The organism is Arthrobacter sp. TJ-178 (assembly GCF_058269275.1).
Genome location: NZ_JBZCNK010000006.1, coordinates 1 through 115343, shown reverse-complemented (window position 1 = coordinate 115343; position 115343 = coordinate 1). Strand labels below are relative to the sequence as shown.

The 115343-nt window shown below is 64.6% G+C and carries 90 protein-coding genes, 5 tRNA genes and 1 pseudogene (1 of these 96 running past the window's edge); 48 read left to right on the top strand and 48 right to left on the bottom strand.

Annotated elements, in window-relative coordinates; translation table 11 throughout:
* On the bottom strand, positions 1 to 3250 hold the 5' portion of the coding sequence (locus tag AC4D2Q_RS16045; protein ID WP_490947447.1) for a S8 family serine peptidase. The gene continues 656 nt to the left of window position 1, outside the view; 3250 of the gene's 3906 nt are visible here — the first part of the coding sequence; the start codon lies at positions 3248 to 3250; its stop codon lies beyond the left edge, outside the window.
* 274 nt (positions 3251 to 3524) lie between these two features.
* On the opposite strand from AC4D2Q_RS16045, the gene AC4D2Q_RS16040 reads away from it, so the two are divergent.
* A complete protein-coding gene (locus tag AC4D2Q_RS16040; RefSeq protein ID WP_490947446.1) occupies positions 3525 to 4514 on the top strand; it encodes a glycosyltransferase family 2 protein in 990 nt (329 codons plus the stop codon).
* Positions 4511 to 6001: a polysaccharide pyruvyl transferase family protein gene (locus tag AC4D2Q_RS16035; RefSeq protein WP_490947445.1), complete on the top strand. Its 1491-nt coding sequence runs from the start codon at positions 4511 to 4513 to the stop codon at positions 5999 to 6001. The genes AC4D2Q_RS16040 and AC4D2Q_RS16035 overlap by 4 nt, the downstream gene beginning before the upstream one ends.
* A gap of 189 nt (positions 6002 to 6190) precedes the next feature.
* On the opposite strand, the gene thiD is transcribed toward AC4D2Q_RS16035, so the two are convergent.
* The 3 genes from thiD to AC4D2Q_RS16020 all read right to left on the bottom strand — a co-directional run bounded on the left by thiD (position 6191) and on the right by AC4D2Q_RS16020 (position 8291).
* Positions 6191 to 7036 (bottom strand): bifunctional hydroxymethylpyrimidine kinase/phosphomethylpyrimidine kinase, encoded by an 846-nt coding sequence (gene thiD / locus AC4D2Q_RS16030; protein WP_490927972.1) that lies wholly within the window; start codon positions 7034 to 7036, stop codon positions 6191 to 6193.
* Between the two features lie 102 nt (positions 7037 to 7138).
* Positions 7139 to 7612 carry a hypothetical protein gene (locus AC4D2Q_RS16025; RefSeq protein WP_490947444.1) on the bottom strand — a complete coding sequence of 158 codons (474 nt, stop codon included), beginning with the start codon at positions 7610 to 7612 and terminating at the stop codon, positions 7139 to 7141.
* Positions 7605 to 8291, bottom strand: a complete 687-nt coding sequence (locus AC4D2Q_RS16020; RefSeq protein WP_490947443.1) for a TetR/AcrR family transcriptional regulator — start codon at positions 8289 to 8291, stop codon at positions 7605 to 7607. Before AC4D2Q_RS16020 ends, AC4D2Q_RS16025 begins: the two co-directional genes overlap by 8 nt.
* A gap of 237 nt (positions 8292 to 8528) precedes the next feature.
* On the opposite strand from AC4D2Q_RS16020, the gene AC4D2Q_RS16015 reads away from it, so the two are divergent.
* The 4 genes from AC4D2Q_RS16015 to AC4D2Q_RS16000 all read left to right on the top strand — a co-directional run bounded on the left by AC4D2Q_RS16015 (position 8529) and on the right by AC4D2Q_RS16000 (position 11864).
* Positions 8529 to 9269, top strand: a complete 741-nt coding sequence (locus AC4D2Q_RS16015; RefSeq protein WP_490947442.1) for an ABC transporter ATP-binding protein — start codon at positions 8529 to 8531, stop codon at positions 9267 to 9269.
* On the top strand, positions 9266 to 10588 hold the full coding sequence (locus tag AC4D2Q_RS16010; RefSeq protein WP_490947441.1) for an ABC transporter permease family protein: 1323 nt from the start codon (positions 9266 to 9268) through the stop codon (positions 10586 to 10588). The genes AC4D2Q_RS16015 and AC4D2Q_RS16010 overlap by 4 nt, the downstream gene beginning before the upstream one ends.
* A 187-nt stretch (positions 10589 to 10775) precedes the next feature.
* Positions 10776 to 11516 carry a queuosine precursor transporter gene (locus tag AC4D2Q_RS16005; protein WP_490947440.1) on the top strand — a complete coding sequence of 247 codons (741 nt, stop codon included), beginning with the start codon at positions 10776 to 10778 and terminating at the stop codon, positions 11514 to 11516.
* Between the two features lie 126 nt (positions 11517 to 11642).
* Positions 11643 to 11864 (top strand): hypothetical protein, encoded by a 222-nt coding sequence (locus AC4D2Q_RS16000; RefSeq protein ID WP_490947439.1) that lies wholly within the window; start codon positions 11643 to 11645, stop codon positions 11862 to 11864.
* Between the two features lie 78 nt (positions 11865 to 11942).
* On the opposite strand, the gene tgt is transcribed toward AC4D2Q_RS16000, so the two are convergent.
* Entirely contained in the window at positions 11943 to 13217 is a 1275-nt protein-coding gene (gene tgt / locus AC4D2Q_RS15995) for a tRNA guanosine(34) transglycosylase Tgt (RefSeq protein ID WP_490927962.1), read from the bottom strand.
* A gap of 199 nt (positions 13218 to 13416) precedes the next feature.
* Between tgt and AC4D2Q_RS15990 the strand changes: the two genes are divergently transcribed.
* Entirely contained in the window at positions 13417 to 14490 is a 1074-nt protein-coding gene (locus AC4D2Q_RS15990) for an FUSC family protein (RefSeq protein ID WP_490947438.1), read from the top strand.
* Here the strand turns inward: AC4D2Q_RS15990 and AC4D2Q_RS15985 are convergent.
* Both AC4D2Q_RS15985 and AC4D2Q_RS15980 read right to left on the bottom strand, forming a co-directional pair.
* Complete coding sequence (locus tag AC4D2Q_RS15985) at positions 14487 to 15359, bottom strand: DUF6707 family protein (RefSeq protein WP_490947437.1); 873 nt, start codon at positions 15357 to 15359, stop codon at positions 14487 to 14489. The two genes, AC4D2Q_RS15990 and AC4D2Q_RS15985, sit on opposite strands and share 4 nt — an antisense overlap.
* A gap of 59 nt (positions 15360 to 15418) precedes the next feature.
* Positions 15419 to 15958 (bottom strand): NUDIX hydrolase family protein, encoded by a 540-nt coding sequence (locus AC4D2Q_RS15980; RefSeq protein ID WP_400933456.1) that lies wholly within the window; start codon positions 15956 to 15958, stop codon positions 15419 to 15421.
* A gap of 116 nt (positions 15959 to 16074) precedes the next feature.
* On the opposite strand from AC4D2Q_RS15980, the gene AC4D2Q_RS15975 reads away from it, so the two are divergent.
* Both AC4D2Q_RS15975 and AC4D2Q_RS15970 read left to right on the top strand, forming a co-directional pair.
* Complete coding sequence (locus AC4D2Q_RS15975; protein WP_490947436.1) at positions 16075 to 16878, top strand: YdeI/OmpD-associated family protein; 804 nt, start codon at positions 16075 to 16077, stop codon at positions 16876 to 16878.
* Between the two features lie 118 nt (positions 16879 to 16996).
* The gene (locus tag AC4D2Q_RS15970) at positions 16997 to 17869 is read left to right on the top strand and encodes a class II glutamine amidotransferase (RefSeq protein WP_490947435.1); all 873 of its coding nucleotides are present in this window, start codon (positions 16997 to 16999) and stop codon (positions 17867 to 17869) included.
* Between the two features lie 67 nt (positions 17870 to 17936).
* On the opposite strand, the gene AC4D2Q_RS15965 is transcribed toward AC4D2Q_RS15970, so the two are convergent.
* Positions 17937 to 19154, bottom strand: a complete 1218-nt coding sequence (locus tag AC4D2Q_RS15965; protein ID WP_490947434.1) for a glycoside hydrolase family 76 protein — start codon at positions 19152 to 19154, stop codon at positions 17937 to 17939.
* Between the two features lie 189 nt (positions 19155 to 19343).
* Between AC4D2Q_RS15965 and AC4D2Q_RS15960 the strand changes: the two genes are divergently transcribed.
* A complete protein-coding gene (locus AC4D2Q_RS15960) occupies positions 19344 to 20117 on the top strand; it encodes a 3-hydroxyacyl-CoA dehydrogenase (RefSeq protein ID WP_490927956.1) in 774 nt (257 codons plus the stop codon).
* An 8-nt stretch (positions 20118 to 20125) separates the two neighbouring features.
* On the top strand, positions 20126 to 21346 hold the full coding sequence (locus AC4D2Q_RS15955) for an acyl-CoA dehydrogenase family protein (protein ID WP_490947433.1): 1221 nt from the start codon (positions 20126 to 20128) through the stop codon (positions 21344 to 21346).
* Between the two features lie 63 nt (positions 21347 to 21409).
* On the opposite strand, the gene AC4D2Q_RS15950 is transcribed toward AC4D2Q_RS15955, so the two are convergent.
* From AC4D2Q_RS15950 to AC4D2Q_RS15935, 4 genes are all read right to left on the bottom strand, one after another.
* The gene (locus tag AC4D2Q_RS15950) at positions 21410 to 23224 is read right to left on the bottom strand and encodes an IucA/IucC family protein (protein ID WP_490947513.1); all 1815 of its coding nucleotides are present in this window, start codon (positions 23222 to 23224) and stop codon (positions 21410 to 21412) included.
* A gap of 119 nt (positions 23225 to 23343) precedes the next feature.
* The gene (locus tag AC4D2Q_RS15945; RefSeq protein ID WP_490947432.1) at positions 23344 to 23952 is read right to left on the bottom strand and encodes a GNAT family N-acetyltransferase; all 609 of its coding nucleotides are present in this window, start codon (positions 23950 to 23952) and stop codon (positions 23344 to 23346) included.
* Positions 23949 to 25319, bottom strand: a complete 1371-nt coding sequence (locus AC4D2Q_RS15940) for a lysine N(6)-hydroxylase/L-ornithine N(5)-oxygenase family protein (RefSeq protein ID WP_490947431.1) — start codon at positions 25317 to 25319, stop codon at positions 23949 to 23951. The genes AC4D2Q_RS15945 and AC4D2Q_RS15940 overlap by 4 nt, the downstream gene beginning before the upstream one ends.
* Positions 25316 to 26854, bottom strand: coding sequence for a pyridoxal phosphate-dependent decarboxylase family protein (locus AC4D2Q_RS15935; protein WP_490947430.1), 1539 nt, complete (start codon positions 26852 to 26854; stop codon positions 25316 to 25318). Before AC4D2Q_RS15935 ends, AC4D2Q_RS15940 begins: the two co-directional genes overlap by 4 nt.
* A gap of 303 nt (positions 26855 to 27157) precedes the next feature.
* Here AC4D2Q_RS15935 and AC4D2Q_RS15930 point away from each other — a divergent pair, with 303 nt between their 5' ends.
* Positions 27158 to 27631, top strand: a complete 474-nt coding sequence (locus tag AC4D2Q_RS15930; protein ID WP_490927951.1) for a hypothetical protein — start codon at positions 27158 to 27160, stop codon at positions 27629 to 27631.
* Positions 27632 to 27737: 106 nt separating this feature from the next.
* Positions 27738 to 28043 (top strand): hypothetical protein, encoded by a 306-nt coding sequence (locus AC4D2Q_RS15925; RefSeq protein ID WP_490927950.1) that lies wholly within the window; start codon positions 27738 to 27740, stop codon positions 28041 to 28043.
* A gap of 59 nt (positions 28044 to 28102) precedes the next feature.
* Here the strand turns inward: AC4D2Q_RS15925 and AC4D2Q_RS15920 are convergent, their stop codons facing one another.
* From AC4D2Q_RS15920 to AC4D2Q_RS15890, 7 genes are all read right to left on the bottom strand, one after another.
* On the bottom strand, positions 28103 to 29032 hold the full coding sequence (locus AC4D2Q_RS15920; protein WP_490947429.1) for an NADP-dependent oxidoreductase: 930 nt from the start codon (positions 29030 to 29032) through the stop codon (positions 28103 to 28105).
* A gap of 90 nt (positions 29033 to 29122) precedes the next feature.
* Positions 29123 to 30142, bottom strand: a complete 1020-nt coding sequence (locus tag AC4D2Q_RS15915; protein WP_490947428.1) for a TspO-related membrane protein — start codon at positions 30140 to 30142, stop codon at positions 29123 to 29125.
* A gap of 190 nt (positions 30143 to 30332) precedes the next feature.
* The gene (locus tag AC4D2Q_RS15910; protein WP_490947512.1) at positions 30333 to 31238 is read right to left on the bottom strand and encodes an RluA family pseudouridine synthase; all 906 of its coding nucleotides are present in this window, start codon (positions 31236 to 31238) and stop codon (positions 30333 to 30335) included.
* Positions 31239 to 31573: 335 nt separating this feature from the next.
* A complete protein-coding gene (locus AC4D2Q_RS15905) occupies positions 31574 to 32383 on the bottom strand; it encodes an Fpg/Nei family DNA glycosylase (RefSeq protein WP_490947427.1) in 810 nt (269 codons plus the stop codon).
* Between the two features lie 218 nt (positions 32384 to 32601).
* Positions 32602 to 37686, bottom strand: coding sequence for a DNA glycosylase AlkZ-like family protein (locus AC4D2Q_RS15900; protein ID WP_490947426.1), 5085 nt, complete (start codon positions 37684 to 37686; stop codon positions 32602 to 32604).
* A gap of 215 nt (positions 37687 to 37901) precedes the next feature.
* Positions 37902 to 39605: an HNH endonuclease signature motif containing protein gene (locus tag AC4D2Q_RS15895; protein ID WP_490947425.1), complete on the bottom strand. Its 1704-nt coding sequence runs from the start codon at positions 39603 to 39605 to the stop codon at positions 37902 to 37904.
* 332 nt (positions 39606 to 39937) lie between these two features.
* Positions 39938 to 40621: a DUF4232 domain-containing protein gene (locus AC4D2Q_RS15890; protein ID WP_490947424.1), complete on the bottom strand. Its 684-nt coding sequence runs from the start codon at positions 40619 to 40621 to the stop codon at positions 39938 to 39940.
* Between AC4D2Q_RS15890 and AC4D2Q_RS15885 the strand changes: the two genes are divergently transcribed.
* Positions 40620 to 40811 (top strand): hypothetical protein, encoded by a 192-nt coding sequence (locus AC4D2Q_RS15885; RefSeq protein WP_490947423.1) that lies wholly within the window; start codon positions 40620 to 40622, stop codon positions 40809 to 40811. The two genes, AC4D2Q_RS15890 and AC4D2Q_RS15885, sit on opposite strands and share 2 nt — an antisense overlap.
* Positions 40812 to 40825: 14 nt before the next feature.
* On the opposite strand, the gene AC4D2Q_RS15880 is transcribed toward AC4D2Q_RS15885, so the two are convergent.
* The gene (locus AC4D2Q_RS15880; RefSeq protein ID WP_490947422.1) at positions 40826 to 41605 is read right to left on the bottom strand and encodes a YcnI family protein; all 780 of its coding nucleotides are present in this window, start codon (positions 41603 to 41605) and stop codon (positions 40826 to 40828) included.
* 101 nt (positions 41606 to 41706) lie between these two features.
* Positions 41707 to 42162 carry a 23S rRNA (pseudouridine(1915)-N(3))-methyltransferase RlmH gene (locus AC4D2Q_RS15875; protein ID WP_490927939.1) on the bottom strand — a complete coding sequence of 152 codons (456 nt, stop codon included), beginning with the start codon at positions 42160 to 42162 and terminating at the stop codon, positions 41707 to 41709.
* Between the two features lie 78 nt (positions 42163 to 42240).
* Here AC4D2Q_RS15875 and AC4D2Q_RS15870 point away from each other — a divergent pair, with 78 nt between their 5' ends.
* The 4 genes from AC4D2Q_RS15870 to AC4D2Q_RS15855 all read left to right on the top strand — a co-directional run bounded on the left by AC4D2Q_RS15870 (position 42241) and on the right by AC4D2Q_RS15855 (position 45741).
* Complete coding sequence (locus AC4D2Q_RS15870; RefSeq protein ID WP_490947421.1) at positions 42241 to 43119, top strand: patatin-like phospholipase family protein; 879 nt, start codon at positions 42241 to 42243, stop codon at positions 43117 to 43119.
* Positions 43120 to 43265: 146 nt separating this feature from the next.
* Complete coding sequence (locus AC4D2Q_RS15865) at positions 43266 to 44066, top strand: GAF and ANTAR domain-containing protein (protein ID WP_490947420.1); 801 nt, start codon at positions 43266 to 43268, stop codon at positions 44064 to 44066.
* A 76-nt stretch (positions 44067 to 44142) separates the two neighbouring features.
* Positions 44143 to 44565, top strand: a complete 423-nt coding sequence (locus tag AC4D2Q_RS15860) for a DsrE family protein (RefSeq protein ID WP_490947419.1) — start codon at positions 44143 to 44145, stop codon at positions 44563 to 44565.
* A 153-nt stretch (positions 44566 to 44718) separates the two neighbouring features.
* Positions 44719 to 45741, top strand: coding sequence for a DUF808 domain-containing protein (locus AC4D2Q_RS15855; RefSeq protein ID WP_490947418.1), 1023 nt, complete (start codon positions 44719 to 44721; stop codon positions 45739 to 45741).
* A gap of 68 nt (positions 45742 to 45809) precedes the next feature.
* Here the strand turns inward: AC4D2Q_RS15855 and AC4D2Q_RS15850 are convergent.
* The 3 genes from AC4D2Q_RS15850 to tadA all read right to left on the bottom strand — a co-directional run bounded on the left by AC4D2Q_RS15850 (position 45810) and on the right by tadA (position 46991).
* Positions 45810 to 45897, bottom strand: a tRNA-Ser gene (locus tag AC4D2Q_RS15850).
* A 75-nt stretch (positions 45898 to 45972) separates the two neighbouring features.
* Positions 45973 to 46458: a pyridoxamine 5'-phosphate oxidase family protein gene (locus AC4D2Q_RS15845; RefSeq protein ID WP_490947417.1), complete on the bottom strand. Its 486-nt coding sequence runs from the start codon at positions 46456 to 46458 to the stop codon at positions 45973 to 45975.
* A 62-nt stretch (positions 46459 to 46520) separates the two neighbouring features.
* Positions 46521 to 46991: a tRNA adenosine(34) deaminase TadA gene (gene tadA, locus AC4D2Q_RS15840; protein WP_490947416.1), complete on the bottom strand. Its 471-nt coding sequence runs from the start codon at positions 46989 to 46991 to the stop codon at positions 46521 to 46523.
* A gap of 107 nt (positions 46992 to 47098) precedes the next feature.
* Between tadA and upp the strand changes: the two genes are divergently transcribed.
* From upp to AC4D2Q_RS15825, 3 genes are all read left to right on the top strand, one after another.
* Complete coding sequence (gene upp, locus AC4D2Q_RS15835) at positions 47099 to 47734, top strand: uracil phosphoribosyltransferase (protein ID WP_490927932.1); 636 nt, start codon at positions 47099 to 47101, stop codon at positions 47732 to 47734.
* A gap of 499 nt (positions 47735 to 48233) precedes the next feature.
* On the top strand, positions 48234 to 49094 hold the full coding sequence (locus AC4D2Q_RS15830) for a winged helix-turn-helix domain-containing protein (RefSeq protein WP_490947415.1): 861 nt from the start codon (positions 48234 to 48236) through the stop codon (positions 49092 to 49094).
* A gap of 58 nt (positions 49095 to 49152) precedes the next feature.
* On the top strand, positions 49153 to 49677 hold the full coding sequence (locus tag AC4D2Q_RS15825; protein WP_490947414.1) for a SixA phosphatase family protein: 525 nt from the start codon (positions 49153 to 49155) through the stop codon (positions 49675 to 49677).
* Positions 49678 to 49748: 71 nt separating this feature from the next.
* Here the strand turns inward: AC4D2Q_RS15825 and AC4D2Q_RS15820 are convergent, their stop codons facing one another.
* On the bottom strand, positions 49749 to 51206 hold the full coding sequence (locus AC4D2Q_RS15820) for a dihydrolipoyl dehydrogenase family protein (RefSeq protein ID WP_490947413.1): 1458 nt from the start codon (positions 51204 to 51206) through the stop codon (positions 49749 to 49751).
* Positions 51207 to 51384: 178 nt separating this feature from the next.
* On the opposite strand from AC4D2Q_RS15820, the gene AC4D2Q_RS15815 reads away from it, so the two are divergent.
* Positions 51385 to 52596, top strand: coding sequence for an NAD(P)/FAD-dependent oxidoreductase (locus AC4D2Q_RS15815; RefSeq protein WP_490947412.1), 1212 nt, complete (start codon positions 51385 to 51387; stop codon positions 52594 to 52596).
* Between the two features lie 84 nt (positions 52597 to 52680).
* Here the strand turns inward: AC4D2Q_RS15815 and AC4D2Q_RS15810 are convergent.
* Positions 52681 to 52756, bottom strand: a tRNA-Arg gene (locus AC4D2Q_RS15810).
* Between the two features lie 306 nt (positions 52757 to 53062).
* Here AC4D2Q_RS15810 and AC4D2Q_RS15805 point away from each other — a divergent pair.
* Positions 53063 to 54955: a phosphoenolpyruvate carboxykinase (GTP) gene (locus AC4D2Q_RS15805; protein WP_490947411.1), complete on the top strand. Its 1893-nt coding sequence runs from the start codon at positions 53063 to 53065 to the stop codon at positions 54953 to 54955.
* A gap of 107 nt (positions 54956 to 55062) precedes the next feature.
* Here the strand turns inward: AC4D2Q_RS15805 and AC4D2Q_RS15800 are convergent, their stop codons facing one another.
* Both AC4D2Q_RS15800 and AC4D2Q_RS15795 read right to left on the bottom strand, forming a co-directional pair.
* The gene (locus tag AC4D2Q_RS15800; protein ID WP_490947410.1) at positions 55063 to 55530 is read right to left on the bottom strand and encodes a hypothetical protein; all 468 of its coding nucleotides are present in this window, start codon (positions 55528 to 55530) and stop codon (positions 55063 to 55065) included.
* A 4-nt stretch (positions 55531 to 55534) separates the two neighbouring features.
* Positions 55535 to 56941: a phosphomannomutase/phosphoglucomutase gene (locus AC4D2Q_RS15795; protein ID WP_490947409.1), complete on the bottom strand. Its 1407-nt coding sequence runs from the start codon at positions 56939 to 56941 to the stop codon at positions 55535 to 55537.
* 208 nt (positions 56942 to 57149) lie between these two features.
* Between AC4D2Q_RS15795 and AC4D2Q_RS15790 the strand changes: the two genes are divergently transcribed.
* The gene (locus tag AC4D2Q_RS15790) at positions 57150 to 59273 is read left to right on the top strand and encodes a RecQ family ATP-dependent DNA helicase (protein ID WP_490927973.1); all 2124 of its coding nucleotides are present in this window, start codon (positions 57150 to 57152) and stop codon (positions 59271 to 59273) included.
* On the opposite strand, the gene AC4D2Q_RS15785 is transcribed toward AC4D2Q_RS15790, so the two are convergent.
* Complete coding sequence (locus tag AC4D2Q_RS15785; protein ID WP_490947408.1) at positions 59218 to 60189, bottom strand: FadR/GntR family transcriptional regulator; 972 nt, start codon at positions 60187 to 60189, stop codon at positions 59218 to 59220. The genes AC4D2Q_RS15790 and AC4D2Q_RS15785 overlap by 56 nt on opposite strands.
* A 61-nt stretch (positions 60190 to 60250) precedes the next feature.
* The gene (locus tag AC4D2Q_RS15780; protein WP_490947407.1) at positions 60251 to 61075 is read right to left on the bottom strand and encodes a crotonase/enoyl-CoA hydratase family protein; all 825 of its coding nucleotides are present in this window, start codon (positions 61073 to 61075) and stop codon (positions 60251 to 60253) included.
* 99 nt (positions 61076 to 61174) lie between these two features.
* On the opposite strand from AC4D2Q_RS15780, the gene AC4D2Q_RS15775 reads away from it, so the two are divergent.
* A complete protein-coding gene (locus tag AC4D2Q_RS15775) occupies positions 61175 to 61903 on the top strand; it encodes a hypothetical protein (protein WP_490947406.1) in 729 nt (242 codons plus the stop codon).
* Between the two features lie 59 nt (positions 61904 to 61962).
* Here AC4D2Q_RS15775 and AC4D2Q_RS15770 read toward each other — a convergent pair whose 3' ends face one another.
* The 4 genes and pseudogenes from AC4D2Q_RS15770 to AC4D2Q_RS15755 form a co-directional block, all read right to left on the bottom strand.
* A complete protein-coding gene (locus AC4D2Q_RS15770; protein ID WP_490927921.1) occupies positions 61963 to 62985 on the bottom strand; it encodes an aldo/keto reductase in 1023 nt (340 codons plus the stop codon).
* A gap of 121 nt (positions 62986 to 63106) precedes the next feature.
* Positions 63107 to 63194, bottom strand: a tRNA-Ser gene (locus AC4D2Q_RS15765).
* Between the two features lie 81 nt (positions 63195 to 63275).
* A complete protein-coding gene (locus AC4D2Q_RS15760) occupies positions 63276 to 63848 on the bottom strand; it encodes an ArsR/SmtB family transcription factor (protein ID WP_490947405.1) in 573 nt (190 codons plus the stop codon).
* 3 nt (positions 63849 to 63851) lie between these two features.
* Positions 63852 to 65973: pseudogene (locus AC4D2Q_RS15755) on the bottom strand (prolyl oligopeptidase family serine peptidase).
* Between the two features lie 205 nt (positions 65974 to 66178).
* Between AC4D2Q_RS15755 and AC4D2Q_RS15750 the strand changes: the two are divergent.
* Positions 66179 to 68215, top strand: a complete 2037-nt coding sequence (locus tag AC4D2Q_RS15750) for an FAD/NAD(P)-binding protein (protein WP_490947404.1) — start codon at positions 66179 to 66181, stop codon at positions 68213 to 68215.
* A 93-nt stretch (positions 68216 to 68308) separates the two neighbouring features.
* Positions 68309 to 69550 (top strand): MFS transporter, encoded by a 1242-nt coding sequence (locus tag AC4D2Q_RS15745; protein ID WP_490947403.1) that lies wholly within the window; start codon positions 68309 to 68311, stop codon positions 69548 to 69550.
* Here AC4D2Q_RS15745 and AC4D2Q_RS15740 read toward each other — a convergent pair.
* Complete coding sequence (locus tag AC4D2Q_RS15740; RefSeq protein WP_490947402.1) at positions 69534 to 70454, bottom strand: alpha/beta fold hydrolase; 921 nt, start codon at positions 70452 to 70454, stop codon at positions 69534 to 69536. The genes AC4D2Q_RS15745 and AC4D2Q_RS15740 overlap by 17 nt on opposite strands.
* A gap of 155 nt (positions 70455 to 70609) precedes the next feature.
* On the bottom strand, positions 70610 to 72103 hold the full coding sequence (locus tag AC4D2Q_RS15735; RefSeq protein ID WP_490947401.1) for an aldehyde dehydrogenase family protein: 1494 nt from the start codon (positions 72101 to 72103) through the stop codon (positions 70610 to 70612).
* A gap of 235 nt (positions 72104 to 72338) precedes the next feature.
* Between AC4D2Q_RS15735 and ctaD the strand changes: the two genes are divergently transcribed.
* Positions 72339 to 74093, top strand: a complete 1755-nt coding sequence (gene ctaD / locus AC4D2Q_RS15730; RefSeq protein WP_490927914.1) for an aa3-type cytochrome oxidase subunit I — start codon at positions 72339 to 72341, stop codon at positions 74091 to 74093.
* A gap of 100 nt (positions 74094 to 74193) precedes the next feature.
* On the opposite strand, the gene AC4D2Q_RS15725 is transcribed toward ctaD, so the two are convergent.
* Both AC4D2Q_RS15725 and AC4D2Q_RS15720 read right to left on the bottom strand, forming a co-directional pair.
* Positions 74194 to 78696, bottom strand: a complete 4503-nt coding sequence (locus tag AC4D2Q_RS15725; protein WP_490947400.1) for an ExeM/NucH family extracellular endonuclease — start codon at positions 78694 to 78696, stop codon at positions 74194 to 74196.
* Positions 78697 to 79015: 319 nt separating this feature from the next.
* A tRNA-Ser gene (locus AC4D2Q_RS15720) sits at positions 79016 to 79103 on the bottom strand.
* A gap of 63 nt (positions 79104 to 79166) precedes the next feature.
* On the opposite strand from AC4D2Q_RS15720, the gene AC4D2Q_RS15715 reads away from it, so the two are divergent.
* The 6 genes from AC4D2Q_RS15715 (at position 79167) to AC4D2Q_RS15690 (ending at position 85461) form a co-directional block, all read left to right on the top strand.
* A complete protein-coding gene (locus AC4D2Q_RS15715) occupies positions 79167 to 80144 on the top strand; it encodes an NAD(P)H-quinone oxidoreductase (RefSeq protein WP_490947399.1) in 978 nt (325 codons plus the stop codon).
* Positions 80145 to 80371: 227 nt separating this feature from the next.
* Complete coding sequence (locus AC4D2Q_RS15710; protein ID WP_490947398.1) at positions 80372 to 82663, top strand: carbon starvation CstA family protein; 2292 nt, start codon at positions 80372 to 80374, stop codon at positions 82661 to 82663.
* Complete coding sequence (locus AC4D2Q_RS15705) at positions 82660 to 82857, top strand: YbdD/YjiX family protein (RefSeq protein ID WP_490947397.1); 198 nt, start codon at positions 82660 to 82662, stop codon at positions 82855 to 82857. The genes AC4D2Q_RS15710 and AC4D2Q_RS15705 overlap by 4 nt, the downstream gene beginning before the upstream one ends.
* A gap of 417 nt (positions 82858 to 83274) precedes the next feature.
* The gene (locus AC4D2Q_RS15700; protein ID WP_490947396.1) at positions 83275 to 84042 is read left to right on the top strand and encodes a bacterial proteasome activator family protein; all 768 of its coding nucleotides are present in this window, start codon (positions 83275 to 83277) and stop codon (positions 84040 to 84042) included.
* Positions 84043 to 84047: 5 nt separating this feature from the next.
* On the top strand, positions 84048 to 84521 hold the full coding sequence (locus tag AC4D2Q_RS15695; RefSeq protein ID WP_490947395.1) for a hypothetical protein: 474 nt from the start codon (positions 84048 to 84050) through the stop codon (positions 84519 to 84521).
* A 103-nt stretch (positions 84522 to 84624) separates the two neighbouring features.
* Complete coding sequence (locus AC4D2Q_RS15690; protein WP_490927907.1) at positions 84625 to 85461, top strand: aldo/keto reductase; 837 nt, start codon at positions 84625 to 84627, stop codon at positions 85459 to 85461.
* An 81-nt stretch (positions 85462 to 85542) separates the two neighbouring features.
* Here the strand turns inward: AC4D2Q_RS15690 and AC4D2Q_RS15685 are convergent.
* The 6 genes from AC4D2Q_RS15685 to tmk form a co-directional block, all read right to left on the bottom strand.
* Positions 85543 to 85618, bottom strand: a tRNA-Thr gene (locus AC4D2Q_RS15685).
* An 80-nt stretch (positions 85619 to 85698) separates the two neighbouring features.
* Complete coding sequence (locus AC4D2Q_RS15680; protein ID WP_490947394.1) at positions 85699 to 86376, bottom strand: VC0807 family protein; 678 nt, start codon at positions 86374 to 86376, stop codon at positions 85699 to 85701.
* Positions 86377 to 86427: 51 nt separating this feature from the next.
* Positions 86428 to 87036, bottom strand: coding sequence for a TetR/AcrR family transcriptional regulator (locus tag AC4D2Q_RS15675; protein ID WP_490927905.1), 609 nt, complete (start codon positions 87034 to 87036; stop codon positions 86428 to 86430).
* A gap of 106 nt (positions 87037 to 87142) precedes the next feature.
* Positions 87143 to 88732 carry an alpha/beta hydrolase gene (locus tag AC4D2Q_RS15670; RefSeq protein ID WP_490947393.1) on the bottom strand — a complete coding sequence of 530 codons (1590 nt, stop codon included), beginning with the start codon at positions 88730 to 88732 and terminating at the stop codon, positions 87143 to 87145.
* 62 nt (positions 88733 to 88794) lie between these two features.
* A complete protein-coding gene (locus AC4D2Q_RS15665) occupies positions 88795 to 89937 on the bottom strand; it encodes a DNA polymerase III subunit delta' (protein WP_490947392.1) in 1143 nt (380 codons plus the stop codon).
* Complete coding sequence (gene tmk / locus AC4D2Q_RS15660) at positions 89934 to 90584, bottom strand: dTMP kinase (protein WP_490947391.1); 651 nt, start codon at positions 90582 to 90584, stop codon at positions 89934 to 89936. The genes AC4D2Q_RS15665 and tmk overlap by 4 nt, the downstream gene beginning before the upstream one ends.
* Positions 90585 to 90744: 160 nt before the next feature.
* On the opposite strand from tmk, the gene AC4D2Q_RS15655 reads away from it, so the two are divergent.
* Complete coding sequence (locus tag AC4D2Q_RS15655) at positions 90745 to 91944, top strand: trans-sulfuration enzyme family protein (protein ID WP_490947390.1); 1200 nt, start codon at positions 90745 to 90747, stop codon at positions 91942 to 91944.
* A 4-nt stretch (positions 91945 to 91948) separates the two neighbouring features.
* Positions 91949 to 92272 (top strand): DUF2516 family protein, encoded by a 324-nt coding sequence (locus tag AC4D2Q_RS15650; RefSeq protein WP_490927900.1) that lies wholly within the window; start codon positions 91949 to 91951, stop codon positions 92270 to 92272.
* A gap of 15 nt (positions 92273 to 92287) precedes the next feature.
* Here the strand turns inward: AC4D2Q_RS15650 and AC4D2Q_RS15645 are convergent, their stop codons facing one another.
* The gene (locus tag AC4D2Q_RS15645) at positions 92288 to 93049 is read right to left on the bottom strand and encodes a class I SAM-dependent methyltransferase (RefSeq protein WP_490947389.1); all 762 of its coding nucleotides are present in this window, start codon (positions 93047 to 93049) and stop codon (positions 92288 to 92290) included.
* A 192-nt stretch (positions 93050 to 93241) separates the two neighbouring features.
* On the opposite strand from AC4D2Q_RS15645, the gene AC4D2Q_RS15640 reads away from it, so the two are divergent.
* A complete protein-coding gene (locus tag AC4D2Q_RS15640) occupies positions 93242 to 93994 on the top strand; it encodes a phosphoglyceromutase (protein ID WP_490947388.1) in 753 nt (250 codons plus the stop codon).
* 80 nt (positions 93995 to 94074) lie between these two features.
* Here AC4D2Q_RS15640 and phoU read toward each other — a convergent pair whose 3' ends face one another.
* Positions 94075 to 94737 (bottom strand): phosphate signaling complex protein PhoU, encoded by a 663-nt coding sequence (gene phoU, locus AC4D2Q_RS15635; RefSeq protein ID WP_490927897.1) that lies wholly within the window; start codon positions 94735 to 94737, stop codon positions 94075 to 94077.
* A 183-nt stretch (positions 94738 to 94920) separates the two neighbouring features.
* Between phoU and AC4D2Q_RS15630 the strand changes: the two genes are divergently transcribed.
* Positions 94921 to 96147 (top strand): sensor histidine kinase, encoded by a 1227-nt coding sequence (locus AC4D2Q_RS15630; RefSeq protein WP_490927896.1) that lies wholly within the window; start codon positions 94921 to 94923, stop codon positions 96145 to 96147.
* Positions 96144 to 96824, top strand: coding sequence for a response regulator (locus AC4D2Q_RS15625; protein WP_490927895.1), 681 nt, complete (start codon positions 96144 to 96146; stop codon positions 96822 to 96824). The genes AC4D2Q_RS15630 and AC4D2Q_RS15625 overlap by 4 nt, the downstream gene beginning before the upstream one ends.
* Positions 96825 to 96924: 100 nt before the next feature.
* Here AC4D2Q_RS15625 and AC4D2Q_RS15620 read toward each other — a convergent pair whose 3' ends face one another.
* Positions 96925 to 97491: a hypothetical protein gene (locus AC4D2Q_RS15620; RefSeq protein WP_490927894.1), complete on the bottom strand. Its 567-nt coding sequence runs from the start codon at positions 97489 to 97491 to the stop codon at positions 96925 to 96927.
* A gap of 265 nt (positions 97492 to 97756) precedes the next feature.
* Here AC4D2Q_RS15620 and AC4D2Q_RS15615 point away from each other — a divergent pair, with 265 nt between their 5' ends.
* The 6 genes from AC4D2Q_RS15615 to glgX all read left to right on the top strand — a co-directional run bounded on the left by AC4D2Q_RS15615 (position 97757) and on the right by glgX (position 104414).
* Entirely contained in the window at positions 97757 to 98239 is a 483-nt protein-coding gene (locus tag AC4D2Q_RS15615; protein WP_104055910.1) for a CarD family transcriptional regulator, read from the top strand.
* Positions 98240 to 98378: 139 nt separating this feature from the next.
* The gene (ispD, locus tag AC4D2Q_RS15610) at positions 98379 to 99143 is read left to right on the top strand and encodes a 2-C-methyl-D-erythritol 4-phosphate cytidylyltransferase (protein ID WP_490947387.1); all 765 of its coding nucleotides are present in this window, start codon (positions 98379 to 98381) and stop codon (positions 99141 to 99143) included.
* A 3-nt stretch (positions 99144 to 99146) separates the two neighbouring features.
* The gene (gene ispF / locus AC4D2Q_RS15605) at positions 99147 to 99635 is read left to right on the top strand and encodes a 2-C-methyl-D-erythritol 2,4-cyclodiphosphate synthase (RefSeq protein ID WP_490927892.1); all 489 of its coding nucleotides are present in this window, start codon (positions 99147 to 99149) and stop codon (positions 99633 to 99635) included.
* Between the two features lie 58 nt (positions 99636 to 99693).
* Positions 99694 to 101148, top strand: coding sequence for a cysteine--tRNA ligase (cysS, locus tag AC4D2Q_RS15600; protein WP_490947386.1), 1455 nt, complete (start codon positions 99694 to 99696; stop codon positions 101146 to 101148).
* A 124-nt stretch (positions 101149 to 101272) separates the two neighbouring features.
* Positions 101273 to 102274, top strand: a complete 1002-nt coding sequence (rlmB, locus tag AC4D2Q_RS15595; protein WP_490947385.1) for a 23S rRNA (guanosine(2251)-2'-O)-methyltransferase RlmB — start codon at positions 101273 to 101275, stop codon at positions 102272 to 102274.
* A 28-nt stretch (positions 102275 to 102302) separates the two neighbouring features.
* The gene (glgX, locus tag AC4D2Q_RS15590; RefSeq protein ID WP_490947384.1) at positions 102303 to 104414 is read left to right on the top strand and encodes a glycogen debranching protein GlgX; all 2112 of its coding nucleotides are present in this window, start codon (positions 102303 to 102305) and stop codon (positions 104412 to 104414) included.
* Here glgX and glgP read toward each other — a convergent pair.
* Positions 104411 to 107035 carry an alpha-glucan family phosphorylase gene (glgP, locus tag AC4D2Q_RS15585; protein WP_490947383.1) on the bottom strand — a complete coding sequence of 875 codons (2625 nt, stop codon included), beginning with the start codon at positions 107033 to 107035 and terminating at the stop codon, positions 104411 to 104413. The two genes, glgX and glgP, sit on opposite strands and share 4 nt — an antisense overlap.
* A gap of 191 nt (positions 107036 to 107226) precedes the next feature.
* Between glgP and AC4D2Q_RS15580 the strand changes: the two genes are divergently transcribed.
* The 3 genes from AC4D2Q_RS15580 to glgB are packed head-to-tail and all read left to right on the top strand — an operon-like array spanning position 107227 to position 114871.
* Positions 107227 to 109278, top strand: a complete 2052-nt coding sequence (locus tag AC4D2Q_RS15580) for an alpha-1,4-glucan--maltose-1-phosphate maltosyltransferase (protein ID WP_490947382.1) — start codon at positions 107227 to 107229, stop codon at positions 109276 to 109278.
* A complete protein-coding gene (gene treS / locus AC4D2Q_RS15575; RefSeq protein WP_490927886.1) occupies positions 109278 to 111047 on the top strand; it encodes a maltose alpha-D-glucosyltransferase in 1770 nt (589 codons plus the stop codon). Before AC4D2Q_RS15580 ends, treS begins: the two co-directional genes overlap by 1 nt.
* Complete coding sequence (gene glgB, locus AC4D2Q_RS15570) at positions 111044 to 114871, top strand: 1,4-alpha-glucan branching protein GlgB (RefSeq protein WP_490947381.1); 3828 nt, start codon at positions 111044 to 111046, stop codon at positions 114869 to 114871. The genes treS and glgB overlap by 4 nt, the downstream gene beginning before the upstream one ends.
* Positions 114872 to 115343 lie beyond the last annotated feature (472 nt).

Below are 115343 nucleotides of genomic sequence, written 5' to 3'. Positions count from 1 at the left end.
CGCTGGTGGTGGAAGCCTGGCGGTTGACCGCCAGGAGTGAGGCGTTCTCGTCTACGAACACGTTGGCGCCTTCGGAGCCGGGAGCTCCCTGGAACCAAATGGCCGGTTCGGTGACATTGAATCCGATCCAGGCGGTTTCATCAACGGGAACCTGTGCGCCGTCCGCGTTCACGCTGAAGGCGTTGTACGTGGAGACCCGGTACTGCATCGGAGCGGACTTTGAGAGGTCCAGTCCAAGCGCAGCGGCCGGGATCGGCAGGGTTACCACGTTGGTGTCGAAGTTGTTGGTATCTGTCTCTCCGAGAACCCCGTTGACAGGGAAGGTGCCCAGCGGCTTCACAGCCTGTGCGCCGTTGACAACCGGGTAGAGCGAGAACACGGACAGATCGATGCCGTCAGCCGAACCCGTATTCACCAGGAAATCGGCAGCGCCGTCGTTGTTGGTGTCCAGCTCAACGGAGATCTGGCTGTTGCTGTTCAGCGACGCCCAGTTCTCCCAGGTGCTCACTCCAATATTCAGGATCGACTCCGCCAGGTCACCCTTGGCGGCGGTCAGTGCGGGAACGGTGGAAGCGGCTCCCACAGTGCGCAGGTCCAGCGAGTAGAGGGACTGCAGAGCCAGGTTGTCCCGGCGTGCACTCTCTTCACCCAGTACCAGCGGCGTTACCAGCGAGGTGTACGCTTCGGTGCCCTCGCCCTGATTAAGGTCCCGGCCGCTGAAGGTTACTGCGGCAGTACCGGCAGCAGAATCAGCAAAGGTGATCTTGGTGCTGGCCTGCATATCGGAGGTCGGCTTCGGAGCGGAGTAGACCGGCACCCGAAGGGTTCCGGCGGTGTTGCTCGTCAGCTGCAGCCGGCCGGAGGCTTCCGCCAAGTACTGGCGTTCGACGTCGCCCTGGGTCTTCTCAGCGGCGGGGTCGATCGTCTTGGCCAGCGCTGCGGGATCCTTAATGCTCAGCGTGACGGGAACCGTTGCCTTGCCGTTGGCAGGTACGGTGACCTGACCGCCGGCAGTGATGGTGACGCCCGGCATTTCCGTTGCGGCCAGGTATTCTGCCGAGTAGGTCTGCGGCTTGTCGCCCTTGTTCTCGACCGTAACGTTGCGGGTGACCTCGATGGGGCTGGACCCGAGTTCCAGGACGCCAAAGTTCACCGAGGTGAGACCGGGCTGCTCGGAATCGTAGGCCAGAACCTTCGTATTGAGGGCATCCAACGCGTCCACGCGGCCTGAACCGGTGCGGTTGGGTGCATAAACAACACCGTCAGCAGTCAGAAGGTCATGGGTGGCGGTGTTCATGATGATCGACTTGACCTCGTACGGGTTGTAGTCGGTCTCGGCGATGACGAGGGCGGAAAGTCCGGCGACGTTTGGTGCCGCCATGGAGGTTCCGCTCTTGATGGAGGATCCGGTGCCCGTGCCCACCTGAGCGGACTTGATCTGGGTGCCCGGAGCGGCAACGTCCGGCTTGACGACGCCGTTGGAACCGTGGATACCGCGTGAGGAGCTGGCGTTCAGGGTGTCCAGTGCGCCGGACTCGCCGGTCACGGTGCCCAGCAGGTCCTTGTTCAGGCGGACCTGAAGAGTTCCGGCCTCAGCGGCGGGACGCAGTTCCTTCGCGGAATCCGCGGTGACCTGCATGCCCGGAATGGTGGCGTTGCCGGCAATGCCGGCGTCGAAACCGTTGAGTGTGGAATCAATGATGACACCGGCGTAACCGGCTGCTGCGGCGTTGTTCCACCGAACTCCGGATCCGCACTCGCGGGTGCTGGAGTTGTCATCCCAGGTCAGCCAAACCCACTTGCCCTTGTTGGCGCCTGCAGGCTCGAGCGTGGCACAACCGTCGGAGTTATCTCCGGCCGGACCCATAACAACGGTGCCGGTCAGCGCTTCATCTGTTGCGGCTGCGTAGTTGTAGTTCGCGGTGTACTGGCCGGATGCAGTTCCGGACTTCTTCTGCGACGTCGGTTCGAGAACCTCGGCGGCATCAAGAGTGGTCTGGGAACCAACGCTGTTGGCCACGGTCAGAGCGGTTTCGGCGCTGCCCGGGGATCCGCCGATGTCGTAGATGTCGCCGGAGTTACCCGAGGAGACAACGGACAGGATGCCCTGCGCGGTGAGCGCATTGACAATGTCGTTTTCCGGATCGTCATAGGCCGGGAAGGAAGAGCCGAGGGACATGTTGACTACCTGGGCGCGGTCATCGAAGTTGCCGTCGCGGTTCGGGTCAAGGACATAGTCCAGTGCCTTGCCGACAACTTCCGAGGAACCTTCACAGCCGAAGACACGGACGCTGACAAGCTTGGCCATGGGCGCGGTGCCCGGGCCGATGCCCATTCCGTTGACGTCCTTGGCCGTAAGCGCTGAGTAGTCACCCCGGAAGGTGCTGCCGTCGGCGTTGGTGCCGTAGCCTGCTGCGGTACCGGCCACGTGCGAACCGTGGCTCTGGCAATCCAGCGGGTTGGCGTCCTCCACCGGGTTGGGGCTGTACAGCTCGGGGACCGAGGGATCGGCGTTGTAGTCGTCGCCCACGAGATCCCAGCCGCCGGCGAATTTCTCCGGGTCGTAAAGTCCCGAGTCCGCGGCTGGAATGGTGTCCGATGCCTGCGCCTGAGCGAAGGCATCCATGGTTCCGGGGCCGCCGAAATCCGAGTGGGTGTAGTCCAGGCCGGTATCCAGGACGGCGATGGTGACGCCCTCACCGGTCTGGTCGCGCTGAACCCAGGAGTCCAGGGCACGGACATCGATGTCCCCGCCCTTATTGTCGATCGTCTTGGGCACAATGCCGGTGATCTTGGTGATGTCTCCGCGAGCGGCCAGTGCTCGAATCGCTTCGGCGTCGCCGCGGATGGCCACACCCGGAATGGTGTTGGTGGTGGTGTAGATAATGCTGGACGACGCCTGTGCCGCAACTTCGTCGGCCTGGGCCTCGATGGAGGCCCGGATCTGCTGGACCTCGGCTGTCTTGTTCAGCGGTGCTGCAAGTCCGTCGCGGACTTCCTGCGGCTGGGTCTGCTCAAAGGCACCCTTGCCGGTGAACTGAACATATACGGAAACCTGACCTTGTTTGGTCAACAAGTCGCTGGAGACCTTAAGTTCCGGCGTCGCACGGGCAAGGCCCTTGGCCGTCGGTTCCCCCTGAGTGTTCCCCTCAACGGCCGCGGCCGGGGTCCACATACTGGAGACCAGAGCCAGACCGGCAACTGTTGCCAGCGCGGCCTTTCCTGATCTCCGATGGTTTGGATGCTTCATACTTCTCCTTATTAAGGGTCCGCCGGAGCCGGAATTGAAATCTGTTGATTTCGATTCCACCGACCGAGACCTAGCAATGACGTAGTGACGTAAAGACGGAGCTGAATCAGGTCCACGATTTTTTCGGTCAGGAAACAAATTGGGCCTTGCTTGTACCTTTGTTTGTCTCTTATCGAATGTCAACAGTATGAACGGACTCAATTTTCCCCGGAGCGCCGCCCCGGCCGGCCGGTATATCGTAGTGGCTGAAGTGGAGCCGAACTATGGGAGCCAAGTGGCATCGCACGAACCATCGCACGTAGCAGTAATCGTTAGAACCAAGGATCGGCCGCTGTTCCTGAGAAGGGCACTCCGCGACATTTTCAACCAGACGCACAGCGACTTCTCCGTAGTCGTGGTCAATGACGGAGGCAACGTCGGCGAGGTCGACGGGGTGGTTGCCGAATTGCCCCAGGAAGTCCGGGAGCGGGTCAACATTCTCCACCGCGAGAAGAGCACCGGCATGGAAGCAGCATCCAACGCCGGCATCCGCAGCTGTGATTCCGCTTACATTGCCATCCATGACGACGACGACCTGTGGCATCCGGAATTCCTGCAGCGCACCGTCCGGCATCTTGAAAATTCGTTCGATGCCGGAGTTGTTGTCCGGACGAACGTCCGATTTGAGGAAGTGGTCGGCGAAGATATCGTCGAAACCCGTTCCGAGCCTTGTTGGCCGGCTTTCAACCGGATTTCGCTCGGGGAGCAGCTGCGCATTAATCGCGCGGTGCCTATTTCCTTCCTCTACCGGCGTTCACTTCATGAAGAAGTGGGTTATTACAACGAAAATCTGGCGGTGTGCGGGGATTGGGAATTCAACCTTCGTGTCCTGGCGATGCACCCCATCGGTTTTCTCGACGGCGAACCGCTGGCGTTCTGGTGCCAGCGGCCCACCGCCTCCGGTGCCGAAGCCAACAGTATTTTTGAGAAGGCGGAGGAGCATCGGCACTTTGACCGCATGGTCCGGGATAACTTTCTCCGGGATGACCTGGCCAAGGGCGGATTGGGCTTCATGCTCCAGCTCAGCTCCTTGATGGCGCAGCAGGAAGAACTGCTGCTGGAAAACCAGCGGCGGATGGACCGGATGCAGGAGGAACTGACCCAGGCTCTGCGGCGCGTGGAAGACACGGTCAAGCGCCGGACCAGCCTGAGCAGTGTTTTCTCCAGAGGGAAAGCTGCTGTATCAGTGGTCCGGGATGCCCTGCAGTCACGGCGCGAATCATGACTGCAAAGATTGCAGTCCTTGCGGATCTTGGCCAGGATCTGTACCACGCGGGCGATGAAGCCATGGGCCATGCCGCTGCCGATGAGCTGGCGGCCCGCGGGTTCGAAGTCCTCCTGCTGTCCCGCAATCCGGAGCAGACACAGCGCCTCTTTGGGTCCGATGCAGCGGCCACTCTGCCGTTTCCCTGGCCTCCGGCCGAGCGTGAAGCGTATCTGAAGAGCATCCGCGAACACCTCTCCGGCACCGCCCCGCTTCCAGCTGGGGACCCGGCCCTGACACTGATCGCTGAGCTTCAGAAGTGCGACGGCGTCGTCATCGCGGGCGGAGGCAACCTGAATTCGCGCTATGGCTGGCTTCTGCATGAACGTGCCGCGGTGGTTGCCGTTGCCCGCTCCCTGGGGAAGCCCGTGGTGATATCCGGCCAGACGCTGGGCCCGCAGCTGACGGGCGTGGACGCAGGAATTCTGGCGGACATGTTTGAGGCAGCGAACCTGTGCTCAGTTCGGGAGCGGTCTTCGGCTGAGCTCTCCCGCCGGCTCGGGATACGGGCAGTGACCGGTCTGGATGACGCGTCGTTCCTGGCCTTCGGCGGCGGAACGGCAGGGAACGATGCAGGGCAGGAAGCCTCCGGTCTTAATCTGCCGGAAACCGGCTATGTTGCCGTCACCGTTGCCCCGCATTCAGGGAACCCCGAGAAGTTCCACGAACTCCTGGGGGCCCAGCTGGATGCCCTGCATGCCCGTACTGGACTGGCTACGGTCTTCCTGCCGCACTTCGGCGTTGGAACGCAGGACACCTGCGACAGGGAGACGCACGCCCGGATCGCGGCCTGCATGACCTCGCCCCGGCGCCAGCTTCCGGTACTGCCTGCCCGGGACGTCGCGGCGGTCACTGCCGGCGCTTCCCTCGTAGTGACAACGCGCTACCACCCCGCCGTGTTCGCACTTTCCGCAGCAGTGCCCGTGGCCGCGCTGACCGTAGACAATTACAGCGGTGTCCGGCTCGCCGGCGTCATGGCCAACTGGGGCCTGGCGGACTTTGTGGTTCCCTTGCCGGGACTGTCCGATGGACTGCTGGCCGAAGCCATGGGCGAGACCTGGCAGCGCCGGGCCGAAATCTCGGCTCATCTGGCAGAACTGCAGCCGTCCCGGAAAGCCTGGTTCACTCAGTGGTGGGACGGTGTCGCGGCGGTGCTTTCCGGCAGCAAGGACGCCTCTGCTGCTGTGGAAGACCTTGCTCCGGCGCCTGCGCTGCGTGCCGCAGGGCTCTGGCATGCGGCGGTACAAGAGGCGGCCGCCGGGTTCCATGGCCGGTCTGCGACGGCAGCCCAGACAGAGGTCGAAGAAGACAGGCTCCGCTCGTACGCCGCGCAGCGGGACCGGGAGCTTGAGGGTCTTCAGGCTGAGCACCACCGGTTGCTGAACTCCCGCACGGTCAAGGCAGCACTTTCCGCGCACCGGCTGTACACGAAAATCCTGCGTCGCTAACGGGTCAACCCGCAGCCACCTGAGATGCGGTCCGGCGGCAGCCGGGGGTCGCTTTGGCGGCAACCTGACGGCCGTTCGTTCTGCGGCGGGTGTCGCCAACCGGGCCCCAGACGGGCACCAATTGGTCCGCTGTTGCCGGGCTCCAACCCGACCCCGGCAACAGCGGCCCGCCGCAGAACCACGTGACGTTTACAGAGCAGGCCCGGAGCCCGCGCCGCCCTGCCACAGGGCGTCAAACGGTGTGTTCGAGGAAACCCGGTTGCGGATTCCTTCGGTGACAAAAGCCTTGGCGGTTTTTGCGGCCTGGAGGGGAGTGGCTCCCTTGCCGAGCTCGGCGGTGATGGCGGCGGCAAGCGTACAGCCGGCGCCGCTGACGGCGACGTCGCCCACCTTGGGTGCCCGCAGGACCTCCATGGTTTCACCGTCGTAGAACACATCCACGGCGTCGTCGCCTTCAAGCCGAACGCCGCCCTTGGCCAGGACCACGGCGCCGGAGGCTTCATGGATGCGCCGGGCGGCTTCCTTCAGGTCCTCGACGCTTTCGATGGAATCCATTCCGGAGAGGGACATGGACTCAAAGTGGTTGGGCGTCACAAAGGTAGCCAGCGGCAGGATCTGGGCCTTGAGTGCCTGGTCCGTGTCCAGTGCTGCTCCCGGTTCCTGACCCTTGCAGATCAGGACCGGATCCAGGACTATGTTGGTCCATTCCTGGCTCTGCAGTGCCTTGGCCACGGTGTCGATGGTGGCCGGGGTGCCCAGCATGCCGAGCTTGACGGTGTCCAGATCGTACGCGGACTGGATGGCTTCAAGCTGGTCACTGATGACCTGGGGATCCACGGGAACGAACCGGTGGTTCCAGTTGTCTTTCGGATCAAACGAGACAATGCAGGTCAGTGCGGCAATGCCGTAGGTGCCGAGCTCCTGGAACGTTTTCAGATCGGCCTGGGCGCCGGCACCGCCTGTGGCTTCGGAACCTGCAATGGTCAAGGTGACGGCCGGAGCAGCCGTTTGTGCAGAGTGTGTGTTAGCAGACATGCATCCATCTTCCACCCATGACAGGCTTCGGTGCCACCGACGGGCGGCTGCGCGAATTGCGCCCCCGCCCGGCCCCGGGAAGGCGGACGCCTGAAAGTGAAACTATGAGTCGATAAGGCCCCAGATGAGGGCACGGCCCGCTGCCATGGACACGCCGATCGCCGTTCCCATCAGCAGCGGAACCAGCACCGCGTGCACGGTCAGGCCAATGATGATCCAGCCGAGCAGCAGGGGCACCAGAAAGAACGCCAGAACGTGGATGCCCTGGTTCGGTACCCGGCGCAGCAACCAGCCCAGGACGAGGGCTACGGGCAGGAGAGTGAACAGGCCGAGGCCTGCGGCATAGAACGCGGCGACGATGACGGTCCATACGTAGCCCCAGAAGTCCCGCGAGGCACCCCAGCCCACCGCAACAGTGGCAATTGTCGCCAGGACAACACATGCGGCGGCATACCCGAGCGCGGAGGCCAGCGGACCGGGGACCACGTAAGGGGAGCTCACCAAACGCTGAGGGGTGAGCGGAACGGCGGGGTCGGCTGCGGAGGGAACTGCGACGTCGTCACTTCTGTCAGTCATCGCGCCTGGCTCCCTGGAAGAGGTGGACTACATCCTCAACGATATTTCGGACCACAGGAAGGCGGGAGAGGATAACGAGCTTCGCTGCCAGCGGTGCCACATTTTGCACCAGCCGGCGCGACCGCCGCTGGCCCGGCGAACGGTCATAAATCCAGAAAAGCGTTACCCCCATGTGCATCAACCACAGCAATTCGGGCAGATCGTCACGGATGGCCAGCGGCGGCTGCGGCCGCGAGACAGTCACGACCTGCCGGAACAGGGCAATTGACTTGGCGAGGCCCACTTCCGCACCGCCGCCGGAGTGGTGGCGGCCGTTGGCCTCCGCTGAGGACGACGGCGGCGTCAGGGCAGTGCGCAGAAAATGGGCGCCGAAGTCGTGGTACGGCCCCAGGATGTCCAGGTTGGCCAGCAGGACCAGACGCAGGTGTTCACTCAGGCTGTGACCGTCGCGGAGCAGTGGAAGGGCACGGCTGCGGTGTTCGTCCTGCAGGAACCGGTACAGCTCCGCCACCAGCTCGTCCTTGGACCGGAAGTAGTAGTAGGCGTTGCCCACGGATACACCCGCGGCCTCGGCAATGCCGCGCATGGTGGTTTTTGCATATCCCTGGCTGCGGAACAGGGAGAGCGCTGAGTCGATCAGCAGCCGTCGGGTCTGCTCACTCTTGACCGTCGCGGCCATTTAACGCTCCTGGATTCAGTTATTTACGGGTTTAGTCACGGGCGGGGAGGGCGAGCTTCTATGCGCGCAGCTTCCCGGCCCGCCCGCCAGTACATCATGTTTTTGAACGTGTTCAAAAAGTGTCGGGAGCCTGCCTGCTACGCTTTCGATTTTGGCGCCGGTTACGGCCGCCGGCCCGCCTTGGGTATCGATCTGTCAGGAGTTCCATGTTCATCTCGCTGTGGTGCGGAGCGCGCTTTGTCTGAGCTGCTGCTGGATGCCCGGGGGATCGTCAAGGCTTTCCCTGCTCCGAGCCGCGGCGGGGAACCGGTCTCCGTGCTGCGGCATGTTTCGGCAGCGGTCGCACCCGGAGAAATGATCAGCATTGTCGGTCCCAGCGGATCCGGGAAATCCACCCTGCTCTATTGCCTCGCTGGTCTTCAGGCGTACGACGGCGGCCGGGTGCACCTGCTGGGTGAGGACCTCGCCCGTCTTAACCGCCGGCAGCTCGCTGCCCTCCGGCGGAATGAGGTGGGCTTTGTTTTCCAGTCATTCAACTTGATCCCCTCCTTGAATGTGCGGGAAAATATCGCGCTTCCGGCCCGTCTGGCCAAGAGACGCCTCAGCGCGGAGGCGGTGGATGACGTGCTGGCTCGGGTTGGCTTGTCCGGGCAGGCAAAAAACCGCCCGGCCCAGCTTTCCGGCGGACAGCGGCAGCGGGTGGCGATCGCCCGGGTGCTGGCTCTGCAGCCGAAGATCGTTTTTGCCGATGAGCCGACGGGTTCCCTGGATACCCTCACCGGTGCCACGGTTCTGAAGCTGCTGCGCGAAGCGGCACACGGGGAGCGCGGGGTGGTCCTGGTAACCCACGACCTGGAAGCGGCAGCACTGGCTGACCGGGTGCTCGTGCTGCGGGACGGCGCCATCCACGCCGAGTTGCGGGCTCCGACACCGGCAGAGGTTTTTGCTGCGGTCGCCGAGGCCGGAATCCCTGCATGATCAAGCTGGTGCTCGGTGATTTGTGGGCCCATGTCCGCGTATGGGCAGGCGTCCTCCTGGTGTGCATTACCACCGGCGGCATCGGTGCCATCAGCGTCGGCCTGATCGAAACCGGAAATCACTACGGCGGCACCATCCAATACGACCTAGCCGGAGCCAGCACCATCCTCATCCTGTTTTCCACGGCGGCTGCCCTGATCGTCCTCAGTTCTGTGACAGGTCTCGCTGTGGCACTGCAGCAGCGAAGCTACGCGTTGTGGCAGCTGGCGGGATTGGCGCCCGGGGCGGTGACCGCCGTCGTTCTTGCCCAACTGGCGGTGACCGGATCCGTGGGAGCCGTGACCGGATGGGCCGTGGTGAAGGTGCTCTCCCCGCCGATCTTCGGTTGGCTGTGGGGGCCGCTGAATTTCGCTGAGGACATCAGTGTTCATCTCAGTGGAACGGGACTGGCCGGGATCGCCGCTGCACAGTGCCTGGTGATGTTGCTCGGCGGACTTGGCGGCGCCCGCAGGGCAGGGCGGGTGTCGCCCCTTGAAGCGCTGCGGACGGCGGAGACCGCACCGGTTCCCTTCGGGTGGGTGAGGGGTGTGGTTCTTCTGGCCCTGGCAGGTGCAGCAGCCGCATTCTCGGTGAGCCTGATGCGGGCCGGGTTTGAGACGGTTGCCGGCAGCGCGCTTTTGCTGATTCCGCTGTTTGCTGCGGTTTTGGCGGCAGCAGGAACGATGGTGTTTCAGCCGGTGCTGAAGGCCTGGACATCGCTGGTGCCCCGGCACTGGTCGGCCTCCTGGTATCTGGCGCGCAATTCCGCGGGCTACCGCCTGGGGCAGAGCACTGCTTCCATCACGCCGCTGATGATGGCCATGGCCCTGTCCGGCGGGATATTCACTACGGCAGCGACTCTTAGCGCCGCAGTGGGCGAGAAGAGGGAATTGTCGGTGGGGGTTGTCATCCTCATGATCGGCGGGCCGCTGCTGCTGGCCGGCGTCGGTGCAATGGCAACAGTGTTGATGTCCGGCTACGCCCGTGAGCGGGAGTTCGCGCTGATTCGCGCCGCGGGTTCAACTGCGGCCCTGGTGGTGCTGGCTGCAATCTGGGAAGCACTCATCTACACCGTTACCGCCGCGGTTTTGGGAACGGCAGCAATTCTTGCTGGCGCCGTGGTTCTCGCGCTGGCCCTTGGTTTGGCCGCACCGGTGCTGTCGCTGGCCAGTGTCGCCATCGTGGGCGGCTGCGGGTTCGTCCTGCTTCTGGCGGCTACCCTCGTGCCCACCTTCCTCTGCCTGCGGGCTGAGATCCCGAGCCAACTCGCCGCGGAATAGAGAAGCAGCGGCGGCTGCGCCGTCGGGGTTGGCGGAACGGCGGGCCAACGCCCGGGGAACGGATAACGTGGCGGGCGGAACGTGGCAGAATTGACGGCGGCCCCTTTGGGCAGCCCGGTGCAGCGGGCCCAGTGCTAATACAGCCGGCAACAGCTACGGCGAACCACTAAGAAACGGAACACCCCAGATGCACACGCAGACAGGCGCCGCGACGGCGCCCGCTCCGGCCTTCGCCGCGCGCGGCAGCTCACATTACGACATCATTCTGACGCTCATGTGCGTCGTGATCGTCATCTCCAACATCGGCGCTACCAAAGGTGTGGTGCTCGGGCCGATCTTCGGCGATTTCAACATCGTGACGGATGGAGGTTTCTTCCTCTTTCCCGTGGCGTACATCCTCGGCGACGTGATCAGTGAGGTCTACGGATTCAAGGCAGCCCGCCGTGCGATCTTTACGGGCTTTGCCATGGCGGCGTTGGCCGTGGTGAGTTTTGCCGTGATCATCGCGCTTCCGGGGTTCGACGACGACTACGGCCAGTCCAAGCAGGCCGCCCTGGAATTGGCGCTGGGACCCGTCTGGCGGATAGTCCTGGCCAGCCTGCTCGGTTTTGTGGCCGGACAGATGCTGAACTCCTGGGTCCTGGTGCGGATGAAGCAGAAGTTCCGGGAACGCGCGCTGATCGGGCGGCTCATGGCCTCCACCGGCGTCGGCGAATTCGCGGACACGCTGATCTTCTGCATCATTGCCGCACCCGTCATCGGCATCACGGACGCCGGCGGGTTCATCAACTACGTGATCTTCGGGTTCGTGTACAAGACGCTTGTCGAATTCCTGTTTGTTCCGGTCACGGCCCTGGTTATCAAGGCCATCAAAAAGCGCGAACCCAGCTACACAGCTGCGGCGCTTGACGGCCCGCCGGAAAACTGACGGTTCCGTCCGAATTCCTCTGGTCCTGCCGGTTCTGCTGCGCTAGCGTCGCACTCATCAGGGGGATCAGGCACCAAGCCGTTGGCCCCGTCAGGGTTCAGGCAGTGTGCAGCCGGGAGGACAGCAATGGTGCAGGAAAAAAGGCGGCCCGACGAGGAAGAGTCCGCGGACCAAGTTGCCCCGGAGGACCACAGCGCCCCGGAGGACCACGGCGTTTCTGAGGACCACGGCGTTTCTGGAAACGGCGGGGCGGCCGGGGGACCGGAAGATCCCACGGAGGCGGAGCAGTCTCCCACCGGCGAGGACGATCCGGAGCAGAACCCGCCGCTGCCCCGGGCCTGGAACTAGGCCCGGGCAGCAACTGGGTACGGAGGCTCCGGCGCGGCCCGCCGGGGCCACTGGGAACCGCTCGGTAAGCGGGCCCGGCTAGATCTTGGCGCTGTAATAGTTGCCGAGGGTTTCGGCCTTGAAGTCAAAGAACGACCCGTTTTCGATGGCCAGCCGGGCATCGTCCACAAGCTTCACCGTGAAGCGCTCATTGTGGATGGATACCAGGGTGGAGGCCACCATTTCCTTCGCCCGGAACAGGTGGTGGATGTAGGCCTTCGTGTAGTGCGCGCAGGCATAGCAGTCGCAGCCCTCAACCAGCGGAGAGAAGTCCTTCTTGAAGCGGGCGTTGGAGAGATTCAGGCGGCCGTGCGGCGTATAGAAGGCCGACGTGCGTGCCACCCTGGTGGGGGAGACGCAGTCGAAGGTGTCGGCACCGTTTTCGATGGCGGTGAAGATGTCATCGGGTTCCGAAATACCCAACAGGTGGCGCGGCTTGTCTTCGGGCAGTTCCTCGGTGCACCAGCGCACGATGGTTCCCAGGTTTTCCTTCTCCAGCGCCCCGCCAATGCCGAAGCCGTCAAAGTCCATGGCACCGAGATCGCGGGAGGCTTTGCGCCGCAGGTCCTCGTACTGGGCACCCTGCAGGACGCCGAACAGCGCCTGGTAAGGCTTGCCCACCCGCTCCTCCGTGAGCCGCTGATGTTCTTTGATGCAGCGCAGCGCCCAGAGGCGGGTGCGTTCCAGCGACATTTCCTGGTACTGGCGCGAGTTCATCAGGGTGGTCAGCTCATCGAACGCAAACATGATGTCCGCGCCGATCTGGTGCTGCACCTGCATGGACACCTCGGGCGTGAAGCGGTGCTTGTCGCCGTTGAGGTGGGACTTGAACCAGACGCCGTCGTCGTCAATGTGGGCCAGGCGCTCCTTGCCGGGGGCGACGGCGTCGTCCGCTCCCGTGGCGTGGGTGGTGCCGTCCGCATTCATATTGATGACCTTCTTGAAGCCGGCGCCCAGGCTCATGACCTGGAAGCCGCCGGAATCGGTGAAGGTGGGGCCGGACCAGTTCATGAACTTGCCCAGCCCGCCCGCGGCATCCAAAACATCGGGGCCGGGCTGGAGGTACAGGTGGTAGGCGTTGGCCAGGAGGGCCTGGGCGCCCAGATCCGCCATGGACTCGGGAAGGACCGCCTTGACGGTGGCCTTGGTGCCTACGGCAATGAAGGCCGGCGTGGCAATTTCGCCGTGCGGCGTGGTGATCGTTCCGGTGCGGCCCTGGAATTCACCGCCGTTGGCCTGCGTCTGCTCAGCTGAGGGGGCAGTGGTTTCGCGCAGGCGCTTACCGAGGGCGAAAGAAAAGGTTGAGGAAGGCACCTCTCCATTTTGCCTTACCCGGCATCTCGTCCGTGCCGCTCGGCGGGCTGCTGTACCGCCCGAGGATGAGGTGTGAAGGCATAAGTCGGGTGCAGAGGCGACGCACAGCACACTTTTCATGGTCGGAAGGGTGGCAGGCGTAACGTGGAATGGGCGATTTTCGCCGACCTCCCGTGTAAAGAAAGGCCGTACCAGACCCTTGGATCAGCTACGAGAAATGTTCCGGATTGGTCCAGCCCACAATGACCACCAGGCGGCTATCCGCTGCGGGCTGGGTGTGGGCCTTCCGCTGCTGGTGCTGCTGGGGATGGACCGGATCGATCTTGCCATCTTCGCCAGCTTCGGTGCCTTCACCGGCATCTACGGCCGCAACGAGCCGCACCGCCAGCGTCTGGGGCATCAGCTGCGCGCAGGTATCCTCATGCTCCTGGTGATTACGGCCGGAGCCCTGACTTCCCGGATTGAGCCCAATACCTGGGACATTGTTCTGGGTACGTCCATAGTTGCCGGGCTGGGAACCCTGGTCTCGGGACTCTGGCGGCTGCGTCCGGCCGGATCCCTCTTTCATATCTTTGCCTATGCCGCCATCTCCTCCGTGCCGAACCAGCCGCCGCTGTGGCAGGCGCTGCTGGTGGCCGTGTGCACCGTGGCGTTCTGCCTTCTGCTTGGCATTTCCGGCCGGCTCTTTCCCCGGCACCGCGGTCCGTGGACGAAGCCTGTCCGGCCTCGGTTAAGCTCTGCCCAGCGGAAGGCTGCGTGTGTTGAGGCCTGCGAATATGCCGTAGCCGCGGCGGTGGCCGGTTCCATCGCCACCCTGATGGGCATTGGGCACAACTACTGGGCAATGGTCGCGGCCACGGTGCCGCTGGTGGGATTGGGTGCGCGGGTACGCATCTTCCGCGGCGTGCAGCGCATTCTGGGTACGTTTGGCGGTCTGGTGCTTACTGCGCTGATCCTGCTGCCGGGGCTGAGCCCGTGGCAGATCGTCGTGGTCATCGCGGTGCTGCAGTTCGGTGCTGAAATGCTCATTGCCCGCCAATATGCCCTGGCTCAGGTTGTTGTGACGCCGCTGGCGCTGGTCAGCACCGAGCTGGCACATCCGAGCAGTCCCGGGGTCCTGATCCGGGACAGGGCCATCGAAACGGTGATCGGCGCCGCAGTGGGCATGGCGATGGTCCTCATCATGCGCCTGTGGTCAGATCACGTCCGCGGGCGTTCACGCCGAAATGCCGGGTCTGAAACCCCGGCTCCGCAGAACCCCGAAGGAGCCTAGAGGTCCTGGTTCAGTCCGCGGACCGCAATGAGCTCGTTGCGGATCCGGCGGTCCAGTTCATGTTCCGACAGCGTCTGGGAGCCGCCATGGGCACGCAGGTACAGCAGGGCGTCCAGCCGCAGGACCCGCCAGTCGCGTTCGCCGCGGTCGTCCCCGGAGTCGGACGCGCGGTGGATTTCACGGTCATATAGGTTCGGCTGGTTCAGCTGGCGCTGCAGCAGCTCTGCTGCGAGTTTGGCCTTGAGCGGATCACTTTCTGCAGTGTCGCCGGCCCGGACGGCCTGTGCATAGGCCGCTGACGTTTCCTTGTCTCCGGCCTCGTGGGTGATGCGCGCGGCCAGCGCGAGTGCACTCTGGATCCAGTTCCACCGGCCGAAGTTCCCGTCAAACGGCAGTCCGGTGATGATATTGCAGACCTGCAGCGCGTTTTCGGCGTCGTTGAGGTTCACGTAAAGCATGTGCGCCAAATCCCGGACGTCCCGAAGGTTGCTTCCGGACTTGACGTTCAGGCCGCGGCCCAGCCGGGAAGCCACCTCCTGGACACGGGCGTCGTCGGGGTGGGCATGCGCGGCGGCTTCCACGATGGCCGCGTAGTTTTCCTCTTCATGAGGGACCAGGCGGACGGCGTCGGCAGGGGCGCTGACGGGCGGGGGAGCCTGCACACGCACCGACGAGCCGTACGCCAGGGACAGCGCCATCCCGTCCTCCAGGATCAGATTGACGAGCGCGGGCGTACCGAAGTCGTCATCCTTCACCGTGCTGTCCTTCACCGGAGCCAGCGGGGCGCTTTCATGCACCGGGATTTGCCCGGGCTCCAGCAACTCGGCATTGACCCGGAATGTGTAGGATTCCGGTTGGCTCTCAGGCATGGCAGGTTCCTTCTCTTGAGGCAGTCGGCCCCCAGTATATAAAGAAGCGGTGCCGGGGCTCAGCGGCCCCAGGCAGCGGAGGCCAGAGCCTGCCGCAGCAGGTCCCCGCGGCCGCCGGCGAATTCTGCATAAATATCCGGGCTGAGGGCTTCTTCCGGTGTCAGCCATGACAGTTCCAGGGCATCCTGCCGCGGGTCGCATTCCCCGGTGACGGGGATGAGGTATGCCAGTGCGACGGCGTGCTGGCGCTCATCCGTCAGCCCCGATTGGGAGGGTGACGGGAAGTATTCGGCCACCGTGAACGGAACCAGGCTGGGCGGCAGCTGGGGCAGCGCCAGGGGGCCGAGGTCCTTTTCGAGATGCCGCAGCAGGGCGCCGCGGATTGTCTCCCGGTACATCACACGGCCGGAGACGAAAGTGCGGACCATCTTGCCCTCACTCGTGGCCTGCAGCAGGAGTCCCACTTCCGTGACGTACCCCAAGGGGTCGCAGCGGACGGGAACGGCTTCCACATAGACCATGGGCAGCCGCTGCCTCGCGTCTCTGAGTTCATCTTCTGAAAGCCAGCCGGGATAGGGGTCAGGTGTACGAACGCTCATAGCAGTGTTTTACCGCAATCCGGCGGGCGGGCTGCTGCGACGCGCGGCGCTTTGGCCCTCGGCTGAACTGCCGGCCGGTCTTCTGCCGTGCCTGCACGGAGGCTACGCTCGTGCGTATGAGCGGCAATGATCAGGAGCCGACGGCGGCCGGGTCCGTTTCCGCAGGCACCGGTGCCGGCCCGCAGGGACCCTCGACACCAAAAACTCGAGCAGCCCAAAGCCGGGCGCCCAAACCCCCGACAGCGGAACCCCCGACCTCCGAACGTCCGGCGCAGCCCAAGGCACCCAAACCCCCGGCGCAGCCCAAGGTGCTCAAACCCCCGGCGCAGCCCAAGGCCCCGCTGCCCGAACTCCTGTTGCCGGACGCTTCGGCATGGCGCCAGTGGCTGGATTTCCATCATGCGCAGTCCCCGGGCGTGCAGCTGGTTCTGGGACGCAAAGGCGGCGGCGTCACGGCGCTGACCTATGCCGGAGCACTGCAGGAAGCGTTGTGCTTCGGCTGGATTGACGGGCAGGCGAACAAGCGTGATGAGGAAAGCTGGCTTCAGCGCTTCACACCGCGTAGCAAACGCAGCATCTGGAGCCAGCGCAACGTGGGATTTGCGGAACAGCTGGAAGCCGAAGGCCGGATGCAGCCGGCCGGCCGCGCCGCCGTCGAACAGGCCAAGGCTGATGGACGCTGGGAGGCGGCGTACGCCGGTCCGGCCAGCGCCCAGATTCCGGAGGATTTACTGGCCGCGATTGCGAAGGTTCCGCGGGCTCAGGCCATGTATGACATCTTGAACTCCCAAAACCGTTACGCCCTGTTCTTCCGGCTCAGTACGCTGAAAACACCTGCGGCGCGGGAACGCAGGATTGCGGCCTTCGTGCAGATGCTCGCCGACGGACAAGCCTTGTATCCCCAGCGCCGGAGCCCCTGAGGTGTCCATCCTTGTCTTCGCCGGGAGCCCGCGGGACGCTTGAAGGAAAGTGTTGCGTTGGAGGGTAAGTCCGCGGGGGGAGCAACTGCACCGCGGCAGAACTGTGGAGGATCGCCGCATGTGTCGTCTGTTTGCAATGCACGCCGGAAAGACCCCCGTTAAAGCCACCTTCTGGCTCCTCACCGCACCGGACAGCCTGGCCGAGCAGAGCCGGCGGGACGCTGACGGATTCGGAATCGGCACCTTCGACCGGGAAGGCCGCCCGATGGTGGAAAAAGCTCCGATTGCAGCCTATGAAGACAAGGCCTATGCGGCCGAAGCCCGTGACCTGTCCAGCCTCACGTTCCTTGCGCACGTGCGGTACGCCAGCACCGGCGGAAACCTAAAGGTCAATACACACCCCTTCGAGCAGGACAACCGCCTGCTGGCCCACAACGGCGTAGTGGAGGATTTGGACCGTCTGGACGAACGGCTGCAGAAGCTCGGCGTCATGGACCTCGTGAAGGGGGAGACGGACAGTGAGAGGGTCTTCGCACTGATCACGGCCGAGGTGCGCAGCAACGGCGGCGACGTGGAGGCAGCCATTGTGTCCGCCCTGGCCTGGGTTGCGGAGAATCTGCGGCTCTACGCGTTGAATATTATTTTGACCATGGGGGCCGATGTGTGGGCGGTCCGCTATCCGGACACGCATCCCCTGTACATTCTCGAGCTGGCCGGAACGGACCCGCACCGCGGGATGCGCACCAACCGAATCAGTGTGCACAGCCAGGAACTGGGCGAAGGCCAGCGGCCCGCCGTCCTGCTGGCCACTGAAAAAATGGACGATAACCCCAGCTGGCGGCTGATGGACTCCGGCGAAATGATCCATGTCGGCCCCGGACTGGAAGTGGAAAGCAGCCGTCCGCTGCCGTCGGAACCGCGCCGCCGGCTGACGCTCGCGGATCTGGACGACCGCGCCGCGGCGTCACAGCACCCGCAGAAGGTCAGCTAGCGACTCAGTCTGCAGGCATCCGCATCCAGGCGCCCTGCTTTCAGGCGCCGCACCGTCAGGCCCGCGGTCAGCTCAGGCCGCGTCGGATCCGTGCAGCGGCTTCCAGGATTATCCAGGCAGACAGCTGCGTCGAGAGGCCGACGCCGGTTCCGGCCGGATAGTGCCGCTCCGCCGGTTCCAGCGGGTGCAGAGAGAATATTGTCCGGGCTCCGCGTTTGGTTCTTCCCTCCCAGAGGGCGTTGGCCGTGGCGTCGACCAGCTGTGCGGCTTCTCGGCGCTGATCCGGCGGGAGGGTGGGTGAAACGGCGGCAGAGGCCAGGTAGCGGCCGAGAATCCCCGTGAACAGGCCGGCATCGCCGGTGCCGTGCGTGATCAGCACCGAGGTGCCGGGGTGGGTAAGTTCCTTGCGCACGGCGTTGATCAGCTCGGCCGCACGGGCGAGGTTCGCCGGTCCGCCCAGCTCCAGCAGTGCCCCCAGAACGGGGCCCTGGTTGTAGGTGAAAACGGCCCGCTCAAGCACGGAATGCGGGGGCTGCCCTCCTTCTCCCGGCGCGAATCCGTCGGAGCTGCCCGGCCTACCGCTATCCGGGGTGCCTGCACCGGAATTGGTGCCAGAGCCCGGCTTGATGTCCGCTCCCGGCTTGATGCCGTCCAGGTACAGGCCGGTCTCCGGATCAAGCAGGGTCGTGTTCAGCCAATCGACCAGGGCCTGGGCGCGCTCGCGTTCACCGTTTCTGGCGAAGTGCAGTGCCGCCGGAGCCGTTGCCGGAGTGTTCTTGAAGGAGCGGCGCCGGTTCCAGTACAGCCCGCCGCCGAGCTCCATGGTGTGGGCCGAGCGAAGAGCGCCGGTAAGCGCAGCCAGCATTCTCGGGTGGGGCTGTGCGGACGGCACCCTGGCGCCGTCGTCGGGCTGCCTGCCGGACCTGCGCGCGGGAACAAGGGCATCAAGCCTGCTCACAGCCAGCGCCAGCCATGCCATGTCGTCAAAGTACCAATTGGTGGCCCGCAGCCCGTTCCGGAGGCGGATGCTGCGGACCACCACATGGGCTCGCCGGGCCGCATCGGGGGCTCCGCGCAGGGCAGCGTCAACGAGGGCATCAACGTAGTGTGCCTGCCACCAGTAGTGCCAAGGGCCCGGCAGTATGTGCCTCGGGGCAGGGCTCTGAACCGCCGCGAGTTCCGTGCCCGGCAACCTGAACAGTGGCCGGGCAAAGGCGTCAGTAACGGATGCGGCGGCAACGTCGGCGCGGGCCTGAATTTCATGCAGCGGTTCCGAGGACAGCATGCGACCCACCTTAGACCCGTCCGCCGTGCGGTTACAGCGGGAACGCACCGGCCGGCCAACCCGGAACCGGGCCGCGATAAACCCCGGAGACCGGCTACCAAGCACCATCAATGTGCGCTGTGTGCCCGATCACAGTAGGCTCATAATGCGCCGCCGCAGGGGCGGCAGCCCTTTTTTGCAGGAGAACCCATGGACATTTCAGGCGCATCGGCACTCGTTACCGGGGGTGCCTCCGGACTTGGGCGGGCCACGGCCCGCAGGTTGTACGACGCCGGCGCGTCAGTCATCCTGGTTGATCTTCCTTCCTCCGGCGGGCTGGCCTACGCCGCCGAATTGGGCGACAACGCCCACTTTGTGCCCGGTGACGTCACTGATCCCGAGCAGATGGCTGCCGCTGTGGAGGCCGCCATGAACGCCGGTCCGCTGCGCGTAGCCGTGAACTGCGCCGGCATTGCCACTCCGGGAAAGGTGCTGGGACGCAACGGGGTGCTTCCGCTGGAGGACTTTGCCCGCGTCATCCAGGTCAACCTCATTGGAACCTTCAACGTCAGCCGTCTTGCGGCGCAGGCCATGGCCGAAACGGAACCGGTCCAGACGGGCGGAACGTCGGAGCGCGGCGTCATCATCAACACGGCATCGGTGGCTGCCTTCGACGGCCAGATTGGGCAGCCCGCCTATTCCGCGTCAAAAGGCGGAGTGGCCGCCATGACCCTGCCGCTGGCGCGCGAGCTGGCACGGCACCTGATCCGCGTGGTCACGATCGCCCCGGGGATCTTCGAAACCCCCATGATGGCCGGTCTTCCCCAGGAGGCGCAGGATTCCCTCGCCCAGCAGGTTCCGCATCCCTCACGTCTGGGCCGGCCGGATGAATACGCCGCACTGGCCGCCCACATCATCGAGAACCAGATGCTCAACGGCGAGACGATCCGTCTGGACGGCGCTATTCGGATGGGGCCGCGCTAATTTTGGCTTTGGAATCAGAACTTGAACTTCCGGACGCGGACTTCTACGCGTTCGAAGATTTGCTGAGTGACCGGGAACAGGAGAAACTCGCCGAGCTGCGTGCGTTCCTCGAAACCGAGGTGGCTCCGCATGCCGGGCAGTGGTGGCAGGACGCATACTTTCCCGCTGAGCTGCTGCCCAAACTGGCGGCGCTGAAGCTCTCCACCCCTGTGCAGCAGGGCTACAGTCCGCTGTTTGCCGGACTGGTGATAGCGGAAATGACCCGCACCGACACCTCCATCGCCACGTTCTTCATGGTCCACCATGACTTGTTCGTGGAAGCCCTGCACGCCTTCGGCTCGTCCGAGCAGAAGGACCGGCTGCTGGACGACGCTCTGACCCTGCGGATTACCGGGGCCTTTGCCCTCACCGAACCCGACCATGGTTCGGATGTTGCCGGCGGGATGGAAACCACTGCGGTGCGGGACGGCGACTCGTGGATCCTGAACGGCAGCAAGCGCTGGATCGGCAACGGAACGTTCTGTGATTACATGCTCCTGTGGGCGCGTGAACCGGCCACCGGCAAGGTTCGGGGCTTCCTGCTGGATGCCTCGCTCCCCGGAGTCCACCGCACCCGGATCGAAAACAAGACGGCGCTTCGGACCGTGCAGAACGCGGACATAACCCTCACCGGGGTGCGGGTTGCGGAAACTGACCGGCTGGCGGGAATCGACAGCTTCGAGGACATCAAGCACCTGCTGCGCGGTTCGCGCATCATGGTGGGCTGGCAGGCTGTCGGCGCGCAGCTGGCCGCCGTCGACATTGCCCGTGCCTATGCCGTAGAGCGCAAGCAGTTCGGCCGCCCGCTGGCGTCCTTCCAGCTCGTGACCGAACAGCTCGTCCGGATGCTCGGCAACACGGTGGCAAGCACCGGAATGCTGGCCAGGGTGTCAGAGCTGGAGCGGGGCGGGTACCCCTCCGCGGAAGTCGCCAGCGGTTCCGGTGACGGGCTGCGGCCGTCCGGCGCCGGCATGGCGCAGGCTGCCCTGGCGAAGTCCTATGCCAGTGCCAAAATGCGTGAAACCGTGGCGCTGGGGCGCAGCATTTTGGGCGGCAACGGAATTGTCACCGACTACCGGATGGCCAAGGTCTTCGCGGACGCCGAAGCCATCTACACGTACGAGGGGTCGTACGAGATCAATTCACTCCTGGTGGGCCGGGATATCACCGGAATTTCGGCACTGAGGTAGGCGGAGTTTCCGGTTCGGCAGATCTTCCCCGCCGGCGCAGCTGCACCGGCGGGGAAGACCGGATCACCGCCGGAAAGCAGCCAGCGGATTGTCCAGCCGCCCGGAGAACTGCAGCCCGCCGGAGGGATCGCTGAGATCCAGCATCTGCTGGTTGTTGCGCAGCTGCAGCCGGTTCAGGCAGGACAGCGGAAAGTCCCCGGCAAAGAGGTCATGCGCGGCAAGCTCGTCCGCCAGTTCCGGATGCGAGTCCTGGTACTCCCTCACCACCGAGGCCACCGCGGCCCAAAAGTCCTGCTCGGACAGCTGCCCATCTTCGTCCAGCAGTGCGGCCAGGAAGCGGAAGATGCAGTCGAACACATCGGTGAAGATGGACAGGATCTTCTCATCCTGCGGAATCCGCACCCGCACCCGGGAGCATTCTTCGGGCATAGCCGTACGGTTTCCCATGACCACTATTTCCTCGGCAATGTCCTTCATGATCATCCGCTGCACGGCCCCGTTCTTCAGCACCATGATCAGGTTCTCGCCGTGCGGCATGTACGCCAGTTCATAGGCGTAGAAGCTGTGCAGCAGGGGCACAAGGTAGGCCCGCAGGTACTGTTCCAGCCACGCCTGCGCACTGAGGCCGGACTGTTCAATCAGGGCCGAAACGAAGGGCCGTCCCGCGGCATCGGTATGCAGGAGAGAGGCCATGGTTGCCAGCTGCTCACCCTCGCCCAGGTGCGGCACCGGGCTCTCCCGCCACAGGGCGGAGAGCATTTTGCGGTACGGCGACCCCTTGGGTGCCCCGGCCTCAAAATAGCGGTTCGTGTAGCCCACGGCGGCGCTTTCGCGCAGGATGCTGAAACCGGCGCCCTGCAGTGTGCCGTCAGCCCGGACCAGTCCGTCCAGCCAGGCATTGATGGCGGGTGTGGCCAGCATGTATTCGGGGGAGAGGCCGCGCATGAAGCCCATGTTCACCACTGACAGCGCGGTTTTCACGTAGCAGCGGTCCGTGCGGCCGCGGTTGAAAAAGGTGCGGATGGACTGCTGTGCCTGATAGACGTCTTCCCCGGTGCCCAGATGCACCAGATGGCCCTGGGCAATTTCGGCGGCAAAGGTGACGGTCAGCTTATTGGTCCACTGCCACGGGTGCACCGGCATGTACAGGTACGCGGCGGGGTCGGCTCCGCGCTGCGCCAGCCGGGCATCAAAGCCGGCGACGACGGCGGCGCCCAGTTCACGCTCCACATGGTCCCGGTACTCCAGCCCCGGAAGAGCGGTGAAGACGGCACGGTCTCGGCGCACAGCGATCCACTCCAGCTGAACCGGGGCACCGGCCTCCGGCGCATAGGCCAGGTAGTCGTCCGAGCTGAAGCCGAGACGGCCGTTGTTGGCGACAAAACAGGGATGTCCTTCGGTCATCGACCGTTCCACGGCCTGGAAGTCCGCCGCGGGGTCCTTTCCGCCGGTCACTCCTCGGGCCAGCAGATCCGACGACGGCGAGTCGGGGGAATTCTTGAAGGCGTGGGAGGCGAGGGTGCTGCTGATTTCTTCCAGATAGACGGGGAGTATCTGCTCATTGATCCCCAGCGTGCCGGAAAATTCCGTGATGAACACCAGGGCATCCAGGGCTGTTTCACGGCCGCCGGCAAACCGGCGGATGCCGGCGGCAGGAATGGACCAATGGTCCAGGGCGAGAAGCCGGGCCTCGAAGCGGTACTCGGCGCCGCCGTCGTCGGACCGCAGGCGATAGGTGGACCTGTGCGCGCCGGAGGCGGACCCCTGTGAGCCCGGCCCGCTGAGCGGTTCCGGACGCAAAATCCGTTCATGGGAAAACTCAGCCAGGGCCTTGCGGATGAGGTGCCGGTTTGCTGCTTCCCACCGTACGGAGGTCAGGTGCCTGGTGGCCGCGGCCGCGGCCGGACTCGGGGTTAGGGAAGAACTTGATGATGACCCGGAGGCGGCGAAGGGGGTGGCGGCAGGTTCGGAAGTGCCTGCGTCGGGAAGGGTGGTGGTCACAGGGCTGCTCCTGATGGTGTGGCGGGGACGGTCGGGCAATCTCGAACGGTCAGGGAATCGGGGAGTGGCTGGACAGGGGTGAGGGCACGCAGCGCACGGAGGTGGTCCGCCCGGGTGCAGAAGCTCAGGACGGCTTCCTTGTCCGGAAGGGAGATGATTCCGGCGGGTACAAAACCCATCCGGGCATTCAGTGCCGCAATCTTGGTGTTGCGTACGTCCGGTTCCACCACAATCCGCTGTGTGCGCTCATCCGCAAAGAGGAACTCCAGCACGGAGCGGAACACCGCGGTGGTGAAGCCGGGTTTGGGCTTTTCCGGCGGCCCCACCAGGAGGTGCATACCCGTGTCTCCGGGCTGCACGGCGTAAAGGCCGGCCAGCGGAGAATGCGCGGGTGCATAGGACTCCATCAGGAACGCCGGCGATCCGCCATCCAGGCCCAGCCACGCGTGATGATGCGGGTGTGCGGCAATGCTGGCATATTCGGCCTGCACCGTTTCCCGGGTGGCGTCGCGCATGCCCCAAAACCGGGCGTAATCGCGGGTCATCCAGCTGTGCAGCAATGGAGCGTCGCGGCCCGCGTCGACCGGGACAATGGTGAAACTCATGCGCCCGCCTCCGCGCCCACGGCCGTCCGGGAGGGGACGCCGACAGCGGTGCCGGCGGGCTCGGGCTCCGGAACGCCGAATTCCTGGAAGGCAATGCTGCTCTCCACCGGGTAGTATTCCCGTCCCAGCATCTGCGCAATGATCACCGAGTTCCGGTAGGCGGCCATGCCCAGGTCCGGACTGACGAAGCCGTGGGTGTGCAGCTCCGCATTCTGCACAAAGATCTCTCCCGGCACGGTGCTGATTCCATACGTCCGGTCAACATCGAACCGCCCGGCGGCATCACGCCGGATGCGCCCGCTGATTCCGGCCAGGAAGTCCGGCTCACGGTAGGCATATCCGGTGCCCAGCACGACGGCGTCGGTCTCCAGCAGGTGCCCCCGGTCCTGTTCGCCGTGGTGCAGCGTGAGGGTGTGGCTGTCCGTCTCCGGGTGGTAGCTGGCCTCGCGCAGTTCCATGTGGGTCAGCAGCCGGGTCCGGGGTTCTCCATGGAGGCTCAGGGCATACAGGGTGTCATAAATGGTGTTGATCAGGTCCGAATCGATGCCTTTGTAAAGGTTCTTCTGGGTTGCGACGAGCCGGTCCCGTGTGGGTTCCGGCAGGGCATGGAAATAGTCCACGTACTCCGGCGACGTCATTTCCAGGGTCAGCTTGGTGTACTCCAGCGGAAAGAAACGTCCGGAGCGGGTAACCCAGTTCAACTCGTAGCCGCGGGAGGGCAGGTCCTGGAGCAAATCACAATAGATCTCCGCGGCGCTTTGCCCGCTGCCGACCACCGTGATGCTGGACCGCGCCTGCAGTTCGGCTTTCCGCGCCAGATAGTCGGCGTTGTGCAGCACCAGCCCGCCCGCCCCGGTGACGGCACGGGCTGCTTCGGGGATATGCGGCTGGGTTCCGGTTCCCAGAATCAACCGGCGGCCGCGGCGGACCTTCGGCCCCTGCGGGCCAACGGTGTGCACCGAGTAGGCGCCGCCGTCGTATTCCACATCCGTGACGCGCTCGCCGAAGTGCACATTGGGCAGTGCGTCCGCGACCCACTGGCAGTAGGCATTGAACTCGGCGCGCAGCGGATAGAAGTTCTCCCGGATGTAGAAGCGGTAGATGCGGCCGGTCTGCTTCAGGAAGTTCAGGAACGAATACGGCGATGTCGGGTCCGCCAGCGTCACCAGGTCAGCCATGAACGGGACCTGGAGATGGGCGGTGTCCAGCATCATCCCCGGATGCCAGTCGAAGCCGGGCCGCGCGTCAACGAACACCAGGTCAAGGTCCGCAATCGGATCGGTCAGCGCGGCCAGCCCCAGGTTGAAGGGACCAACGCCTATGCCGACGGCGTCATGGACGTGTACGGCGTCTGCTGCGGCGCTCATGCTGCCGCCCCTGCCGCTGCAACCAGGTAGTTCTGTCCGGTGGTGCGGATCAGGGCGAGGATTTCCCGGATGTCCTCCAGGGTGGTCTCCGCATTGAGCAGGGTGAACTTCAGGTAATGCCTGCCCCCCAGCGTTGTTCCTGCGACCACCGCCTCACCCGAGGCAAAGAGTGCCTTCCGAATGTGCCGGTTGGCGCCATCAGCGCTCTCGTCATCCGTGCCCGGCGGGAGGTAGCGGAACACCAGGGTGCTCAGTTGGGCCGGTGCGGCCAGATCAAAGTCCGGATCATCGGCCAGGAGATCGGAAACCTCCGCCGCGAGGTCCACCGCGGCATCCAGCAGATGCCCGATCCCGTCGGCCCCCATCAGCCGCAGCGTGAGCCACAGCTTCAGGGCATCGAACCGCCGCGTGGTTTGAAGGCTCTTGTCGACCTGATTGGGAATGAGCTCCCTGGCTGCGCTTTCCGGATTCAGGTAGTCGGCGTAGAAGGTGACGTGCCCAAGCATTGCCGCATCCCGGACCAGCAGGGCGCTGGAGGACACCGGCTGGAAGAACGTCTTGTGATAGTCAACGGTGACCGAATCGGCGGCACCGATCCCGTGGAGCAGATGGCGGTGCCGCAGCGAGGTAATGAGCCCGCCTCCGTAGGCCGCGTCTACGTGCAGCCAGATGTTGTGGTGCCGGGCGAGGGCCGCGGCGGCCGGAAGCGGGTCAATGCTGCCGAAGTCCGTGGTGCCGGCGGTGGCAACGATGGCCATGGGCGTTTCGCCGCGGGCAATACTGGCCTCTAAGGCTGTCCGCAGTGCCTCGGGATCCATCCGGCGGCGGGAATCGCAGGGCACCGGCACCACGGCGTCGTATCCCAGTCCCAGCAGTGATGCGGACTTCGCGATGCTGAAGTGGCTTGCCTCGGAGGTGAAGATTCGCAGGCCGTCCAAAAGCGCTGGCAGGCGTTGGCCTTCGCGCCGCGGATCCAGGCGCAGCTTGGCTACCGCCTGGTTGCGGGCAATCAGGAGGCCCTGCAGGTTGGACGTGGTTCCGCCGCTGGTAAACACTCCGTCCGCCCGTCCGCCGAGGCCCAGTCGATCCGCCGTCCAGCGGATGAGCCGGCGTTCAATCAGCGTTGCTCCGGCGCTTTGATCCCAGGTGTCCAGCGAAGAATTGACGGCGGACAAGATGGCTTCCCCCACCAGGGCGGGAATCACCACGGGACAGTTCAAATGAGCCGCGTACTTTGTGTCGTGAAAGTACACGGCATCCTTCAAGTACACGCGGGCAAGTTCCTCCAGGGCGGCATCTGTGGCCTCCAGTGGTGTCTCCAGATCAATGGCTTCCACCTCCGGTGCCAGTTCTGCGGGGGTGATTCCCGTGAATGGCGCGGTGGTGCCGGCGACTGTTGCGGCGACAAGATTCACGCCCCGGACGACGTCGGCGGCGTAGCGTGCGGTGGTCCGTGCGGTGAACAGCTGGTCGGCGGCCGCTTCCCGTTCGCTCTGCAGGGCCAGACCGGAGCGCTTTTCTGTATGGTGCAGCAAGGTCACTGCGACTCCCTCGTTATGTCTCACATTGGTAACTCAGGTAACCCTTACTTAGGGTTACCTTTACGTCAAACTAATGTGACGTAATTGCTCTTAGGCCTGACATATCGCGGAAGTTAGGTACAATTTCGCGCCTGCAATGGGTCCGTAATCCGTCCTTGAGGTGTTCGAGTGGTATTCGGGGAGCTGCGTCAGTAGGCTTACTAACGACGATCTGCCGGATTTCCCCTCTTGTGCACCGGGTAATTGCATCTGGTGCACAAGAGCCGGCAGCCCGCACGCAACGGAAAGGCTAGGTTGATGACTGAGCAGAGTATTCCCGATCCCGAACTGGGCGATGATCCCGTACTGGCTGACGACATAGCCGATGTTGTGACTCCTGATGAAGTCTCGGAAGTGCCGCTCAGCGACCTGACGGATGTCGACGACCTGAGCAACGCGGATGAGTTCATTGATCCTGAGGACCTGAGCTATCCCGGTGCCGCTGAGGACAACCCGGACCGCTGGCAGGAGGATCCGCTGGTGAACGAGGAGCCCCTCATGGGGGAACCCGGAACGCTGTCGGATCAGACCCTGCGGGATGAAACCGAGCAGGAGCGCTACGAAGCGGGCGATTCCCAGATCCCGCCCGAGGTGCCGACCATCGGTGAGGCGGCGAGCGACGTCGACTTCGACGACCCCATCTCGGCCGATGAAGAAGACGCCAGCGATGATCCGGCACACCTGGGTGGAAACCCGCTGGCCGATTTTGACCCGGAAGAACGCGAACTCTAACGGCGCAGATCTTCCGCGTCCTGAGAACCTATTGAATTCTTAGGAACGAAGTCACCGGCCCGCCTGAACCGGCGGGCCGGTTGCCGTTAGCGGCTAACCTGTTTTTATGCCTTCTTTTCGAGCACAGCTGAACATTACGGGGCTAAAACCGGGCACGCCTCCGGAAGCCGTAATGGAAACAGCTGTTGCCGCACTGGCCGCAAGCCATCATGTGGAGGCCAATCACCTCGAAATAGTTGGCGGGATTCCGCGCATCACCCTGCGCTTCATGGTTCCGGATAATGAATGGTCGCTGGAAAACTCCTCCGCACTGCGAGCTGCCGCAAACATGCGCCATGCCGTGGATGAAATTGCGGAGGCGGAACGGCTGCGGGTCCTGCGGCGGCAGCGGGGCCGCTGGGTTCCGCTGTAACCGCCGGCGCCGGTCCGAAAGACTGGAAGAGCAGGACCAGCCGGCGCTGGGCCGAAAGATCAGAAGAGCAGGACCAGCCGGCCCCGGACTCCGCCGGCCTCGAGCCTGCGGTGTGCCTCTGCGGCCTTTGCCGCCGGGATCCGGTCCGCTACCCGAAGCGTCAGCGTTCCGTCCTCCGCGAGGCGGCGGAGTGCTTCCAGCTTCTGGCCTGAGTGGTATTCATCGCGAACCGCAATGGGATGCACCGTGATGCCGCGTCCCGGTTCCTCGTGCCACCAGCGGAAGGTCGCGAAGCGTCCGCCGTCTTTGATGGCGGGAACAGCTTTTTCATTCATCACAGCCGCATCGGCGAGGGCATCGACTCCGTCCGGGAAGAACTCCCGGATACGTTCGGCCACATCGTCGCCCCGCTCCACGATGTAGTCCGGACCCAGGTCGGAGACCAATTCGCGGTCCTTGGGGGCGGCGTCGGCCACTACCCGCAGGCCGGCGTGTTTGGCCAGCTGGACCAGATAATTTCCCAGGGTTCCCGCGGCTCCGGTAACGGCCAGTGACTGGCCGGGCTGCAGGTTAAGCTTCTCCAGAGTCTGGACCGCGGTGAGCCCGTTCATGGGCAGGGTTGATGCTTCGGCGAAGTCCATGCCGGCAGGGATGTGTGCCAGGGAGTCCGCAGGGGCCACCAGATATTCCGTGTATGCGCCCTGATGGTCTCCGAACGGCAGTGCAATGGTCATAACCCGGTCGCCCGCCTGCCATCCGCTGGCTTCGGAGGCCTCATCAATGATCCCGGCCGCATCCATGCCGGGCACCGCGGGCATCCGGCCGAGGTCCCTGCCGGATCCGCCGGCGCGCACAACGGTGTCGGTGGGGCTCACTGCTGCCGCCCGGACCCGGATGCGCACCTCGCCCGGCCCGGCGTGAGGCTCGGGTACATCCAGCACTGTCAGGGCCTCGGGGCCGCCGAACTTTTCCACACCAATGATCTTCATATCCGGCGGCAACCTCCTCGGCCGCTGCCGTATTCCTTGGCAGCGGTGTGCCCAGCTTTCCTTTTCTGCTGTGGTGCGATGCCGTGGCGGCTAGGCGCTGGCCAACTCGGGTGCATCTGATGGGCGGCGTCGCTCATTGTGCCGTTCCTCGCGGCGGCGTTCATGGTCCACCTGATGCCTGCGGGATCCCGCTGACACGAGGATCAGGAAGGCGGCCGCAGCCGCTGCAGCGCCAATAGCAGTCGAATCCGGTGCTCCGGTCAGCCGTTCAAAAGCAACACAGCACAGTGCCCAGACTGACGCCAGCGCCACCGACAGATGCCCGCGGTCCGTCATGCAGATTGCCACAGTGCCCACGGTGACCGTGATGAGGCCAACAAGTGCCCAAACGTTGCCGCCCCAGCCGGCCAGATCTGTTCCTTCTGCCGTCAGGATGAAGGAAAGTGCTGCAGTAAACGATAAAACGCCTGCGGCCAGAGAGAACCCCTGAGGTATGTCGGTCAGGAATCCTTCCATGCGGGATGTCACCGGGTGGCGGTTCATGCTGTGGACCGCGAACAGTCCCGCAATGATTTGAGCTGCGGCAACGGCCAACAGGAAACCCGCGCTCCCTGAAGAGACCGCCAGCAGCCATGCAAAGGCCAGGATTTGGAACGCCAGAATGAACCAGCCAAGCCGGCGGTGCCGGGGGTTTGCCCGCTGCCCGGGAAGCCACTGGTACAGGGCGTATCCCAGCCAGCCGGCCGCGATAGGCACCCACAGCCACCACACTGCGGCTGCCGGTGCGAGCAGCGATCCTGCGGCGCCAAGAACTGCCTGTGGTTCAGCGCCGGCAAGTTTTTCGCCTGTGAACGTGATGCCGCCGCCGGTCGACTCATTGGTTCGGGCAAGAAGAACGGTCGTCACCGCCGCACCCGCCGCTGCACCCGTGACGGCAATCCGGCGAATGAGGTCGAACGGGATGCCCTGAGGGCTCTGGAACCAGCTCACCCCGGAAGGACGCCGGGCGCCGGACCCTGCGGGGCTCGTTTCCGGTACCGGAGGTGTCCGGAGCCGGTTTTGGGCAGCGGCTGATTTCGACAGCGGAATCATCAGGGTCCTTCCCCTCACTCGCGGAGAGTATCCGCGGGCGATGCCCCGGACGTTTCACCCACCCTACCCAGTGACGCAGCGAAAAAGCACGGATTATTTCCTGTCTTCTCCCGGAGGACAAGCCCCGGCGGCAGTTTTGGGGCGGTCAGGGGGGATTTAACCCGGGGTGGACATACCTGCAATAACCCGGTGAGGTGATCTCCCCCGGTTATACCTTCGGAGCGTGGGACAAAGAAAGGCCGCTGCGATACTGCACGGGCTGCTTCGTTAGCGGGTCCACAAAGTCCACGGACCGGGCGAGCAGCTGCAGCGGTTGTTCGTAGTTATCCGGTGCCTGCGGCAGCAGCTCCGGATAGAAGGAATCGTTCAGGATACCGATTCCCAGAGACGCCATGTGGACCCGCAGCTGATGCGTTTTCCCTGTGTGCGGCTGCAAGCGGTACCGTCCAATGCCGTCGCGGGCTTCCAGAAGCTCAATCCGGGTTTCCGCATTCGGCTCGCCCTCCACCTCCTGGGCCAACAGGTAAGTGCGTGACTTGATCATGCGGCTGCGTACGATCCGGGGAAGCTCGAGGTCATCGCGGACCGGAGCCACGGCTTCGTATTCCTTGCTGATCCGGCGCTTTTCAAAAAGGGTTTGATACTTTCCGCGCGTTTCCGGATTGGTCGAAAACAACAGCACTCCCGCTGTCATCCGGTCCAGGCGGTGCATGGGAATGAGATCCGGAATGTCCAGCTGCACCCGCAGCCGAACCAGCGCCGATTCGGCAACATACATGCCGCCCGGCGTTGTGGGCAGGAAATGCGGCTTATCGACCACAAGCAGATTCTCATCCTGGTGAAGGATGTTGATTTCCACTGGGAGCCGCTCTTCGGGCGGCAATTCCCGGTAATACCAGATGAAAGTGTGCTCATTCAGCGGAGTCTTGGGGGTCAGCGGAACACCGCCCAGGCCCACAACCTCACCCCGGACAAACCGGTCCGTGATTCCGTCCGGATCCACGTGTCCAAACCTGGAGAGGACATACTCCATGGCAGTCGTCCACGGCCCGTCAGTTGGCAGTCGAAGACGGGTTGCGTTCACTCCGTTGCGTACCGGAAGGGGGGATTGCATCACCCTTCCAGACTACCGACGTCGCGCACCGGCCATTGACGCCCTCCCAGCAGAGATCTGAAGCAGCGGCCTGAGGCAGAGGTCAGAAAAGGCCGACAAGCGGGCCAGAAGGCGGCGTTGTTTCCGGTTCGTTTTGCACGATTTCGGTCAATCGATCGAGGCAGCGCGTCGCCGTTTCTGCCTCCTGGACGTCAGGGAGTCGGTGACCTCCATCATGCGTTCATGGAGTTGGTGCAGCGTTTCCTGCATCCCGATATTCGATTTGTCGGGTGGAATCAATCGATGGGCGTGCGTTTCGATACTCGCGAACTTGAAGGAGCGAGTCCCTCAGCTGCTTAGCCAGCGTCCATCGCGGCGGCGGGCTGGCAGTAAGGGCAGTAATACAGATCGCGCAGCTCAAGCGCGTTATCTCCTACCAGCTCGTGCACGATCTTCGTCCCGCAGCGAAGACAGCCCCGGGTCTCGCGGTTATAGACCCACAGCGGATCTCCGCGCATATTTCCGGTGGTGATCCTGCGGCTGCGCGTCTTGTTCGCTTCCAGCAGCCGTTTGGACAGGTCGACCATCCGGGGCAGATTGGGCACCTGGGCAACAGGTGTCAGCGGATGCACTCCGGCCAGGAAGCAAATTTCACAGCGGTAAACGTTGCCGATGCCCGCGAGATTCCGTTGGTCCAGCAGCGCCAGCCCGATCGGCCGTTCCGGCACGGACTGGATGCGCCGCAGCGCCTCAGCGGCGTCCCAATCCGGACCCAGCAGATCGGGGCCAAGGTAGCCGACGGCGTCGTCCTCCTCGGAGCGCGGCAGGACCCGCAGGAACCCGAGGTCAAAGCCAACAACCTGCTTTGTATCCGTTTCCAGCACGCAGCGTGCCTTAAACGCCGGCCGCCGCCATCGCTCGCCGCGGTTGTAGACGTGCCACAGGCCCTCCATCTTGAGATGGGAATGGAGAATCCACCCGGTGCTCGCATCGTCCAGCCTGATCAGCAGGTGTTTGCCACGCGAGACGACGTCGGCAACGGTTGAACCGGTGAAGTCGGTTGTCGCGAACTTGGGCACGCGGATGTCGCATTTGGTGAGTTTCTGACCGGCCAGTGCAGCGTTGAGCTCCCGAGCTGCCCGCCAGACTGTGTCGCCTTCAGGCACTTCGTCCTCCGCGGTTGGGAATCTGAGTCTGACATGGAATGCGGCGGCGCCTTTGAGCGAGGCGGTGCAGCTCAGTGAGGCGGTGTTGCTGAGTGAGACCGTGTAGCTGAGCGAGACCGTGTAGCGGAGTGAGGCGGTGTTGCTGAGCGCGGTTGCGGCTGCCCGGGCCGGTACGCCGTCGGCGATCCCATGCCGCCGGCATCAATTGGGCGAACGAATCAGACACGGTAGCGCAACCCCTTCGGCGTCGTGTAAAAACCGGCGTGGATCAGCGCGCGGGAGGCATCCGTGTCCAGAATGTCGGAGCCGTTAACTTTTTCGATCGCCATCTTTTCTGCGGCACCGCGACGGATGATGTCCACGAGGGCACCCGCCGAGAGTTCAAGCACCGCCGGATCCTCCGTGAACGTGAGCAGTGTTTTCCCGCCCCGCTCGGCATACAGGGCCAGGTTCCCGTCCACCAGCACCACCAATGCGCCGGCCTTGCGTCCGGGGCGGTGGCCGCCGTCAAGTGCCGGCCACGGCAGGGCCGCACCATACGGATTCGCAGGATCCGTGGCAGCAAGGGCTACGGCTGTGGGTTCCGGCTTCTTTAGTTGAGCGTCCTCGGAAAACGAGCGGAGCCGGTCCACCGTGGCGGGAACGGCAAACTGTGCCGCACCGAGCTGTTCAATGAAATACCCTCGCCGGCACCGGCCCATTTCCTCAAGCCGGGCCAGCACCCGGTACAGCAGGGCAAACCCGCCCGGAGTGCCCTCGCTGGCCACTGAACCCCGGGTGACCACACCGTACCGGTCAAGCAGGAGCTCGGCGGTGGCATGCGCGTGGATGGTGGCGTCCTGTTCCACGGCGGGAAGCATGCTCCAGCGTCCTGCCACCAGCGCAGGAGCGTTGCGCAGAGCCGGGGGCTGATTGCCGGCAGCGAGGCGCATCGAGCTTCCCGTAAGGGACGCTCCCGGAGCGCGGCCGAGCCGGCCCAGACGTGCAGTCCGGGCCCTGGGCGTTGCCGCACGCTGCTTGTGTGCAGTCTTGCCGCCGGAAAGCAGGGACCGGACAGGAGTGAAGGTGTCGTTGCTGATCCGCCCGGACCAGACCAACTCCCAAAGCGCGCTGATGACAGCGGCGTCCGAGGTCTCTGCACCTCTCTGCGCCAACGCGTCCACCAGCTGCCGGAAGAAGTACGCTCCTCCGCCGGACAACAAATCCAGCAGCTGCAGCTGAAGTTCCGAGGGATCAAACTCAGGCGCCGGATTCAATGTCAGGGGTGCATTTTCCGCCAGGTGAAGCGCAATCCATCCGTCGTTTCCGGGCAGTGATCCGGTTCCGGACCAGATGACCTCTCCCGTGGCTGTGAGCTCGTCAAGCATCGACGGGGAATAGTTCCGCACCCTGGACCCGAGGATGAGCGGTTCCCAGGCCGATGCCGGAATAGGTACTCCGGAGAGCTGGTCGATCACGGTGGCAACGCCGTCGAGCCCGCGCAGCGATGAGCCAACGTTTTGCCAGGCCGGAAGGAACCGGCCATAGGTGGCCGGATCCACCGGTTCCACTTCCGAGCGCAGTGCTGCGAGGGAGCGGCGGCGCAGGCGGCGCAGCACCTCGGCGTCGCACCATTCGGTGCCTGCACGCTCACCTGGGATCGTGATGACGGCGCCGGGGGTGGTGTCCACACCGGCCGCCGCGTCCAGCAGTTGAGTCTCCGCCGGCCGGAACTCTCCTTCAACAACGCGTCCTTCACCCGCGAGGCGCTGCAGGGTAGTGCTGACGACGGCGACGCCGAGTCCCAGCCGCGTGGCGGCTTCCGCAGCGGTGAAAGGCCCGTGGGTGCGTGCGTAGCGCCCGATCAGGTCACCCAGGGGATCGGCCACTGGCTCAATAAAGGCCAGCGGAACACCCATCGGCAGCGGTACGCCCAGGGCGTCGCGCAGTCGGGCTGCGTCCTCGATGGCGGCGTAGCGCTGTTGGCCGGCCACGCCAACCTTCAACGCCCGGTTGGCCCGGACCAGCTGTTCGAGCAGGTCCCCGGCGTACTCGGCAGATGCGGCATGGGCGGCAGCGGCAGCTGCGGTTGGGAGAGCATCAGTGGTGTGGGTATCTGCCGAAACGTCGGACCCTGAGATCTCTGACCCCGAGATGCCCGACCCCGCTGTGCCCGTCACTTCAGCACCCGCTGCAGGCTCCGGGTCGAGGGGCTGCAGGCGTGCAGCCACTTCAGAGACGGTCAGGGGTCCCAGCAGCCGCAGCAAATCGGCGACACCTTCAATGCCCCGCACCCGGCGGTCCTCGGCCAGCCGCTGCAGCTCGAGTTCAATCTGAGCAATGATGCGTGCATCGAGTAGTTCGCGGAGTTCTGCCCGGCCCAGCAGCTCGTTGAGCAGGGTGGGGTCAAGCGACAGGGCGGCGGCACGGCGCTCAGCCAGCGGAGAGTCACCCTCGTACAGGAAAGCTCCGACGTAGCCGAAGAGCAGGGACCGTGCGAAGGGGGACGGCGACGGCGTGGTGGTTTCCACCAGCCGGATTTCGCGGCGTTCGATGCTGGCCGCGATGTCCTTGAGTGCGGGCAAATCGTAGACATCTTGGAGGCATTCGCGCACTGTCTCCAGCACGATGGGGAACGTCGGATACTTTTTGGCGACGTCCAGCAGCTGTGCCGATCTTTGGCGCTGCTGCCACAGGGGAGTGCGTTTTCCGGGATTTTGCCGCGGCAGCAGCAGGGCGCGTGCAGCACATTCGCGAAACCGGGAGGCAAACAGCGCGGAACCGCCAACCTCGGCAGTCACGATCGAATCCAGTTCATCGGGCTCGAAGATGAACAGTTCGGCTCCGGGCGGCTCATCGTCCATCAGGGGCACCCGCAGGACAATGCCGTCGTCGGAGGCCATGGCTGAACCGTCAAGGCCGTAGCGCTGATGCAGCCTGGCTCCCACGGCGAGTGCCCACGGAGCGTGGACCGGCATGCCGAAGGGGCTGTGCAGGACCACCCGCCAGTCGCCGAGCTCGTCGTGGAAGCGTTCCACCACCAGTGACCGGTCGTTGGGCACTACGTCCGTGGCCTGCTGCTGTTCACGCAGATAGGTCATGAGGTTGCCGGTGGCCCATTCGTCCAGGCCGACGGCGGAGAGGCGTTTCGCTGCCGTGTCGTCGTCGGCTCCGGCCATTTCGCGGACAAAGCTGCCGAGGGCTCGGCCTAACTCCACTGGCCTGCCGAGGGAATCGCCGCGCCAGAACGGCAGCTTTCCGGGCTGCCCGAAGGCGGGGGAGACCAGCACCCGGTCATGGGTGATGTCTTCGATCCGCCAGCTGGTGGCACCCAGGGCAAAAACATCACCCACGCGGGATTCGTAGACCATTTCCTCGTCGAGTTCGCCGACGCGGCGGCTGTTCTTGCCTTCGGAGTCGCCCACCAAATAAACGCCGAACAGTCCGCGGTCCGGAATTGTGCCGCCGGAGGTTACGGCGAGACGCTGTGCGCCCGGGCGTCCGGTGATGGTGCCTTCGGTGCGGTCCCAGACGATCCGCGGGCGCAGTTCAGCGAATTCATCCGAGGGGTAGCGGCCTGCCAGCAGGTCCAGCGTTGCGTCGAAGGCCGACCGCGGGAGGCCGGCGAACGGTGCAGACTGCCGGACGACGTCGAACCACTCCTCCACATCGATGGAGCTCAATGCGCAGGCGGCCACGGTCTGCTGGGCAAGGATGTCGAGCGGATTGGCGGGGATGTAGAGGGGCTCAATCTGTCCGGAGAGCATTCGCTCGGCCACCACTGCCGAGTTCAGCAGATCTCCGCGGTGTTTGGGAAACATGACTCCCTGGGAGGTTTCGCCGACCTGGTGTCCGGCCCGGCCTACGCGCTGCAGGCCGCTGGCGACGGAGGGAGGGGACTCAACCTGGATGACCAGATCCACCGCGCCCATGTCGATGCCCAGTTCCAGCGAACTGGTGGCGACGACGCAGCGGAGCCGTCCTGATTTCAGGTCATCCTCAATCAGGGCGCGCTGGTCCTTCGAGACCGAGCCGTGGTGGGCGCGCGCGAGCAGCGGGTTGTCGTCATCAACCGCTGCCTGTTCCGGTTCCCGGTAGCGGATGGAGACTCCGGCCTGGGCCATGAGCTGAGCCGGCGGACGCGTTGTAGGCAGAGGGGCAGGATCCGAAAGAACGGCGCCTGCAGCGCCTGCGCCAGGACCGGCTGTTCCGGTTGCTGCCGCCGACAGGGACAGGGCAGCTGCTTCCTGCCGATACGCGTGGATTTCATTCAGCCGAGCAGTCAGGCGCTCCGCCAGCCGGCGGGAGTTGGCGAACACGATGGTGGATCGGTTCGTCTCAATGAGGTCAACGATTTTTTCCTCGACGTGCGGCCAGATGCTGGCCTGCGGAGCGTAACCGCCCTCCACGGTGTCTTCAACGGCGGGTGTGCCGCCCAGATCCGACATGTCCTCCACCGGCACCGTGACCGTGAGATCCCAGGTTTTTTTGGCTGCCGGGGCCACGATGTGTACCGGGGCGTTTCCGCCCAGGAACCGTGCGACTGTTTCCTTCGGCTCCACAGTGGCGGACAGACCGATGCGCTGCACCGGTTTGGAGAGCATCGCATCCAGCCGGGCGAGGGTCACCGCCAGATGCGCTCCCCGTTTTGTGCCGGCCACCGCATGCACTTCATCGACAATGACCGTGTCCACCTCAGAGAGGGTCTCCCGGGCACGGGACGTCAGCATGAGGAACAGCGATTCAGGTGTTGTGATGAGGATGTCCGGCGGCCGCGTCAGCAGGGTTCTGCGCTCGTTTTGGGGAGTATCTCCTGAGCGGACGCCTACCGTAATTGAGGGTGCGGGCAGACCCAGACGCTTTGCCGTTTGGGTGATGCCGATCAGTGGCGAACGGAGGTTCCGCTCCACGTCAACACCGAGGGCTTTCAGCGGTGAGATGTACAGGACCTTGGTCTTGCGCTTGGGTGCGGCGTTCTTGGTGCGTCCGGACCCTTTTGCAGGGGCTGCCTTCTTTGCGGCGCCTTTGCCCTCCTCCGCAACATGGGAGTTCTCCCCCGGAAAGCCAGCGGTTTCCTTTAGGGTGCTGCCGCTCTCCTCGGCAGCAGCGGCAGACGCAATGAAGCTGTCCAGAGCCCAGAGGAAAGCAGCCAGGGTTTTGCCGGACCCGGTTGGCGCCACCACTAACGCATTGGACCCTTCCGATATTGCGTCCCATGCGCCCACCTGCGCCGGAGTTGGCGCAGCAAAAGCACCCTCAAACCACTCCCTGGTAGCGGGAGTGAACTTCTGCAGCACCGAAGCTCCGGATGTCATGTGCACCATTGTTCCGCACAGGCCTGACACTTTTGGATTCTCTGCGGGAGTTCGGCTGCAGGCCGAATCCAGCCGAGCTGTTACGGGCGGCCCAACATCTCACGCTGCCTAGTGCTCTGCCCAGAGCTCTGCCTAGTGTTCCGCCCAGCGCTCTGCCCAGCGAATTGCGTAGTGTTCCGCCCAGCGCTCTGCCCTGTCTTCTGCCCAGGTCTCTGACTCGTGCTCTACCCGGTGGGCTGCTCTATATCTTGGCTCTCTATGTCTTGGTGCGGATGCAATGCGGTCTCCTGCCCTGGACCTGAAAACCGTCGAAAGTACGTGTTGCGCAGAGGCACCCGCTCCGGATCGACGTAGGCGGGTGGCACGAACCACGGGACACCCGACCTCATGCTGATTCGCCAGTTTTCCTTATGCACTTCATGGTGATGGTGCGAGCACAGGAGGACGCCGTTATCCGTGGCCGTTGGTCCGCCTCGGCTCCAGTGTTGAATGTGATGGGCTTCGGTCCAAGGACCAGGAATCGTACAGCCGGGAAAGGCACATCCTCCGTCTCGTGCGTGCAGCGCCTTCCTAAGATGAGGAGGAAACAGACGCTGCGCCCGGCCAATGTCCAGTATTCGGCCTTCCCCTGAAAGGACGACGGGCAGCATGTCCGCCTCGCAGGCGAGTTTCCGCACCGTTGCTGCCGGCACCGGCCCCGTGAATGCGTATGAACCGGGCATGACGGAGTCGGGACTTCTCGTCGGGCCCTGGTCCGGGGAAGGAGCTTGCCCGGAGTCCAAGCCTTTGACCAGGGATCCGTAGTCGAATTCCTTTAGGAGGGAGGGGGCATCTATGGTCACCAGGACTTGGGGACGCAATCCGCCGGATGCAGGAATGCCACCCTGAGCCAATGCAGCCTTCGCAGCATCTACCAGCCCACCCAGCAAACGTTGTGGGCGCGTGCGACGATCCAACCGGGATGCAACCTCTGCTTCAGGCAACTTCCCGTCGGAACGCTGCGCAGAGCCCGGTGCCGCATGGGCGCCGTCAGTTGTCCCCACGCCGCTTGTTGGGCCGGCGGCAGCGTTCATCACCGTCAGGAGCGTCTCGTGCTGTTCGGCAGTGCAAAAGATATTGAGATGATTCAGGCCGTTCCGCTTCCGTCCGGAGAAGATTCCTTGAAAGCGCCGCAGCTCCTCCTCCGAGGGTTCCGCACCGTCCTGATCGGTAATGAGCACCCAGCGGCGGGCCGTGCGGACAAGGAAGTCTTGGTCCTGCAGTCGGGCAATGGAGGAAAGATCCGTTTCCATTGCAGATGCTGTACCGGCGTCGGTGCGGTGGCGGACCTGATCTATGGCGTCGGCAACGATGGCGGCAGCGTGAGAGGAGATCTCTCCAGCCGCAGCGCTGTCTGCGAGAACGGGGAGGGCCGGGGTGAGATGTTCCCCGGAGGTGCTGACTGCCGGCAGGAGAACGGAGGCCAGTTTCAACCGCCGGTGCGCTTCGCCCCGGCTGATGCGAAGCCGGCAGCGCATGTAGTCCGCTGTTGTCCGGAACTCGGCGTGTACCTTTGCGGATGCGTGCTGCGCAGGCGAATCACGCGCATCGGGAGTATCAGGCATGCCCGACGGGTCAGGGGCGCCAGCGGAAATTTCAGACAGCACGGATGGAGCCGAGCCAAAAACTCCAGCTACACGATGGTTCTCCAGTGCCCCCGCGCAGACAATTTGCAGATACTCCACCGTTCGAGACAGGGCCTCCACCTGAGCGGCAAGGTGAACCGCCTGACCCGTGCTCATGAGAGCAGCGGCACGGACGGAACCCTCGCGCAGGATGTCCATCGTGTCTGCACAATCAACTGTTAGCTGCAGAAACTCAATGGGTCCGGGGTGCGCGACAGGATCGCCCGGACTGCCGGGCATCTCCGCAGCAAGAATCGTCTCCATATGACGATTCTTCCGAAAAACAGAAGTCCGAACAGAAAAAGAATCTTTATTGTGCATAAGATTCCACGCACGCTGTCCTGTGGAGGGCAACTTGCCCGCGCCATCCTGCGACCCGCGCACCTGGCTGTCTGCGGCCCGCTTGTCAGTGCTGCCCGTGGCGACCCACGCCGCCTGGATGTCTGCCGCTCGGCAACCGGCTGTCCGACTACCGGCGCTTGGCAACCGGCTGTCCGACTACCGGCGCTTGGCAGCCGGCAACCGGCTACCGCGGCAGTCGGCACGCGCCACTCGGCAACCGTCTACAAGCCACCGGCCCCACCCGGCTCGGGACCCTACCGCTTCTGCAGGGTGCTGATGGTCAACAATTCCACATTCGGGTTTTCGCAGGCGAGGATCGGGTGCTCGATCGTCAGCGACTCAAGATCTTCCGGCGGGTAAACCATCAGCTGGGTCGCCTGATGCGATTCGCATTCGGCGCCATAGTTTTCGGCGCGGGTTTCCTTCAATTCGGCCACCATTGACTGGCCGGGCTCCAGAACAAAGGATGTGCCGGCCGCTGGTCCCTCGCCCGAGCGAACAGCTGCTGCTCCGATCTGTTCTCCTGAGCCGTCAACGTAGGAGACTCCGGGGAAACCGGCGGCGGCGGTGCAGGCGTCCGGCGAGACGTTGGTCAGCACCAGGGTGCGGTAGACACTGCCGGCAGCGCCTCCGCCCTGGGTCTCTTCAACTTCGCCCGCCAATCCTGAAGCGGCACAGGCGACAGGCTCACCTGAAACGCCCCCGGCCGGGGGAGTTGCCTCGGGAAGGGCGGAGCTCGGAGATGTCATCCCGGATTCGCTTGCGGAAGGTTCCAGGCTCGGGGTGGTCTCCGGGGATGCAGAAGGGGAGCCGGAGGCGGAAGCGGAAACGGAGGACGACGACGACGGCGCTGCCGACGGTGCCGAGTCCTCTCCGCCGCTGGATCCGCAGCCGCCGACTGCCAGCACAGTGCCAAGGGCAACGGCGGAAAGTGTCATGTTCTTCCACGACGGTATGGTTCGCCCCGATACATTTTTCCGCGGTGCCGGGCTATTCCGCGACAGCTTGCTATTGTCCGAGGGCGAGGCGTTTCGCAACGATGATTTTTTCCATGACCGGTTATTCATAGGGTCACTTTCCACTTACCTGCGGTGCATCGTCAATTACGCACCGCAGGTGGCAGAATAATGACGCCGCAAACGTTACGCTTTCCGGGTTCGGTAAAGGGCGGCAGCTCCGAGAACCAATCCCAGAATGCCTGCACCGAGGCCCGCATAACCGGCAACGGCTGCTGCTTCCACATCATCCTCATCAACGGGGTCATCGTCAGCGGTGCCCTGTTCATCAGCGCCGTCCCCCGCCGCACCATTGCCGGCGCCATCACCGCTGCCGCCATGAGCGCCGCCGTTTCCGCCGTCGTCGGACGCGTTGGGCGCAGTGCTTACCGCAACCACCGGGGCCGGGAACTTCAGATCCTCCGCGGACTGGCCGTCACCGGCAACCTGGGACCAGTCAGTCTGGCCTTCCACACAGGACTGCAGTACCGGGAACGCCAGGGGATCCCCGGACCCGTCGGGAATCCGGACACTGAGCTGGAACGTGTCACGGATACCGTCGGGCAGCGGACTGTCAGCTGTGAAGACAACCTGGCTCGTCCGCGACCCGATGGAGGTGCCGTTCTCCAGAACCCGCGGTTCCTTGAACTCCTCGGTGACCTTGCTGATGCTCCAGCCGGGATGGGCGGTGGGAACGGCATCGGTGACCTGCTCGGGGAGGGTGACCGTGATCGCCGTCGTCGGCGAGCCCGAGCATCCGTGGGACGTCTCGAACGTGAGCAGCGTGCTGGCTCCGGCGTCGGCGGACTCAGGGGAGACATGGACGTGCGCCGACGCGCCACCAATGCCCGCAGCCATCAGGAGGGCGGTTGCGGCGGCGGCAGCTCCCGCGGAAGCCAGGGAACGGGAAGGACGGGGATGGCGCATGGAAAAGCCTTTCAGCGGCGGGCAGCGGAGGGAGAAAGCTGTGTTCAGGGTTGCCCGGGCAGTTGGTCTGCCGGAGCCAGGGTGGTGCGGCGGAGGGAAGACTATTCGTGGTGGTACGGGCGTCCGCCGGCGATTTCCTGTGCCCGGTACACCTGTTCGGCAAGGATCAGCCGCACCAGCTGGTGGGGGAATACCAGGGGGGAGAGGGACCAGATGAAGTCGGCGCGGTCGTGCACGCTCTGATCCACGCCGTACGCACCGCCGATGATCAGCGTGACGTTGCGGGAATTATCCAGGGGCTTTTGCAGAGTCTTGGCGAGGGCGGGTGAGGTGATGGCTTTGCCCCGTTCGTCCAGCAAAATGACGTAATCGCTGCCCACCTTGGCCAGCAGCCGTTCGGATTCCTCCTTGCGCGCGGAATCACCCTCGCGTGCAGAATGCGGAATGGAGACCCAGGTCAGGTCAAAGGGCTTTTTCAGCCGCTTTTCATAGCGGTGGATGCCATCCACCACCCAGTCCTCATGCTTCCGGCCAACCATCAATACTCGCAGTGCCATAACTCCATTGAATAGCAAGTGGAAGAACATCGAAAAAGTTGTGGGCGCGCTCACACTGCTGCGGTCTAGACTTCCCGCATGACAAACAGAAACGGAACGCGTGCAGTGGTCCTGGGCGGCGGAGGAGTGGCGGGCATCGCCTGGGAGATCGGAGTCCTCGCCACTTTGCTGGAACATGGCGTTGAGCTGAACGACGCAGACCTGGTGGTCGGCACGTCCGCCGGCTCCGTCGTCGGGACGGCCCTGCGGTTAGGCGTCCTGCGCCAGGTGCTGGCGGCGCAGCTGCATGAAGATGATCCTGCGGAGAGCACCATGGAGCAGGGCGAACTGACGCATTTCAGCACCGAGCAGTTCATGAACATGATGGCCGCGGCTGCCAGCGGCCCCGGTGGTGAGCAGGAAGCCCGGGCCCGGATTGGCCAGGCGGCGCTCGCGGCCGGCGAGGGACTTTCCGATACTGCCTGGGTGAACACCATCCGTTCGCTGCTTCCCGCCCGGTCCTGGCCGCCCGCGCTGCTGAAAGTGACCGCCGTAAATGCCGACGACGGCGAGTTCACGGTTTTCGACGCCGGTTCCGGGGCCGAACTGGCTCTGGCCGTTGCCGCGAGCTGCAGCGTTCCCGGAGCCTGGCCGCCGGTGCGGATCCACGGCATTCCCTACATGGACGGCGGGATGCGCTCGGCGTCGAACGCCGATCTGGCGGCGGGGTACGACAAAGTCCTCATCCTGTCCTGTGCACCGGAGGCCCCGGACAGCCCCTTCGGCCCCACCCTGCCCCAGGCACTGGAAACCCTGAAAGCCGGTTCCGACACTTATCTGATCGAGGCCGATGACGCCAGCCGGGCCGCCTTCGGATCCAATGTTCTGCTGCAGTCCACACGCCGCCCGTCCGCTGTGGCCGGCCGGGAGCAGGGGGCTGCGGTGTCCGACGCCGTCAAGGTCTTCTGGGGCTCCTAACGGCCGCGGGCGGAGCCCTTGGGATGCTGAAGGGCCGACCGGTGCGGGATAACAATCGATGCTGTAATGGAAAGAGAAACTGAACGTCCCCGCGCGGACGGCAGCCCACCCTCAGGGCCATTCCTACAACCCAAAAAACCGGTGATATGTCCAGCGACAACGATTCTGCCCAGCTCCCAAATGATCTCGACGAGTTTGTGTCCGAAGCAGTGCTGTCCGAGAACACCTACCGCAGGGACTATGCCGGTCTCCTGCAGGACATGGTTCTGGAAACCACTGATGTGGAGAGCTTCCTCGAGGACCTCACCCGCCTCACCGTGGATACGCTGGCTCCTGCGGGACGGGAGCTCTTTTGCGGCGTGACCCTGCTGCGCCCGGGCAGCGCCGTTACGGTGGCCAGCGACACCGAGGATTCGCGCCGCATGGACGAAGTCCAGTACAAGTTCGGAACCGGCCCCTGCCTGGAAGCGGCACGTACCAACAAAACCGTTCTGGTCCGGAACATCATCGAAGATCCGCGGTGGACGGATTATGCCGAGGCGATTGCCGGCTTTGGACTGCGGTCGATCCTGGGCGTTCCCATTCCGCTGGACGGTCAGGCGCAGTGCGGCCTGAACGTGTACGCGCGGGAAGTGGACGCCTTCACGGACGAAATGGTCCGCGAAGCAGAGGAATTTGCCCGCAGTGCGTCCACATCGCTGCGCCTCGCCGTGCGCATCGCGCAACTGGCCGAAAGCAGGGAAAACCTCAGGGCCGCGATGGGATCACGCACCACCATCGACCTGGCCGCAGGAATTATCATGGCCCAGAACCGGTGCAGCCAGGACGCAGCCGTCACCATCCTCAAAGCCGCCTCGAGCGCACGCAACCTGAAGCTGCGCGACGTTGCCGCCGCCGTCGTCGCCTCCGTGGGAGAGAAGGAACCCAAGACACATTTCGTGGACTGACGCCGGTACCCGGTTCGACGACGACGCCGGCCGCCGAACGCTGTTCCCCTCCGGCGGGCAGGGGGACACTGGGTGAATGGAACATGCAGACGCAGACGCCGCACGCACTCAGCAGGGACCGGCGGCTCAAACGAACGAAGCCCGGGACAACCCTGTGCAGCCGGGGCTGGTGATCCATGGGTTCGGCCCCGACAGCGGAACCTGGCTGGCCGGCCTGCTGCGAAGCGCGGGAAATGCGCGGCGTGCGCTGGGCCCGGAGCGGGCGGTTGAAGTGGTGGTGCAAGGGTTGGGGGTCCGGCTCCTGCGCGCGGGCATTGGGGATCAGAGCGCCCTCGACGGCGCACTTTCGGCAGACATTCACGTCCTGGCGTGCGAGAACAGCATGACCCGTGCAGGAGTGCAGAAGGATGAGCTGCACCGGGGCGTGGAAACGGTGGATGCCGCAGTGGCTCATCTGGCCCGCCGGCAGTGGGAAGGCTGGGCGTACGTCCGGTTGTAACAAGGACTGCAGGCGCTGCTCGCACAAAGGCTGGATCACAAAGCCGTGATCACGAAACAGTAACCTTCCCAACTATAATTTCGATATGTCATTCACATATATCTCCCGAGGTTTCCACGCCCCGACGACCCTGGTGCAGCACGGAGCTGTTCGTTGAGCGGCGGTCTCGTTGCCCTGCTTGACGACGTCGCTGCCCTGGCACGCATCGCCGCAGCCTCTGTGGACGATATCGCCGCCGGTGCCGCTAAAGCAGGAGCCAAGGCCGCCGGCGTCGTCATTGACGATGCCGCAGTGACACCCCAGTATGTCTCCGGCGCAGACCCGTCCCGCGAACTGCCGATGATCAAGCGCATCTTCTGGGGATCGCTGCGGAACAAGCTGCTGTTCATCCTGCCGGCACTGCTGCTGATCAGCGCCTTCATTCCCGTCGTCATCCCGTTCATCCTTATGCTGGGCGGCACCTACCTCTGTTACGAGGGCGCCGAGAAGGTCTGGCACAAGTTCTTCGGGCACCATGAGGCGGCAGAGGCGCCCGCGGTGGAGCGGGGACCCGGAGCGGAGTCCAAGGTGGTCAAGGGTGCCATCACCACCGACTTCATCCTGTCCTGCGAGATCATGGTCATCTCCATGAACGAGGTGGGTGACGCGTCCATCTGGGTGCGGGCGGCCATCCTCGTAATTGTGGCCATCTTGATCACCGTGCTCGTTTACGGCGCCGTTGCGCTGATCGTCAAAATGGACGACATCGGCCTGCATCTGACGCGGAAGGACTCAGCCGGCTCCCAGCGGTTCGGTGCGCTGCTTGTGAGGGGCATGCCGGCCGTGCTGGCTGCCATCACCTTCATCGGGACGATCGCCATGCTGTGGGTGGGCGGCCACATCATGCTGGTGGGCGTCCATGACCTGGGCTGGGATGCGCCGTATGACCTGGTCCATGCCCTGGAGCATCCCATGGCCGGCATCGCCGTTGTCGGCGGTTTCCTGGGCTGGCTCGTGAACACGCTGTGCTCGGCCGTCATCGGATTGGCCTGGGGCCTGGTTGTCATGGCTGTCCTGCACCCCCTGATGAAGGTTCTGCCGTTCGGCAAGAAAAAGGACGGGCACGACGACGGCGACACTCGGGCGGCAGCCGCCGGCCACCGTCCGCAGACCCCGGATACCGATTCGGCCAGTTAGCCAATAAGGTCGTCAGCAAAACAAAAGACCCCGCTTCCTTTTACAAGGAAAGCGGGGTCTTTCTCATTTGGCGGTGACGGTGGGATTTGAACCCACGTTGGCTTTCACCAAACAACATTTCGAGTGTTGCACCTTCGGCCGCTCGGACACGTCACCATCGCGTCAACCTTACCGGGTAAAGGGCCGATGCCCCAAAACGGCTGGCTGCGCTGTGCCGGGCGGCTACCGAAACTAGAGGTCGACGACGTCGTTCTTGCCGATGTTGGGGGTATCCCCGGTGACGGCGCTCTTGGCGATCTTAAACATGGTGGCCACACGAGGCTCATCCGTCGCCCAGTATTCAGCGGTGTCCGAATTCACCTTGATCAGGGCAATGGAAGGATCGTCCCGGCCTTCGTCAAACCAGGCGCTGACCGAGGACTTCCAGAGTTCCTCGATCTTGCCTTCGTCTTTGGTGATGGAGGCCGTGCCGCTGATGGAGAGGTAGCCCTTGGAATCATGCACCGAAACATTCACATTCGGATTGGCCCGGATCTCATCCGCCTTGGGGGAGGGGTCCTGGGTGAAGAACCAGAGGTTCCCGTCGGAATCCGTTTCCTGCAGCTGAAGCGGCCGGCTGACCAGCTTGCCGCTGAGGTCCTGAGTGGTCACCTGTGCAATGTCGGCGTGCTCGAGGATTTTGACGACTGTATTCAGTCCGTCCTGATCTGAACTCACAATTGAACTCCTTCGGGTGTCGGGTTCTGAGGTAGTAAGCCTACGTACGAAACTCGCGACTGTCAGCCTGATCGCCGAGAGCCGAAAAAGTCGGTGAGCAACCGGGCGCACTCCGCTTCGCGGACCTCCGGAAAGACCTCCACCCAGTGGTTCAGCCGGCGTTCGCGGAGAATGTCGAAAACCGATCCGGACGCGCCCGCTTTTTCATCCCAGGCACCAAACACCACCTTGGGAATCCGCGCCAGGACAATCGCCCCGGCGCACATGGCGCACGGCTCCAGCGTGACCACCAGGGTGCAGCCCTCCAGCCGCCACTCACCAACCGCAGCTGCCGCCTGCCGGATGGCCACCACTTCGGCATGTGCGGTCGGATCCCCGGTGGCCTCACGTTCATTGCGTCCGGTACCAATGACGGTTCCGTCGGGGCCAACGACGACGGCGCCGATGGGCACGTCCTGCGTCGCCAGGGCGCCGCGCGCCTCGGTGAGGGCAAGGTCCATCCAGGACTCGTGCTGCTGCGTGGGGGGCATCATGATTCCATCTTCCCGCAGTTTGGCGCCTGTCCTGCAGTGCGCCCCGGGGCGCTGCCCTGCGCATGCTCCACAGGATGGAGTTCCGCCGCGGGTGGTATTTTTGAAGCATGCGCGTACTTGTAGTGGATCACCCCCTAGTTGCCCACAAACTCACCGTTCTCCGCGATAAGGACACCCCTTCACCGGTGTTCCGCCTACTCACGGAAGAACTTGTCACCCTCCTGGCTTATGAAGCCACCCGCAACGTCCGCGTTGAGCCCGTCCAGATCGAGACTCCGGTCACGTCAGCCGTCGGCACCGGCCTGGTCAAGCCCACTCCCTTGGTGGTCCCGATCCTTCGGGCCGGCCTGGGAATGCTTGAAGGCATGACCCGCCTCGTCCCCACGGCAGAGGTCGGATTCCTGGGCATGGCGCGCAACGAGGAAACCCTCGAAGCGATCACGTACGCCGAGCGTCTGCCCGATGACCTCACCGGCCGCCAGGTCTTCGTCCTGGACCCCATGCTGGCCACCGGCGGAACACTCCGCGAAGCCATCAAGTTCCTGTTCCAGCGCGGAGCTGCAGACATCACGTGCATCTGCCTGCTGGCTGCACCGGAAGGCCTCGAAGTGCTGAAGGCCGAACTGGCCGACGCCAACGTCACCATTGTGCTGGCTTCGATCGACGAGCGCTTGGATGAGAAGTCCTATATTGTGCCGGGCCTGGGCGATGCCGGCGACCGACTCTACGGCGTCGTCGACTAAAGGACCCTGTCACCGCTAGATGGAACGTCCACCATGTGGACGTCTTGCTGAATGCTTGACTCGCACCCGTTTATGAGCTCACTTATGAACGGGTGCGTTTTTTATGCCCTCAAGCGCTCGATCCGCGCTGATTACGGCTCTCTGACGGGACTGGTAGCCAACCCGGATCACTGCCGGGTTTCACCCAAAAGGGTGAGGTGCGTCACAATGGACCCCAATCAGTCCACATGGTGAGACAAGTGATCCATTATTACTTGCGCTCCCCCCTTTGTTACATGCAATAATCCGTAATGTGAACATCCACACGGCAGCACCTGTCGCAGTCCTTCTCAACGGCATCGTTGAGAAGCAGCGCTGTTGTCGAATGCTCGCCTGAGTTACCCACCCCCATCTCTCAGGCACCACTCAGGCCCAATGACGGGCGAAACCGCGCCATCTCGACCGGGCCCACCCCCAGCATTCGAGCCGTGATGACGGTCACTCACAATGAGGTTGCAACATGTCAGTAGCATCAGGGTACGTACACATCTCACTGCGCAATGCGCAGAACCGCGCCGGTTCCGTTCGGCCCAGCGCAGCGGGGGAATTTCCCCGTCAGTATGGTGGGTATGCACCGCAGCAGTACGGGGTTTCAGGGTTTTCCCAGCAGCAGGCACGTCCGCTGCAGGCTGTTTCGCCGGCCAACGACGCGACGCCGATGACGGCACCCACCCCCGTCGTCACACCCAACGGCATTCCCGGTCCCCAGGCGGTCAGCAACGACACCGTTGCCCGCGGCTTTGTCATCTACGTGGGATTGGACGAGGACACGGCGGCTGCCAACGGAACATCACTGACGAAGCTCGCCCAAGAGGTCCGCGCCTACATTCAGACTCTTTGCCCCGGCGCCCAGAGCCATGCGGCCGTGGCGCTGGCCCCGGCCGAGGCAGCGGGAGCCGATATCGACGTCGTCCGCCAGGCACTGGGGGACCCGACGGCGCAGCGCCGCCCCCGGCCGGAAGCCGCACCTCCCGTGCAGGCACATGCCGCACCGCGCCCGTCCGGTGTCCTGATTGACCTCTCCCGCCGGGAAGTGCACCTGGACGGGGACACGCTGAACCTGACATTCAAGGAATTTGAACTCCTCAATTACCTGGTGGAGAACGGTACCCGGACCGTGGGCCGCGAGGAGCTGCTCGCCGGGCTGTGGAGGAATGTCGAGGAAGTGCCCAACGAGCGCACCATCGACGTCCATATCCGGCGCCTGCGCTCCAAGCTGGGGCGTCTCGCGAACACAGTGCGCACAGTCCGGGGGCAGGGCTACCGCTTCTACGAGCACCCCGAAGTTGTGGTCTGGGCGGCGCCGGAATACAGCATCTGATGCTGCGGCGGTGCCGGTGACGGATTTCCGGAGCCGGCACCGCCGATAGACTGGGCCAATGAGCGGCCACCACCTTAAAAAGCTGATGCTCCTGCGGCACGCGAAGGCGGACTGGCCCCGGGATGTTTCCGACCACGAGCGTCCGTTGTCCGGACGGGGCCACCGTGACGCGCCGCTGGCCGGACGCTGGATGGTGGAGAACAGTTCCATCCCTGACTTCATCCTCTGCTCGTCGGCGCTGAGGACCCGGCAGACCTGCACCTGGATCTGTGAGGAGCTCGGGGACAAGGGACCCACGCCCAAACTCGAAGACGGGCTCTACAGCGCGCCGGCCACCCGAATACTCAGCATCATCAACAATGTTCCGGAGACCGTGACCAGTCTGCTGGTGATTTCCCACCTTCCCGGCGTGCAGGACCTCGCCATGCGGCTGGCCTCCGTGACGTCGGATGAGGAGTCCGTCATGGAGATGGCAACGAGGTACCCCACCTCGGGGCTTACCGTCATGGAGACGGACAAGCCCTGGGCGGAGCTCGACGGCCGGGACGCACGCGTCACTGACTTCATTGTCCGCCGCGCTTAAGTGCCCGGCAGGGCGCCGCTAGCTGGAGCCGCTTCCAGCCGGCGCCTGCCCCTACAGCCCGCGGGCTGCGCTTACAGCCCGTACTTCTCCAGCAGGCGGAGCCAGATTTCGCTGATCGTGGGATAAGACGGGACCGCGTGCCATAACCGGTCCAGCGGGACCTCGCCCGTGACCGCAATGGTTGCGGAGTGGAGCAGCTCGGAGACGTCGGGTCCGGCAAATGTCATGCCGACCAGGACCTTTCGATCTTCGTCCACCACCATCTGCGCCCAGCCCCGGTAATCGTCCGAATGCAGCGCGGAACCGGCCACGGAGATCTCCAGCGCGGTCTCCGAGGCATTGATCCCGTCGGCCCGCGCCTGCTCCAACGTCCGGCCGACCATTGCCAGTTCCGGATCAGTGAACACCACCTGGGGAACGGCAAAGTGGTTGGCCGTGGAGGCTTCGCGGCTCCAGGGTACCGGAGCAGCGGTAGCGGCCAGATCACCCCGGGCACGCGCAGCGATGGCAGCCCCGGTGGCACGGGCTTCGTACTTGCCCTGATGTGTCAGCAGGACCTTGCCCGCCGCATCGCCAACCACATACAGCCAGTCGGTTCCGTCCACCAAGCCGGAATCATCAGAGTCCAGCCGCACAGCGTCCAGCCCCAAATCCTCCAAACCCAGGTTGGAAAGGGCCGGAGTTCTGCCGGTGGAGACCAGCAGCCGGTCAGCAGAGAGCACCGTGCCGTCGCCCAGACCCATTTCCACGCCGCCGTCCGCACCCGGGCGCACAAAATCGGTGTGGGTGTTGGTGCGGATCTCCACGCCGTCGGCGGCAAGACCTGCCTTCACCAGCTCCCTCGCAGGTTCCGGGTACATCTGCAGCACTTCATGCCGCGCCACCAGGGTCACCTTCGAGCCCAGGCGTGCCCATGCCTGGGAAAGCTCGGTGCCCGAGACTCCGCCGCCGAGCACGAGCAGCCGGGCGGGCACCTCCTGCGCCGCGGTCGCTTCCCTGGTTCCCCAATAGTCGACGCCGTCCAGCCCCTGCAGCGGGGGAGGAGTTGGAACCGAGCCCGTGGCCAGCACCACGGCCCGGCGGGCGGAAATGGTGAGGGAACCGCCGTCGTCGTAATCCACCCGCACCTCGCGCGGCCCGGTGAGGCGTCCGCGCCCGCGAACCAGTCCGATTCCGGTGTTGCGAACCCACTCCTCCTGCCCGGAATCATCCCAGTGGGAGGTGAAACTGTTGCGCCGGTCCAGCACGGCCTGCGAGTCCAGGCGACCGGTCACCGCCTCACGGGAGCCGGCAACGGTTCGCGCCGCCCGCAGCGCCGTCCCCGGACGAAGAAGGGCCTTGGACGGCATGCAGGCCCAGTAGGAGCATTCCCCGCCAATGAGCGAAGGCTCCACGAGGATGGCTTCCAGGCCGTCCTGGACCACCCGTCCGGCCGCGTTCTCACCCACCGCTCCGGCGCCCAGAACGACGACGTCGGTCTCCAGGTGCTGCGGGCGATGTACTTCGGGGCTTTGCTCCTGATCAGTCATGAACAGAGCTTGGCATGCCGGGCCGGCGGACGGAAGCCGGGGAAGGAACGGGTACGCGGAGCACGTCCGGGAACGCACCGCTGCCTGTGAAGACGATGAGGGTCGAGAGTTTCCCGAATCCTCGGGGCCGTAGTCTTAAGGGGCATCTTCAACGTTCTTCGGCTAGGAAAACAACACTATGGCTCTTGGATCCGTTCTCATCGTCGGCGGGGGCATGGCGGGCTTCGCAACGGCCAGCCAGCTGCGTTCCCGGGGATTTCAGGGGCAGCTAACGATCGTTGATCCCGAGGGGCTGCCCTATGACCGCCCGCCGCTGAGCAAGGACTATTTGCTGGGCACTAAGTCCGCAGAACAGATCCTGCTGGCCGATGCGGCGTGGTTCGCTGAGCAGAAGATTGATGTTGTTACCGGCCGGGCTTCGGCCTTGTTCCCCGACGAGGGCGGTGTCCTCCTCGAGGATGGGCTGAGTCTCACGGCCGACAGGATTGTTCTGGCAACCGGGGCGTCTGCCCGCCGGCTGGACATCCCCGGAGGCGATCTGACGTCCGTGCTGCAGCTGCGCACCCGTGCGGATGCCGACAGGCTGCGCGCATCCCTGACCCCCGGAGTCCGGCTGGCAATTGTTGGTGCGGGCCTGATTGGTGCCGAAACGGCGTCGGCAGCTTTGGATCTCGGCGCACAGGTGACCTTGATTGATCCGGTCAGCCCGCCCCTGGTTTCTGCCGTGGGCTCGGAAATTGCGAACCGCCTGCACCGGATGCATGCGGCCCGCGGCGTTCGCGTGCTGACCGGAATTCCCAAGGCCATTACCGCGGACAGTACCGGCCATCACATTGCCATGGGCGGGGGCGCTTCGATCGACGCCGATCTGGTGCTGGTGGGAATTGGAGTTCTGCCGGATGTCACGCTGGCTGCAGATGCCGGTCTGGACGTGGACAGCGGGGTCCTCGTGGACGAGCACCAGCTCAGCAGCCATCCGCACATTTATGCCGTGGGGGACGCGGCCCGGACCCGGCTGGGCGACGGCACGCTCCTGCGGCGGGCCGAGCACTGGGAGCATGCCCGGAACACGGGCACCACCGCCGCTGCCGCCCTGCTCGGCCAGGCGCTGCCGGACCACGGTGCGCCGTGGTTCTGGTCCGACCGCCACGGCGTCCACCTCGAAGGCGTGGGTTCCATGTCCGGGGAGGGGACCACGGTGGTCAGGGAAGCGGACGGCGTGCCGGTGGCCGGCTTCCGCCTGGACCCGGCGGGATACCTGGTTGGCTGTGCTGCCATTAACGGCGGCCTGCTGGTGCGCGCTGCCCGCCGCATCATCGACCGCCGCATTCTGGTGGATCCGGCCAAGCTGGCAGACCCGGCCGTCGATTTAAAGCGGCTGGCGCGCTGAAGCGGCCGGCTCGCAGAGTCGACCGCCCTGGCAACAAAAAAACCCGGTTCAACCAGTAGTTATACTGGTCAAACCGGGTTTCGCTGGTGCGCGCGAAGGGATTCGAACCCCCAACCTTCTGATCCGTAGTCAGATGCTCTATCCGTTGAGCTACGCACGCATTTGGATTTTTCTTTGTTTTCCCGGCCGCTTGGGCCTTCCTTCAAAGTTTGTCCGTGGCTGTTTTGCCGTAAATAACTATAGCCCAGATTTACGGGTGTGCCTAATCGGCATTTCCCAACCACCAAAACTAGACCGGTCTATATGACCTTCGTCACATCTGCGTAAGCTGGCCCACACAAGTTCCTTGAGTTCTAGGGAGACCCGGAGCAGTCCCGAATACAGGTATTACCTTTTCCCCGGAGGCTTGCCGCGTGCTGACAACTAGCATCAAAATCATCTCACTGGCCCAACGAAGGGAAGAATCATGGGCGATGACGCGCGTCAGCTAGTTCTCGATGAGAGCGGCGACAACGCTGCTCCAAGCCATCTGGACAGCAGCACCCCGGGGGCCGCCGAGGGTGCGCCCACCACCCACCAGGCGCTGCTTGCATGGGTTCAGCAAATGGCCGAGCTGACGCAGCCGGATCGCGTGTATTGGGTGGACGGTTCCGAGGCGGAAAACAAGCGCCTCACCGATGAGCTGGTGGATGCCGGAACCCTGGTCCGGCTCAACCCCGAGACCTTCCCTAATTCCTTCGCGGCTTTCTCCGATCCCAAGGACGTGGCACGCGTCGAAGAGCAGACATTCATCTGCTCGGAGAAGAAGCACGACGCCGGTTTTACCAATAACTGGATGGACCCGTCCGAAATGCGGGAAAAGCTCAACGGGCTTTTTGCCGGATCCATGCGCGGGCGCACCATGTACGTCATACCTTTCGTCATGGGCCACCTCGACGCCGAGGATCCCAAGTTCGGCGTCGAAATCACCGACAGCGCCTATGTTGTCGCCTCCATGCGCATCATGGCCCGCATCGGTACCGACGTGCTGCGGAAGATGGAAGAGCTGGATGCCTTCTTCGTGCCGGCCATGCATTCCCTCGGAGCACCGCTGGCCGACGGTGAGCAGGACGTTCCCTGGCCCTGCAGTGACGACAAGTGGATTGTGCACTTCCCCGAAGACCGGTCCATCTGGTCCTACGGCTCCGGCTACGGCGGCAATGCCCTGCTCGGCAAGAAGTGCTACGCCCTGCGCATCGCGTCCATCATGGCCCGGGATGAAGGCTGGCTGGCCGAGCACATGCTCATCCTGAAGCTCACCAGTCCGGAAAAGAAGGACTACTTCGTGGCCGCGGCCTTCCCGTCCGCCTGCGGAAAGACCAACCTGGCCCTGCTGGACCCCACCATTGACGGTTGGAAAGTTGAAACCCTCGGTGATGACATCACCTGGATGCGCTTTGGCCACGAGGGCGAACTGCGCGCCACGAACCCGGAAGCGGGCCTCTTCGGCGTCGCACCGGGCACCGGCTGGAGCACCAATCCCAACGCGATGCGGGCCATTGCCAAGGGAAACTCCATTTTCACCAACGTGGCGCTGACCGACGACGGCGGTGTCTGGTGGGAGGGCATGACGGACGAAGCTCCGGCACACCTGACCGATTGGCTCGGCAACGAGTGGACTCCGGAGGCCGGCCATCCCGCCGCCCACCCGAACTCCCGCTTCTGCACGCCGATCGACCAGATCGACATGCTGGCCGACGAATACCATTCCCCGAACGGAGTGCCGGTATCGGCGATCCTCTTCGGCGGACGCCGCAAGACCACAGTTCCGCTGGTGACACAGTCACGCGACTGGACCAACGGCATCTTCATGGGCTCCACGCTGTCCTCGGAAACCACGGCGGCAGCAGCAGGCCAGGTGGGAGTGGTCCGCCGCGACCCCATGGCCATGCTCCCGTTCATGGGCTACGACGCCGGCGACTACCTGCGCCACTGGATCACGCTCAGCGGCAAGGCCGATCAGGAGGCGCTGCCGAAGATCTTCCTGGTCAACTGGTTCCGCCGGACCGCCGACGGCGGCTTCGCCTGGCCCGGCTTCGGCGACAACGCCCGTGTCCTCAAATGGGTCATCGAACGCATCGAAGGCACGGCCGACGCCGTCGAAACCCCCATCGGCTACGTTCCCACCGGGGACTCACTGGACCTCACCGGGCTGGACATGACGCCCGCCGATGTGGAGGCCGCCGTGAACGTGGACGCGGAGGAATGGAAGACGGAGCTGGCCGGCATTGAAGAGTGGTACGCCCGCTTCGGTGAATCCCTGCCGGAGGATCTCGTTGCGGAGCTGCAGACGCTCAAGGAGCGGTTCGCGGCCGCCTAGGCGACCTTGATTAGCCGAGTCTGCCGGCGCTAACGCCGTCGGGCAGCAAAAAAGCCGGGCCCCTTCCAGATGGAAGGAGCCCGGCTTTTTTATCAAGCGAAAAAGTATCAGGCCTCTTCGGTGGCCTCTTCGGTGCCCCAAACCAGCCGGTCGCCCGACTCCCACTGCGGCTCGGCGAAGGTCCACTCGCCGTCGACCTCGGAGTAGGTCTGGATCGCAGAGATGCAGACGCCCTCGGAGTGCTCGGCCACCACGTGGATGGCGTCGGTGGACTCGTCGGGCAGGTGGATGTCGGAGAAGACAGCAGCGGCGCGGTTGTCGCCCTTCTGCTCCGTGAGGACCTGGTAGATGTCATCGATCATGGCGTCGGCGTCGAGGTCTTCGTCGCTTTCTTCCGGCGCAACGGCGATCATGCGCAGTTCGCCGTCATTCTGGACAACCAGGGCTGCGGGCAGGAAGGCGCCCTGTGCTTCCAGCTGCTCCTGGGCGACGCCCAGAGCGGTGCCCAGCAGGGAATTAAGGTCCTCCTGGACCTGGGCGGAAGGTTCTCCGCCGTTCAGTTCAACATCAGCCATTGGTTCAGTTCCTAACTAGATCAAGTACGCGGTCGCGGACCCGCACCATGGTGGCGAGGTCTTCGGCTTCGGCGTTCAGCCGAAGGAAGGGCTCGGTGTTGGACGCGCGGAGGTTGAACCACCACTGTCCGTCATCGGCGGTGAAAGTCAATCCATCGAGCGTATCCACGGTGACACCGTCGCGGTCAAATTCAGCGCGGACCCGAGCCACGGCCGCGGGGACGTCGGAGAGCTCGGAATTGATCTCGCCGGAGGCAAAGTACGGCTCGTATTCGCGGGCCAGATCCGAGAGCGGGAGGGTCTGTTCGCCCAGTGCCGCGAGGACGTGCATGGCCGCGAGCATGCCGGTGTCCGCGTTGTAGAAGTCGCGGAAGTAATAGTGCGCGGAGTGCTCGCCGCCGAAGACGGCGCCTTCCTCTGCCATCAGCGCCTTGATGAAGGAGTGGCCAACGCGCGTGCGGACGGCGCGGCCGCCGTCGGCCTCCACCAGCTCCGGAACCGCGCGGGACGTGATGAGGTTGTGGATGATGACCGGCGTCGTCTCCCCGGCCGCCTTGGCGCGTGCAATTTCACGGCGGGCCACGAGGGCAGTGATGGCCGAGGGGCTGACCGGGTCGCCCTTCTCGTCGATGACAAAGCAGCGGTCCGCGTCGCCGTCGAAGGCAAGGCCCAGGTCCGCACCGTGCTCGACGACGGCGGCCTGCAGGTCCCGGAGGTTCTCCGGCTCCAGGGGGTTGGCCGGATGGTTCGGGAAGGAACCGTCCAGTTCAAAGTAGAGGTCAATGATTTCCAGCGGCAGGCCCGGCAGCAGAGTGTCGCCCAGGACCGCCGGGGTGGTGAGGCCGGCCATGCCGTTTCCGGCGTCCACAACCACCTTGAGCGGACGGATAGCTGAGAGGTCCACCAGGCTGCGGAGGTATTCGGAGTAATCGCGCAGGATGTCGCGGACACTGATCTGGCCGGGGGTCTCGACGGCGGGAATCGTGCCGGCGTTCAGGTACTGCTCGGCCTTGGCCTGGATGTCATAGAGCCCGGTTTCCGAGGAGATGGGAACCGCTCCGGCTTTGGCCATCTTGATGCCGTTGTACTGGGCCGGGTTGTGGCTTGCTGTGAACGTGGCTCCGGCCGCATTCAAGGCACCGCAGGCGTAGTACAGCTCGTCGGTGGAGATGAGGTCCAGCAGGAGGACGTTGGCTCCGCGCATGGTGGCTCCGGCCGCGAAGTCCCTGATGAACTCGGGGGAGGACGGGCGCATGTCGCCGCCCACCAGGACAGTCTCACCGGCAAGATCCAGCACGTCCACAAAGGCGGCGCCGACGGCCTTAACGATCTGCGGGGTGATGGTCTCGCCTACAACGCCACGAACGTCATAGGCCTTAAAGGATGCGGAAAGATCGAATTCACTAGTCACCCGCACAGTCTATAGGCCAAGCCCCGCGGACCCCGGTCTTACACCCCGCAGCCTGTCCACAACCGCTCCCGTCCACAGAAGTTGTGCCGGCTGGAGGAAACAGTCAGCAGCGGCTGGAATAGTGGAAGGTATGGATTTCCCGCAAGACACCCCAACTTATAGTGAGACCGAACCGGACATGGCACCGCAGGCCGGCGGTGCCGGCTCCATGGATGCCTCGGATGCCAACCCCGGCCTGCGGGAGGAAGCCACCGTCCTGCTCCGCGCCCTGGTGGGCAACGACGCTGCCGAGTTCCACGAGGGCCAGTACGAAGCCATCGAGGCCCTGGTGTCCGGCGGACGGCGTGCACTGGTGGTGCAGCGCACCGGGTGGGGCAAATCGGCCGTGTACTTCGTGGCCAGCCTGCTGCTGCGTGCCCGCGGCGCCGGCCCTACCCTGATCGTTTCGCCGCTGCTGGCGCTCATGCGCGACCAGGTTGCCGCTGCCGAGCGTGCCGGCGTCCGTGCCGTGGCCATCAACTCCGCCAACCAGTTGGAATGGCAGGACATCTCCGCCAAGCTCCAAGCGGACCAGGTTGATGTTCTGCTGGTTTCCCCCGAGCGCCTGAACAACCCGGGGTTCCGGGAAACACATCTCCCGGAGCTGATTCGCCGTTCCGGGCTGCTCGTGATTGACGAAGCACACTGCATTTCCGACTGGGGCCATGACTTTCGCCCGGACTACCGGCGCATCCGCAGCCTGATCGAGCAGCTGCCCGCCTCGGTGCCGGTCCTGGCCACCACGGCCACCGCCAACTCCCGGGTGGTGAAGGACATCGAGGAACAACTGGCCGCCGGCGGCGAGGACGTGTTCACCATCCGCGGACCGCTGGCACGGCAATCCCTGCGCCTGGGCGTGCTGCGGCTGCCCAGCCCCAAGGCCCGGCTGGGCTGGCTGCTGACCCACCTCGACGAGCTGCCCGGGTCCGGCATCATCTATGCCCTGACCGTCTCCGCGGCGGAGGACACCGCCCGCTTGCTGCAGAAGGCCGGACATCCCGTCCTTGCCTACACCGGCCGCACCGATCCGGCGGACCGGGAACAGGCCGAAGCGGCGTTGAAGAACAACGAGGTCAAGGCGCTGGTCGCCACCAGCGCGCTGGGCATGGGATTCGACAAACCTGATCTGGGATTTGTGGTGCACCTTGGCGCTCCGTCCTCGCCCGTGGCCTATTACCAGCAGGTGGGCCGTGCCGGCCGCGGCACCCCGAGCGCTGATGTGCTGCTGCTGCCGGGCACCGAGGACAAGGACATCTGGGAGTATTTCGCCACCTCTTCCATGCCGGCGGAAGGCCCGGCCAATGCCGTGTTGACCGAGCTGGCGTCCGGAGCGGTGATGTCCACCGGAGCGCTGGAAACACGGGTGAACCTGAAGCGCTCCCCGCTGGAGCTGCTCCTGAAGGTCCTGGCCGTGGACGGCGCTGTGGAACGCGTCTCCGGCGGCTGGCGGGGAACCGGCGAGCCGTGGACCTATGACCGGGAGCGGTACGAACGGATTTCCGCAGCCCGCGTCCGCGAACAGCAGGCCATGCTGGACTACGAGGCCACCACGGGCTGCCGCATGGAATTCTTGTCCGTCCAGCTCGATGACCCCGCTGCCGCCCCGTGCGGCCGCTGCGACAACTGCGCCGGACGCTGGTTCTCCGGCGACATTGCCGCCGAAGCCACCGACAGTGCAGACCAGGCCCTCAGCCGGGTGGGCGTGGATGTGGATCCGCGCGGCATGTACCCCTCCGGCATGGACCGGCTGGGCGTTCCCGTAAAGGGGAAAATCAAGCCGGATCTGGCACTGTCCACCGGCCGGGCACTGGCCCGGCTGACCGACCTCGGCTGGGGCGGGCGGCTGCGGGAGATCTTTGCCCCTGACGCCGCGGACACCCAGGTGGACGACGCGCTGCTTAAGGGTTGTGTGCAGGTGCTGGCGCAATGGGGCTGGGAAGAACGGCCGGTGGCAGTGGTCAGCATTCCGTCGCGGTCCCGTCCGCAGCTGGTGGGATCCCTGGCCCACGGCATTTCCACTCTGGGACGCATCCCGTATCTGGGTGCCCTGCAGCTGCCGCACGGCGGTCCCACGGGCGGTTCAGGCGGAAACAGCGCCTTTCGGCTCGCGGCGGTCTGGGACCAGTTTGCCGTTCCCGAAGAGGGTGCAGCCTGGTTCGCGGCCAATCCCGGCCCGGTCCTGCTGGTGGATGACTTTGCTGACAGCCGCTGGACCCTCACCGAGGCGGGCCGGGTGCTTAGGCAGGCCGGCGCGGCTTCCGTGCTGCCTTTTGTCCTGGCACTGAAGGCATAGCGAACAGCTCGTACAGCGCGGGCTCCCTCGCGATTCGGGCAATCTGCGGTTCCGGACGGCTGGGCTCCGTCGTGCGACCGGGTTCGGGCTCCGCTGGGCGGCCGGGCTCGGGCGAGGCGGCGGCGGGGGTGGGCGAGGGGGCAGCTGGGGTGGGCGAGGCGGCAGTGCGCTGAACAGCGGATGCGGCGCGCGGGTCCGGAACGGGCGGCCGCACCGCTGCCTCCGGAGCTTCGACTGCTGCCTCGGCCGGAGGCTGGCGCAGCCAACGTTCCGCCGAAGCGATGTGGACGGTCATGAGGGACCGCGCCAGCTCGGCGTCGCCCAGCGTCAGCGCCTCCAGGATGGCGGCGTGCTCGGCGATGACGGACCTTTCCGCCCCGGCTTCAGTAATACGCTGCCAGGTCCGCAGCCGCAGGGCGCTGCCGGTCAGCGAGTCCAGCAGTCCGGCCAAGTAGGGATTACCCGAGGCGCGGGCAATGTGGGAGTGGAACGTGTTGTCATGGGCCGCCAACTCGGCGGCTGTTGCCCCGGCCGGCACCGAATCCAGGCAGGCCCGCAGGGCAGCCACGGCGCGGGCGTCGATGCGTCCGGCAGCATGGGCTGCGGCACCGGGTTCAAGGATGCGCCGGACCTCGATCAGTTCGGCGGCCGAGCTTTCCTGATGGATTTCCACCATGAAACCCACAGTTTCCGTCAACAGCCCCGGATCGAGGCTGGTGACGTAGGTTCCGTCTCCACGGCGCACATCCAGCACGCGGATCAGCTCCAGCGCTTTCACGGCCTCCCGAAGCGAGCTGCGGGACAGACCCAGCTGGTCGCTGAGCTCATTCTCCGGAGGCAGACGGTCACCGGCCTTGAGCTGCCCGCTGATGAGCATTTCCTTGATCTTGGTAATTGCTTCATCGGTAACAGCCACCTGACCATCTTAAGGGCCTGTCGGCGGTTGCCTGTGCGGGCAGGGGTAAATCCCGGATCCCCTAGTCGCCGGTGAAGACGGCGGGGCGGCGCTCGGCAAATGCTGAGGTTGCTTCATGGAAATCGCGGCTGGCCAGGAACGCCGAATTCCACAGCTGGACATAGTCCAGCCCGGCTTGGACTGGTGCCTCCAGCGCGTGGTTCATCACCTGTTTCACGCCCTGCACCGTCAGCGGAGGGTTCGCGGCAATCATGGCGGCAAGCTCGCGTCCCCGGCCGACGACGTCGTCGGCGAGTTCCGTGACCAGCCCCAGACGGTGGGCGCGGTCGGCGTCGAAATCCTCTCCGGTCAGGGCGAGGTGACGGGCGGGGCCCTCGCCGATGATCGCCGGGAGACGCTGGAGGGATCCCAGATCGGCAACGATGGCCACCTTAACTTCGCGCACACTGAACTTGGCTGCAGGGGAAGCGATGCGGATGTCGGCGGCGGCAATGACGTCGATCGCTCCGCCAATGCACCAGCCGTCCACCGCTGCAACGACCGGTTTGGCACATCTGGCCAGAGAGCTGACAGCGTCCTGGAGGTCCCTGATGCTGCGGCGGAAGCCTTCCCTGCGGCGCGCGTCCATTCCTCCGGCGGCCAGCAGCGGCGCAAAGACGGGAGCCATGGCCGGCAGGTCAAGCCCGTAGCTGAAGTTGCCGCCGGAACCGTAGAGCAGCACCGCCCGCACGCTGTCATCCTCGCTCAGGGCGCCGAAAACTTCGGGCAGTTCCCTCCAAAAGTCCGGGCCCATCGCGTTTCCTTTGGAGGGCCCGGTGAGCTCGACTTCAGCTATTCCGTCCGCAATGTGTACGCGCAGGGAACGCAGGGAAGTGGTCGGGCTCATGGAATCTCCTGTGATTGGCGGCGGCGGCTGCACGCCAATATACCGGCAGCGAAGCGCGGGGTATCGCTGGAAAGCTAGGATCGGTATATGGAGTTCCTGGTGATCGTTCTATTTGTCGTGGCCATTGTTGTGGTGAACTTTGTCATCACCCGTGCTCAGCGCCGGAAGAAGCAGGCAGAAGGGGAAACCGTCCTGGACGGCGGGGACCGCCCTGAGCGCGCAGCGAAGCCGCAGCGCACTCCACGCAGGAATGTCTCCGGCGCAACGGGAGCATCGCCGGCTCCCCGAACGTCCGCAGTGGCGGCGCGTGAGGCCAATGCCCGGCTCGATGCCACCCAGCACCAGCAGGTGTATGCCGCCATTGCGCAGGGGCACCCCGTCAAAGCGGTCAAGCTCTATGCGCAGTTCACCGGTGTGGGGATACGGGCGGCGGGAGCGGCCGTGGAGAATCTGGCAATGCACCCGCAGCCCTATCAGCAGCCACGTCCGGCCGGCACAACGCCGGCAACACCGCCGGCTGACGCACCGTCCGCAACACCGACGCCGGCTGACGCAGCGCCCGCTGGATCCACTCCGGCTGACGCCACGACGGCTGCCCCCGAGACTCGCAAGCCTGCCGATGATGCTGCCGATTCCACACCGAAAGCGAAGGCTGCTGAGCCGGAGAACCCGACAACGGACAACTCCGCCGCCGGCAAGGCCGCACCGGGGAGCGGCGCCGCCCGGGCTGCTGACTCCCGCCGGGAATCAGCAGCCAAGCCGCCCGCCGCACCTGAAGAAGATGAAATCAGCAAGTGGGTCAAGGACCTCCGGCCGGAAGACTTCTAAGGAAGGCCTTTAGCAGAACGGGCAATTCCCTCCGGCATGCTCCCCTCCGGCATGCACCCCTACGGCAACTGCCGTGCGCGCTGGTTGACCCCGTCCGTTCCGTACGGATAGTTGCCGACGGCCGGACGGCTGAGGTCGTTCAGCCTCTGTTCCTCCTCGGTTGAGAGCCGGAGCGAAGCCGCGCCCAAATTGTCGGTGAGCTGCTCAACCGTCCGGGCGCCCAGGATTACCGAGGTTACTCCGGGCTGATCAGCCAGCCAGGCCAGGGCCACCTGCGCGGGGCTGGCATGGTGTGCAGCGGCAATGTCCTTCAGTGCATCGAGAATGTGCCAAGTGCGCTCATTGTTGCTGCGCAGGTCCCAGCCCTGGAATCGCCTGGTGGGATCGTCTCCGACCCGCGTCTTGCCGGCAGGAACCGATTCCCGGCGGTACTTCCCGGTGAGCCAGCCGCCGGCAAGCGGGGACCAGGGCAGCAGCCCCAGTCCGGCGTCGATCGCGGCCGGCACGATTTCCGACTCGATCTCGCGCTCCAGCAGGTTGTATTGCGGCTGCAGGGTCACCGGCTCGTTCCAGCCGTGTGCCCGCGCCGTGAACACTGCTTTGGTCAGCTGCCAGCCGGTGAAGTTGGAGAGGCCGTAGTAGCTGATTTTGCCCGCCGTAACCGCGTCCTGGAGGAAGCCGAGGGTTTCTTCCAGCGGGGTGAGCGGATCCCAGGCGTGCAGCTGGTACAGGTCGATGTGGTCCACGCCCAGCCGCTTCAGGGATGCGTCCAGTGCCTGGCGCAGGTGGCGCCGGGAGGTGCCCAGATCATTGGGGCCGTCTCCCATGGGGAATCTGCCCTTCGTGGCGAGCACGATGCTCCGGGCTGCTTCCGGCCGGGCCTGGAGCCAGCGGCCCACAATCTCCTCGGAAGTCCCTCCGGTATAGACGTCGGCGGTGTCGATGAAGTTTCCGCCGGCCTCCACATAGGTGTTGAGGAGGTTGTGGGAGACATGCTGGTCGGATTCATTGCCGAAGGTCATGGTGCCGAGTGCATAGCTGCTGACAACGGTGCCGCTGCGGCCCATCAGACGCATTTCCATGGAATTCCTTTTTGTTTGAGGAGTCACAGTTCAAGCTGCAATGTGAATGTGCCCAACATAGTCCGAAAAGGGAATCGGCGACAGAAACAAAAAAACCCCCGGTTGCCCGGGGGTTTTAGCGCGGAGACGGGGAGATTTGAACTCCCGGTGGGCTTTAGGCCCACACTTCATTAGCAGTGAAGCCCATTCGGCCGCTCTGGCACGTCTCCAAAATGCTCTCTGATAGCTTCCGCTGCCAGCCTGACAAGACTACCCATAAGGGGTGGGTAAGAGCAAAACGTCACCACAGCTCAGCCGGCGCCGCCGCCCGCAGGACGTGGAGAAATGCCGGACTGTTCCGCACCGGGTTGGTACATTGCAGCGAAGAAACCGTACTTTTGGGCGTCGTCACCTGGCCCGATCCCGGCATACTCCTCAATGAGCGCATGCAGCCTGCCCTGAAAAGCTGACAGCTGCGCCGGGGACAGGAAAAGGGTGACGCTGGTTTCGGACAGGCGCCCGGACCCGGGTGCGCGGCGGTAATTCTCCAGAGCCGATTCCAGGATGGCCGGACCCACAAGAGCACTTTCCGGCATGGCGGGATTGAAGCTCAGGCCCAGAGTTTTGCCCGTCGCCCGGTAGGGAATCTCGCGGGCGTTCCGGTTGCCCGGGCGCGCTTGCTCCGCCTCGACAAACCCGTGCTCGCTGAGCAGATGCAGGTGGTGGAGGGTTGCTCCGGGTGTTGCTCCCAGCCGCTGCGCAATTTCCTTGTTGGTCAGGGTCTCCCCGCGCAGCACCTGCAGGATCCGGATCCGCAGCGGGTGGGCCACAGCCTTGGCCTCATCCGCCGTCGCCTCCCGCTTCTGCACCGGTTCACTGCTCATGGTTCACCCCAGCCGTCCGGTCAGGGCCTCCCACAGGAACTCATAGGACATGGCATGCATGCGTGCGGCCTGCCTGTTGTCCGCTGCTCCGGCGTGCCCGCCTTCCAGCGCCTCATGGAACCAAACCTTCTCGATGCCCATCGCCTTCATCCGGGCGGCCATCTTCCGTGCCTGCACGGGGCCCACGCGGTCATCGCTGGTGGCTGTCCAGATCAGCGTGGGGGGATAGTCGGCGTCGTCCTTGAGCAGGTGGTACGGCGAGAACGTCTGCACAAACTCCCACTGCCGGGGATCCTCCGGATCTCCGTACTCGGCAATCCAGGAGTACCCGGCGGACAGCTTGGTGTAGCGGCGCATATCCAGCAGCGGCACGCCGCAGGACACGGCGCCGAACAGATGCGGATGGGTGGTGAGCATGTTGCCGACCAGCAGGCCGCCGTTGCTGCGGCCGGTGCAGCCCAGGTGCTTACGGGAGGTCACCCCGCGCTGAATGAGGTCCTCGGCCACGGCCGCAAAGTCCTCATAGGCGCGGTGCCGGTTTTCCTGCAGGGCAGCACGGTGCCATTCGGGACCGTACTCACCGCCGCCGCGGATATTGGCCAGCACATAGACGCCGGAGCGCTTCAGCCCCGAGGCGTCGGTGAAGCTGCGTTCCAGCCAGCCGCGGCCCACCATTCCGCTGTAAGCCGGTGTCAGCGCCTGTTCAAAGCCGCCGTAACCGTTCAGCAGCGTGGGGTTGCCGCCGTCGAGCACCAGGTCCTTGGGGCCCACCTGGAAATAAGGCACCTTGGTGCCGTCGGCGGAAACGGCAAAGTGCTGCTCCACGGTGTCCGAGGAGGCGTCAAAGAACGACGGCGACTGCTTGACCACTGCTGCCGGCTCACCATTGGACTGCCCGAGGGTTCCGCGCGAGAGAGTGGACGGGGTCAGAAACCCGGTGCTGATGAGCCAGTAGTCGTTGCCGGCTTCCTCATCCTCATCGTCCACCGCGTACGCATCAACGCTGTGCAGCGGCGGGCAGGCATCCAGCTCGGACGCGGCCCAGCCGTTGGCCGGATCCAGCACCGAGATTTGGGAGGAGACGTCCCGCAGCAGGTTCAGCAGCAGATAGTCCCGGGTCCAGCTCCAGGACTGCAGGGATGTTGCCGGGTCCGGGGTAAACAGTGTCACCAGCTCGCGGCTGCCGGCCAGGAAGCCTTCGAGATCCGCGGCCAGCAGCGACCCGGCGGCATGCACGATGCCGTTCAGCTCCCAATCGGTGCGCGGGCGCAACACCAGCCACTGCCGGTGCACATCCACATTCACGTCCAGCGGCACGTCCAGGCGCACCCACTGGTCTGCGCGGCGCAGGAAGGTGGAGCTGTTGTAGAAGTCCACGATGTCCACTGCGAGGTCACGTTGGAAGCCGGGGGTCTGGTCATGCACCACCACCGCCATCATGTGGTCTTCGGGCACCTCGAAATAGGGTTCGGCGTCGGCCAGCGGCATGCCGCGGCGCAGAATCCGGCTGGTGCGCGGATACGAGGAGGTGGTCATGGACCCGGAGCCAAAATCGGTGCCGACATACAGCTCGTCCGGTCCCGCCCAGCTGATCCGGTTCTTCGCCGCGGGAATGTCAAAGCCCCCGGAAACAAAGGCGCGGTCGACGACGTCGAACTCGCGGTAGCGGGCGGCGTCACCGCCGTCGGGGGAGAGGACCACCAGTGCCCGGCGGTAGGGCGCACCGTCAGCCGGCCGCAGGAACGCGGAGCCGCCCCAGACCCACTCCACATCCTCTTCACGGCTAAGTTCGTCCACGTCGAGAAGGATTTCCCATTGCGGATCTTCAGTGGTAACTCTCCCAGGTGGTGCGGCGCCACAGGCCCTTGGGATGCTCGGCATCGCGCCAGAAGTTGTAGTAATGCCCGCCGCGCTTGGCTGCCATGGGAATGCGGTCAGTGGAATCCAGTACTTCCAGCAGCCGCTTTTCGGTGTCCTCAAAGCCGGTTTCAGAGAGCAGGTCCTCCGTGACTTTGTTTTCCGCGCGCACCCAGTCCAGCTGTTTGTCCCCGTAAATGTCCTCCAGCCACAGGAACTCGTCATCAGCAAAGGGACCGGCGGACAGGTCAGGAGTCGAGGAAGTCATGTGCCCATCCTAGGGGTGTTGCCGCAGCCGTCGGCCTGTGTTCGGCTGCGCCCGGCGTTCCTGCGCTGGTGATTACGGGTCCCTTCGCCCCCTCCCGCCGGCAAGGCGGCGGTGGCGCTCTGCCGAGGCGTTCAATGCATCGGAGAAGCCGCGGTCTTTGTGATCCACGCCGGACCGTTGTTTACCGGACAGATACTCTTGAAGCATGACCAACACCGCGCAGAGCTACCAAGTGGCCGTAATTGGAGCGGGTCCGCGGGGAATCTCTGTTGTGGAACGCATGCTGGCCCAATACCTTTCGCTGCCGGCATTGAACCGGCCCAGCCTGAAAATTACCGTCTTTGATCCGTTCAACCCGGGGCCGGGCCATGTCTGGCGCACGGGGCAGTCCCGGCTGTTCCTGATGAATACGCCCTGCCTTTTTCCAACAGTGGTTCCGGCCGGGGCAACGGCCGATGAGCTGGCGGCATCGCCGTCGGCCCTGTCCTTCGACCAATGGCGGATGCTGATGGACGGCGACGACGGCGCTGCTGCCCGGCTTTCGGCCGCGGACCGTGAGGAGCTGGCCGCGCTGACAGCGGGGACCTTTCCCAGCCGCGCCGTCTACGGGCGCTACCTGGAGTGGACCTTCGCCCGGCTCGAGGAAGCTGCGCTCGCCGCCGGAGTGGAACTGGCACACGTGCGTGCCGAGATCCTCGGACTCGAACGCCCGGAGACCGGGAACGGCTGGTTCCTGGAGGTTGCCGGCGAAGGCACGCTGGAGGCCGACGCCGTCGTGCTCGCCCTGGGGCACCTGCCCGCCGCGCTGAGCCCCGAACAGGACCGGCTGCGGAACGCCGCAGACCGCCACGGCCTGCGCTACCTGCCTCCCGCTGTACCCTCCGATGTGGATTTCAGCGTCTTTCCTGCCGGTGAGCCGGTCCTCGTCCGCGGGCTCGGACTGAACTTCTTCGACATCATGATCCAGGTGACCACCGGCCGCGGCGGCCGCTTTGTGGCCAGCGGCGGCCCCGCCGGCCGTTCCCTGCGGTACGAGCCCAGCGGCCGCGAGCCGGTCCTGGTGGCGGCTTCCCGGCGGGGCACCCCCTACCGCGCGAAGGCCCGCCTGGACTCCTATGTGCCGCGCAGCGTGCGGCTGAACTACTTCACCCCGGAAGCGGCTGCCGCCTTCAAGGGCCAGGGCATCCTGCCCGGCTTTGACCACGATCTGTGGCCGCTGCTGCACCGCGACGCCGTCTGGGCCTACTACTCCACACTGGCGCGGGTGGCCGGAGATGAATTGCTGGAACCGGCGGAGCTCTTCCTGGCGGAACTGCGCGCAGCCCTGGATCTTCCCGGGCCCGAGTGGGATGCGGCCAAGGAAAAGGTTCTGGACCGTTTTGTTCCGGCAACACGCCGCACCAACCTCGAAGGCTTGGCCCAGCCCCTGGGCCGGCGTCCGTACAGCGGCGCCGAGGACCTGGACAACGCAATTCTGGCTTATCTTGAGGACGACGCGGCCGGGTCGGCTGCCGGTGAAGACGATCCCCTGAAAATGGCCATCGGTGCGCTCAACGCGGGGCGCACGCTGCTGAAAGCCATAGTGGCCGACGGCGGACTCGCCGACGCTTCCTGGCTTTCCGAGCTGCGGGGCTGGTTTGAACCGCTGGTGGAAGGCCTGGCCAGCGGTCCTCCGCCCGAGCGGATCGAGCAGCTGGCAGCCCTGGTGCGGGCCGGCGTCGTGCACTTTGTAGGTCCCGATCCGCGCTTTGACATTGATGAGGCACGGGGCGTTTTCACCGCAAATTCGCCCTGGTCCGGCACCGAATACGCTGCCCGCACCTTGGTGGAGGCGATGATGCCGCCAAACCGGGTGGACCGGAACATCTCCCCGCTGTTGGGCGGAATGCTGCGGAACGGCCTGGCGCGGCCAAAGGTCATGATGGCTGCGGACGGAACAGCCGTGATCACTCCGGGTCTGGATGTCACTGCGCCGCCATACCGTCCGGTGGGGATCAGCGGTGAGCCGCAGGAGGATCTTTACGTTCTGGGGCTTCAGCTCTCCTCGGTGCAGTGGGGAACCGCCATTGCTGCCGAGGCCGGTTCGCCCGCGGGTGCCGGCGCCAGAACGCTGCGGGACGCGGACGACATCGCCGCCGCCCTTCTGGCTTCGGCTGCCGGTGCGCAGGCGCGCCCGGAGCGGCGGAACCGGGCCAACGGAGCATCAGGTACCCTGCGGGAGGATTCCCGGAGCGCGGGCTAACCCCTGCGGCGAGCCCGGTGGGCTACGTGGTCCTGTGGCGCGACGCCCTCCGTGATGCTTGCCCGCCGGCGTTTGCTTTCCTATGCTCAGGCGATGACTGCCGAAGCGGTGCCCGGGAAGACACACACAGCCCTCCGGCGCGAGCGCTCCGCGCTGCTGGCCGCAGGATTTACCAACGGTCCGGCTGAGCTGGTGGATTTCCTGATTCCGCTCTGGGCCGGCATTGCCCTTGGCGCGCAGGCCTGGCAGGTGGGCCTGCTGATAGCGGCCGAACTGCTGGTGTCAGTGGTGGTCCGGCCGATCGCCGGGCGGCTGGCGGACAGCAGGGAACGGAAATCCCTCGCCGGTGTCGGGGCGGTGGTCTACGGGCTTTCGTGCTGCGGATACGCGGTTGCCGATTCCTTACCGATGGCCTTTGCCGCGGCTGTTCTGGGCGGCATCGGCGGGGCATTCCTCTGGGTCTGTCTGCGCGCCATCGTCAGTGAACGGCTCGCAGTGGATTCCAGTGTGTTTGCCCGCCTGATGTCGGTCCAGGAAACCGGCTCATGGGTGGCCTTTGTTGCGGGGCTGGTGCTGCTGTCCTTCACGGATCTCTTTGCCCCGGTCCTGGCCGGGTGCGGTGCGGCGTGCCTGCTGGGCGCCGCCGTGCTGCTGGCGAGTCCTGCCCGGCCGGACACCGCTCCCGGACCCGACGGCGGCGCAGCCATGGCAGCCGGTGCTCCGGGTGTGAGTTCGCGCGGGATCGCCGCGCGGGTCCGGCCGATGCTGATTACTTCGGCGACCACCGCCGTGGCTGAAGCTGCCGTCTCGATCCTGCTTTTGCTGCACCTGCAGCGGGGCTTCGGCCTGGACGTCATTGAAACCGCCTACGTCTTCCTGCCGGGAGCCATTGCCCTGGCGGTGCTGCCGCCGGTGCTGCACAAGGCCGTTCGGCGGATCGGGCGGCGGCGGTCCATGGCTGCCGCCTCGGTTTTCAGTGCGGCTTTTGCCGTGTCGCTGGCCTGGGCTCCGAATCCATGGGTGATTTCCGCCCTGTGGATTCTCAGCGGAGTGGCATTCGCCGTCATGATGCCCATCGAGCAGTCGGTCATTGCCGAAGCCGCGCCGAACAGCGTAGGTACCGGCATGGGAATCTACACCGCTGTCGGCCTGCTCAGCGCGGCCGCCGGTGCACTGGCCGCAGGCATGTTGTATGAGTTCAGTTCCTGGCAGGCAGCGTGCCTCATTTCCGGTGTCCTGATCCTCAGCGGTGCTGTGCTGGGGCCGTGGGCCATCCGGAAGCTTGGGATTGCCGATGTTCCCGCCGAAGATTCGCCGGTCATTCCGGACCGGTGATCTGCGCCGCATCGGACGGGGGTGCGATGGCCAGCCGCAGCATCCGGCAGAACGCGGTGCTGTCCTCGACGGGCCACCAGTGTCCGCCGTCCACCGGGCTGATGCGCAGATCCCGCACTTCCTCCCGCAGCCCGTCAGTCAGCCGCGGGGAGAGGAACGGATCATGCAGCGGCACAATGACGTGGACCGGTACCTGAATCATTGGCGGCAGGCCGCGGGCGGGAACACCCGAACCGAGCAGATTCGCGCGGTACAGCTGCAGTCCGCGAACGGCATTGTCCGCCGCGGTCGCGGCACTGATTTCGATGCCGGATGCCCGGTTTGCGGCAAGCCGGGCGTAGCGCGGACCCAGCAGCCGCCACAGCAGTTCCGGCAGGACAGGCAGCTGGAAGAAGGCAACATACGTGCTGCGCAGGGCCTGGCTTGCTGCCAGCAGCCAACGGCGCGGTGTTTGCAGACAGCCCGCAAACCAGCGGCGGAGATGGCTCAGATCAGGGCCGGAAATGCTGGTGAAGCTGAGGATGCTTCCGGCGGCATGTGGATCGCGGACCGCGGCCCAGCATTGGACGGATCCCCAGTCATGGCCCACCAGATGCACCTGCTGCGCTCCGGCTGATGCCAGGACGGCGTAGAGGTCCGAGACGAGCAGCGGCAACCGGTACGGGGCCAACGGGTTATTCGTCTGCGCTTCCACCCGTGAATCCCCGGCATTGCGGGTGTCATAGGCCAGAACCCGGTGATCCGCGGCGAGATCCTCGATGACATTGTGGAACACGGTGTGATCATCGGGATAGCCGTGGACCAACAGAATGGTTGGAGCATCTGCGTCCGCCGGCAGGCCGTACTCGAAAACTGCCAGCCGTGCGCCGTCGTTCTCCACCGTCCACTGCCTGTTCTCCTGCATCCGGATGTCCCTTCATCTGCGTGGTGCCGGGCCGAGGGCGATACCGCGGCCGGAGAAACGGGCCTTAACGCGGGATGCCGCCCCGGCAATGTGCCGGGACGGCATCCTTTCAGCTTTGAGCGTCCAGAGGAAGCTGCGCTGCCTAACGGTGCTGCTTAGAACGGGTACTGACGTGCTCCGCGCTGCAGGGTGACGGTGTGATCCGTGGTGAATTCCTCGATTGCCCACTCGCCGTTGAAACGGCCGAGGCCGGAGTTCTTCTCGCCGCCGAACGCAACGTGTGCTTCGTCCTGGACCGGAACGTCGTTGACGTGGGTCATGCCTGCCTTGATGCGGCGGGCAAACTGGGCTCCGCGGTCCAGATCCGAGGTGAACACCGAGCTGGACAGTCCCAGGTCGCTGGCGTTGGCCAGTGACAGGGCATCTTCAGCGTCTGCGGCGCGGATGATGCCGGCGATGGGACCGAAAATCTCTTCCTGGAAGAGTTCCATGTCCTTGGTGACGTCGGCGAAGACGTACGGGGAAAGAACCTGCCCGATTGTTTCTCCTTCGACAACCATCCGGGCGCCCTGTTCCCGGGCCAGCTCGATCTTCTTCTGCAGGCCCTGGAGCTGCTTTGCATTGATGATCGGGCCCACGGTGTTCTGCGCGTCCCGGGGGTCCCCGGAGTTCAGCGTCTTGACGTGCGCGGTGAACTTCTCCACGAACTCGTCATACACGGCGTCTTCGACGATGATCCGGTTGATCGCCATGCAAATCTGTCCCTGGTGCAGGAACTTGCCCATGACGGCGGCCTTGACGGCCTGGTCCACGTCCGCGTCAGCCAGCACCACGAACGGGCTGTTGCCGCCGAGTTCCAGTGCGACGTGCTTCAGGGTGGGGCCGCTGGCAGCCAGCGCGCCGAGGTTCTTGCCCACCGGCGTCGAGCCCGTAAAGGAAATGAACGACGGAATCGGGTGTTCCACGAAGGGGTCGCCGATTTCGGAGCCGGCGCCCACCACTACGCTGAGCACACCGGCCGGCAGTCCGGCCTCCTCGAAGATCCGGCCTATCATCAGTCCGCCGGTCACCGGGGTATCGCTGGCCGGCTTGAGGACGACGGCGTTGCCCACTGCCAGGGCCGGTGCAACCGAGCGCATGGACAGGTGCAGCGGGAAATTCCAGGGGCTGATGACGCCCACCACGCCCAGCGGTCCGCGGTAGACGCGGGATTCCTTGCCGGGGACGTCGGAGTGCAGGATCTTCCCGGTGACGCGGTGCGGGAAGGTGGCCGACTCCTTGGTGATGGAGCGGGCCGAGTTGATTTCGATGGTGGCCTTGACCACGGTGCTGCCGGATTCTGCGGCCAGCCAGGCCATGATTTCGTCACGGCGTTCGTCAAAGATCTGAGCAGCCCGCTCCATGACCGCGCGGCGTGCTGCCGGGGTCTGCGCTGCCCATTCCTGCTGGGCCTCGGCCGCGGCGGTGTATGCCTCGTCCAGGTCCTCAACGGAGGCCTGGCGGATGTTCATGAGCTCCGTGCCGTCAAAGGGGCTGGTGTCGCTCAGGACCCGGTCGGAGCTTCCATCGCGCCACTGTCCGGCAATGTACTGCTTCGAGGGAATCCAATCGGTGAGCACGGTTGTGGGTGATTCGACCTGGGAGGTCATGTGGTTCTCCTTGAAATCTTGACGCATGTGCCGGATTCAACCGGAGCATCTGCTGTTTCATTCCCGGTGTGCGTTGAGATGCGCTGAGACACCTGTGGCCGGAGGAGGCAGAAAGGGGGCGTTAGCCTCTGGACGGGGGTGAAAGCGGAGCCCTACGATACAAGACACGACGCCCTCTTCCGGGGACCGCCGAAAGCACAGTGTTCTGGCCTATGCACCCAAGGGATGGCATTGCATGTCGACGCTTAAGTACTCCACCGATGAATCCGGAACTTTCGTACCGCCGCGCGTCGTGCCCCTCTCCAAGGGCCGGATTGTGGTCAACTGGCTGACCTCAACGGATCACAAGACGATCGGCTACATGTACCTGATCGCCTCCTTCACGTTCTTCTGCCTCGGCGGAGTGATGGCGCTGGTGATCCGTGCGGAACTGTTTGAGCCGGGGATGCAGATCCTGCAGACCAAGGAACAGTACAACCAGCTGTTCACGATGCACGGCACAGTGATGCTGCTGATGTTTGCCACACCGCTGTTCGCCGGATTCGCCAACATCATCATGCCGCTGCAAATCGGTGCTCCCGACGTTTCCTTCCCGCGGCTGAACGCCCTGGCCTTCTGGTTCTTCCTCTTTGGCAGCACCATTGCGGTGAGCGGATTCATCACTCCCCAGGGGGCGGCATCGTTTGGCTGGACGGCCTACGCGCCGCTGTCCGACGCCACGTTCTCACCCGGCATCGGCGGGGATCTGTGGGTGTTCGGACTGGCGCTGTCCGGATTCGGAACCATTCTCGGGTCGGTCAACTTCATCACCACCATCATCTGCCTGCGTGCTCCCGGCATGACCATGTGGCGGATGCCGATTTTCACCTGGAACACCCTCGTGACGGCCATCCTGGTCCTCATGGCCTTCCCGCCCCTGGCGGCAGCGCTGTTCGCGCTGGGCGCGGACCGGCGGTTCGGAGCCCACATCTTCGATGTGGACCGCGGCGGGTCCATTCTGTGGCAGCACCTGTTCTGGTTCTTCGGCCACCCCGAGGTGTACATCATCGCGCTGCCGTTCTTCGGCATCATCTCCGAGATCCTTCCGGTCTTCAGCCGCAAACCCATCTTTGGCTACAAGGGACTGGTTTTTGCCACCATCGCCATCGCGGCCCTCTCGGTGACCGTGTGGGCGCACCACATGTATGTCACCGGTGCAGTGATGCAGTCCTTCTTCGCCTTCATGACCATGCTGATTGCGGTGCCCACCGGTGTGAAGTTCTTCAACTGGATCGGAACCATGTGGCGGGGCTCCATCACCTTTGAGACCCCCATGCTGTGGGCCGTCGGCTTCCTCATCACCTTCCTGTTTGGGGGACTGACGGGCATCATCCTGGCTTCGCCGCCGCTGGATTACCAGGTGTCGGACACCTACTTTGTGGTGGCGCACTTCCACTACGTAGTGTTCGGAACTGTGGTGTTCGCCATGTTTGCCGGCTTCTACTTCTGGTGGCCCAAATTCACCGGAAAGATGCTCAACGAACGGCTTGGCAAAATTCACTTCTGGATGCTGTTCATCGGCTTCCACGGCACGTTCCTGATCCAGCACTGGCTCGGCGTGAGCGGCATGCCCCGCCGGTACGCGGATTACCTGCCGGAGGACAACTTCACCGGGATGAACCAGCTGTCCACCGTCTTCTCGATGCTCCTGGGTGCTTCGATGATTCCGTTCTTCTGGAACGTCTACATCACCTGGCGGCGGGGGCGGAAGGTGGGGGTTGACGATCCCTGGGGCTTTGGATGTTCGCTGGAGTGGGCCACGTCCTGCCCGCCGCCGCGGCACAACTTCACGTCGCTGCCGCGCATCCGTTCCGAGCGTCCCGCCCTGGACCTGCATCATCCGGAGCTGAAACCGCGGGCCAACGAGGAAACGGACAACCCGATGGTCAAAGTCTTCGGCGCAGCGGACATGGGCAGCGAGAAACCCAACGACCCCGATCCGCGCGACTAGCGGGACCTCCCGGCACGGAAAAGCGGCGCCGCCCGGACCAAGTGTCCGGACGGCGCCGCTTTTTGCTTGCTCGGGTCTGTCCTGCTCGAGCCGCTGGCGGTTAGCCGCGGCCGTACAGGCAGCTCACATACTTGGCCCAGTCAACGGCGTACCGCAGCCAGCCCCGCAGATCCCACCAGTGCTGCGGCGGAACCGGAGCGGTGCACACCGGAGCCGGCGGAACCGTGGGAGCGGCCTCCACCGTGACCGGTTGGGACACAGTGGTTCCGGACGGATCGGCGGTAAGCACCAAGGTGCCCGGGCCGGAGGCCGACGACGGAAGGGTGATGTTGACCGTTGCCGTGCCGCCGGCCACCGCTGCGGTGCCCAGCGCCGTGGCGGTGCCGGAGCTGTTCACCCAGCTGGCGGCGAGCGCGGTGTTTGCCGGGCTGCCCAGTGAGGTCAGATCGAGGCCGGACACCGTGAAGGACGCTGCTGCTCCGGCCTTCACTGTCCCCGGAGCGCCCTTCACAATGACACCCTGGCGGGCGAAGTCCGGGGAGAGCGGGCTGTTGGCCTTGATGTAGCTGATCCACGCATCGCGGTCCACCAGTCCCGTATCCCGGGTGTTGGTTCCTTCAGAGAAGACGGTGAAGTTGTCGCCGCCCTGGGCCAGGAAGCTGAAGGTGCCCACCCGGTAGTCGCGGGCCGGATCCATGGCGGCACCGTTGATGGTGACGGTCTGGATGCGGGAGCCGCGCGGCTGGTCGGGATCGTAGGTGTAGGTGATGTTGTCGGACAGGCCCAGTGCCAGGAAGGCACGCGAGCTTCCCTCGGGCTGCCACTGCTGTTCCAGCATCGTCTTGAGCTGGGCGCCGGTGAGCGTGGTGGTCCAGAGGTTGTTCACGAACGGCAGCACGGCGTTGGCTTCCGCGTAGGTGATCACGCCGTCGTCGCCGTAGTACAGCTCGGCCCGCAGCCCGCCGGGGTTGGTGACGCCGATTTCGGCGCCGCCGCGCTCAGCGGAGGAGAGGGTGCTCAGCAGCGAATCGGCCACCAGGTTGCCCAGCGTGGATTCCGAGCTGCGGTCATCGCGGACGGTGCCGTTGAACGCCGTCGTGATGTCAGCAGTGACCGAGCCGACCGGCTGGTTGCCGATCTCGGCGGCGGAGGCCAGTGCTGCATCCACAATGGACTTGACCTTTGCCACTGCCGGGTAGGCGGCGACGAGTGAGTCGGCGCTCGCGGTGGTCCGCGGAACGTTCGTGGCCGTGTAGGACAGGACTTCATCCGTTGCCGGGTTGTAGTCCAGGTTGATCTGGCCGATGAACTCGCCGTAGGAGCCTGTCTGCAGCACCGGGCGGGTCTTGCCGCCGGCGCCGGGAACGGGGGCATCCCAGGCGTACTGCTTGTGGGTGTGGCCGGTGTAGATGGCGTCCACCAGTGCGGTGGTGCCGGTGACAATGTCGGCAAATGCGCCGCCGTCGGCCAGTTCGGCCTCCAGCGTGGCACCGTCCGGGGTGCCGCTGCCGGCGCCCTCGTGGTACTCGGCGATGATCACGTCAACGTCGCCCTCCGACTGGAGACGTTCAGCCACGCGGTTCACGGCTTCCACCGGATCCCCGAACTCCAGCTCGGCGATTCCGCCGGGGCTGACCAGTGCAGACGTTTCTTCGGTGATGGCGCCGATGACGGCCACTGAGACACCGTCGACGTCCAGGACCGTGTACTCATCCAGTGCCGGGGTGGTGGTGCCCTTCAGATAAACGTTTGCGCCCAGGTACGGGAAATCCGCAGCCGGATCAACGCGGTCCCGAAGGTCCGTGAACCCGGCGTCGAACTCATGGTTGCCCACTGCGGAGGCCCGCAGCCCCAGCGCGTTCAGAACATCAAGGGTCGGAACATCCTGCTGCACCGAGGAGGCGAACAGTGAGGCGCCGATGTTGTCCCCCGCGGAGAGGAACAGCGAGCTGCCCTCGGGTGCGGCGGCCTTGAGCTGTTCAACGGTCCCGGCGAAATTCACGGTGTTCGCGTCGATGCGGCCGTGGAAATCGTTGATGTTCAGCAGGTTGAGTTCTTTGGTTTCGGTACCGGCCGGCGTGAGGTCCAAGCCGACGATGATCGGATCGTGGTCCGAGGAACGGTACGGATCCGGCGCGTAATAGTCGGTGGCATTGGTGTTGTACCGGCTGTATTCCAGGGCCACCGACTCCACGGAGTTGATGTTCCAGATGTCAGCACCGGTGACGGCTTCGGCCGCCGCCGGAGAAGCCATGATGTGGTCCAGTGAACCAACCAGGCCGCTGTAGGCGTAGGAGTGCTTTCCTGTTGCCTTGCCCAGATCCACGTAACCGGCATCAACCAGGGTGGTCATGGGGTCTTCGGCGGAGTAGGCGTTGAAGTCACCCAGCAGGAAGACCTTGTCGGTTCCGGCAGCCTTGGCGGTGCTGTCCGCAAAAGCGGCCAGTGCCTGTGCCTGCCGGACACGGTCGGCATTCCAGCCGCCCTGTCCGGTGTCCGCATTTTCTCCGGTCGCCGGGGCAGAGCCCTTGGACTTGAAGTGGTTGCTGATGGCCAGGATGGTGGAGCCGGCGTCGCCGTTGACAGGCTTGAACGCCTGCGCCAGCGGTTCACGGGCATTGGAGAACACGGATTCATCGTTGAGAATCACGGATTCACCAACCGGTTCTGCTGCCGCCGTACGGAAGATGAAGGCCGTGCGGATGACGTCTTCGGCGTCGGGCAGTGCGGCGGGGGAGCGCACGTAGTCCCAGGTTCCCGGTGCTGCCTCGTTCAGGGCTGCGGTCAGGTTGGCCAGGGCCTCGTCGCGGTCCTTGCCGAACACCGCCGAGTTTTCCACCTCCATCAAGGAGACGACGTCGGCGCCCAGGGCGTTGATGGCGGACACGATCTTGGCCTGCTGGCGCTCCAGGTTTTCCGGGTTCGCGGCGCCGCGGGCATCGCATCCGCCGCGCACGGTCAACGGAGCCCCGGTGCGGTCATTGTTGTAGGTGCAGCCGGTCAGGTCCGCGCCGGTGGTGCTGAAGTAGTTCAGCACGTTGAAGGAGGCGAGCTTGAGGTTTCCGCCCACGCTTTCGGGTGCTGCGGTGCGGGTGGCTTCGAACGACGCCGGGGTAACCTCGGCAGCGTTGGCGGCAGTAAGCGCAGTCAGCGGCTGAAACTTCCAGGCGCTGTTGCGGTAGTCCAGGATGACGCCGGTGGTAAAGGTGGCGGCGGCGCCGACGCGTACCGGGTTGTCCAGCGTCAGGTACGGCAGGGGAGTGCCCTGGTTGGCGGCGCTGAGGAAGTTGATGCTGGCGCCGTCGTCGAGCTTGACGGCGCGCGCAGCGTTGTCGGCGACGACGGCGGCGTGCTCGGGGGTGCCGACGGCGGCCACCGCGGTGGGCTGGACCAGGGGTGTTTCACCGGCAGCCAGTCCGATTTCCGCGTACTGGTTCAAGGAGTAGTTGTCGGTGACGGTAAAGCTGCCCTGCGGTGCCAGCAGCATGCCTTCCAGCGCTTCGCGTTCGACGTCGGTGGCCGGCCAGGCGACGGCGGCCGGCTTGACCTCCTCGGCAGGCTCATCGAGCTTGGCCAGGTTGCCGGCGGAGACGGTGAGCTGGGTGAGGCCGAAGTATTCGCCGACAGTGCCGGTGACTTCCACGTAGTCGCCGGCGGCCACGGAGGCTGCGGTGTCGGCGGAGAAGACAAAGATGCCGTCGGAGGCGGTGTGGGTGGCCGGATCCAGGGTGCCGCCGGTGCCGGGGGTCTGGATGTAGTAGCCGTTGAACCCGCCGGTGGGGTAAACCCCGGTGACCTTGCCGCGGGTGGTGACGGTTTGTCCCGTCAGCGGGCTGGCGTCGCCGGATCCCTGGATCTCGGCGATCGGAACCGCTCCGGCCGGGGGGTCTGCGGGTGCAGTGGGCGAGGGCGTGGGGGTGGGTGTGGGGGCCGGCTCGGTGGGAGCCGTGCCGCCCGTTCCGGTGGGGGTGACGTCAGCGCTCAGCACGAAGTCGGCGGCATTGTTGTTGGTGTCAGCAAAGCCGTTGCGGTTCAGGGACTTCGGATCGCTGTTGCCGGCCGGAGCTTGTGCTGCTGCGGTTTCAAAGGTGTTGGAAGTTCCGTAGCCCAGCAGGTCCACCACGCCGGGCGCAGCGGTGACCGAACCGACGGGCAGGGGATCCACGCGGGTGGCCTGGTTGGACAGGATCAGGGTGCCGCCTGCGCCGCCGAAGCTGGCGCCAACGGTGGCGTCCGCTGCCGGAAGGGGAGCGCCGGTGGTGCCGTTGGACGCGCCGGACACCAGATAGTAGCCCCCGGCGGGGATGGACCCGGAGAGCGCACCGATGCCGGTGGGAGCCGCCGTCGAGCCGGCCGCACGGTACTGCAGCGACCAGCCCTCCAGGCTCACATCCGATGAGGTGGGGTTGTACAGTTCCACGAATTTGTTGGCGAACGGCGCGTTTGCGCTGCCGCCGCTCAGGTAGGCCTCATTAATGATGATGCCGGGGGCAACAGCGGCAGTGCTGTCTTGTGCGTAGGCCGGCAGCGCCGTGATGGGCGCTGCCAGCAGTCCGGCTGAGAGGGTGGTTCCCAGCGCGGCCTTCCAGAATGTTGGGCTCATGCCTCTTGCTCCTTGGCCAGCCGGGATGCCAGCTGACGGTAGTGGCCGCCGCGAGCGGCGCCGAGGGGGGGTGTAACGCGTGTGACGCACGTAATACTAAGTGGTCTGCGTTACAAATGGGTGACACGCCGGTGGAGTGCAGGGAAACGGCGGCGGAGATGCCGCTGATCGGGAGCCCGGATTGCACGGAAATGCGAGTCTTGGGGTCGAACCCGGGGCGCCGGAATAACTGAGGCCGGCTCGAAGTTATCTGTGCCCGGGGAAGAGCTCGGGCAGCAAAAAAGCGGCCCCTGTAAAGGGACCGCTTTCTTTATTTGCGCGGAAGGTAAGGGATTCGAACCCTTGGTACGGGGTTACCGCACACTGGTTTTCAAGACCAGCTCCATCGGCCGCTCGGACAACCTTCCCCCTAGTAGTCTGGCAGACAGGTGCATTTCACCAAAATTCGATCAATCTCCGTGGAGGACAAAATGAGAGCGATTGTCATTGATACGCCCGGCGGCCCGGAAGCCCTGCAGGTGCAGGACGTTCCCGCGCCGGTGCCCGGACCCGGAGAAATCCTGATCGATGTGGCCGCAGCAGGCCTCAACCGCGCTGACGTGCTGCAGCGCCAGGGGCACTACCCGGTTCCGGCCGGAGCCTCCGAATATCCCGGACTTGAAGTGTCCGGGCGGGTCGCCGCCGTGGGAGCCGGAGTTGAAGGGTTCTCCGTGGGAGCAGACGTCGTCGCCCTCCTGACCGGCGGCGGTTACGCCGACCAGGTGAACGTTCCGGCCGGACAGGTCCTGCCCGTCCCGGCCGGGATGGATCTGGTCACGGCAGCGTCCCTGCCGGAAACCGCGGCTACGGTCTTCTCCAACCTCTTCATGGCCGCCGGAGTCACCGAGGGAGACCATGTCCTGATCCACGGCGGTGCCGGCGGCATCGGCACCATGGCGATTCAGATGGTGGCAGCCTTTGGCGCCGTGCCCATGGTGACGGCCGGGTCGGATGAGAAGCTGGAACTGGCGCGCTCCCTGGGTGCGGAAATCCTGATTAATTACAAGACCGAGGATTTTGTGGCGCGGGTGCATGAAGTCACCGACGGGCGCGGAGCGGACGTCATCCTGGACGTCATCGGAGCGAAGTATCTGCAGCGCAACCTCGACGCACTCGCAGTTTCCGGGCGGCTGGTCATCATTGGCCTGCAGGGCGGCGCCACGGCGGAAATCAACCTCAACCAGCTGATGAGCAAGCGGCTGGCAGTCATTGGAACCACGCTGCGCGCCCGCCCCACTGAGGAAAAGGCGGCCATCATGCAGGCGGTCCAGCAGTACGTCTGGCCGCTGATCGAAGCCGGCAAGATCCGCCCGCTGGTTGATCGGACGTTCCCGCTGGCTGAAGCGGCAGCCGCGCACGAATACTTCGATTCCGGCCGGCACACGGGAAAAATCCTGCTGACAACCTGATCCGGGGTTTTCGTGCAGCCCAGTAATTTGTAAAGGCGAGTAATTTGCCCCGGCGGGTAATTTGAACAGGCCGGTGACCGAGTAACGGTCACCGGCCTGCTTCGCGTTTTGTGGAGTGTGTCACAGGGCACTGCTAACCTCGATGGCAAGAGTGCGGAATGTTCCGGCTCCCGGCCGGTTCACTACCGGCTCCTCCACGCCGTTACCGCAAACAAAGGGAAATTCCCATGAGTGAGAATCGCCGGCGCAGGGCCGCGCCCGGACAGTCCCAGGACGCAGACGTCCTGCTGCAGGACCCGGATCTTCCGCCGGTAGCGGTCGATCCCGAAGTAATCGAAGCCGAAGACCGCCGCTGGACGCCCCTGAAGATTGCCGTTTGGGTCGGCATCGCCCTGCTGGGAGGCGTCAGCTGGTTCATGCTGGCCCTGGTCCGCGGGGAAACCGTCAACGCCATCTGGTTTGTCTTCGCCGCGGTGTGCACCTACTTCATTGCCTACCGCTTCTACTCCAAATTCATTGAACGCAAGCTCCTGCAGCCCAATGACCGCCGGGCCACCCCGGCGGAATACAAGGCCGACGGCAAGGACTACGCAGCCACGGACCGCCGCGTGCTGTACGGACACCACTTCGCCGCCATCGCCGGCGCCGGCCCGCTGGTGGGCCCGGTCCTCGCGGCCCAGATGGGATACCTGCCCGGCACCATCTGGATCATCATCGGCGTCGTCTTCGCCGGTGCCGTCCAGGATTATCTGGTCATGTTCTTCTCCATGCGCCGCGGCGGCCGGTCGCTGGGCCAGATGGCCCGGGAGGAGCTCGGCCGCGTGGGCGGCACCGCAGCCCTGGTTGCCACCCTGGCCATCATGATCATCATTGTGGCCATCCTGGCCCTGGTGGTCGTCAACGCCCTGGCGGAAAGCCCCTGGGGCGTTTTCTCCGTGGGCATGACCATTCCCATCGCGCTGTTCATGGGCGTGTACCTGCGCTTCCTGCGCCCCGGCAAGGTCACCGAAGTTTCGATCATCGGATTCATCCTGCTGCTGGCGGCCATCATCGGCGGCGGCGTCATTGCCGACACGGCGCTGGGCGACTTCCTCACCCTGGACAAGACCGTCATCGCCTGGGGCATCATCATCTACGGGTTCATTGCCGCAGTGCTCCCCGTCTGGCTGCTGCTCGCCCCGCGTGACTACCTCTCCACCTTCATGAAGGTGGGGACCATCGTGATGCTGGCCCTGGCCATCATCATCGTCCGCCCCGACATCACTGTGCCGGCAATCAGCGAATTCGCGTCCGCGGACAACGGCCCCGTGGTGGCCGGACCGCTGTTCCCGTTCCTGTTTGTCACCATTGCCTGCGGCGCCCTCTCCGGATTCCACGCCCTCATCGCCTCCGGCACCACGCCGAAGATGATCGAGAAGGAACGCCAGACCCGGTTCATTGGTTACGGCGGCATGCTGATGGAGTCCTTCGTGGCCATCATGGCCCTGGTGGCGGCAATCTCCATTGACCGCGGCATCTACTTCGCCATGAACTCCTCGGCGGCAGCCACCGGCGGCACCGTGGAAGGCGCCGTCGCCTTCGTCAACAGCTTGGGCCTGGCCGGCGTGAACCTGACCCCGGACATGCTCAGCACCATGGCCTCCAACGTGGGCGAGGAATCGATCGTTTCGCGCACCGGCGGAGCTCCCACCCTCGCAGTGGGCCTGGCGCAGATCATGCACAGCCTCATCGGCGGAACTTCGATGATGGCTTTCTGGTACCACTTCGCGATCATGTTCGAAGCGCTGTTCATCCTCACCGCAGTGGACGCAGGCACCCGCGTGGCCCGGTTCATGCTTCAGGATTCCATCGGCAACTTCATCCCCAAGTTCCGGGACACGTCCTGGCGCACGGGAGCATGGATTTGTACGGCCGTCATGGTGGGAGGTTGGGGCTCGATCCTGATCATGGGGGTCACGGACCCGCTGGGCGGCATCAACACCCTGTTCCCGCTCTTCGGCATTGCCAACCAGCTGCTGGCGGCTATTGCGCTGGCCATCTGCCTGGCCATCCTGGCCAAGAAGAACGTCTTCAAGTACATCTGGATTGTGGTTCTGCCGCTGGCCTTCGCCTCGGTGGTGACCATCACGGCGTCCATGTACAAGATCTTCTCCTCCGTTCCGGCAGTGGGCTACTGGGCCCAGCACAACGCCTTCAAGGCGGCCCTGGAACGCGGCGAAACGAGTTTTGGCACCGCCAAGACCGTGGCGGCCATGGAAGCGGTGGTTCGGAACACCTTCATCCAGGGCACGCTGTCCATCGTGTTTGTGACGCTGGCGATCATTGTCATCATCGCCGCAGTGATTGCGAGCATCCATTCCTACCGTTCCGGCGGTTCCCTCAGCGCCGAAGATCCGGCCGTTCCGTCAAGGATGTTTGCCCCGGCTGGCTTCCTGGCCACTCCGGCGGAAAAGGAAATCCAGGCACAGTGGGATGCGCTGCCGGCGGACAAATTGGTTGTCCGGAAGGCCCACTCATGAGCACAGCCGGCGTGAAACAGGGCCTGAGCGGATTCGTGCGGTTTTTCCGCGACGTCATGGGGGAGGACGCCTACCGGAAGTATGTTTCCTTTCATCAGTCCTCGGGATGCGCGGGAGCTATGCTGACCGAGCGCGAGTTCTGGAAGGACAAAATGGATCGCCAGGACGCCAACCCGGAGGGTCGCTGCTGCTAGCGGCAAGCCCCTTTCCGGGACGGCCTGCGTAACGGCTTTCGACCGGCCCCTGGCTCCGGAGAACGACGGCGGCACCCTCCTGTGGGTGCCGCCGTCGTGGTTTGTCCGCCTCGGCAAATCCTGCCCGACAGCTGGCCCGTCCCCGCGCCCGTCCCCGCGCCCGTCCCCGGGCCTGCCCGCCGCGCCTGCCCGCCGCGTCCGCTGAGTCCTATGAGCCCGCTGAGTCGGCTGAGCCGTCCGAACTGGCTGAGCCGTCTGTGTCGCCGTGTTGCAGGGCATTGAGCCGCAGTCCCGGACCGGCCTACCGTAAGGAGGGAGACGTCAAAAGGCCGAGGAGCTGCCGCAATTTGAGCGCAAGAAGAGCTGTAAAGCTGACCCTCCCCCGGCATTGGAGCCCAAGCATGAGAGCATTAACGCATGACTGAAGAGAACGGATCCGCCGACCGGCCGGATACGGCGCCCGCGCCCGGTTCCGAGGATTCATCAGACGCCAGCAAGGCCGGCGGCGGTCAGGAAACCCCCTCCAGCAATCCTCCGGTGGGCAACTCTGCCGCGAATCCGGGATCTGCCCAGGGTCCTGCAGTGAACGGTACGGGTGCGTCTCAGGGGGTTGTAAGCCACGCCTCCAACCAGGGTTCCGGAGACTCGGACGCCGCAGTCCGCAGCGGGGAGAGTTCCGGCCCCGCCAAGCTGCGTGAGCTGGTGGACGAGCCCGCCAAGGTAATGCGCATCGGCACCATGATTAAGCAGCTTCTGGAAGAAGTCCGGAACGCGCCCTTGGACGACGCCGCCCGCAACCGCCTGGCGGAAATCCATGAGCGGTCCCTGCGTGAGCTCGAAGACGGTCTGGCTCCGGAACTGGTGGAGGAACTGCACCGGATCAACCTGCCCTTCGTGGATGAAAGCGTCCCCACGGATGCTGAACTCCGCATCGCCCAGGCCCAGCTCGTTGGTTGGCTGGAAGGACTCTTCCGGGGGATCCAAACTGCAATTGCTGCCCAGCAGACAGCCAACCAGCAGCTGGCCTCACGCCTGCAGCTGCGCCAGCTGCCGCCGGGCACCGTCCTGGCCCCCGGGGTCATCATCGGCGAGAACGGCGAGCCGCGCCGCGCTGATGCCCCCGCCTCCGGACGACCCGCTTCAACCCGCTCCGAACCGCACGCCGGTCCCGGTCAATACCTGTAGGACAAATGGCATTATTTGCAGCCGCCCGGCAGGGGCGCAAGGACGATACACAGCTCGGCAAAGGCGTGTGGCGCAGAGCCCACGACCGTTTCACCCGTGGACTGGACCGCTACCACCAGATGTTGGAGGGCGTGGAGGATGACGCCGTCTACAACGAACTCGTGACCGTGGCCAACCAGCTGGCGGAGCTGCTGCCGCGCGTGCGCGAAGTGTGCATGAGTGCGCAGCGCCGTCTGCCCAGCAACGGCCAGGACATTCCCGGTGCGCTGATATCAGTGCACCGGGCCCTTTCACGCAGCGGAAACTCACTCGCTGCCACCGCGGAAGCTGCCGCCATGTCCCGCCTGGAAGGCGAACGCTGGGGCTTCGCCTCCGCCGGCCTGGAAAACGTCCATCGGCGCGCGCAGCTGGTGGCAGAGGACATTCTGGAGGCTGAGCGGGCCCTCAAGGCCGCCGTCACCGGTCCGGCCGGTTCCTGAAAATAATTTCGTAATCCGGGAATAGGCCCGGCAGTTTTTTCGCGGGCAGCATAGAGGCGTCATTCAATGCGGATTACTGCCGGTCATTTGCAAGGATAGGCAAATGACTACATCTCCGCTTGTGACATTCAATGACGGCAACACCATTCCCCAGCTCGGCTACGGCGTGTGGCAGGTTGAAGACGAGGTTGCCGAGAAGGTTGTCGGCCAGGCCTTCGAGGTTGGCTACCGGCACATCGATACCGCCAAGATCTACGGCAATGAAGCCGGCGTCGGCCGCGCCATCGCCGCAACCTCCGTTCCCCGCGAGGACATGTTCATCACCACCAAGGTGTGGAACGCGGACCAGGGCTACGAAGAGACCCTGAAGGCTTTCGACGCCTCCATGGAGCGCCTCGGCCTGGAAACCCTGGATCTGTACCTGATTCACTGGCTCCAGCCGAAGCAGAACAAGTACGTGGACACCTGGAAGGCACTGATTGAGCTGCAGAAGTCCGGCCGCGTAAAGTCCATCGGCGTCTGCAACTTCACCGTAGAGGCGCTGCAGGAAATCATCGACGCCACCGGCGTTGTTCCGGTTCTGAACCAGGTGGAAACCCACCCGTACCTGAACCAGTCCGAACTTCGCGCCTTCGAGGCCAAGCACAACATCCTGCACGAGTCCTGGTCCCCGCTGGGCTCGGGCAAGGGCCTGCTGGAAGACCCCAAGCTGGTGGAGATCGCTGCGAAGTACGACGGCGCCACGCCGGCCCAGGTGGTCATCGCCTGGCACCTGGCACTGGGCAACATCGTGATCCCCAAGTCCGTGACCGAGTCGCGGATCAAGGAAAACTGGGAGTCCCTGGACCTCAAGCTGTCCGACGAGGACATTGAAGCCATCAACGCACTGGATAACGGCACGCGTTACGGCGCCGATCCGGCTACGGCTGACTTCGCCTAAAAAAATCTTCAGGCCTTCCCCGAGGCCGTTGAGGAAAAACGCAAAAACCCCTGGAAACTGAGTTTCCAGGGGTTTTTGCTGTGGAGCCTCCTGCCAGAATCGAACTGGCGACCTTCTCATTACGAGTGAGACGCTCTACCAACTGAGCTAAGGAGGCGGGCTTCAACTGTCCGCTAACGGCCAGAATCCACAAGGAACTACTTTATATGCCGCGGGGCGGCTGGTCAAAACGGCCCCTCAGCCGCCGGTGTCGAGGGGAGCATAGAACCGGGACCATTTCCGGGCGGCTCCCGTCACTTGGTAGTAGATGTTGGCCATGGCAATCAGGGAGAGGGTGGTGACAACCGACAGCGCGGTGGACGCCGCCGGAACGCTGTCGACGGGCAGGCTGTAGGCCATCAGGATTCGCAGCAGACAGTCCAGGATCAGCGCAAGTCCCCACATGACACCGGTAACCCGCCAAATCCGGCGGAATCGCGGCACCCGTTCCCACACCGCATCCCAGTCGGCAGGCCAGCCAAAACGCCCTTCCATCAGGGGCCTGCTGAACAGGTAGACCAGCGGATGCCGGGTAAAGGCACTGGCCAGGAACCACACCCCGGACAGGCCGGTGGCCCAGGCTCCCCTGGCCAGCAGAAATCGTACGTCTCCGCTGAGCAGGGACACCCCGGTGCTGAAAATCATCAGGGCCACCACAAAGGCCGTCACTGGTCCGATGGTTCGCCGGCGGACAACGTCGACGGCGGTTCCAGCCACGGAAGCAGCGGTTCCGGCAAGCAGAGCGAGGTAAGCGCTGGTGCCCAAGGCGCGGAGCCCGTAGAACAGCACCAGCGGGCCCAGGAAAGCTGCAGCCGTCCGCAGGCCGCGGAGTACCAGCGGCAGGCCGGGCCTCCGCTGTGCTGCGGAAGGTGTCATGGTCGGTCCTCCTTGCCGGTCCCGGGCTGCGCCGGGACAAGCGTCCCGGAACTAGGAATACCTGTTTCCGGTTTCAGCTCTGGTGCCCAGTTCAAAGAGGGTCACCAGCTCTCCGGCATAGGCTGTGCAGTCCAGCTGCGGCTGGCGCTCCAGAAGGAACGGCAGCCCGTCCACGCAACGCTGGATGGCTGCTGCCATGACCAGCGGGTCAAAGGAACGGAATTCTCCGGACGCCTGGCCCCGGCGCAGCATCTGTTCCAGCGGGGCTCCGGCTTCGGCGTCGTCGTCGGCGGAATACTCCAGCGCGCCGGCCAGGAGGATGTCCGTCAGGGCTTTCATCGGGGCCCGGTTGTCGCTGATGAACTGCACCGTCGCCTCGATGTAAGCGCGCAGCTGGGCGGCGGCGCCGGATTCTGCGTGTACGGCCCGGCCGGTCCAGCCGCTGACGGCGCCGATCACCTCCGCTGCGACGGCGGCCATCAGGTCCGCCTTGCCGGCAAAATGATACGAAATCAGGCGCGTGCTGGAGATCCCCGCGCGCTCCGCAATACGGGCGAAGGATGCACGGTCATAACCCTGCTCGGCGATGACCGCGATGGTGGCGTCGATGATCTGGGTCCGCCGTGCGGCCCCGGTGATCGTCACCGGCTTTACCTGCATGAGTAAAAACTACGCCGTGCAGGTAAGTGTGCCTAGGGGTTATGCAAAAGAGCTGCCCGGCCGTGGTCGGCGGGGCAGCTCTTTATCGGAACGGCGGGACAGGAGCCTAGGAGCAGACCTTGTCCCCGCCGGGAAGGGTTCCGTTGATGAAGTAGTCGTCCACGGTATCGGCGATGCACTCATTGCCGCGGCCGTAGGCGGTGTGCCCTTCGCCTTCCCAGGTCACCAGGGTGGCGGAGTCCATCTGTTCGGCCAGGGCAACGGACCACTTGTAGGGAGTGGCCGGATCTCCGGTGGTACCGATGACGAGCAGGTCCGCGGCGCCGGCTGCCTTGATCTCGTGCGGGGTATTGACCGGGGGATAAGGCCACGATTCACAGGTGATTCCGCCGTAGCCCAGGAACTTGCCGATCGTGGGGGAGGCCTCCTCCAGCTGTTTGGCGTCCAGCGCCATCTGCTCATCGTCGGCCGTCATCGGATAGTCCAGGCAGTTGATGGCGCTGAAGGCCACCGTGGTGTTGGATCCGTACGTGCCGTCGGACTGACGGTCGGCGTTCAGGTCGGCCAGATAGAGCATGGTGGAGGGATCGCCCTGAAGAGCCTCGTCGAGGGCCCGGGTCAGGATGGGCCAGTTGTCCGAGTTGTACAGCGGCACGATGAAGCCGGTGACGAAGGTGGACACTGTGACAGTGCGCCCGTCCTTGGCCGTCATCGGACTGGCCTCAACCGAAGCGATCAGCTCGCGGATGGTCTTGATTGCCTCATCCGTGGTGCCGGACAGCGGGCAGTCAGCGGCGGTCAGGCAGTCCTCCACGTACGCGCGGATGGCATTCTCAAACCCTTCAGCCTGTCCGAGGGTGATTTCTTCGTTGCTGGCGGAAGGATCAAGTGCGCCGTCCAGCACCATGCGGCCAACCTTTTCGGGGAAGAGCTCAGCATAGGTGGCGCCCAGGAACGTGCCGTAGGAGAAACCGAGGTAGTTCAGCTGCTTGTCCCCGGCCACTGCCCGCAGGATATCCATGTCCCGGGCTGCGCTGACCGTGTCCACGAATCCCAGCAGGTCCCCGGATTTCTCCGCGCACTTATCGGCCAGTTCCTTCGCGTCGGCACGGGCAGCCTGCAGGCCGGCCGGTTCGGCCGGGTCGTAATACTCTTCGCGGGCGGCGTCCAGTTCCGCGTCCGTGAGGCATTCGACGGGATCGGAGCGGCCAACGCCCCGGGGGTCGAAGCCCAGCACGTTGAAGTTCTCCCGCAGCCGGTCAGTGGTCACGTAGTCCACGGAGTCATGGACAATGTCATAGCCCGAGCCGCCCGGCCCGCCGGGGTTGATCAGGATGGTGCCCTCTGCCGTGTCCTCGGATTTGGCGAGGATGACGGCCAGGTCAATGCTTTTGCCCGCCGGATCCGCGTAGTTCAGCGGGACCTCCACCGTGGCGCACCGGAAGGCGTCCGAGGAAGTGTCTTCACACTCTCCCCATGCCACTTCCTGGCTGTAGTAGTGCCGCAGGTCCTCGGGAACGTCTCCAATGACGTCCGCCGCAGCTGTGGTGGTCCCGGTGGACGCGGACGGCGAAGCGGCAGCGGAGGTATCCTCCGGTGCGCTGTCTCCGGTACAGGCGGTCATTCCGGACAGCACGACGACGGCGGACGCTGCTGCCAGCACGAGTCGGGGAAAGCGGCGGCTGGCTGGGGTCATCGTTGCTCCTGGATGGAATGGAAACTCACGGCCCGCGGAGGAGCCGGTGGGCACACGCGGGTTTATAACAGGCTAACCGCCATTGCTTCGATGGCCAGCAGCGGTGCCACGTTTGTGGACACCAGACGGGTGCGGACCAGATTGATTTCCTCCATCCGCAGCAGGGTCTGTTCCGGGGATCCGTGGGCGGCGTAGTCGGTCAGCTCACGGCGCAGGGATTCATTGACCAGGGTGTCGCTGCTGCCCATCTGGAGCATCAGCACATCCCGGTAGAAGGACAGCAAATCGGTCAATGCGCGGTCAAAGTAATCGTTCTTGGAGCGCTTGGCCCGGCGCACCTGGTCTTCTTCCAGCCGTTTAACCTGGCTGCGGATCGACGGCGGCAGCGTGCCGCTCTCGGGTGCGCCCAGCGAGGCCAGCAGCGACTTCCGTTCGGCGGCGTCGCGCTGTTCGAAGGAGCTGGTGGCTTCGGCCTCGGCCAGGGCCACCAGGTCGGCGGCGGCTTTCATGGCACCGGAGACATTGCGCAGGGACAGCGGGAGCCGCACGATGGATTCGCGCCGGCGGCGGGCTCCCTCATCCGTGGCCAGCCGCTTGGCAATGCCAATGTGGCTCTGTGCGGCACGGGCGGCGTCGCGGGCAACATCGGGGTCAATGCCGTCCCGGCGGATCAGCAGGTCGGCCACATCTTCAACAGGAGGCAGCCGCAGGCTGACAGCGCGGCAGCGGGACCGGATGGTCACCAGGACATCGCCGGGACTGGGGGCGCACAGCAGCCAAATGGTGCGCGGCGGGGGTTCTTCGATGGCCTTGAGGAGGACGTTGGTGCTGCGTTCCTGCATGCGGTCGGCGTCTTCGACGATGATGACGCGCCAGCGCCCCGTGGAGGGTTTGTCCTGTGCCTTGCGCACCAGCTCCCGGGCCTCGTCGATGCTGATGGTCACTTTCTCCGTGGTGACGGAGGTGACGTCGGCGTGCGACCCGGCGAGGGCTGTGCGGCAGGCCTTGCACTCGCCGCAGCCGCGGAGCGCGGGATCGGGCTGGTCGCACAGCAGGGCTGCGGCAAAGGCCCGGGCGGCGTTGGACCGGCCGGAACCGGGGGGACCGGTGAACAGCCAGGCGTGGTTGGGGGTTGCCTGGGCGGCTCCGCGGCGCAGCTGGTCCACCACGGGAGCCTGGCCCTGCAGATCGTCCCAGACGGTCACGGCAGCAGCTCCTTCACCCTGGTGAGGATGGTTTCCGCCAGCTCGTCCACGGGCCGGCCGGCGTCGAGCACCAGGTAACGGGCGGGATTTGTCCGCGCCTGCTCCAGGAAAGCCCGGCGAATCCGCAGATGGAACGTGTCAGGCTCTGATTCCAGCCGGTCTTCGGTTGCCTGGTTGGCGGTCCGCCGCTGCCTGCCCTGTTCCGGATCCACGTCAAGCAGCACCGTGAGGTCCGGTGAGAATCCTTCGGTGGCCCAGACGTTAAGCTGCCGGACGTCCTCGGTGCCCAGCGAGCGCCCGGACCCCTGATAGGCCACCGAGCTGTCGATAAAGCGGTCGCACACCACCATGTCGCCGCGTTCCACGGCCGGGCGGATCACCTGGGTGACGTGCGCGGCCCGGGATGCGGCGAAGATCAGGGCCTCCGTGCGGGCGTCAATCTCTCCGTTGCCGTGTTCCAGGACCAGCGAGCGCAACTGTTCGCCCACGGCGGTGCCTCCCGGTTCGCGGGTGCGCACTACCTTCCGGCCGGCAGCTTCCAGAGCCGCGGTGAGCTTAGCGGCCTGGGTCGACTTCCCGGCTCCGTCGCCGCCTTCGAACGTTATGAACAGGCCCGGCCTGTTGGCGGGGAACTCAGAAATACTCACCCTCCTAGCCTACCCAGTCGGGCTGGAGGCCGCGGCGGGCGAAGATCTGCCGGGTAACAGCTTCCCGGCCGACAGTCTGCAAAAGGGGACGGACCGCCGGCCGCAACCTGCATCCCGGACACATTGGCACTGTCTTTGCGGCTCCCACTACCCTGTGAGGATGAGCCACGCGCCGAAGAGCCACAGCACCGCAGACCTTTCCCCCGAGACCGTAGTGGTGTCCGCCGGCCGCCCCGCGCGTGAGCCGGATGCACCGGTCAATCCGCCCATCGTGCTTTCCTCCACCTTCCACGGTGCCGGAACGCCGCTTCCCGGCGAACGGGTCTATGGACGCTTCTCCAACCCCACGTGGGACCCCTTTGAAACGGCGCTGTCCGAGCTTGAAGGCGCATCCCTGCCGGCGCTGGTCTTTTCCTCCGGTCTGGCCGCCGTGGCAGCAGCGCTGTCCCTCGTCCCGACCGGCGGAATCCTGGTCATGCCGCGGCACAGCTACCAGGGCTCCCTGCTCCTGGCCGCCGAGGAAGCCGCCAACGGACGGTTCACCGTGCGCACCGTGGACATTGCCGACACGGAGCAGGTGCTCGAGGCACTCCGGGGCGAGGGTCCGGGGGAAAGCGGTTCTGCCGGTCCGGCCAGCATGCTGTGGATCGAAAGCCCCACCAACCCCATGCTGGAGGTGGCGGAAATAGACGTCCTGGCGCGTGCGGCTCATGACGCCGGGGCGCTGGTTGTTGCGGACAACACCTTTTCCACCCCGCTGGTGACCCGTCCCCTGGAACTGGGCGCCGACGTCGTGCTCCATTCGGTGACCAAGTACCTTGCCGGGCATTCCGACGTCGTCCTGGGGGCACTGGCCACCTCCGACGGGGAGCTGCACGGCCGCCTCCACAGCTACCGTTCCCTGCACGGCGCAGTTGCGGGGCCGTTCGAGGTGTGGCTGGCCCTGCGCGGCCTGCGGACCCTGGCGCTGCGCGTCGAGCGCTCGCAGGCTACCGCCGGGTTGCTTGCGGAGCGCCTGACCGGACATCCGTCGGTGGAAGCGGTCCGTTATCCGGGTCTGCCCGGGGACGCCGGGCATGCCCGGGCCGCACAACAGATGAACGGGTTCGGCTCCATCCTGTGCATCGAAGTTGCCGGCGGAGCCATGGCGGCGGAAGCCGTGGCCAACAGCGTGCGCCTGTGGCTGCCCGCCACCTCGCTGGGCGGAGTGGAATCGCTGATTGAACGACGGCGGCGGCAGCCGGGAGAGCCGCAGTCGGTCCCGGAAAACCTGCTGCGGCTGTCCGTGGGGATTGAGAACGCGGAGGACCTCTGGAACGACCTCTTCCAGGCGCTGGGCAATCGGGACACGGTAGGCTGAAGCGGTGATCCTCTTCGTCGTTCTCCTTGAGCCCCTCCTGTACCGCGCCCTCGGCCTGGCGACGCTGATCCTCGCACTGTGGGCCTTCTCCGATGCCCTGCGGCGCAAGCCGCAAATGTTCGAAGCCGCGGACAAGCGCACCAAGGGTTTCTGGCTCGGCATGACCGGAGCCGCCACCGCCGTCGGGCTGCTCAGTTTCGTAACCGCGGGAGGCCTGTTGCCCTTTACCGTGGTTGCCCTGGTGGCAGCCGGCGTTTACCTGGCGGACGTCAAACCGGCGGTCAGCGGTTCCGGCCGCGGATACTCCGGACCGTACGGCCGCTGGTAGCCGCAGCGGGGCCCCTCAGCTCGGAGCCACCGCGTCCCATGCCACGGTAATTTCGCCCAGTCGCCACCGGGCCGGGCCGGTCAGCAGCGGCCATCCGGCCGAGCGCAGGCTTTCGCACATCGCCAGCCACCGCTGCCGGTTGCCGTAGGAGGCCTGCGGTGCCGCCGAAAGCCAGGCCTGGTCCATGGCCTGCAGCAGGGCATGAACCTTTTCGCCCGGAACGTTGCGGTGAATCAGTGCCTTGGGCAGCCGCTCGGCCACGTCCGAGGGCAGGGTGAAAGCGCCGAAACGCATCGAGATGCTCAGCGACAGCGGCCCCGTGGAGTCCAGTTCCACCCACGTGGAGCGCCGCCCGATTTCGTCACAGGTGCCGTCCACGAAAATCCCGCCGGATGCGAGCCGCGACACCACCATGTTCCAGTGCGCCTGATATTCGTTTTCCGAATACTGGCGCAGCACGTTGAACGCGCGCACCATGACCGGGCGGCGCCCGTCCACCGGCAGTTCAAAGCCGCCCTGTCGAAATGACAGGCCCTCCCGCTCCAGGGACTTCGCTGAATGCACCCGGACGGGATCGATCTCGATTCCCATGACCTCTACGTCCGCGCGGACCCGTCCCAGCCGGGTGTGAAGTTCGACGGCGGTGGTGGGGGCCGCGCCGTACCCCAGATCAACGATGAGCGGGTCTGCCGCTCTGCGCAGGCGCCACCCCTGCGGTCCGGCCAGCCAGCGGTCCACCCGCCGCAGTCGATTGGGGTTTGTAGTGCCCCTGGTCACATTTCCTACGGGTTTTTGCTGCTTTTGCACTAAACAATATTACTGGTCCGCCGCCGTCGTTCCCGACCGCTGAAGGGCTGACGGCAGCGCGGGTACTGGGCTCGGGCCGGTGCCCGGCCAAAATGCCGGCTGCCGCGGCCCAGCCGGACGCAGCCCTGCCCCGGTCCGGTGTCCTCCGTTACGATGACATATATGACTTACAAACTGATCCTTCTGCGCCACGGCCAGAGCGAATGGAATGAAAAGAACCTGTTCACCGGCTGGGTGGATGTGGATCTGACGGACCTGGGCCGCGCCGAAGCCCGTCGCGGCGGCGAGCTCCTGGTGGAAGCGGACATCCTCCCGGACATTCTCTACACCTCGCGTCTTCAGCGCGCGATCAACACCGCCAACATTGCCCTGGGTGCGGCGGACCGCATCTGGATCGATGTGAAGCGCAGCTGGCGCCTGAACGAGCGGCACTACGGCGCACTGCAGGGCAAAGACAAGGCCCAGACGCTGGCGGAATACGGCGAGGAGCAGTTCATGCTCTGGCGCCGGTCCTACGACACCCCGCCGCCGCCCCTGCCCGATGACAGCGACTTCTCCCAGGCTCATGACCCGCGCTATGCGGACCTGTCCTCGGATGAACTGCCCCGCACGGAGTGCCTGAAGGATGTGCTGGAGCGGTTCCTGCCGTACTGGGAATCGGACATCTCCGCTGATATCAGGACCGGCAAGACCGTCATGATCGCCGCCCACGGAAACTCGCTGCGCGCCCTCGTCAAGCACCTGGACGGAATCAGCGACGCCGATATTGCGGCCGTCAACATTCCCACCGGCATTCCGCTGGTCTACGAGCTCGACGAGGACCTGAAGCCGATCAAGGCCGGCGGTACCTACCTTGATCCTGAGGCCGCCGCAGCGTCCATCAAGGCTGTAGCCAACCAGGGCAAGAAGAAGTAACAAAAGTTTCAGCAGAAAACGAAAGGGCGGCCCCTCGGGGCCGCCCTTTCGTTTTGGTGCATCTGTTTGCGGGCTGTTGCCTACCGGCTGGATTCTGACATGGGCTGCCATTCACCGGTCACGAGGTAGTTCACCTTCCGGGTCACCGATACGCCGTGGTCCGCGAAGCGCTCAAAGTAGCGGCTGGCCAGCGTCAGGTCCACGGTGCTGACGGCGGACACTGTCCAGTCAGGAGCCGCGATGGCCTTGAAGACGCCCGCGTGGAGCTCGTTGATCCGGTTGTTGCAGGCGTAGATCTCCGTGCTCAGCTCCAGGTTCCGGGTCTCGAGGAGCTCGGTCAGCAGCTCGGCAATCCGGATATCCAGCCGCGCCATCTCGCTGAAGGTCTCCACCATGGCCTCCGGCACCACATGCTCGGGATAGCGCAGCCTGGCCAGCTGGGCGATATGCCGTGCAAGGTCGCCCATCCGTTCCAGGGAGGCACTCATCCGAAGGGAACCGACGATCATCCGCAGATCGCTGGCAACCGGCCCCTGGAGGGCGAGGACATCAATGGCCCGCTCATCCAGGTCATTCTGGAGGAAATCGATCCGCGCGTCGGCGGCAATCACATCCTGAGCCAGTTCCGTGTCGGCACCTTCGAAGGCGAGCGTGGCTTTCTGCATCGCTTCGGTGACGAGCTCCGAAATCTGGGTCAGCTCTTCGCCAATCTGATGAAGCTCGGCCTGAAAAACCTTACGCACTTCGGCGTCCTTTCAATTGTCCAGCCTCTGTTCACGTGTCCACGGCGTCTTGTGCTGCCGTGCCCACAGGATTTCAGCCGGGGGTTAACCGCTGGGCGTCTTTTGATGAACGTTAGTTTAACGAATCCCCCAATGCCACCGCGGGGGAATCCCCGGGCCCGGCCCTCCGCCTAAGCTAGGAGGGTGAATCCTGTACTGCTGGGCTTGATCGCCGGGATCCTCGGCCTCGCCGTGGGTGCCTCCGGCGTGCTGGCATATGTGGCCAGCCGCCGCCAACGCCGGGAACTGGCCGCGAACGATGATCCGGCCATCCCCGACGGCGCGGCGGAAGTCCTTGCCGTAATCGGACGCGCCTACGTTGTGGTGGACGCGGTCGACGGCGTGGTCCGGGCCAGTCCGGGCGCGTATGCCCTGGGGCTGGTCCGCGGGCATACCCTCGTTCCTCCGGAACTGCTGGACCTGACGGCCCGCGTACGCAGGGACGGCGTCATCGAAGAACGCCAGCTGGAACTGCAGCGGGGCCCGCTGGGCCAGGGCAACACCATCCTCCAGGTCCGGGTCGCCACCGTGGGGGAGGAGTACATCCTTATCCTCGCCGACGACCACACCGAGATTGCCCGGACGGAGGAGGTGCGCAACGACTTCGTGGCCAACGTGTCGCATGAGTTGAAAACTCCGGTCGGAGCCATTTCGCTGCTTTCCGAGGCGCTGGACGATGCCGCCGGGGACGAAGAGGCCGTGCGCCGCTTTGCGGCCCGGATGAGCAAGGAATCCGCAAGGCTCACCGCCCTGGTGCAGGACATCATTGAGCTGTCCCGGCTGCAGAGCACCGACATGGTGGACCGCGCCCGGGAAGTGGACATCAACCAGCTGGTCGCGGAAGCAGTGGAAGCCAACCGGCTGCCGGCCGAGAACAAGAACACCACCGTCGTCGTCGGGGGAGCTGTGGAAGGCTCTGTCTACGGTGATGCGAAGATGCTGACCACGGCCTTCCGCAACCTGATCGACAACGCAATCCGGTATGCGCCGGACGGAAGCCGGGTGGGCGTGGGCCTGCGGTCGCGTGACGGGATGGCGCAGGTTGCCGTCACGGACCAGGGGCCCGGAATCCAGCCCGAGGACCAGGAGCGCATTTTTGAACGCTTCTACCGCGTGGACAGCGCACGGTCCCGGCACACCGGAGGCACCGGGCTGGGGCTGAGCATCGTCAAACATGTGGTCTCCAACCACGGCGGCGAAGTGAGCCTGTGGTCCCAGCCGGGGCAAGGCTCCACCTTTACCGTTCGACTGCCGGAAATGGAAAACTCCGAACAACCGCGCCGGGAACGGCCACAAAACCAAGGCGCCAGCGCCCGGCCGGCGTCTCCGCCGGCCAGCGGCGGGGCATACGAACAAGGAGTCAGTGCGTGACCAGGATCCTGATCGTTGAAGACGAAGAGTCCTTCAGCGACCCTCTTTCCTATCTGCTGTCACGGGAGGGTTTTGATGTGCAGGTGGTGGATAACGGGACAGACGCCGTTTCCGAGTTCGACCGCCGCGGCGCGGACCTTATCCTGCTGGACCTGATGCTCCCGGGCCAGTCCGGAACCGAGGTGTGCCGGCAGATTCGACAGCGCTCCGACGTGCCGGTCATCATGCTCACCGCACTGGACGGCGAGATCGATAAGGTGGTGGGCCTGGAGATCGGCGCGGATGATTACGTCACCAAGCCCTACAGTTCCCGCGAATTGACGGCCCGGATCCGGGCCGTCCTCCGCCGCCGGAAGGAGGGCGGGGAATTGTCCGGTCCCGCCGTTGAAGCCGGGCCCGTGCGAATGGATCTGGACCGTCACATTGTGAGCGTCAACGGTACGCACGTGCCGCTGCCCCTCAAGGAATTTGAGCTGCTGGAAATGCTGCTGCGCAATTCCGGGCGGGTCATGACCCGCGGGCAGCTGATCGAACGGGTGTGGGGCGCGGACTACGTGGGGGACACCAAAACGCTGGATGTCCATGTGAAGCGGCTCCGTGGAAAGATTGAGCCCGATCCCGCCGCTCCCCGCCACCTCGTAACGGTGCGCGGACTCGGATACAAGTTTGAAGCCTGACAGCTCCCTGGCCTGAAAACCGAAAAAGGGACCCGGCCCGCAAAGGCCCGGTCCCTTTCCCATGCCGGCACTGTGCCGGGCTGCGCCGCGCTGAGGCGGACTACTTCGATTCGGCGGGAGCAGTTTCGGTCGTGCCTGTGCCGGCCTGATCGGAGGGGACCATGGTGGCCGTCTCCTGAGGTGTGGCGGCGGACGTGGGAAGGTACTCGCGGTAGTCCTTCAGGGTTCCGTCGACCACGGGGATGTTCACCATCACGGTTTCGGTGCCGTTGCCGGCGTCTGCCCGAAGTCCCGTCCCGGGCAGGGTGTCCACGTTGGGCACGGTTACTTCGGAGTCCGGGGCATCTTCAAAGACAACTTTGTCTCCGGAAGCGATGTTCCAGGTGAGCGTGGTTCCGCCGGTGGCCAGCGAGAAGTCGACGTCCTCAGGGGATGCATTCACAACGGTGCCCAGCAGGCGGCCTTCTTCACCGTCGCCGTTGCTGACTACCAGGATGTTCCGCAGCTCCACCTCGCCAACGTTCTCCACAATGCCGTCCGACGGAGAGTACTCGCGCGTGGTTGCCTGCTCGCTCGTGGCGCTGCAGCTGGAGACTCCCAGTACGGCCAGCGCAATGACACCAGCGGCAGCAGCTCGCTGCGCCCTGTTCTTGGGGGTGAATCTCACAGCACAAACTCCTGGGGTATTGCGGTCTTTCGACCTGCGGCTAACTTTTGTGCCTAGCCTATCGGCAAACCGGCAAAATGTTGGATTTTCACCCGTTCCCCGGGTACCGCAAGTGTGCCGCTGGAAGTGCATCGCCGCAGGTGGGAATGGAAGAAGGGGCTCGAAAGTACCTGCGCAGATCACGACTAGGTACCTGACCTGCGGAAACTCTTCTCGGTGTGTTGCACACATGGTAAACTCGAGGTTGGGAAAGGGGAAAGTCCACATGGTTTTTGAGGTTGGCGAAACAGTTGTTTACCCTCACCACGGTGCCGCGAAGATCGAAGAGATCAAGATGCGGACCATCAAGGGCGAAGAGAAAATGTATCTCAAGCTTAAGGTGGCACAGGGTGATCTGACCATAGAAGTACCGGCTGAGAACGTTGACCTCGTAGGGGTTCGGGACGTTGTGGGCAAAGAAGGCCTGGAGCATGTGTTTGATGTGCTGCGCGCCGAGCTCACTGAAGAGCCCACCAACTGGTCGCGCCGGTACAAGGCAAACTTGGAGAAGCTGGCCTCCGGTGACGTGGTAAAGGTGGCAGAGGTCGTCCGCGACCTGTGGCGCCGCGACCACGACCGCGGCCTCTCTGCAGGAGAAAAGCGCATGCTCGCAAAAGCCCGCCAGATTCTGATTTCGGAATTGGCGCTGGCTGAAAAGACGGACGAAGACCAGGCCGCAGTTGTCCTGGACAAGGTTCTGGCAAGCTAAGCAGCATCCAAAAACGCAGCACATATGGCATGCTGCCGGTCCTTCGGGACCGGCATTTTGTCGTTAAAGGGCCTTTTGGTTTCATGGAAAGTGATGAGGCGCTTTCAGCCGGTCCGGCGCGGGGCACTAGGCTGAGGGGGTGTCTTCAACAACTTCCCCTCCGCAGCGGATCGGCGTCATTCTCGTAGCGGGAGGTTCCGGCCAGCGGCTGGGGTACGGCATCCCCAAGGCCCAGGTTCCGCTGTCCGGTGTGGCGCTGCTGGCCCACGCCCTTCAGGGCGTGGAGGAAGCCGGCATAGCCGCCGCGGTCAGCGTGGCCGTCCCGGCCGGGGACACCATCATGCATGCGTTGTGCCGGGAAGCGGGCCTGAGCGTCCCCTGCACCGTGGTTGACGGCGGTGCCACCCGCTCCGATTCAGTCCGCGCGGCACTCGCTGCGCTTCCGGCGGACCTCGACGCTGTCCTGGTGCACGATGCAGCACGGGCACTGACGCCGCCGGAGGTTTTCCGGCGGGTGGCGGACGCGCTGGCGTCCGGCGCTTCGGCTGTCATTCCTGCCGTGCCCGTCACCGACACCGTCAAGAGCACCGCGGCAACCTCTCCCGAGCTCTCAGCCATAGCCTCCCGCCGGGTCACCGGCACACCAGACCGATCGGTCCTTCGCGCGGTCCAGACCCCGCAGGGATTTGACGCCGCGCTGCTGCGCCGCGCCCACCGGGCAGCGGAAGGCTTCAGCGCAGAAGAAGCCGCAGCCATCACGGATGACGCCATGCTCGCAGAGTCCCTTGGCGCCGTCGTCTACGTTGTGGAGGGATCGGAACGCTCCCTCAAAATCACCACGCCGCTGGATCTCCTGCTGGCCGAAGCAGTGCTCGCCAGCGAACAAAAACTCCCAAAGGACTGACCCATGCCTGCAAACCTTCCCCGCACCGGCATCGGTGTTGACGTCCATGCCTTCGCTCCCCTTGATGCTCCTCGGCCGCTCTGGGTGGCAGGTCTGCTGTGGGAGGGCGAGCGGGGACTGGCCGGCCACTCCGACGGGGACCCCGTGGCCCATGCTGCGGCGGACGCCCTGTTTTCCGCTGCGGGCCTTGGCGATCTGGGCACACACTTCGGAACCGACCGGCCCGAATACGCCGGAGCCTCCGGGCTGACGCTGCTGAGTGAGGCCGCCCGGATTGTCCGCGGCGCAGGATTCGAGATCGGCAACGTGGCTGTGCAGCTGATCGGCAACCGGCCCAAGTTTGCTCCCCGCCGTGCGGAGGCTGAAGCGGCCCTTGGCGGTGCTGCCGGCGCTCCGGTGAGCGTCTCGGCGACGACCACGGACGCCCTGGGCTTCACCGGACGAGGGGAAGGCATCGCCGCCGTCGCAACCGCCGTTGTTGTCCGGGTCTAGATGTCTCCGCCTTTCGCAGTTTGCGGCCTCCCCGGGCACCGCGCGATAGCCTAGAGCGGTGAGCTTGAGATTCTATGACACCGCTTCCGCGCAGGTCCGTGACTTTGTTCCCCTGAAAGAGGGGGAGGTCAGCCTGTACTACTGCGGCGCCACGGTGCAGGGCCGGCCGCATGTGGGCCACATCCGCTCCGCGATCGCCTTTGACCAGCTCACGCGCTGGCTGCAGTTCCGCGGCTACCGGGTCACCACCGTCCGCAACGTGACGGACATCGATGACAAGATCCTGGCGAAGTCCGCTGAATCGATGGGCGCGGAACCCGGACCCGACGTCGTTCCGGACGAGCCCTGGTGGGCGCTGGCCTACCGCTTCGAGCAGGAATTCGCCAAGGCCTATGACACCCTCGGCGTGCAGCGGCCCACGTATGAGCCCCGCGCCACCGGCCATATTCCGGAAATGCACGCCCTGATCACACGCCTGATTGAGGCGGGCCACGCCTACCCGGCACTGGATGACTCCGGGGACGTGTACTTCGATGTCCGGTCCTGGAAGAACTACGGCTCCCTGACCCGGCAGAACATCGACGACATGCAGGCAGCGCCCGACGCCGGCCCCCGCGGCAAGCGCGACCCGCGCGACTTTGCACTGTGGAAAGGCTCCAAGGAAGGCGAGCCGGAGACGGCTGCCTGGGACAGCCCCTGGGGGAAGGGCCGGCCCGGCTGGCATCTGGAATGCTCGGCCATGGTCACCAAGTACCTTGGCCCGCAGTTCGATATTCACGGCGGCGGACTGGACCTGCGCTTCCCGCACCACGAGAACGAGATGGCCCAGTCGCAGGCGGCCGGTGACGGCTTCGCCAATTTCTGGATGCACAACGGCATGGTCACCTTCGAGGGTGAAAAAATGTCCAAGTCCATCGGCAACACCGTCAGTCCCGACGAAATGCTCGCAGCTGCGTCACCGCGGGTGGTGCGCTACTACCTGGGACAGGCACACTACCGCTCGGTGCTGGATTACCGGCCCACCTCCCTGCAGGAGGCCGCCGCAGCCGTGGAACGCATCGACGGGTTTATCGCCAAGGCGCACGCCAAGGTATACGGCACCGGAAATTATTCCTCTGTCCTGAACACTGATGCCATGCCGGCGGCCTTCGCCGCTGCGATGGATGACGACCTCAACGTTCCGCAGGCGCTTGCCGTGCTGCACGATACCGTCCGCGCCGGAAACACCGCCCTGGCCGAGGGCAATACCGACGCCGTCCGGGATGCGCTGCATGCGGTGCTGGCCATGACGGGCGTTCTCGGTCTGGATGACGTCCGGCAGCCGCAATCAGGCACGGGCGCCGAACACCGGGCCCTGGACGCACTGGTCCAATCGCAGCTGGAAGAGCGGCGGGCCGCCCGCGCCGCCAAGGACTGGGCCCGCGCCGACGCCATTCGGGATTCGCTCGCAGCCGCGGGCATCACCGTGGAAGATACCGCAGACGGTGCGAGTTGGAGCATGGCCCAGGCCTGATCCCGTCCAGAGGATGACCCTGGAATGTTTGCTTTCGGAGTACACTGCCGGGCGTGGAACACGCAGGCCCGCGAGCCTGCGTAAACTAGAAGTAATGCTTTCTTCTAGGTTTAAGGTGTAATCGATGGCCAACAACGGACGTCCCGGCGCAATGCGTAAAGCCAAAAAGGGCCCCAGCGGGGGCACCGGTGGATTGGGCCGCAAGGCTCTTGAGGGCAAAGGTCCCACGCCTAAGGCTGAAGAACGCCCCTATCACAAGGCGTATAAGAACAAGCAGCTGGCCGAGCGCTCGGCAGCCAAGCGCGGAGACTCCCGCGACAACCGCGCCGCCGGCGGCCGCAGCGGCACCAACGTCCGAGGCAAGGTGGCCGAAGAAGTCGTAACCGGCCGCAACTCGGTAGTCGAAGCGCTCCGCGCGGGAATCCCCGCCAAGGCCCTGCATATTGCGGTGCGGATCGAAATGGACGACCGCGTGCGTGAATCCCTCAAGATGGCGGCTGACCGCGGCCTTCCCGTGATGGAGACCCACAAGCCCGAGCTGGACCGCATGACCAACGAGGCCGTGCACCAGGGCCTCGTGCTGCAGATCCCGCCGTATGAATATGCTGATCCCACGGACCTGGCAGCGGAAACGATCGAGGCCTGGAAGAAAGGCCACATCCGCAACGCACCGCTGTTTGTGGCGCTGGACGGCATCACCGATCCGCGCAACCTGGGTGCCATCATCCGCTCCGCTTCCGCCTTCAGCGCCCACGGCGTCATTGTTCCGGAACGCCGTGCGGTGGGCATGACTGCCTCCGCCTGGAAGACCAGCGCCGGTGCAGCCGTCCGCGTCCCGGTAGCCCGCGCCGGCAACCTGAACAACACGCTGAAGACCTTCAAGAAAATGGGCATCTTTGTGCTCGGCCTGGACGGCGACGGCGACGTGTCCCTGCCGGATATCGTCCTGGCCAAGGACCCGGTCTGCATCGTTGTAGGCTCCGAAGGCAAGGGTCTGTCCCGCCTGGTCCGCGAAAACTGCGACCAGATCGTGTCCATTCCCATTGACTCCGCCATGGAATCGCTCAATGCGTCCATGGCCGTGGGCATCAGTTTGTACGAAATTTCACGGCAGCGTTCCGCCTGACCAAAGGCGGAGTAATCCGAGAGGCAGCATGGCAGACTTGACCAGCATTCCGCAGGGCCAAGCCGCCGCGCGGCGGGTGTCCCGGCCCTTTCCCCTTGGCGTAAGGAATTCAGTTCCCGGCGTTGATGAGGTGCCGGGAACCGCCAATGTCTCTGTATACGCACCGGGCCTGACCGGCGTCGACGTCTATTTTGAGACCGCGCCGGGGCAGTGGTCCTCGGCGCCCCTGGACGAGTCCGTGGCGGGAATCCACCACGGACGCGTCAGCGGCCTGGCCTACGGCAGCCGCTACGGTTTCTGGCCGTCAGACCGGGAACTTCCAGGCGAGCCGGGCACCTTCCAGCTCCTGCTGGACCCCTACGGTCGCGGAATTGACGAGGTTCCGCGCCCCGGAGACCTCCCGCTGTTCTTTTCCGAACATGTTGATCCGTCCTTTGACTGGGGCGATTCGCGCCAGCCGCATACGCCGTGGCGCGACACCGTCATTTACGAGGCGCACGTGCGCGGGCAAACAATGCTCCACCCGGACATCCCCGAAGAACTGCGCGGAACTTATGCCGGCATGGCCCATCCGGTCATGGTGGATTACCTCAGCAACCTTGGCATCACCGCCGTGGAACTGCTGCCCGTGCATTTCCATGCGGACGAAGCGCACCTGCGCCGCCTGGGCCTGACAAACTACTGGGGTTACAACACGCTGGGCTTCTTTGCTCCGCACACCGCGTACGCCACTGCGTCCGCCCGGGCGGCCGGGGCAAAGGCGGTGCAGGATGAGTTCAAGACGATGGTCCGCTCCCTGCACGACGCCGGCCTCGAAGTGATCCTGGACGTTGTGTACAACCACACCGCCGAAGGAACCAAGGACCAGCCAGCACTGAGCTGGCGCGGACTCGGCGACAACCAGTACTACCGCCACGACGGTGAAGGCAGCTATCTGGATACCACCGGCTGCGGCAACACCTTGGATTTCAGCGAACCCCGCGTCATCCAAATGGCCTTGGACTCGCTGCGCCACTGGGTCCAGGACTACCGGGTGGACGGTTTCCGGTTTGATCTTGCTCCCGCCCTGTGCCGCGGCTCAGACGGCCGCTATGACCGCCGGCACCCCTTCTTGGTGGCAGTGGCTGCCGACCCGGTGCTCCACGGCGTCAAGCTCATCGCCGAGCCCTGGGACATCGGGTATGACGGCTGGCAGACCGGGAATTTCCCGCCCGGGTGGGCCGATTGGAATGACAGATTCCGGGACACCACCAGGGAATTCTGGCTGCGGGACCAGGCATCGCTGGCTGCCGGCGGGTCCGGAGGGCCGCTGGCCAGGATTGCGGGATCGCTGGCCGGATCAGCTGATCTTTTTGCCGGGTCCGGGCGAACCTCCCTGGCCTCCATCAACATGGTCAGCGCACATGACGGCTTCACCCTGGCTGACCTCACCTCCTATGAACAGAAGCACAATGAGGCCAACGGTGAGGACAACCGGGACGGCAGCAGTGAAAACCGCAGCTATAACCACGGTGTGGAAGGTCCCACCGCGGATGAGGAGGTGAGGTCCCGACGCGCGCAGACGGCACGCAACGTCATGGCCACCCTGCTGATGTCCCTGGGTGTTCCCATGCTGACGGCCGGGGATGAGTTCGGCCGCACCCAGCAGGGAAACAACAACGCCTACTGCCAGGACGGGCCTCTCACCTGGCTGCACTGGGATCTCGACGACGCCGGCCTCCGGATGCTGGCCACCACCCGGACACTGCTTCGCCTGCGCCGCGAATTCCTCGCTTCGCAGCCGTATCGGTTTCCCGCCGACGCCAGGGAGTCCTCGCTGCTCTGGTTCGATGCGCAGGGCCAGCCCATGCCCCAGGACAAGTGGCAGGATCCCGCCTGCCGGGTGGTCCAGCTGCTGGTCGGCTCCCGGACCGGCGAGCTGAGGGGCCTGCTGGTGTTGAACGGTTCGCTGCAGGACACCGAGATAACCCTGCCCGATGCTCAGGCGCTGGCCGGCTCCGGGGCGGTCCGCGATGAGAACCGTGCCTACGAGCTGCTGCTGAGTACGGCAGACCAGACCGACGGGCACATCGGCGTGGAGCTGCGCGGCGGCGAGCGCGACGTACTGCCGGCGAACTCGGTCAGCGTGTACCGGGCCTAGGCGTTGACCACCAGCCCCAGCTCTGCCTTGGATGCCAGCCCGGAGTGAACGGGAAGCACCCGCACGGTGTAGCCGAAGGGACCGGCCTGTTCAATGCCGATCGTGCCGGAGAACTGGTGCCTGCCGGACCCGAGGTCCTGGACGTGGTCCAGCTCCGCGGTCCGGGGATCGGCCAACTGGTCGTTTTCCAGCGCCTTTCCGTAGGCAACTTCCACGCTGACGTCTTCCGGCCGCAGGGATCCCAGTGACACATAGGCCTGCACGGTAAGCCGGTCACCAATCTGGGGATCGTCCGTGATGCCGATCGAGTCCACATGTTCCACCGAAACCCCGGACCAGCCGTCACGCACCCGGGTGATCCACGCGGCCAGCTCCTTGGCTGCTGCGTAACCGTCCGCGGATGCGGCCCGCCACGACTGTCCCGCCGGCCGGTACAGGCCGTTGACGTAATCGCGCAGCATGCGGTTGGCGGAGACCGCCGGCCCCAGATCAGCCAGGGTGTGCTTGACCATTTCCAGCCACTCGCCGGGCAGGGCGTCCGACGGTGCGTCGGAAGGTCCGGCCGCACCGGCTTCGGCCGGAGGCTCCTTGCCGTAGAACATCGGGGTTACGGAGCTCTCCAACAGGTCGTACAGTGCTGACGCCTCCAAGTCATCGCGCTGGTCCGGACTGTAAACCTCCCGCGTGTGGGCGCCCCGTGTCGGGTTGGCGGAGGGAATGGCCCAGCCGTTGTCGCCGTCGTACATCTCGTCCCACCAGCCGTCCAAGATGGAGAGATTGAGTCCGCCGTTGATCGCGGACTTCATCCCCGAGGTTCCCGACGCTTCCAGCGGACGCAGCGGATTGTTCAGCCACACGTCGCAGCCCGGAAACAGTGTCCTGGCCATGGCGATGTCGTAGTTGGGCAGGAACACGATCCGGTGGCGGACCTCAGGATCGTCGGTAAAGCGGACGAGGTCCTGAATCATGCGCTTGCCCTGTTCATCCGCAGGGTGCGACTTGCCGGCCACCACAACCTGCAGGGGGTGCGTGGGGTGCAGCAGGAGCGCCTTAAGCCGCGCGGGGTCACGAAGCATCAGGGTCAGGCGCTTGTAAGTGGGGACCCGGCGGGCAAACCCGATGGTGAGGATGTCCGGATCCAGCACCTGCTCGGTCCAGCCCAGCTCGGCGTCAGTGGCGCCGCGGTTGCGCCACGCGGCACGCACTCGCTTGCGGACGTCCTGGACCAGATTGGACCGAAGGCGCCGGCGCAGGTCCCACAGGTCCTTGTCACTGATTTCGTATGCGCGGCTCCAGTCCCGGTCGTGGACGGTTTCGACGCCGAACTTCTCCCTGGCCAGCTTGGTCAACTCCGGATCGACCCACGTGGGGACGTGCACGCCGTTGGTTACCGAGGTGATCGGAACTTCGGAGACATCGAAACCGGGCCAGAGTCCGGAAAACATCTCGCGGGACACTGCACCGTGCAGCTTGGCCACCCCGTTGGCCCGCTGGGCCAGCCGAAGCCCCATTACCGCCATGTTGAATTTGGAAGGGTCTCCGCCCTCATAGCTTTCAGCACCCAGTCCCAGCACCTTGTCCGTCGGAACTGACTGAGCCAGCCCGGCACTGAAGAAATGGCGGATCTGTGACTGGTCAAAGCGGTCGATGCCTGCCGGTACGGGAGTGTGGGTGGTGAACACGGTGCCGGCGCGGGTGGCCGTCAGCGCTTCTTCCCACCCCATGCCGTTGTCCATCAGCTCCCGGATGCGCTCAATGCCCAGGAACCCCGCGTGGCCTTCATTGGTGTGGAAAACTTCGGGGGCTGCGGTGCCGGAGAGGCGTTCGTAGACGCGCAGCGCCTTGACCCCGCCCATTCCCAGCAACAGTTCCTGCTGCAGGCGGTGGTCACCGCCGCCGCCGTACAGCCGGTCCGTAATGCCGCGGGCGGCGTCGTCGTTGCCCACAACATCAGAATCCAGCAGCAGGAGGGGAACGCGGCCGACGTCGGCGCGCCAGATCTGCGCCAAAAGCCGGCGGTTGTTGGGCAACGGAAGGCTGATGCGGGCGGGCGTGCCGTCTTCTTCCCGGAGCAGCGTCAGCGGCAACCCGTTGGGGTCCAGCACCGGATAGGTCTCCAGCTGCCAGCCGTCCCGGGACAGTGCCTGCTTGAAATAGCCGGCCTGGTACAGCAGCCCCACCGCAATCAGCGGAACACCCAGGTCAGAGGCGGACTTGAGATGGTCACCGGCGAGAATGCCCAAACCACCGGAATACTGCGGCAGGACGGCGCTGATGCCGTACTCGGGGGAGAAGTAAGCCACTGCACGCGGCGCGTCCTCACCAAGGGACTGGTACCAGCGGGGTTCCTCCAGATACGCGTCCAGGTCTGCACCCAGATCCTGAATCCGCTGGACCAGGCCTCCGTCCTGTGCCATCCGTTCCAGGCTGCTGCGGCTCACTGAGCCGAGGAACTTGACGGGGTCTTGGCCGCTCGCATGCCAGGCCGCCGGATCAAGGTCCGCGAAGAGGCGGGTGGTCGGCTCATGCCAAGACCACCGCAGGTTCGAGGCCAGCTTGCTCAGGGGAGCGATGCTGTCGGGGAGGACGGTTCGGACAGTAAACCTTCGAATAGCCTTCACCCCGGTTACGCTAGCGTAACCGGGGCCCCGAATGGCATGGTAGAGCCAAAGATTCCATCAAATTACGGCCCATCACGGCCGGGCGCCGGCACTCTCGGCAATTTCCCGCAATACGCAGTGCGACGTGCGGGAAAACACCTAAAAGTACGTTGCCTTAGCATTCTGCTCCGATTGTCGCTAACGTCTAGTGTGTGACCAGTTCCAGTGCGAAGCCCCCTAATGTCCTGCCCGCTGAGGAACTCCGCTTCGGCCGGATTCCCATCATCAATGTGACCCCGGTTGTGGAATGCGGCCGCATCCCGGCCAAAGCAATTCCCGGGGAAGACCTGGTAGTGGGAGCTACCGTCTTCCGTGAGGGACACGATCTCGTGGGCGTCAGCGCGGTCCTCTACGATCCCGAAGGCATGGAGGTGCAGCGTGTCCGCATGCACCCCGTGGGAATCGGTCTGGACCGCTGGGGCGGGCTGATCCGGCCCGAAGCCACCGGGACCTGGAGCTTCGCCGTTGAGGGCTGGGCGGATCTGTACTCCACCTGGCACCACAATGCTGAAGTAAAGATCAACGCCAATGTGGACGTTGAACTGATGCTGGCCGAAGGGGCTGCCCTGTTCCGCCACGCCGCAGAGAACCGAAATGGTGACGATGCGACCGTGTTCGGCGCCGTCGCGGATGCGCTCGCGGACACCGGACTGCCGGTGGCAGAACGCCTGGCCGCCAGTGCGTCGGACGCAGTGCTGGCCGTTTTGGAACGTGATCCCATCCGTGACCTGGTGACCAGCAGCCCCCGTTACCCGCTGAACGTTGAGCGCGAGCTGGCCGGACGAGGCTCCTGGTATGAGTTCTTCCCCCGCTCCGAAGGCGCTGTGCAGGACCCCGCAACCCTCGAATGGACCTCCGGCACCTTCCGCACCGCAGCCCTCAGCCTGGAACGTGTGGCCGGTATGGGTTTTGACGTCATTTACCTCCCTCCGGTCCATCCGATCGGCACCAGCCACCGGAAGGGACCGAACAACACCCTCGTAGCCGGTCCCGGAGACCCGGGTTCCCCCTGGGCCATCGGCTCTTCAGAAGGCGGCCATGACGCCATCCACCCTGATCTGGGGACCTTCGAAGACTTCGATGCTTTTGTGGACACCGCCAGGAACCTGAACCTGGAAGTTGCCATTGACCTGGCCCTGCAGGCATCGCCGGACCACCCCTGGGTCACCAGCCATCCGGAGTGGTTCACCACCCGGGTGGACGGTTCGATTGCCTATGCGGAAAACCCGCCGAAGAAGTACCAGGACATCTACCCCCTGAACTTCGACAATGACTTCACCGGGCTCTCCGAGGAGATCCTGCGGATTGTGCTGATGTGGATCGGCCACGGCGTGAAGATTTTCCGGGTGGACAACCCGCACACCAAGCCCCTGATGTTTTGGGAATGGCTGATCAAAACCGTCAATGAGAAGCACCCGGGCGTGATTTTTTTGGCCGAGGCGTTTACCCGCCCGCCCATGATGCACGCGTTGGGCATGGCGGGCTTCCAGCAGTCCTACACCTACTTCACCTGGCGGAATACCCGCAAGGAGCTGGAAGAGTACTTCACTGAGGTCTCGTCGCAGACGGCAGCCTTCTTCCGGCCGAACTTCTTCGTGAACACTCCGGACATCCTGACCGAGTTCCTCCAGTACGGCGGTCCGGGCGCCTTCAAGATCCGCGCTGTGCTGGCCTCCACCGCCAGTCCGCTCTGGGGGGTCTATGCCGGATACGAACTGTACGAGCACGTGGCCCGTCCCGGCGCCGAGGAATACATCGACAACGAGAAGTTCGAGTACAAGCAGCGCGATTTTGCGGCTGCCGAGGCGGAGGGCCGCAGCCTGGCGCCCTACATCACCCGGCTCAACCAGATCCGCCGCTTCCACCCGGCCCTTGGAGACCTGCAGAACCTGACCGTGCACTCCAGCACTGATGAGGCAACTGTGGTGTATTCCAAGCACAAGCAGGTCCGGCCGGGGGATCCGTCCAGCAAGGACACGCTCATCATCGTGGTGAACACGGATCCGCACAGCGCCCGCGAATGCAGCGTCTCCCTTGATCTGGACGCCCTGCAGCTCAACCCGCAGGACTATAACGAAGACGGCACCTTCTGGGTGGACGACCTCATCAGCGGCCACAGCTGGCGTTGGGGAGCCAACAACTATGTCCGTTTGGACGCCCATTTTGAGCCTGCACACATCTTGTCAGTTCGGAGGAACTCCTAGTGCCCAACCAGTTTCAGCTGCATGCTCCCGGTCTCACCAACGATCCCCATTGGTACCGCAAAGCAGTGTTTTATGAAGTACTCGTGCGCGGGTTCGCAGATGCCAACGGCGACGGCTCAGGTGACTTCGGCGGCCTGATCGACAAACTCGATTATCTGCAGTGGCTGGGCATCGACTGCCTTTGGCTCCCTCCGTTCTTCAAGTCTCCGCTGCGCGACGGCGGATACGACATCTCCGATTACTACGACGTCCTGGACGAGTTCGGTACGATCAGCGACTTCAAGCGCTTAGTGGCCGAAGCCCACGCCCGCGGACTGCGCGTGATCATCGACCTGCCGGTGAACCACACCTCGGACAAGCATCCGTGGTTCGAGGAATCGCGCAACGATCCGGACGGCCCCTACGGCGACTTCTACGTCTGGTCGGACACCGACGAGAAGTATGAGGACGCCCGAATCATCTTTGTGGACACCGAGGAATCCAACTGGGCGTTCGACCCGGTGCGGCGCCAGTTCTACTGGCACCGCTTCTTCAGCCACCAGCCGGACCTCAACTTTGAGAACCCCAAGGTTGTCGAGGCAATTTTCGACGTGGTCCGGTTCTGGCTGGACCAGGGCATCGACGGGTTCCGTGCAGATGCAATCCCGTACCTCTTCGAAGAGGACGGCACCAACTGCGAGAACCTCCCGGCGACGCACCGGTTCCTCAAGGACCTGCGCACCATGGTTGATGAAAATTACCCCGGCCGCGTGATCGTGGCCGAGGCCAACCAGATGCCGCACGAGGTCGTGGAGTACTTCGGTGATGAAACCGGCCCGGAGTGCCACATGGCTTTCCACTTCCCGATCATGCCGCGGCTGTTCTACGCGCTGCGTGACCAGAAGGCCGCACCCATCGTGCAGACCATGGAAGAGACACCGGACATTCCGGCCGGCGCCCAGTGGGGAACCTTCCTGCGCAACCATGATGAGCTGACGCTGGAAATGGTGACCAACGAAGAGCGCCAGGCCATGCTCGGCTGGTACGCACCGGATTCCCGCATGCGGGCCAACATCGGTATCCGCCGCCGGCTCTCTCCGCTGCTGGACAATTCCCGCTCCGAAGTGGAACTGATCCACGCACTCCTGCTCTCCCTGCCCGGCAGTCCGTTCCTGTACTACGGGGACGAGATCGGCATGGGGGACAACATCTGGCTTGAGGACCGTGACTCGTCGCGTACCCCCATGCAGTGGAACCCGGACCGAAACGCGGGCTTCTCCACGGCCGATCCCGGAAAGCTGTACCTGCCGGTCGTTCAGTCGCTGGTGTACCACTACAACCACGTCAATGTGGAAGCGCAGCTGGCCAGCTCCAGCTCGCTCCTGCACTGGATCCGGCAGATGATCATGGTCCGCCGCGCCCATCCCGCATTTGGGCTGGGTTCCTACCGGAACGTCCCCACGGAAGCAGAGTCAGTGCTCGCGTTCCTGCGTGAGCTGCCGTCGGACAACCCCGAGGGCGAGGTCGGAGAGGTCATGTTCTGCATCTTCAACCTGTCCCAGCACCCGGTTTCCGCCACGGTCAGCCTGCCGGAATTCGCCGGCCGCGGTCTGCGTGATGCCTTTGGCGGAACGCCGTTCCCCGCTTTCGGCCCTGACGGCTCCGTGACCCTGACACTGGGCAGCCACGATTTCTACTGGCTGCGGCTGCGTTCGCCCAAGTCCAATATGTCCTCACCCCAGACCGAGGCAATTCCCCTCATCCCCATCTCGGAGGCCCTGAAGAAATGACCCAGCTGACGCCGTCCCTTCCGGAGCTCCTGACCGCGTGGCTTCCACAGCAGCGCTGGTTCCCCGCGAAGGGACGTGAAATCGTCCTCGACCGGGTCGGGGGAATCCGCCTGGAGGATGCTTCCGGGTCGGCCGAGCTGGAGGTCCACCTTATTGCGGTGAGCTCCGGCCAGCGGACCGATGTCATCAACGTGCCCGTCAGTTCCTACGGTGCGCCGGTTCCGGAACTGGAAGAGTTCCTGCTGGGGCGCGTGGAACACGCGGAGCTGGGAGAGCGCTGGCTGTACGACGCCGCCGCAGATCCCTTGTTTGTGACTGCCTGGCTGGAGATGATGCGCACCCAGTCCTCCTCCCTGGACGGACACACGCACGGCGTCGCACTGGACGGATTCGACCAGTGGCCTCCCTTTGAGGGCAAGGCCCCCGCCAAACTCATGAAGGGCGAGCAGTCCAACACGTCGGTGGTGGTGCGCTCCGAACCCACCCAGCTGATCGTCAAGTTCTACCGTGTGCTGGCCGCTGGTGAGAGCCCGGACGTGCAGGTCAGTGCGGCCCTCACCGCCGCCGGCTCTTCTGATGTTCCGGCGACGCTGGGCTGGGTGACCGGCAGCTGGAAGGATCCGCTGGCGGACGACGGCGACACCTGGGTTACGGGGCACGTCAGCGTCCTGCGCGAGTTCATCCCCAACAGCGAAGATGCGTGGCGGCCCGCTTCCGCCGCGGCCGTGAGCAACGCTGATTTCACCGCCGAAGCCGAAGAGCTCGGTGCGGTCACCGGGCGCATCCACCGGCAGCTGGCGGAGGCCTTCGGGAGCCAGCCGCCCAGCCCCGCCGAGCGCGCCGAATTCCTTGAGTCCCTGGAAAACCGCATCCGCTGGGCCTGGAAGGAAGCCCGGAGCTATGTGGGGGAGTACGACGAACCGCTGGAGCACCTCCTCCAGCAGGTCGCTAACCTCCAGGAACTTCCCAACCTTCAGCGCATTCACGCGGACTACCACCTGGGCCAGGTACTGAAGTCGGGCAGCCACGGCTGGCTCGTTCTCGACTTTGAAGGCGAGCCGCTTCGCCCTGCCGCCGAGCGCAGTGTTCCGGATGTCCCGCTGCGGGACGTGGTGGGCATGCTCCGGTCCATTGACTACGCCGCCGGCGTTGCACTCGTTGAGGCCGCGGATGACACGGACGGTGCCGGCACCAGTTCCCGCGAACAGCAGCGCCGCGGCCTCGAAGCCGCGCGCTGGGCAGCAAATGCCTCCGAAGCTTTTCTGCGCGGATACGAAAAGGAAACCGGAACGCAGATCAACCGCAGCGACCCGCTGTATCTGGCCTTGTGGCTCGACAAAGCCCTTTACGAAGTCGTCTATGAAATCCGCAACCGTCCCAACTGGATCCGCGTCCCTGTGGCTGCCGCACGGCAGATTTTGGAACAGGCCCGCCAGCAGGTTCCCGGGACGAGCAGCCAGGAAGAGAACTCAGTGAATAAGATTCCCCAGCCGGACCGCGCGGCGAAGAAGTCCGTATCGGAGCCTGCACTGCCGGCCGTTCCCGATTCAGCCGCATCCTCCGAAGCGGCTCTTCCGGCTGAACCCGCCGACGTCGTCGTCCCTGCAGCAGAGGCGACTGCCCCCGTGCCGGCACACAGCAATCCGCTGCCTGTGTCCGATGACATCCTGCAGGCCGTGTCCGAAGGCCGCTATTACCAGCCGCACGCAGTACTGGGTGCCCATCTGGATGATCAGGGGCTCGTGACAATCCGGACCCTCCGCCCGCTGGCCGAAGCCGTGACGGCGGTGACGTCCGAGGGCCGCATCGAGCTCCGGCACGAGCACAACGGCATTTGGGTGGGCACGCTGCCCGCCGCACGTCCCGGGCAGGTTCCGGACTACCGTCTGGAAGTAACCTATGAGGGACTTGAGCCGCAGCTTTTCGATGACCCCTACCGGTTCCTTCCGTCCCTGGGAGAGATTGACCTGCACCTCATCGGTGAAGGCCGGCATGAGAACCTCTGGACCGTACTGGGCGCCAACCTGCATCACTACAAGTCCATCCTGGGAGACATCGACGGCGTGAGCTTTGCCGTCTGGGCACCCAACGCCCAGATGGTACGGGTTATTGGCGACTTCAACGCCTGGGACGGCAGGGTCAACGCGATGCGTTCCCTCGGCGGCTCGGGTGTCTGGGAATTGTTCATTCCCGGCGTTCAGCCCGGCGCAAGGTACAAGTTTGAAATCCTCGGCGGCGACGGAGTGTGGCGCGAAAAGGCCGATCCCATGGCCCAGGCCACGGAGGTTCCGCCGCTGACGGGTTCCCGGGTGGTGGAGTCGACGTACGCTTTTGCCGATTCCGAATGGATGGAAGCGCGCGCTGCCCGCGATCCGCACAACGCGCCGATGAGCGTCTATGAAGTGCACCTCGGCTCCTGGCGTCTCGGCCTGGATTACCGCCAGCTGGCCGACCAGCTGGCCGAGTATGTCAAGTGGCAGGGCTTCACACACGTGGAGTTCATGCCCGTGGCAGAACACCCCTTCGGCGGATCCTGGGGCTACCAGATCACGTCCTACTTTGCTCCCACCGCAAGGTTCGGGCATCCGGATGATTTCCGCTACCTGGTGGACAAGCTGCATCAGGCCGGTATCGGCGTCATTCTGGACTGGGTCCCCGGGCACTTCCCCAAGGACGAGTGGGCGCTGGCCAAATTTGACGGGCAGACGCTCTACGAACACGGAGATCCCCTCCGGGGCGAGCAGCCTGACTGGGGCACCCTGATCTTCGACTACGGCCGCAGGGAAGTCCGGAACTTCCTCGTTGCCAACGCCATTTACTGGCTCGAAGAGTTCCACATAGACGGCCTGCGCGTCGACGCAGTGGCATCCATGCTGTACCTGGACTACTCGCGGCCTGCAGATCAGTGGCGTCCCAATGCCTTCGGCGGCCGGGAAAACCTGGAAGCCATTTCCTTCCTCCAGGAAGTTAACGCCACGGCATACCGGCGGGTCCCCGGCATCGTCATGATTGCCGAGGAGTCCACCGCCTTCCCCGGCGTAACGCAGCCCACCAGCAGCGGCGGCCTGGGGTTCGGGCTGAAGTGGAACATGGGGTGGATGCACGACACCCTCGAGTACATGGCTGAGGATCCCATCAACCGGATGTACCACCACGCCAAGCTGACGTTCTCGCTGGTCTACGCCTACACGGAGAACTTCCTGTTGCCGATCAGCCATGACGAAGTTGTGCACGGCAAGGGTTCCCTCCTGCGGAAGATGCCCGGGGACCGGTGGCAGCAGCTGGCCAACCTCCGTGCCTACCTTGCCTTCCAGTGGGCACATCCGGGCAAGCAGCTCATCTTCATGGGTACGGAATTTGCCCAGGAAGCGGAATGGTCGGAGCAGTACGGACTGGACTGGTTCCTGACTGACACGCCGCAGCATAAGGGTGTGCAGCTGCTGGTCCGCCAGCTCAATGAGATCTATCAGAACACGCCCGCCCTCTTTGACCGTGACAACGAGCCGGCCGGATTCCAGTGGATCAATGAGAACGACGGCGTCCACAACGCGCTGTCCTTCATCCGCTACGACCACCAGGGAAACCCGCTGGTGTGCATCGCCAACTTTGCGGGCACCCCGCACGAGAACTTCCGCATCGGGCTCCCGTGGGCCGGCGAATGGGTGGAAGCGCTCAACACTGATGCCGCTGAGTTCGGCGGCTCCGGTGTAGGCAACATGGGTGTTGTTGAAGCGGAGGAGGGCGCCTTCGACGGGCAGCCCGCCTCCGCAACGCTCACGGTGCCGCCGCTGGGCGTGCTGTACCTCAAGCCGCACGCCGCCTAGCTCGGGGTGAGCTGCCGGGATCGTCCGCTTTGAGCGGTTCCGGGGACGTGGTGAACATTTTTGGGTCGGTTCACCACGTCCCCAAAATCGTGCTAGAGTTAATACCCGCGCTGATCGAGGCAACGAGAACAGCTGAGCGTCACGAGGCCTAGGCCTCAACCGGTTCGCCGGATCGACAAACAGCCGTTTTGACAGCCTCCGGTTGGAGCGGTAAGATTGAAAAGTTGCTCCGGAGCGATGCAGAGCGGAAGATCCCTTGGATCTAAGCCTGTTGGTGCCGGAAGCAGTCTGTTGTTTGAGAACTCAATAGTGTGCCAAGTTTATTGATACCAATTTATTTTAATTGGTTGAACAGGCTGTGACCGCCCACACCGTGGGTATGGGACAGCTTTTTTAGCTGGTTTCGAATTTAGTGCAGGACCGTGCAGCCAATTTTCCTTGGCTCCGGTCTTGTGTCTGTAACACATTTACG

What these genes read in the sequence shown, in the direction of transcription:
- AC4D2Q_RS15825 (WP_490947414.1), top strand. Translation starts at nt 49,153, where the DNA reads ATGAGCGGCCACCACCTTAAAAAGCTGATGCTCCTGCGGCACGCGAAG.
- AC4D2Q_RS15975 (WP_490947436.1), top strand. Translation starts at nt 16,075, where the DNA reads ATGAGCGGCAATGATCAGGAGCCGACGGCGGCCGGGTCCGTTTCCGCA.
- AC4D2Q_RS15675 (WP_490927905.1), bottom strand. Translation starts at nt 87,036, where the DNA reads ATGCAGGTAAAGCCGGTGACGATCACCGGGGCCGCACGGCGGACCCAG.
- AC4D2Q_RS15870 (WP_490947421.1), top strand. Translation starts at nt 42,241, where the DNA reads ATGACAAACAGAAACGGAACGCGTGCAGTGGTCCTGGGCGGCGGAGGA.
- upp (WP_490927932.1), top strand. Translation starts at nt 47,099, where the DNA reads ATGCGCGTACTTGTAGTGGATCACCCCCTAGTTGCCCACAAACTCACC.
- AC4D2Q_RS15680 (WP_490947394.1), bottom strand. Translation starts at nt 86,376, where the DNA reads ATGACACCTTCCGCAGCACAGCGGAGGCCCGGCCTGCCGCTGGTACTC.
- AC4D2Q_RS15800 (WP_490947410.1), bottom strand. Translation starts at nt 55,530, where the DNA reads ATGGCTGATGTTGAACTGAACGGCGGAGAACCTTCCGCCCAGGTCCAG.
- AC4D2Q_RS15960 (WP_490927956.1), top strand. Translation starts at nt 19,344, where the DNA reads ATGGACATTTCAGGCGCATCGGCACTCGTTACCGGGGGTGCCTCCGGA.
- AC4D2Q_RS15805 (WP_490947411.1), top strand. Translation starts at nt 53,063, where the DNA reads ATGGGCGATGACGCGCGTCAGCTAGTTCTCGATGAGAGCGGCGACAAC.
- AC4D2Q_RS15670 (WP_490947393.1), bottom strand. Translation starts at nt 88,732, where the DNA reads ATGACCCCAGCCAGCCGCCGCTTTCCCCGACTCGTGCTGGCAGCAGCG.
- AC4D2Q_RS15725 (WP_490947400.1), bottom strand. Translation starts at nt 78,696, where the DNA reads ATGAGCCCAACATTCTGGAAGGCCGCGCTGGGAACCACCCTCTCAGCC.
- AC4D2Q_RS15980 (WP_400933456.1), bottom strand. Translation starts at nt 15,958, where the DNA reads ATGAGCGTTCGTACACCTGACCCCTATCCCGGCTGGCTTTCAGAAGAT.
- glgB (WP_490947381.1), top strand. Translation starts at nt 111,044, where the DNA reads ATGACCCAGCTGACGCCGTCCCTTCCGGAGCTCCTGACCGCGTGGCTT.
- AC4D2Q_RS15735 (WP_490947401.1), bottom strand. Translation starts at nt 72,103, where the DNA reads ATGACCTCCCAGGTCGAATCACCCACAACCGTGCTCACCGATTGGATT.
- AC4D2Q_RS15830 (WP_490947415.1), top strand. Translation starts at nt 48,234, where the DNA reads ATGTCAGTAGCATCAGGGTACGTACACATCTCACTGCGCAATGCGCAG.
- glgX (WP_490947384.1), top strand. Translation starts at nt 102,303, where the DNA reads ATGGCAGACTTGACCAGCATTCCGCAGGGCCAAGCCGCCGCGCGGCGG.
- AC4D2Q_RS15780 (WP_490947407.1), bottom strand. Translation starts at nt 61,075, where the DNA reads ATGAGCCCGACCACTTCCCTGCGTTCCCTGCGCGTACACATTGCGGAC.
- AC4D2Q_RS15910 (WP_490947512.1), bottom strand. Translation starts at nt 31,238, where the DNA reads ATGCAATCCCCCCTTCCGGTACGCAACGGAGTGAACGCAACCCGTCTT.
- AC4D2Q_RS15875 (WP_490927939.1), bottom strand. Translation starts at nt 42,162, where the DNA reads ATGGCACTGCGAGTATTGATGGTTGGCCGGAAGCATGAGGACTGGGTG.
- AC4D2Q_RS15640 (WP_490947388.1), top strand. Translation starts at nt 93,242, where the DNA reads ATGACTTACAAACTGATCCTTCTGCGCCACGGCCAGAGCGAATGGAAT.
- AC4D2Q_RS15885 (WP_490947423.1), top strand. Translation starts at nt 40,620, where the DNA reads ATGTTCTTCCACGACGGTATGGTTCGCCCCGATACATTTTTCCGCGGT.
- AC4D2Q_RS15655 (WP_490947390.1), top strand. Translation starts at nt 90,745, where the DNA reads ATGAGCCACGCGCCGAAGAGCCACAGCACCGCAGACCTTTCCCCCGAG.
- tadA (WP_490947416.1), bottom strand. Translation starts at nt 46,991, where the DNA reads ATGATGCCCCCCACGCAGCAGCACGAGTCCTGGATGGACCTTGCCCTC.
- AC4D2Q_RS15750 (WP_490947404.1), top strand. Translation starts at nt 66,179, where the DNA reads ATGACCAACACCGCGCAGAGCTACCAAGTGGCCGTAATTGGAGCGGGT.
- AC4D2Q_RS15700 (WP_490947396.1), top strand. Translation starts at nt 83,275, where the DNA reads ATGACTGAAGAGAACGGATCCGCCGACCGGCCGGATACGGCGCCCGCG.
- AC4D2Q_RS15820 (WP_490947413.1), bottom strand. Translation starts at nt 51,206, where the DNA reads ATGACTGATCAGGAGCAAAGCCCCGAAGTACATCGCCCGCAGCACCTG.
- AC4D2Q_RS15930 (WP_490927951.1), top strand. Translation starts at nt 27,158, where the DNA reads ATGACTGAGCAGAGTATTCCCGATCCCGAACTGGGCGATGATCCCGTA.
- AC4D2Q_RS15715 (WP_490947399.1), top strand. Translation starts at nt 79,167, where the DNA reads ATGAGAGCGATTGTCATTGATACGCCCGGCGGCCCGGAAGCCCTGCAG.
- AC4D2Q_RS15790 (WP_490927973.1), top strand. Translation starts at nt 57,150, where the DNA reads ATGGATGCCTCGGATGCCAACCCCGGCCTGCGGGAGGAAGCCACCGTC.
- AC4D2Q_RS16020 (WP_490947443.1), bottom strand. Translation starts at nt 8,291, where the DNA reads ATGGCCGCGACGGTCAAGAGTGAGCAGACCCGACGGCTGCTGATCGAC.
- AC4D2Q_RS15940 (WP_490947431.1), bottom strand. Translation starts at nt 25,319, where the DNA reads ATGAGCGCCGCAGCAGACGCCGTACACGTCCATGACGCCGTCGGCATA.
- AC4D2Q_RS16010 (WP_490947441.1), top strand. Translation starts at nt 9,266, where the DNA reads ATGATCAAGCTGGTGCTCGGTGATTTGTGGGCCCATGTCCGCGTATGG.
- AC4D2Q_RS15615 (WP_104055910.1), top strand. Translation starts at nt 97,757, where the DNA reads ATGGTTTTTGAGGTTGGCGAAACAGTTGTTTACCCTCACCACGGTGCC.
- AC4D2Q_RS15745 (WP_490947403.1), top strand. Translation starts at nt 68,309, where the DNA reads ATGACTGCCGAAGCGGTGCCCGGGAAGACACACACAGCCCTCCGGCGC.
- AC4D2Q_RS15865 (WP_490947420.1), top strand. Translation starts at nt 43,266, where the DNA reads ATGTCCAGCGACAACGATTCTGCCCAGCTCCCAAATGATCTCGACGAG.
- AC4D2Q_RS15710 (WP_490947398.1), top strand. Translation starts at nt 80,372, where the DNA reads ATGAGTGAGAATCGCCGGCGCAGGGCCGCGCCCGGACAGTCCCAGGAC.
- AC4D2Q_RS15965 (WP_490947434.1), bottom strand. Translation starts at nt 19,154, where the DNA reads ATGCTGTCCTCGGAACCGCTGCATGAAATTCAGGCCCGCGCCGACGTT.
- AC4D2Q_RS16005 (WP_490947440.1), top strand. Translation starts at nt 10,776, where the DNA reads ATGCACACGCAGACAGGCGCCGCGACGGCGCCCGCTCCGGCCTTCGCC.
- AC4D2Q_RS15890 (WP_490947424.1), bottom strand. Translation starts at nt 40,621, where the DNA reads ATGACACTTTCCGCCGTTGCCCTTGGCACTGTGCTGGCAGTCGGCGGC.
- AC4D2Q_RS15925 (WP_490927950.1), top strand. Translation starts at nt 27,738, where the DNA reads ATGCCTTCTTTTCGAGCACAGCTGAACATTACGGGGCTAAAACCGGGC.
- AC4D2Q_RS15695 (WP_490947395.1), top strand. Translation starts at nt 84,048, where the DNA reads ATGGCATTATTTGCAGCCGCCCGGCAGGGGCGCAAGGACGATACACAG.
- AC4D2Q_RS15705 (WP_490947397.1), top strand. Translation starts at nt 82,660, where the DNA reads ATGAGCACAGCCGGCGTGAAACAGGGCCTGAGCGGATTCGTGCGGTTT.
- AC4D2Q_RS15770 (WP_490927921.1), bottom strand. Translation starts at nt 62,985, where the DNA reads ATGGAAATGCGTCTGATGGGCCGCAGCGGCACCGTTGTCAGCAGCTAT.
- AC4D2Q_RS15690 (WP_490927907.1), top strand. Translation starts at nt 84,625, where the DNA reads ATGACTACATCTCCGCTTGTGACATTCAATGACGGCAACACCATTCCC.
- AC4D2Q_RS15880 (WP_490947422.1), bottom strand. Translation starts at nt 41,605, where the DNA reads ATGCGCCATCCCCGTCCTTCCCGTTCCCTGGCTTCCGCGGGAGCTGCC.
- ispF (WP_490927892.1), top strand. Translation starts at nt 99,147, where the DNA reads ATGCCTGCAAACCTTCCCCGCACCGGCATCGGTGTTGACGTCCATGCC.
- AC4D2Q_RS15860 (WP_490947419.1), top strand. Translation starts at nt 44,143, where the DNA reads ATGGAACATGCAGACGCAGACGCCGCACGCACTCAGCAGGGACCGGCG.
- thiD (WP_490927972.1), bottom strand. Translation starts at nt 7,036, where the DNA reads ATGTCTGCTAACACACACTCTGCACAAACGGCTGCTCCGGCCGTCACC.
- AC4D2Q_RS15760 (WP_490947405.1), bottom strand. Translation starts at nt 63,848, where the DNA reads ATGAGCAGTGAACCGGTGCAGAAGCGGGAGGCGACGGCGGATGAGGCC.
- AC4D2Q_RS15895 (WP_490947425.1), bottom strand. Translation starts at nt 39,605, where the DNA reads ATGGAGACGATTCTTGCTGCGGAGATGCCCGGCAGTCCGGGCGATCCT.
- rlmB (WP_490947385.1), top strand. Translation starts at nt 101,273, where the DNA reads ATGGCCAACAACGGACGTCCCGGCGCAATGCGTAAAGCCAAAAAGGGC.
- AC4D2Q_RS15815 (WP_490947412.1), top strand. Translation starts at nt 51,385, where the DNA reads ATGGCTCTTGGATCCGTTCTCATCGTCGGCGGGGGCATGGCGGGCTTC.
- ctaD (WP_490927914.1), top strand. Translation starts at nt 72,339, where the DNA reads ATGTCGACGCTTAAGTACTCCACCGATGAATCCGGAACTTTCGTACCG.
- AC4D2Q_RS15945 (WP_490947432.1), bottom strand. Translation starts at nt 23,952, where the DNA reads ATGAGTTTCACCATTGTCCCGGTCGACGCGGGCCGCGACGCTCCATTG.
- AC4D2Q_RS16025 (WP_490947444.1), bottom strand. Translation starts at nt 7,612, where the DNA reads ATGACTGACAGAAGTGACGACGTCGCAGTTCCCTCCGCAGCCGACCCC.
- AC4D2Q_RS15985 (WP_490947437.1), bottom strand. Translation starts at nt 15,359, where the DNA reads ATGCCTGAGAGCCAACCGGAATCCTACACATTCCGGGTCAATGCCGAG.
- AC4D2Q_RS15970 (WP_490947435.1), top strand. Translation starts at nt 16,997, where the DNA reads ATGTGTCGTCTGTTTGCAATGCACGCCGGAAAGACCCCCGTTAAAGCC.
- AC4D2Q_RS15920 (WP_490947429.1), bottom strand. Translation starts at nt 29,032, where the DNA reads ATGAAGATCATTGGTGTGGAAAAGTTCGGCGGCCCCGAGGCCCTGACA.
- AC4D2Q_RS16035 (WP_490947445.1), top strand. Translation starts at nt 4,511, where the DNA reads ATGACTGCAAAGATTGCAGTCCTTGCGGATCTTGGCCAGGATCTGTAC.
- AC4D2Q_RS16000 (WP_490947439.1), top strand. Translation starts at nt 11,643, where the DNA reads ATGGTGCAGGAAAAAAGGCGGCCCGACGAGGAAGAGTCCGCGGACCAA.
- AC4D2Q_RS15740 (WP_490947402.1), bottom strand. Translation starts at nt 70,454, where the DNA reads ATGCAGGAGAACAGGCAGTGGACGGTGGAGAACGACGGCGCACGGCTG.
- AC4D2Q_RS15900 (WP_490947426.1), bottom strand. Translation starts at nt 37,686, where the DNA reads ATGGTGCACATGACATCCGGAGCTTCGGTGCTGCAGAAGTTCACTCCC.